General features: G+C 68.6%; 142 protein-coding genes (2 of these 142 cut by a window edge). 90 read left to right on the forward strand and 52 right to left on the reverse strand.

Features of this window, described 5'->3' with window-relative positions; all coding sequences use genetic code 11:
* The 6 genes from G339_RS0102675 to G339_RS0102705 form a co-directional block, all read right to left on the reverse strand.
* Nucleotides 1–629, reverse strand: partial view of an MFS transporter gene (locus G339_RS0102675; protein WP_019629531.1) — the beginning only. Its footprint begins 751 nt before the window's first position; 629 of the gene's 1,380 nt are visible here — the first part of the coding sequence; its start codon is at nt 627–629; the stop codon falls past the left edge of the window.
* Nucleotides 630–772: 143 nt separating this feature from the next.
* Nucleotides 773–6,028: a tetratricopeptide repeat protein gene (locus tag G339_RS36340; RefSeq protein WP_051107757.1), complete on the reverse strand. Its 5,256-nt coding sequence runs from the start codon at nt 6,026–6,028 to the stop codon at nt 773–775.
* Nucleotides 6,018–6,992, reverse strand: coding sequence for an AAA family ATPase (locus G339_RS0102690; RefSeq protein ID WP_019629532.1), 975 nt, complete (start codon nt 6,990–6,992; stop codon nt 6,018–6,020). The genes G339_RS36340 and G339_RS0102690 overlap by 11 nt, the downstream gene beginning before the upstream one ends.
* A gap of 1 nt (nt 6,993) precedes the next feature.
* The gene (locus G339_RS0102695) at nt 6,994–8,628 is read right to left on the reverse strand and encodes a VMAP-C domain-containing protein (protein ID WP_019629533.1); all 1,635 of its coding nucleotides are present in this window, start codon (nt 8,626–8,628) and stop codon (nt 6,994–6,996) included.
* 8 nt (nt 8,629–8,636) lie between these two features.
* A complete protein-coding gene (locus G339_RS0102700; protein WP_033322054.1) occupies nt 8,637–8,972 on the reverse strand; it encodes a CU044_2847 family protein in 336 nt (111 codons plus the stop codon).
* An 87-nt stretch (nt 8,973–9,059) separates the two neighbouring features.
* Nucleotides 9,060–10,898, reverse strand: a complete 1,839-nt coding sequence (locus G339_RS0102705) for an endonuclease/exonuclease/phosphatase family protein (protein WP_019629535.1) — start codon at nt 10,896–10,898, stop codon at nt 9,060–9,062.
* A 154-nt stretch (nt 10,899–11,052) separates the two neighbouring features.
* Here G339_RS0102705 and G339_RS0102710 point away from each other — a divergent pair, with 154 nt between their 5' ends.
* Nucleotides 11,053–11,865, forward strand: coding sequence for an SAM-dependent methyltransferase (locus G339_RS0102710; RefSeq protein WP_019629536.1), 813 nt, complete (start codon nt 11,053–11,055; stop codon nt 11,863–11,865).
* Between the two features lie 10 nt (nt 11,866–11,875).
* On the opposite strand, the gene G339_RS36345 is transcribed toward G339_RS0102710, so the two are convergent.
* From G339_RS36345 to G339_RS0102730, 5 genes are all read right to left on the reverse strand, one after another.
* The gene (locus G339_RS36345; RefSeq protein WP_169514702.1) at nt 11,876–13,579 is read right to left on the reverse strand and encodes a serine/threonine-protein kinase; all 1,704 of its coding nucleotides are present in this window, start codon (nt 13,577–13,579) and stop codon (nt 11,876–11,878) included.
* Nucleotides 13,579–14,172: a hypothetical protein gene (locus G339_RS0102720; RefSeq protein WP_019629537.1), complete on the reverse strand. Its 594-nt coding sequence runs from the start codon at nt 14,170–14,172 to the stop codon at nt 13,579–13,581. Before G339_RS0102720 ends, G339_RS36345 begins: the two co-directional genes overlap by 1 nt.
* A 161-nt stretch (nt 14,173–14,333) precedes the next feature.
* A complete protein-coding gene (locus G339_RS38435) occupies nt 14,334–15,140 on the reverse strand; it encodes a hypothetical protein (protein WP_157407250.1) in 807 nt (268 codons plus the stop codon).
* Entirely contained in the window at nt 15,134–15,763 is a 630-nt protein-coding gene (locus G339_RS38440) for a hypothetical protein (protein ID WP_019629538.1), read from the reverse strand. Before G339_RS38440 ends, G339_RS38435 begins: the two co-directional genes overlap by 7 nt.
* 139 nt (nt 15,764–15,902) lie before the next feature.
* A complete protein-coding gene (locus tag G339_RS0102730) occupies nt 15,903–16,235 on the reverse strand; it encodes a YnfA family protein (protein ID WP_019629539.1) in 333 nt (110 codons plus the stop codon).
* A gap of 82 nt (nt 16,236–16,317) precedes the next feature.
* Between G339_RS0102730 and G339_RS0102735 the strand changes: the two genes are divergently transcribed.
* Nucleotides 16,318–17,241, forward strand: coding sequence for a zinc-binding dehydrogenase (locus G339_RS0102735; RefSeq protein ID WP_026341083.1), 924 nt, complete (start codon nt 16,318–16,320; stop codon nt 17,239–17,241).
* Here the strand turns inward: G339_RS0102735 and G339_RS32345 are convergent.
* Entirely contained in the window at nt 17,225–18,319 is a 1,095-nt protein-coding gene (locus tag G339_RS32345) for an alpha/beta hydrolase family protein (RefSeq protein WP_033322057.1), read from the reverse strand. The two genes, G339_RS0102735 and G339_RS32345, sit on opposite strands and share 17 nt — an antisense overlap.
* Before the next feature lie 86 nt (nt 18,320–18,405).
* Between G339_RS32345 and G339_RS0102745 the strand changes: the two genes are divergently transcribed.
* Nucleotides 18,406–20,313: a TNT domain-containing protein gene (locus G339_RS0102745; protein ID WP_240489733.1), complete on the forward strand. Its 1,908-nt coding sequence runs from the start codon at nt 18,406–18,408 to the stop codon at nt 20,311–20,313.
* On the opposite strand, the gene G339_RS32350 is transcribed toward G339_RS0102745, so the two are convergent.
* A complete protein-coding gene (locus tag G339_RS32350; protein WP_019629543.1) occupies nt 20,310–20,924 on the reverse strand; it encodes a hypothetical protein in 615 nt (204 codons plus the stop codon). The two genes, G339_RS0102745 and G339_RS32350, sit on opposite strands and share 4 nt — an antisense overlap.
* 16 nt (nt 20,925–20,940) lie before the next feature.
* Nucleotides 20,941–21,735 (reverse strand): class I SAM-dependent methyltransferase, encoded by a 795-nt coding sequence (locus G339_RS0102755; RefSeq protein WP_157407251.1) that lies wholly within the window; start codon nt 21,733–21,735, stop codon nt 20,941–20,943.
* 152 nt (nt 21,736–21,887) lie between these two features.
* Here G339_RS0102755 and G339_RS0102760 point away from each other — a divergent pair, with 152 nt between their 5' ends.
* The 3 genes from G339_RS0102760 (at nt 21,888) to G339_RS0102770 (ending at nt 24,346) form a co-directional block, all read left to right on the forward strand.
* On the forward strand, nt 21,888–22,241 hold the full coding sequence (locus G339_RS0102760) for a hypothetical protein (protein WP_019629545.1): 354 nt from the start codon (nt 21,888–21,890) through the stop codon (nt 22,239–22,241).
* 77 nt (nt 22,242–22,318) lie between these two features.
* Nucleotides 22,319–23,188 carry a crotonase/enoyl-CoA hydratase family protein gene (locus G339_RS0102765; protein ID WP_019629546.1) on the forward strand — a complete coding sequence of 290 codons (870 nt, stop codon included), beginning with the start codon at nt 22,319–22,321 and terminating at the stop codon, nt 23,186–23,188.
* A gap of 192 nt (nt 23,189–23,380) precedes the next feature.
* Nucleotides 23,381–24,346, forward strand: a complete 966-nt coding sequence (locus G339_RS0102770; protein WP_019629547.1) for a polysaccharide deacetylase family protein — start codon at nt 23,381–23,383, stop codon at nt 24,344–24,346.
* A gap of 55 nt (nt 24,347–24,401) precedes the next feature.
* On the opposite strand, the gene G339_RS0102775 is transcribed toward G339_RS0102770, so the two are convergent.
* Nucleotides 24,402–24,650, reverse strand: a complete 249-nt coding sequence (locus tag G339_RS0102775; protein WP_019629548.1) for a putative acetyltransferase — start codon at nt 24,648–24,650, stop codon at nt 24,402–24,404.
* 85 nt (nt 24,651–24,735) lie between these two features.
* Between G339_RS0102775 and fdxA the strand changes: the two genes are divergently transcribed.
* The 8 genes from fdxA (at nt 24,736) to G339_RS0102815 (ending at nt 30,804) form a co-directional block, all read left to right on the forward strand.
* Nucleotides 24,736–25,059 (forward strand): ferredoxin, encoded by a 324-nt coding sequence (gene fdxA, locus G339_RS0102780; protein ID WP_019629549.1) that lies wholly within the window; start codon nt 24,736–24,738, stop codon nt 25,057–25,059.
* Between the two features lie 88 nt (nt 25,060–25,147).
* The gene (gene dapC, locus G339_RS0102785) at nt 25,148–26,233 is read left to right on the forward strand and encodes a succinyldiaminopimelate transaminase (protein WP_019629550.1); all 1,086 of its coding nucleotides are present in this window, start codon (nt 25,148–25,150) and stop codon (nt 26,231–26,233) included.
* Between the two features lie 154 nt (nt 26,234–26,387).
* Entirely contained in the window at nt 26,388–26,990 is a 603-nt protein-coding gene (locus G339_RS0102790) for a DUF4178 domain-containing protein (RefSeq protein ID WP_019629551.1), read from the forward strand.
* A 4-nt stretch (nt 26,991–26,994) separates the two neighbouring features.
* Nucleotides 26,995–27,660: a DUF2617 family protein gene (locus G339_RS36350; RefSeq protein ID WP_019629552.1), complete on the forward strand. Its 666-nt coding sequence runs from the start codon at nt 26,995–26,997 to the stop codon at nt 27,658–27,660.
* On the forward strand, nt 27,657–28,061 hold the full coding sequence (locus tag G339_RS0102800) for a DUF4247 domain-containing protein (protein ID WP_019629553.1): 405 nt from the start codon (nt 27,657–27,659) through the stop codon (nt 28,059–28,061). The genes G339_RS36350 and G339_RS0102800 overlap by 4 nt, the downstream gene beginning before the upstream one ends.
* Complete coding sequence (locus G339_RS0102805) at nt 28,058–28,807, forward strand: hypothetical protein (RefSeq protein ID WP_019629554.1); 750 nt, start codon at nt 28,058–28,060, stop codon at nt 28,805–28,807. The genes G339_RS0102800 and G339_RS0102805 overlap by 4 nt, the downstream gene beginning before the upstream one ends.
* The gene (locus tag G339_RS0102810) at nt 28,804–29,229 is read left to right on the forward strand and encodes a DUF350 domain-containing protein (RefSeq protein ID WP_019629555.1); all 426 of its coding nucleotides are present in this window, start codon (nt 28,804–28,806) and stop codon (nt 29,227–29,229) included. Before G339_RS0102805 ends, G339_RS0102810 begins: the two co-directional genes overlap by 4 nt.
* Nucleotides 29,230–30,804 carry a polyamine aminopropyltransferase gene (locus G339_RS0102815; RefSeq protein WP_019629556.1) on the forward strand — a complete coding sequence of 525 codons (1,575 nt, stop codon included), beginning with the start codon at nt 29,230–29,232 and terminating at the stop codon, nt 30,802–30,804. It abuts the gene before it with no gap.
* Here the strand turns inward: G339_RS0102815 and G339_RS0102820 are convergent.
* Nucleotides 30,801–31,508, reverse strand: coding sequence for a MerR family transcriptional regulator (locus tag G339_RS0102820; RefSeq protein WP_019629557.1), 708 nt, complete (start codon nt 31,506–31,508; stop codon nt 30,801–30,803). The genes G339_RS0102815 and G339_RS0102820 overlap by 4 nt on opposite strands.
* Before the next feature lie 89 nt (nt 31,509–31,597).
* Between G339_RS0102820 and G339_RS0102825 the strand changes: the two genes are divergently transcribed.
* Both G339_RS0102825 and G339_RS0102830 read left to right on the forward strand, forming a co-directional pair.
* Complete coding sequence (locus tag G339_RS0102825) at nt 31,598–32,737, forward strand: acyl-CoA dehydrogenase family protein (RefSeq protein WP_019629558.1); 1,140 nt, start codon at nt 31,598–31,600, stop codon at nt 32,735–32,737.
* Nucleotides 32,738–33,011: 274 nt separating this feature from the next.
* Complete coding sequence (locus G339_RS0102830; RefSeq protein ID WP_019629559.1) at nt 33,012–34,589, forward strand: hypothetical protein; 1,578 nt, start codon at nt 33,012–33,014, stop codon at nt 34,587–34,589.
* Here the strand turns inward: G339_RS0102830 and G339_RS0102835 are convergent, their stop codons facing one another.
* Nucleotides 34,590–35,177, reverse strand: coding sequence for a hypothetical protein (locus G339_RS0102835; RefSeq protein WP_157407252.1), 588 nt, complete (start codon nt 35,175–35,177; stop codon nt 34,590–34,592). It lies immediately after the preceding gene.
* A 108-nt stretch (nt 35,178–35,285) separates the two neighbouring features.
* On the opposite strand from G339_RS0102835, the gene G339_RS0102840 reads away from it, so the two are divergent.
* From G339_RS0102840 to G339_RS0103200, 74 genes are all read left to right on the forward strand, one after another.
* Nucleotides 35,286–35,699, forward strand: a complete 414-nt coding sequence (locus tag G339_RS0102840; protein ID WP_019629561.1) for a hypothetical protein — start codon at nt 35,286–35,288, stop codon at nt 35,697–35,699.
* A 194-nt stretch (nt 35,700–35,893) separates the two neighbouring features.
* Nucleotides 35,894–37,471, forward strand: a complete 1,578-nt coding sequence (locus G339_RS0102845) for a phage portal protein (RefSeq protein WP_019629562.1) — start codon at nt 35,894–35,896, stop codon at nt 37,469–37,471.
* 20 nt (nt 37,472–37,491) lie between these two features.
* Nucleotides 37,492–38,331, forward strand: coding sequence for a hypothetical protein (locus G339_RS0102850; protein ID WP_157407253.1), 840 nt, complete (start codon nt 37,492–37,494; stop codon nt 38,329–38,331).
* 35 nt (nt 38,332–38,366) lie between these two features.
* Nucleotides 38,367–39,356, forward strand: coding sequence for a N4-gp56 family major capsid protein (locus G339_RS0102855; protein WP_026341084.1), 990 nt, complete (start codon nt 38,367–38,369; stop codon nt 39,354–39,356).
* Between the two features lie 68 nt (nt 39,357–39,424).
* Nucleotides 39,425–39,781 carry a hypothetical protein gene (locus G339_RS0102860; RefSeq protein ID WP_019629565.1) on the forward strand — a complete coding sequence of 119 codons (357 nt, stop codon included), beginning with the start codon at nt 39,425–39,427 and terminating at the stop codon, nt 39,779–39,781.
* A complete protein-coding gene (locus tag G339_RS38450) occupies nt 39,768–40,037 on the forward strand; it encodes a hypothetical protein (RefSeq protein ID WP_157407254.1) in 270 nt (89 codons plus the stop codon). The genes G339_RS0102860 and G339_RS38450 overlap by 14 nt, the downstream gene beginning before the upstream one ends.
* Nucleotides 40,037–40,468, forward strand: coding sequence for a phage tail fiber protein (locus G339_RS0102870; RefSeq protein ID WP_157407255.1), 432 nt, complete (start codon nt 40,037–40,039; stop codon nt 40,466–40,468). Before G339_RS38450 ends, G339_RS0102870 begins: the two co-directional genes overlap by 1 nt.
* A 16-nt stretch (nt 40,469–40,484) precedes the next feature.
* Entirely contained in the window at nt 40,485–41,045 is a 561-nt protein-coding gene (locus tag G339_RS0102875; protein ID WP_157407256.1) for a hypothetical protein, read from the forward strand.
* Nucleotides 41,046–41,056: 11 nt separating this feature from the next.
* A complete protein-coding gene (locus tag G339_RS0102880; protein ID WP_019629569.1) occupies nt 41,057–41,554 on the forward strand; it encodes a hypothetical protein in 498 nt (165 codons plus the stop codon).
* Nucleotides 41,551–42,102, forward strand: coding sequence for a hypothetical protein (locus G339_RS0102885; RefSeq protein WP_019629570.1), 552 nt, complete (start codon nt 41,551–41,553; stop codon nt 42,100–42,102). The genes G339_RS0102880 and G339_RS0102885 overlap by 4 nt, the downstream gene beginning before the upstream one ends.
* Nucleotide 42,103: 1 nt before the next feature.
* Nucleotides 42,104–43,948, forward strand: a complete 1,845-nt coding sequence (locus G339_RS0102890) for a hypothetical protein (protein ID WP_019629571.1) — start codon at nt 42,104–42,106, stop codon at nt 43,946–43,948.
* Nucleotides 43,949–43,956: 8 nt separating this feature from the next.
* The gene (locus tag G339_RS0102895; RefSeq protein ID WP_157407257.1) at nt 43,957–44,886 is read left to right on the forward strand and encodes a hypothetical protein; all 930 of its coding nucleotides are present in this window, start codon (nt 43,957–43,959) and stop codon (nt 44,884–44,886) included.
* On the forward strand, nt 44,886–45,425 hold the full coding sequence (locus G339_RS0102900) for a hypothetical protein (protein WP_019629573.1): 540 nt from the start codon (nt 44,886–44,888) through the stop codon (nt 45,423–45,425). The genes G339_RS0102895 and G339_RS0102900 overlap by 1 nt, the downstream gene beginning before the upstream one ends.
* A 4-nt stretch (nt 45,426–45,429) precedes the next feature.
* Nucleotides 45,430–46,212 (forward strand): hypothetical protein, encoded by a 783-nt coding sequence (locus tag G339_RS0102905; protein WP_157407258.1) that lies wholly within the window; start codon nt 45,430–45,432, stop codon nt 46,210–46,212.
* Between the two features lie 54 nt (nt 46,213–46,266).
* On the forward strand, nt 46,267–46,461 hold the full coding sequence (locus G339_RS0102910) for a hypothetical protein (protein ID WP_157407259.1): 195 nt from the start codon (nt 46,267–46,269) through the stop codon (nt 46,459–46,461).
* 109 nt (nt 46,462–46,570) lie between these two features.
* A complete protein-coding gene (locus G339_RS0102915) occupies nt 46,571–47,332 on the forward strand; it encodes a hypothetical protein (protein WP_033322063.1) in 762 nt (253 codons plus the stop codon).
* The gene (locus tag G339_RS36355; RefSeq protein ID WP_169514703.1) at nt 47,259–49,106 is read left to right on the forward strand and encodes a phage tail sheath subtilisin-like domain-containing protein; all 1,848 of its coding nucleotides are present in this window, start codon (nt 47,259–47,261) and stop codon (nt 49,104–49,106) included. The genes G339_RS0102915 and G339_RS36355 overlap by 74 nt, the downstream gene beginning before the upstream one ends.
* Nucleotides 49,107–49,137: 31 nt before the next feature.
* Nucleotides 49,138–49,686, forward strand: a complete 549-nt coding sequence (locus G339_RS0102925) for a phage tail protein (RefSeq protein ID WP_084693081.1) — start codon at nt 49,138–49,140, stop codon at nt 49,684–49,686.
* A gap of 52 nt (nt 49,687–49,738) precedes the next feature.
* Nucleotides 49,739–50,626, forward strand: coding sequence for a T4 family baseplate hub assembly chaperone (locus tag G339_RS0102930; RefSeq protein ID WP_019629579.1), 888 nt, complete (start codon nt 49,739–49,741; stop codon nt 50,624–50,626).
* A 139-nt stretch (nt 50,627–50,765) separates the two neighbouring features.
* Nucleotides 50,766–53,669: an NlpC/P60 family protein gene (locus tag G339_RS0102940; RefSeq protein WP_157407261.1), complete on the forward strand. Its 2,904-nt coding sequence runs from the start codon at nt 50,766–50,768 to the stop codon at nt 53,667–53,669.
* Between the two features lie 3 nt (nt 53,670–53,672).
* Nucleotides 53,673–56,405, forward strand: coding sequence for an aggregation-promoting factor C-terminal-like domain-containing protein (locus G339_RS40200; protein WP_240489734.1), 2,733 nt, complete (start codon nt 53,673–53,675; stop codon nt 56,403–56,405).
* A 1-nt stretch (nt 56,406) separates the two neighbouring features.
* Nucleotides 56,407–57,348 carry a hypothetical protein gene (locus G339_RS0102950; protein WP_019629583.1) on the forward strand — a complete coding sequence of 314 codons (942 nt, stop codon included), beginning with the start codon at nt 56,407–56,409 and terminating at the stop codon, nt 57,346–57,348.
* Complete coding sequence (locus tag G339_RS32375) at nt 57,348–57,620, forward strand: LysM peptidoglycan-binding domain-containing protein (RefSeq protein WP_019629584.1); 273 nt, start codon at nt 57,348–57,350, stop codon at nt 57,618–57,620. The genes G339_RS0102950 and G339_RS32375 overlap by 1 nt, the downstream gene beginning before the upstream one ends.
* The gene (locus G339_RS0102960) at nt 57,613–58,818 is read left to right on the forward strand and encodes a hypothetical protein (protein ID WP_157407263.1); all 1,206 of its coding nucleotides are present in this window, start codon (nt 57,613–57,615) and stop codon (nt 58,816–58,818) included. The genes G339_RS32375 and G339_RS0102960 overlap by 8 nt, the downstream gene beginning before the upstream one ends.
* Nucleotides 58,815–59,063 (forward strand): phage baseplate assembly protein V, encoded by a 249-nt coding sequence (locus tag G339_RS38455; protein WP_157407265.1) that lies wholly within the window; start codon nt 58,815–58,817, stop codon nt 59,061–59,063. Before G339_RS0102960 ends, G339_RS38455 begins: the two co-directional genes overlap by 4 nt.
* A gap of 10 nt (nt 59,064–59,073) precedes the next feature.
* On the forward strand, nt 59,074–59,484 hold the full coding sequence (locus G339_RS32380; protein WP_019629586.1) for a GPW/gp25 family protein: 411 nt from the start codon (nt 59,074–59,076) through the stop codon (nt 59,482–59,484).
* 108 nt (nt 59,485–59,592) lie between these two features.
* Nucleotides 59,593–61,062: a putative baseplate assembly protein gene (locus G339_RS0102970; protein ID WP_084693084.1), complete on the forward strand. Its 1,470-nt coding sequence runs from the start codon at nt 59,593–59,595 to the stop codon at nt 61,060–61,062.
* A gap of 7 nt (nt 61,063–61,069) precedes the next feature.
* The gene (locus tag G339_RS0102975; RefSeq protein ID WP_019629588.1) at nt 61,070–61,750 is read left to right on the forward strand and encodes a hypothetical protein; all 681 of its coding nucleotides are present in this window, start codon (nt 61,070–61,072) and stop codon (nt 61,748–61,750) included.
* Nucleotides 61,751–61,763: 13 nt separating this feature from the next.
* Complete coding sequence (locus tag G339_RS0102980) at nt 61,764–63,884, forward strand: hypothetical protein (RefSeq protein WP_019629589.1); 2,121 nt, start codon at nt 61,764–61,766, stop codon at nt 63,882–63,884.
* Nucleotides 63,881–66,154, forward strand: a complete 2,274-nt coding sequence (locus G339_RS0102985; protein WP_019629590.1) for a hypothetical protein — start codon at nt 63,881–63,883, stop codon at nt 66,152–66,154. Before G339_RS0102980 ends, G339_RS0102985 begins: the two co-directional genes overlap by 4 nt.
* A 113-nt stretch (nt 66,155–66,267) precedes the next feature.
* The gene (locus G339_RS0102990) at nt 66,268–67,038 is read left to right on the forward strand and encodes a hypothetical protein (protein WP_157407267.1); all 771 of its coding nucleotides are present in this window, start codon (nt 66,268–66,270) and stop codon (nt 67,036–67,038) included.
* Between the two features lie 400 nt (nt 67,039–67,438).
* A complete protein-coding gene (locus G339_RS0102995) occupies nt 67,439–67,897 on the forward strand; it encodes a hypothetical protein (protein ID WP_157407269.1) in 459 nt (152 codons plus the stop codon).
* Nucleotides 67,894–68,544, forward strand: coding sequence for an ATP-binding protein (locus G339_RS0103000; RefSeq protein ID WP_019629593.1), 651 nt, complete (start codon nt 67,894–67,896; stop codon nt 68,542–68,544). Before G339_RS0102995 ends, G339_RS0103000 begins: the two co-directional genes overlap by 4 nt.
* Nucleotides 68,531–68,971 (forward strand): hypothetical protein, encoded by a 441-nt coding sequence (locus tag G339_RS0103005; RefSeq protein WP_019629594.1) that lies wholly within the window; start codon nt 68,531–68,533, stop codon nt 68,969–68,971. Before G339_RS0103000 ends, G339_RS0103005 begins: the two co-directional genes overlap by 14 nt.
* A gap of 33 nt (nt 68,972–69,004) precedes the next feature.
* The gene (locus G339_RS36365; RefSeq protein ID WP_019629595.1) at nt 69,005–70,573 is read left to right on the forward strand and encodes an AAA family ATPase; all 1,569 of its coding nucleotides are present in this window, start codon (nt 69,005–69,007) and stop codon (nt 70,571–70,573) included.
* A 284-nt stretch (nt 70,574–70,857) separates the two neighbouring features.
* On the forward strand, nt 70,858–71,304 hold the full coding sequence (locus G339_RS0103015; RefSeq protein WP_019629596.1) for a hypothetical protein: 447 nt from the start codon (nt 70,858–70,860) through the stop codon (nt 71,302–71,304).
* Nucleotides 71,301–71,759, forward strand: coding sequence for a MerR family transcriptional regulator (locus tag G339_RS0103020; RefSeq protein ID WP_019629597.1), 459 nt, complete (start codon nt 71,301–71,303; stop codon nt 71,757–71,759). The genes G339_RS0103015 and G339_RS0103020 overlap by 4 nt, the downstream gene beginning before the upstream one ends.
* Nucleotides 71,759–72,049, forward strand: a complete 291-nt coding sequence (locus tag G339_RS0103025; RefSeq protein ID WP_019629598.1) for a hypothetical protein — start codon at nt 71,759–71,761, stop codon at nt 72,047–72,049. Before G339_RS0103020 ends, G339_RS0103025 begins: the two co-directional genes overlap by 1 nt.
* Nucleotides 72,046–72,306, forward strand: coding sequence for a hypothetical protein (locus G339_RS0103030; RefSeq protein ID WP_019629599.1), 261 nt, complete (start codon nt 72,046–72,048; stop codon nt 72,304–72,306). The genes G339_RS0103025 and G339_RS0103030 overlap by 4 nt, the downstream gene beginning before the upstream one ends.
* 12 nt (nt 72,307–72,318) lie before the next feature.
* The gene (locus G339_RS0103035) at nt 72,319–73,224 is read left to right on the forward strand and encodes a hypothetical protein (RefSeq protein ID WP_019629600.1); all 906 of its coding nucleotides are present in this window, start codon (nt 72,319–72,321) and stop codon (nt 73,222–73,224) included.
* An 81-nt stretch (nt 73,225–73,305) separates the two neighbouring features.
* The gene (locus G339_RS36370; RefSeq protein WP_084693086.1) at nt 73,306–75,240 is read left to right on the forward strand and encodes a DNA polymerase; all 1,935 of its coding nucleotides are present in this window, start codon (nt 73,306–73,308) and stop codon (nt 75,238–75,240) included.
* Entirely contained in the window at nt 75,237–75,734 is a 498-nt protein-coding gene (locus G339_RS36375; protein WP_157407271.1) for an HNH endonuclease, read from the forward strand. The genes G339_RS36370 and G339_RS36375 overlap by 4 nt, the downstream gene beginning before the upstream one ends.
* A 1-nt stretch (nt 75,735) precedes the next feature.
* Nucleotides 75,736–76,077, forward strand: coding sequence for a hypothetical protein (locus G339_RS0103050; RefSeq protein ID WP_157407273.1), 342 nt, complete (start codon nt 75,736–75,738; stop codon nt 76,075–76,077).
* A gap of 11 nt (nt 76,078–76,088) precedes the next feature.
* Nucleotides 76,089–76,502, forward strand: a complete 414-nt coding sequence (locus G339_RS0103055; RefSeq protein WP_019629604.1) for a hypothetical protein — start codon at nt 76,089–76,091, stop codon at nt 76,500–76,502.
* 12 nt (nt 76,503–76,514) lie between these two features.
* Complete coding sequence (locus G339_RS0103060; protein WP_084693087.1) at nt 76,515–78,140, forward strand: hypothetical protein; 1,626 nt, start codon at nt 76,515–76,517, stop codon at nt 78,138–78,140.
* Between the two features lie 27 nt (nt 78,141–78,167).
* Nucleotides 78,168–79,262 (forward strand): P-loop NTPase family protein, encoded by a 1,095-nt coding sequence (locus G339_RS0103065; RefSeq protein WP_019629606.1) that lies wholly within the window; start codon nt 78,168–78,170, stop codon nt 79,260–79,262.
* Nucleotide 79,263: 1 nt separating this feature from the next.
* On the forward strand, nt 79,264–79,599 hold the full coding sequence (locus G339_RS0103070; protein ID WP_019629607.1) for a hypothetical protein: 336 nt from the start codon (nt 79,264–79,266) through the stop codon (nt 79,597–79,599).
* Complete coding sequence (locus tag G339_RS32405) at nt 79,596–80,525, forward strand: phosphoadenosine phosphosulfate reductase family protein (RefSeq protein ID WP_019629608.1); 930 nt, start codon at nt 79,596–79,598, stop codon at nt 80,523–80,525. The genes G339_RS0103070 and G339_RS32405 overlap by 4 nt, the downstream gene beginning before the upstream one ends.
* Complete coding sequence (locus tag G339_RS0103080) at nt 80,522–80,821, forward strand: hypothetical protein (protein WP_019629609.1); 300 nt, start codon at nt 80,522–80,524, stop codon at nt 80,819–80,821. Before G339_RS32405 ends, G339_RS0103080 begins: the two co-directional genes overlap by 4 nt.
* Before the next feature lie 23 nt (nt 80,822–80,844).
* Nucleotides 80,845–80,997 (forward strand): hypothetical protein, encoded by a 153-nt coding sequence (locus G339_RS0103085; protein ID WP_157407275.1) that lies wholly within the window; start codon nt 80,845–80,847, stop codon nt 80,995–80,997.
* Entirely contained in the window at nt 80,994–81,311 is a 318-nt protein-coding gene (locus G339_RS0103090) for a hypothetical protein (protein WP_019629611.1), read from the forward strand. The genes G339_RS0103085 and G339_RS0103090 overlap by 4 nt, the downstream gene beginning before the upstream one ends.
* A gap of 4 nt (nt 81,312–81,315) precedes the next feature.
* Nucleotides 81,316–81,699 carry a WhiB family transcriptional regulator gene (locus G339_RS32410; protein WP_019629612.1) on the forward strand — a complete coding sequence of 128 codons (384 nt, stop codon included), beginning with the start codon at nt 81,316–81,318 and terminating at the stop codon, nt 81,697–81,699.
* The gene (locus tag G339_RS32415) at nt 81,696–81,896 is read left to right on the forward strand and encodes a hypothetical protein (protein WP_033322066.1); all 201 of its coding nucleotides are present in this window, start codon (nt 81,696–81,698) and stop codon (nt 81,894–81,896) included. Before G339_RS32410 ends, G339_RS32415 begins: the two co-directional genes overlap by 4 nt.
* Entirely contained in the window at nt 81,883–82,887 is a 1,005-nt protein-coding gene (locus G339_RS0103105; RefSeq protein WP_019629614.1) for a PD-(D/E)XK nuclease family protein, read from the forward strand. The genes G339_RS32415 and G339_RS0103105 overlap by 14 nt, the downstream gene beginning before the upstream one ends.
* Nucleotides 82,888–83,020: 133 nt before the next feature.
* On the forward strand, nt 83,021–83,371 hold the full coding sequence (locus G339_RS0103110) for a hypothetical protein (protein WP_157407277.1): 351 nt from the start codon (nt 83,021–83,023) through the stop codon (nt 83,369–83,371).
* Between the two features lie 381 nt (nt 83,372–83,752).
* On the forward strand, nt 83,753–83,893 hold the full coding sequence (locus G339_RS38460; protein ID WP_157407279.1) for a hypothetical protein: 141 nt from the start codon (nt 83,753–83,755) through the stop codon (nt 83,891–83,893).
* Entirely contained in the window at nt 83,890–84,318 is a 429-nt protein-coding gene (locus G339_RS0103115) for an endonuclease VII domain-containing protein (RefSeq protein ID WP_205625468.1), read from the forward strand. The genes G339_RS38460 and G339_RS0103115 overlap by 4 nt, the downstream gene beginning before the upstream one ends.
* A 59-nt stretch (nt 84,319–84,377) precedes the next feature.
* Nucleotides 84,378–84,680 (forward strand): stage V sporulation protein S, encoded by a 303-nt coding sequence (locus tag G339_RS0103120; protein ID WP_019629617.1) that lies wholly within the window; start codon nt 84,378–84,380, stop codon nt 84,678–84,680.
* A 299-nt stretch (nt 84,681–84,979) separates the two neighbouring features.
* A complete protein-coding gene (locus G339_RS0103125; protein ID WP_157407281.1) occupies nt 84,980–85,294 on the forward strand; it encodes a hypothetical protein in 315 nt (104 codons plus the stop codon).
* Between the two features lie 4 nt (nt 85,295–85,298).
* Entirely contained in the window at nt 85,299–85,568 is a 270-nt protein-coding gene (locus G339_RS0103130; protein WP_019629619.1) for a hypothetical protein, read from the forward strand.
* Nucleotides 85,569–85,664: 96 nt separating this feature from the next.
* Nucleotides 85,665–86,195 (forward strand): hypothetical protein, encoded by a 531-nt coding sequence (locus tag G339_RS0103135; RefSeq protein WP_019629620.1) that lies wholly within the window; start codon nt 85,665–85,667, stop codon nt 86,193–86,195.
* Complete coding sequence (locus tag G339_RS0103140; protein WP_019629621.1) at nt 86,192–86,380, forward strand: hypothetical protein; 189 nt, start codon at nt 86,192–86,194, stop codon at nt 86,378–86,380. Before G339_RS0103135 ends, G339_RS0103140 begins: the two co-directional genes overlap by 4 nt.
* A 1-nt stretch (nt 86,381) precedes the next feature.
* Complete coding sequence (locus G339_RS0103145) at nt 86,382–86,753, forward strand: hypothetical protein (RefSeq protein ID WP_019629622.1); 372 nt, start codon at nt 86,382–86,384, stop codon at nt 86,751–86,753.
* 53 nt (nt 86,754–86,806) lie between these two features.
* Nucleotides 86,807–87,073 (forward strand): hypothetical protein, encoded by a 267-nt coding sequence (locus G339_RS0103150; RefSeq protein ID WP_157407283.1) that lies wholly within the window; start codon nt 86,807–86,809, stop codon nt 87,071–87,073.
* A 3-nt stretch (nt 87,074–87,076) separates the two neighbouring features.
* Nucleotides 87,077–87,331 (forward strand): hypothetical protein, encoded by a 255-nt coding sequence (locus tag G339_RS0103155; protein ID WP_019629624.1) that lies wholly within the window; start codon nt 87,077–87,079, stop codon nt 87,329–87,331.
* A 4-nt stretch (nt 87,332–87,335) separates the two neighbouring features.
* Complete coding sequence (locus G339_RS0103160) at nt 87,336–87,572, forward strand: hypothetical protein (RefSeq protein ID WP_019629625.1); 237 nt, start codon at nt 87,336–87,338, stop codon at nt 87,570–87,572.
* Nucleotides 87,569–87,742: a hypothetical protein gene (locus G339_RS38465; protein WP_019629626.1), complete on the forward strand. Its 174-nt coding sequence runs from the start codon at nt 87,569–87,571 to the stop codon at nt 87,740–87,742. The genes G339_RS0103160 and G339_RS38465 overlap by 4 nt, the downstream gene beginning before the upstream one ends.
* A gap of 92 nt (nt 87,743–87,834) precedes the next feature.
* Complete coding sequence (locus G339_RS39670; RefSeq protein ID WP_019629627.1) at nt 87,835–88,317, forward strand: hypothetical protein; 483 nt, start codon at nt 87,835–87,837, stop codon at nt 88,315–88,317.
* A gap of 143 nt (nt 88,318–88,460) precedes the next feature.
* Nucleotides 88,461–88,955, forward strand: a complete 495-nt coding sequence (locus tag G339_RS39675) for a C40 family peptidase (protein WP_205625480.1) — start codon at nt 88,461–88,463, stop codon at nt 88,953–88,955.
* A 169-nt stretch (nt 88,956–89,124) separates the two neighbouring features.
* Nucleotides 89,125–90,132: a hypothetical protein gene (locus G339_RS0103180; protein WP_157407285.1), complete on the forward strand. Its 1,008-nt coding sequence runs from the start codon at nt 89,125–89,127 to the stop codon at nt 90,130–90,132.
* Nucleotides 90,129–90,620, forward strand: coding sequence for a hypothetical protein (locus G339_RS0103185; RefSeq protein ID WP_157407286.1), 492 nt, complete (start codon nt 90,129–90,131; stop codon nt 90,618–90,620). The genes G339_RS0103180 and G339_RS0103185 overlap by 4 nt, the downstream gene beginning before the upstream one ends.
* A gap of 12 nt (nt 90,621–90,632) precedes the next feature.
* Nucleotides 90,633–91,478, forward strand: a complete 846-nt coding sequence (locus G339_RS38470; RefSeq protein WP_019629631.1) for a hypothetical protein — start codon at nt 90,633–90,635, stop codon at nt 91,476–91,478.
* 2 nt (nt 91,479–91,480) lie between these two features.
* Nucleotides 91,481–93,037 (forward strand): hypothetical protein, encoded by a 1,557-nt coding sequence (locus G339_RS0103195; RefSeq protein ID WP_019629632.1) that lies wholly within the window; start codon nt 91,481–91,483, stop codon nt 93,035–93,037.
* Between the two features lie 42 nt (nt 93,038–93,079).
* Nucleotides 93,080–93,445 (forward strand): hypothetical protein, encoded by a 366-nt coding sequence (locus G339_RS0103200; RefSeq protein WP_019629633.1) that lies wholly within the window; start codon nt 93,080–93,082, stop codon nt 93,443–93,445.
* 145 nt (nt 93,446–93,590) lie between these two features.
* On the opposite strand, the gene G339_RS0103210 is transcribed toward G339_RS0103200, so the two are convergent.
* From G339_RS0103210 to G339_RS0103380, 35 genes are all read right to left on the reverse strand, one after another.
* Nucleotides 93,591–94,076 (reverse strand): hypothetical protein, encoded by a 486-nt coding sequence (locus G339_RS0103210; protein ID WP_157407287.1) that lies wholly within the window; start codon nt 94,074–94,076, stop codon nt 93,591–93,593.
* A 22-nt stretch (nt 94,077–94,098) separates the two neighbouring features.
* Entirely contained in the window at nt 94,099–94,485 is a 387-nt protein-coding gene (locus G339_RS0103215) for a hypothetical protein (protein ID WP_019629636.1), read from the reverse strand.
* 11 nt (nt 94,486–94,496) lie between these two features.
* Entirely contained in the window at nt 94,497–94,748 is a 252-nt protein-coding gene (locus G339_RS0103220; RefSeq protein ID WP_019629637.1) for a hypothetical protein, read from the reverse strand.
* Nucleotides 94,745–96,289 (reverse strand): DUF3560 domain-containing protein, encoded by a 1,545-nt coding sequence (locus G339_RS0103225; protein ID WP_019629638.1) that lies wholly within the window; start codon nt 96,287–96,289, stop codon nt 94,745–94,747. The genes G339_RS0103220 and G339_RS0103225 overlap by 4 nt, the downstream gene beginning before the upstream one ends.
* Before the next feature lie 86 nt (nt 96,290–96,375).
* Nucleotides 96,376–96,750 (reverse strand): hypothetical protein, encoded by a 375-nt coding sequence (locus G339_RS39285; protein WP_169514704.1) that lies wholly within the window; start codon nt 96,748–96,750, stop codon nt 96,376–96,378.
* A gap of 67 nt (nt 96,751–96,817) precedes the next feature.
* Nucleotides 96,818–97,081 carry a hypothetical protein gene (locus G339_RS0103235; protein ID WP_157407288.1) on the reverse strand — a complete coding sequence of 88 codons (264 nt, stop codon included), beginning with the start codon at nt 97,079–97,081 and terminating at the stop codon, nt 96,818–96,820.
* A 33-nt stretch (nt 97,082–97,114) separates the two neighbouring features.
* Nucleotides 97,115–98,305, reverse strand: coding sequence for a DNA cytosine methyltransferase (locus G339_RS0103240; protein WP_157407289.1), 1,191 nt, complete (start codon nt 98,303–98,305; stop codon nt 97,115–97,117).
* Nucleotides 98,306–98,373: 68 nt separating this feature from the next.
* Complete coding sequence (locus G339_RS0103245; protein WP_157407290.1) at nt 98,374–98,601, reverse strand: hypothetical protein; 228 nt, start codon at nt 98,599–98,601, stop codon at nt 98,374–98,376.
* Between the two features lie 5 nt (nt 98,602–98,606).
* Entirely contained in the window at nt 98,607–98,924 is a 318-nt protein-coding gene (locus G339_RS0103250; RefSeq protein ID WP_019629643.1) for a hypothetical protein, read from the reverse strand.
* Nucleotides 98,921–99,343 (reverse strand): hypothetical protein, encoded by a 423-nt coding sequence (locus G339_RS0103255; protein WP_019629644.1) that lies wholly within the window; start codon nt 99,341–99,343, stop codon nt 98,921–98,923. Before G339_RS0103255 ends, G339_RS0103250 begins: the two co-directional genes overlap by 4 nt.
* Entirely contained in the window at nt 99,340–99,768 is a 429-nt protein-coding gene (locus tag G339_RS0103260) for a hypothetical protein (protein ID WP_019629645.1), read from the reverse strand. Before G339_RS0103260 ends, G339_RS0103255 begins: the two co-directional genes overlap by 4 nt.
* Before the next feature lie 4 nt (nt 99,769–99,772).
* Nucleotides 99,773–100,651 carry a hypothetical protein gene (locus G339_RS0103265; RefSeq protein ID WP_019629646.1) on the reverse strand — a complete coding sequence of 293 codons (879 nt, stop codon included), beginning with the start codon at nt 100,649–100,651 and terminating at the stop codon, nt 99,773–99,775.
* Nucleotides 100,639–101,007 carry a hypothetical protein gene (locus G339_RS0103270; RefSeq protein ID WP_019629647.1) on the reverse strand — a complete coding sequence of 123 codons (369 nt, stop codon included), beginning with the start codon at nt 101,005–101,007 and terminating at the stop codon, nt 100,639–100,641. The genes G339_RS0103265 and G339_RS0103270 overlap by 13 nt, the downstream gene beginning before the upstream one ends.
* Before the next feature lie 22 nt (nt 101,008–101,029).
* Nucleotides 101,030–101,308, reverse strand: coding sequence for a hypothetical protein (locus G339_RS0103275; RefSeq protein WP_019629648.1), 279 nt, complete (start codon nt 101,306–101,308; stop codon nt 101,030–101,032).
* 122 nt (nt 101,309–101,430) lie between these two features.
* On the reverse strand, nt 101,431–101,583 hold the full coding sequence (locus G339_RS0103280) for a hypothetical protein (RefSeq protein ID WP_157407292.1): 153 nt from the start codon (nt 101,581–101,583) through the stop codon (nt 101,431–101,433).
* A 50-nt stretch (nt 101,584–101,633) separates the two neighbouring features.
* The gene (locus G339_RS0103285) at nt 101,634–101,897 is read right to left on the reverse strand and encodes a hypothetical protein (protein ID WP_019629650.1); all 264 of its coding nucleotides are present in this window, start codon (nt 101,895–101,897) and stop codon (nt 101,634–101,636) included.
* Complete coding sequence (locus G339_RS0103290) at nt 101,897–102,523, reverse strand: hypothetical protein (protein ID WP_019629651.1); 627 nt, start codon at nt 102,521–102,523, stop codon at nt 101,897–101,899. Before G339_RS0103290 ends, G339_RS0103285 begins: the two co-directional genes overlap by 1 nt.
* The gene (locus G339_RS0103295; protein ID WP_157407294.1) at nt 102,520–102,864 is read right to left on the reverse strand and encodes a hypothetical protein; all 345 of its coding nucleotides are present in this window, start codon (nt 102,862–102,864) and stop codon (nt 102,520–102,522) included. Before G339_RS0103295 ends, G339_RS0103290 begins: the two co-directional genes overlap by 4 nt.
* Before the next feature lie 26 nt (nt 102,865–102,890).
* On the reverse strand, nt 102,891–103,052 hold the full coding sequence (locus G339_RS38475) for a hypothetical protein (protein ID WP_019629653.1): 162 nt from the start codon (nt 103,050–103,052) through the stop codon (nt 102,891–102,893).
* Nucleotides 103,049–103,498: a hypothetical protein gene (locus G339_RS0103305; protein ID WP_157407295.1), complete on the reverse strand. Its 450-nt coding sequence runs from the start codon at nt 103,496–103,498 to the stop codon at nt 103,049–103,051. Before G339_RS0103305 ends, G339_RS38475 begins: the two co-directional genes overlap by 4 nt.
* A gap of 47 nt (nt 103,499–103,545) precedes the next feature.
* On the reverse strand, nt 103,546–103,947 hold the full coding sequence (locus tag G339_RS0103310; RefSeq protein WP_019629655.1) for a hypothetical protein: 402 nt from the start codon (nt 103,945–103,947) through the stop codon (nt 103,546–103,548).
* 14 nt (nt 103,948–103,961) lie between these two features.
* A complete protein-coding gene (locus G339_RS0103315; RefSeq protein ID WP_026341089.1) occupies nt 103,962–104,378 on the reverse strand; it encodes a hypothetical protein in 417 nt (138 codons plus the stop codon).
* A gap of 39 nt (nt 104,379–104,417) precedes the next feature.
* On the reverse strand, nt 104,418–104,609 hold the full coding sequence (locus G339_RS0103320; protein ID WP_019629657.1) for a hypothetical protein: 192 nt from the start codon (nt 104,607–104,609) through the stop codon (nt 104,418–104,420).
* Nucleotides 104,609–105,049, reverse strand: a complete 441-nt coding sequence (locus G339_RS0103325) for a hypothetical protein (protein ID WP_019629658.1) — start codon at nt 105,047–105,049, stop codon at nt 104,609–104,611. Before G339_RS0103325 ends, G339_RS0103320 begins: the two co-directional genes overlap by 1 nt.
* Nucleotides 105,046–105,333 carry a hypothetical protein gene (locus tag G339_RS0103330; RefSeq protein WP_019629659.1) on the reverse strand — a complete coding sequence of 96 codons (288 nt, stop codon included), beginning with the start codon at nt 105,331–105,333 and terminating at the stop codon, nt 105,046–105,048. Before G339_RS0103330 ends, G339_RS0103325 begins: the two co-directional genes overlap by 4 nt.
* Nucleotides 105,330–105,569, reverse strand: coding sequence for a hypothetical protein (locus G339_RS0103335; RefSeq protein WP_019629660.1), 240 nt, complete (start codon nt 105,567–105,569; stop codon nt 105,330–105,332). The genes G339_RS0103330 and G339_RS0103335 overlap by 4 nt, the downstream gene beginning before the upstream one ends.
* A 54-nt stretch (nt 105,570–105,623) precedes the next feature.
* Entirely contained in the window at nt 105,624–105,872 is a 249-nt protein-coding gene (locus tag G339_RS0103340; protein WP_019629661.1) for a hypothetical protein, read from the reverse strand.
* Between the two features lie 23 nt (nt 105,873–105,895).
* Nucleotides 105,896–106,921 (reverse strand): hypothetical protein, encoded by a 1,026-nt coding sequence (locus G339_RS0103345; protein ID WP_019629662.1) that lies wholly within the window; start codon nt 106,919–106,921, stop codon nt 105,896–105,898.
* A gap of 76 nt (nt 106,922–106,997) precedes the next feature.
* Nucleotides 106,998–107,342: a hypothetical protein gene (locus G339_RS0103350; protein ID WP_019629663.1), complete on the reverse strand. Its 345-nt coding sequence runs from the start codon at nt 107,340–107,342 to the stop codon at nt 106,998–107,000.
* A complete protein-coding gene (locus G339_RS0103355) occupies nt 107,339–107,656 on the reverse strand; it encodes a hypothetical protein (RefSeq protein WP_019629664.1) in 318 nt (105 codons plus the stop codon). Before G339_RS0103355 ends, G339_RS0103350 begins: the two co-directional genes overlap by 4 nt.
* Complete coding sequence (locus G339_RS0103360) at nt 107,656–107,997, reverse strand: hypothetical protein (RefSeq protein ID WP_019629665.1); 342 nt, start codon at nt 107,995–107,997, stop codon at nt 107,656–107,658. Before G339_RS0103360 ends, G339_RS0103355 begins: the two co-directional genes overlap by 1 nt.
* Nucleotides 107,998–108,008: 11 nt before the next feature.
* Nucleotides 108,009–108,149: a hypothetical protein gene (locus G339_RS38480; protein ID WP_157407296.1), complete on the reverse strand. Its 141-nt coding sequence runs from the start codon at nt 108,147–108,149 to the stop codon at nt 108,009–108,011.
* Nucleotides 108,150–108,230: 81 nt separating this feature from the next.
* On the reverse strand, nt 108,231–108,437 hold the full coding sequence (locus tag G339_RS0103370) for a hypothetical protein (RefSeq protein ID WP_019629666.1): 207 nt from the start codon (nt 108,435–108,437) through the stop codon (nt 108,231–108,233).
* A 61-nt stretch (nt 108,438–108,498) separates the two neighbouring features.
* A complete protein-coding gene (locus tag G339_RS0103375) occupies nt 108,499–108,684 on the reverse strand; it encodes a hypothetical protein (RefSeq protein WP_019629667.1) in 186 nt (61 codons plus the stop codon).
* Nucleotides 108,681–108,696, reverse strand: partial view of a hypothetical protein gene (locus G339_RS0103380; protein WP_157407297.1) — the 3' portion only. The gene runs 374 nt beyond the window's last position; only the last 16 of its 390 coding nucleotides appear in the window; its start codon lies beyond the right edge, outside the window; the stop codon is at nt 108,681–108,683. The genes G339_RS0103375 and G339_RS0103380 overlap by 4 nt, the downstream gene beginning before the upstream one ends.

A 108,696-nucleotide genomic window follows, 5' to 3' on the forward strand; every position in this document is an offset into this window, starting at 1 on the left:
AGCAGTGCCGCCGTGAACAGCGCGCCGCCGCGCACGTCCGGGCGGCCGGTGCGCGGGGCCGGGTCGGGGAGCAGCGCGCAGAAGGGCAGGACCGCGCCGGTCAGGGCGGCGGGCAGCGCGAACACGGCCCGCCATCCGGCCGCGTCCACCAGCAGGCCCGACAGCGTCGGGCCGAACGCCAGGCCGATGCCGAGGGACGTGCCGAGCAGGCCGAACGCGCGGGCGCGTGCGGGCCCGTCGAACGTCGCGGCCAGCAGGGACGCCCCGGCGGCCGTCGCGGCGGCGGCCCCCGCGCCCGTCGCGGCGCGGGCGGCGTCGAAGACGGCGATGTCGCGGGCGGTGAGGCATGCGATGGTGCCCGCGAGGAACAGCGTGACGCCGGACGTGAGGACGCGTCGCCGTCCCACGGCGTCCGCGAGTGACCCCGCGAACGCCAGGAAACCGGCGAAGCACACGTTGTAGGCGTTGACGGCCCACTGGGCGGCGTCCGGCCCGGCGGACAGCCCCGCCCGCAGGCCGGGCAGCGCGACGGACGCGCCCGTGATCGTCAGCGGATAGGCGAGCGACGACGTCAGGACGACGCCGAGGACGAGCGCGGAACGGCCGCGCGGGAAACGAAGGAAACGCACCGGAACTCCGTCGGGAGAGCGTGGAGCCGGTACGGCGAGAAGGCCGCACCGGTCGGGGACGCTGGTGCGGCGGAGCGTGGGTCAGAGGGTCGCGCCGCCGCTAGGGGCGGCGGGCTCTGTCCGATTCGGGCACGCGCTTCAGCCTAGGGCCTGTTGCCGGAGAGGCGGGTCGCCTCGCGGGTCCGGGCGGCCGCGTCGTCGGTGCGGCCCAGGTCGGTGAGGATCGTCGCCTGGAGTTCCAGGGAGCGGACGAGGTCGAGGCCGCCGCCGTCCAGTTCGCGAAAGATGCCCGTCGCGTACACGGCCGCGTCCAGGGCCTCGCGCGGGCGGCCGAGGAGTTGCAGGGTGGACGCCAGGTCGCGCGACGTCCGCGCGTCCGCGCGCCGGTCCCCGAGCGCGCGGAAGTGGAAGACCGCGTTGCGGTAGGCGTCCACGGCCTCGCGGAACCGGCCGACGCGGACGTGGAAGAAGCCCAGGCGGTGCCAGCCGTCCGCGACGCGCGAGCGGTTGCCCAGCTCGTTGTGGACGTCCAGCGAACGGGTCTGGACCTCGATCGCCTCGTCGTAGCGGGCCAGTTCGGCGAGGACGTCCGCTTGTGCGCGCCAGACGTCCGCCAGGCGCGAGCGGTCGGAGTCGGCCAGCGCCGTGCCTGCCTCCTCGTACGCGGTCAGGGCGGCGTCGGGGAGGTTCGCGCGGCGCAGGGCCGCGCCGAGCTGGGCCAGGGCGGTGCCCGTCTGCTCCTGGTCGCCCGCCGCGCGGCCCAGGTCGGCGGCGCGGCGCAGGATCTCGACGGCGTCGTCCGTCCGGCGGTCCCGCAGGTAGGCGATCCCGGCGGCGGTCCACGCGGCGCTCTCGCCCGCCGGGTCGCCCGCCGCGCCGTACAGGGTCGCGGCGCGGCGCGCGGCGTCGGCGGCCTCGGCGTAGCGGCGGAGGGCGTTGAGCGTTCCGGCGAGAGCGGTGAGCGCGGCGGCCTCGCCCCGCCGGTCGCCCGCTGCGCGGAGCAGGGCGGCAGCCCGATCGAATTCCGCCACGGCGTCGTCCCGGCGGTGCAGCCGCAGCAGCACGCTGCCGAGGCCGGCGCGGGCGCGGCCCTCCCCGGCGCCGTCCGCGACGGCTTGGAAGTGGGCCGCGGCCTCGGCCAGCGCGTCGGCGGCCGGGCCGTCCGACCCGGCGGCGCGGTGGGCGGCGGCCAGGTCGGTCAGCGTCCGCGCGATGGCGACGCGGTTGCCGGTCCGGCGGCGGAGGTCCAGCGATTCGCGCAGAGCTTCCCGGGCCGCCCGGTCCCGGCCGAGACGCGACAGGACGACCCCGAGCAGGCGAAGCTCCTCGGCCAGCTCCGCGCCGCCCGTCTCCCGCCGGATCGCGACGGCTTCGCGCAGGAGCCGCGCCGCGTCGTCCCACCGCTCGAAGCCGATCAGGAGGACGGCGTCGCCGTGCAGGAGCGCCGCGAGTGGTTTGCGGTGCTTGGCGGGCACCCGTTGGGCGAGCCGCCGGTAGACGCTGCGGGCTTCGGCGCGGACGGCCAGCAGGGCTTCGACGTCGCCCTGGCCCGAGCGGACGTTGCCGAGCGCGTCCAGCGCGCGGAACAGTGGGAGTTCGGCCGCCGGTTCCTGGACGGGCAGCCGCCGCCGGATCTCGACGGCCTCGGTGAGCGCGTCGGCGGCCTCGTCCGCGCGGTCCGCCGACACCAGGTGGGTTCCCAGCGCGAAAAGGCAGTCCGCGAGGTCGGCCGCGTGCTCGTCGTCGTCGGCGTTCTCCACGAGCCGCCGCAGGATGTCGGCGGCTCCGCGGCACGCGGTGGCCGCCTCGCCCGGCGATCCGCGTTGCGCCAGGACGGACGCCTCAGTGCGGAGCGCGCTCGCCAGCAGCGGAAAGGCCGTCTCCGCATTGTCCTCGGTCAGCGTCCGGAGAACCGCGACGGCCTCGTGTATCCGGTCCGCCGCCCGCTCGTGGTCGCTTTGGTCGGAGAAGTGGACGGCGGCGGTGGACAGCGCGTCCGCCAACTCGAACCGGGCGGTGAGCGTGTAAGCGTGGTCGGCCCCGAACATTCGCGTCAGCGCTTCTGCGACGGCCCGAAGTTCCGCGGTTCCGTCGTCGGCCCGGCCTTCGGCCATGAGCGCGTGGGCGCGTTCGACGCGGGACGCGAAGGACTCGGGGAATGCCTGCGGTCGGCGCGACGCGTCGAGGCGGGAGGCGGGGACCTCGATGAACGCGACCGGGTTCGACGGCGTGAGCGTGAACCGGCGCAGCGGTTCGCCCGGCAGCGCCAAGCAACCTTCGCGCGATGCGAGGCGGACGGCGCGGTAGAACAGCCTCGTGCTGTCGGCGCTGCGCACCGGCCCGACCGCGACGCGCCATTCCAACAGCGGCAGCAGCGAGTCCCACGCCGTGCTGCGCTCCAGCTCGGCCGCCGCCATCACGAGATGGACGTCGAGCGCCGCACCTTGGGACGCGACCTGCCGCAGCAGCGTCACCAGGTCGCGCAGGTGCGGGGGGAGCGTCAGCGAGACGTCCACGATCAGCAGCAACGGCCTGTCCGGGGCTGTGCGCCGCCGATACAGCTCACGGTTCAGTTCCGCGATGACGAAGCGCAACTGCTCCGGGCGTGCGAGCAGTTCGTGGTCGGACATCTCGTGCGCGAGGAAGGCCGCGTCCCCGAGCGGATCGTCGCCCAGCCCGAGCCGAACGACCTCTGCACGGATGTGCCAAGCGGTGGTCGCGATCTGTCGCAGCACGTTCTGACGGCGTTCGGTGTCCCCGAGTACGAGCCCGTGCGGGGCGGCCTCGCCGAGCGTGTCGAGCAGGATGGGCGCTCCGTCGCTGCCCGGCCCGAGCACCGTCTTGGTCCGCGTCGCCGCCGATGGATCGGCGGCCGGCGCGCGCGGGGGGTCCTCCCGCCGTTCCTCGTCCCACACCCGCAACCACGCCCGGAACGACGAGTCCCCCTCGGCGAAGTCCACCGGCGAATATCCCCGTGACGGGGCGGCCCGGTGGACTTCGTCGGAGACCAGGACGGCGAGCGTGGCTTGGCTGCCCGACAGCGGTCGCTCGTCCAGCATCCGGGTGGCGCGGCGGACGGCCTGCCCGGAGAATCCCGAACCGTCCCGCTCCACGACCCCCATGTCGATCGCGGCGCGCAGGGGGCTCGGTCCCACGGCGGTCGCGGCCCATTCGGCGAGCTGGGGGACGATCCGGTTCCCCACGAGCGCGGGATGGACGCCTCCGGCCAGGACGAACACCACCCCGTCGCCCCACTCCCCGACGGCGTGCGCGCCCCGACCGGCTCCCGCATAGCCCAGGGCGTCGCGCAGGACATCGACCAGCGCCCGGCGCGACTCGTCGCGGTCGGGCGGGGCGAACTCGGCGGCGATGACGACGTGGGGCCCGGGCCCGAGCTCGGGTGCGTATCCGCCCCACAGCGCGGTCCATCCTGTGCGGCCGTGCGGGTCGGTCGTCGTGATGTGGGTCGTCATCGACGGGTGGCTTCCGAGCGGCGCGCGTTCGTCGGCCGTGACGAAGGCGAGGACCGCGTCCTCGTCGTCCATCCTGTTCCGGAGTTCGGGACCGAAGGCCAGTTCCGTCGCCCGTTCCACGGCCTCGCCCCGAGGCGAGCGGTCGTCGATCGGCACCGGTCCCGCACTGAGCACGACGCCCAGCCTGCGCGACCCGCCGCGCAGCCGTTCCGCGAGCGGAACGCACACCCGTTCCACGAACGCGTTGACGTCGACCGGTTCCGCGAGGACCAGGACCATCGTGTTCTCGTCCGGCCCGGCCGCCGCGACGAGCGGCGTCAGCCCCATGTCGTCCAGCGCCGACAGGAGCATGGCGGCGACCTCGTCCACGGCGACGCCGTTCACGCTGCGCGCGACGGGCGCGCCCGAGGTGAAGTACGCCAGTACCGTCCGCGTCTCAGCGGCCGGGCCGTCGACCTCCGGCAACCGGCCCGCGCGGAGCAGCGCGCGGGCCGCCGGGCCGATGCGCGCGAACTCTCGCCCGCCCTCTTCGATCGTCCGGGGGCCGCCCGGGGCGGCGAGCAGGGCCGCGAAGCGTTCCGCAGGCCCGCCCGCGCGGCGTTCGATCTCCGCCGACACCGCGCGCAGCACCGCCCGCGTGTGCTGTTCGGCCGGGCGCGGCAGAGTGGCCAACAGCTCGTCCTGGACGCCCGGCAGGAATGCGTACCGCCCGTCCTCCCCGGCCACCGGCCGCAGCAGGCCGGACAACAGGACCTCCGCGAGCTGGGCAGGACCGGAACCGCCCAGAACCCGCTGCTGGATCAGCCGCATCACCGGCAGCGACGGCTCCGAGACCGCCACGTGCGCCGCCAGCTCGGCCGCCTCGGGGGACGCCGACGCGAGGAAACGCCGCACCCGGTCTTCAATGGGCAGCTCGCGTTCGCGGGTGACCGGGGCGGAGCGCGGCGCGTCCGCCGGGAACGTCGCGACGGCGGTCGGCTCCGGCCCGCCCGCCGTCAGCAGCCGAGCCCACCCGGCGAACCAGCGCGGCGCGAAGTGCAGGACGGGCACGTGCAGCCCGGCGGGCGCGTCCCCGTCGTACGGGCGGAACGCCAGATCACGGTTCGCCGCCGCAGGCCGGGGGAGCGTCGCCAGACCCGGCAGCGCCGGAGCCGCCGTCCGCCGCCACAGCCGCTCGGGCAGCGGCTGGAGGATCGCGGTCGGCCCGGCCGCCGCCCACCGGCGCAGCGCCCGCCGCGCCCCGTCCTCCCACCAGTGCGGACCCGAGCAGTCCGACAGGACGAGCACCGCGTGCCGCCCGCTCGGGTCCAGCAGCGCCGACGGATCGCGCGTCCGCCCCGCGACCGACACCTTCCCGGACGGGGTCAGCAGCACCGTCCGGACGTCCCGGAACGCCCCCTGCCACACCAGCGTCCGCGCCAGCTCCCGCGCGAGCGGCCGCCACAGCCCCATCGTCAGCCCGGTGTCCACGACGAGCGTCAGCCGCAGCCACCGCTCCGGCGCGGGCGCGAGCACCGGCGACCACGACGCGGTGTCGGCGATCCGCGCGGCCGTCGCCTCCTCGTCCAGCATCCGCGCGGTGCGCGACGGGACGCGCTGCTTCAGCGGCCGCAGCGCCCGCTGCACGGCGCGCGCGTCCGACAGCATCGGCGCGGTCGGGACGAGCACCGGCAGCGCCTCCCCGCCTCTCGCGCCGTCCGGCCCGCTGCGGTGCAGCGGCGCGGACGGCTCCCGGCCCGGCGGCCGGGGCGGGGCGGGCGGCGGTCGCGGCGGCGAATCCGCCCCGCTACCCCGCGCCACGGGCTCGGCGGGCGCGGGCCGCGCCGGCGACAGGTGCGCGGCGAGCCACAGCATCTCGCTCAGCTCGACCGGGTCGGGCTCCGGACCGACCTCCGCGAGGACGGCGCGGAACCGGTCAATCGTCATCGGCGGACCCGCCGAGGTACGGCATGATCTGGTCCGCGAGCGCCGCGCGGTCCGGCACGTCCGCGTGCCGCAGCAGGTAGACGGCGTTGAGGAGCTGGTCCGTCGCGAGGCTGCCCGACGCCGACCGGTTCAGGAACCGCTCCACCAGGTCCTCGCTCTCGTCCGCGAGGTCGCCCAGGTGCTCGCGGACGATCGCCGTCAGCTCTTCCGGCAAGGCGGGCTGCCGCAGCTCCAGCGTCACGCAGCGGCGCAGGAACGCGGGCGGGAACTCGCGCTCCCCGTTGCTGGTCATCACCACGAACGGGAACGCGCGGCAGCGCACGGCGCGGCCGTCCACGGCGACGCGCGGGCCGTCCGCGCTCAGCACCGACGCCGTGGAGTCGGCGCGGCGGGCGAGTTCGGCGATCTCGTACTCGCCCTTCTCGAAGATCGTCAGCAGGTCGTTGGGCAGGTCGATGTCGCTCTTGTCGATCTCGTCGACGAGCAGGACGCGGGGGACCGGGTACGGCAGCAGCGCCGTGCCGAGCGGGCCGAGGCGGAAGTAGCGGCCGATGTCCTCGCCGTCGCCCTCGTCGTCCTCGGCCTCGCGGGACGCGGCGTACAGGCGGGTCAGCGGGTCGTACTGGTACAGGCCGTCCCGGAGCGTCACGCGGCTGGTGATCGGCCAGTGCAGCACCGGGCCGAGGTTCAGCTCGTGCGCGACGGCGTACGCGAGCGTGGACTTGCCCGTCCCCGGCGGGCCCGTGACGAGCAGCGGGCGGCGCAGGTACAGCGCGGCGTTGACCTGCTGGACGGCGTCGTCGGACGGCAGGTACGTCCGCGCGCGGTGCTCGCTGCCCGAGCCGCCCGCGACGCGGTCCAGCACCGGCGAGCCGTCGAACGTCCGCCAGCGGGGCGGGTCGGGGAGCCGCCGGATGCCGTCGTGCGGTTCACGGCGGCCGGTGTAGAGCAGCCAGTCGTCCACGTCACGCCTCCATCGAGAGCGGGGGGTCGGGCAGGCGGGACGGATCGTCCCACAGCAGCGTCAGCGCGTGCCCGCAGTGCGGGCCGGACGCCGTCAGCGCCTCCTGCCGCAGGGACTTGGCCAGCGCGGGCAGCCGGTGCGGGTGCTCGGCCGCGACGCGCGGCACCAGGTCGTCCAGCCGGGAGCGGCCCGCGCACGCGTCGTGCGACGGCTCGCCGCACGTCGCGCGCGGCCACAGCATCACCGGGACGCCGTTGCGCAGCGCCGCGCGCAGCGTCGGCTTCGCCGGACGGCTCGCGTACACGAGCACGCCGTAGTCGTCGTCGGCCTCCAGCTCGCTCTCGAACTCGTCGCTGCGCGCCCGGCACGGGACCTCCCGCGGCTCGCTGCTGCCGCGCTCGGTCAGCCGCTGCCAGCGGCGGAACGCCAGGTCGCGGCGGATCGACCCGGGCCGCAACCGCTCCACGTCCCGCACCGCGACCGGGTACAGCCGCATCCGCCGGTTGTCGGCGCGGTCGATGTGCCACTCCTCGAACGGTTTGTGCAGCCACTCCTGCGGCACCGCGAACTCGATCATCCACGTGCGCCCGTACAGCGCGCCCGCCGCGCGCCGCACCCGCTCCTCCACGGCGGGCCGGACCTGCTCCTTGGTGACCCGGACGGTCTCCGCCGGGCCCTGCTCGCGGCCGTCCGCCCAGGTGTGGACGGTCAGCTCGTAGTCCCCGTGCGTCATCGGCTCCAGGCGGACGATCAGCGACGCCATCGCCGCGTCCCCGGCCGCGGGCGGCGCGGGCTCGGCCAGGTGCGCGCGCCGCCACGCCGCCAGCCGCCACTGCGCGGCGTGGTCCAGGTGCCGGGACGCGGCCGCGACGGCGCGGGCGAAGCGGTCCTCGCCGGGCCAGCCCTCGGCGACGTCGCGGAGCGCCGCCCACACGGTGCGGGGGCGGGCGGGCAGCGGGCGGCCGACGATCGCCGCGAACTCGGCGCGGGCCGCGTCCGGCAGTGGGCGGCCGCCCAGCAGGCCGCGCAGCTCGCGGCGCGCGGGCGCGTCCAGCCAGCGGAGCGGGAGCAGGTCGTCCAGGTCCTCGACGTACTCGCGCAGCGCCGACACCGGGAGCATCTTCGCGAGGGTTCCGCCGTCCGCGTCGGTGACCATGCCGTGGACCGCGCCGGTCGCGGCCTCGTACACGGCCGCGCCGCTGTAGCCGCGCTCGATGCTGTCGCCGGTCTTGACCGTCCACCATTCGCCGCCGCGCATCGTCCAGTCCGGCGCGGTCGTCACCGAGGCGAAGCGGATCTCGCCGTCGCGGGTCTTGGGGAAGCCGTAGGTGTGCAGTTCCAGGCGCTCGTCCAGTCCGGCCAGGACGCCGGGGTCGGCGAACGGCGCGGGGTCGATCGGGACGGGCTCGGCCAGCTCCAGCACCGCGACGTCGCCCGGATCGCCCGCGCGCGCCCACGCGGTGGGGCGGACGACGCGGGCGGGCGCCTTCTCCGGGCCGCCGGGGAAGGACACCGTCGCCTCGGCCGCGTCCCGGACGACGTGCGCGGCCGTCAGGACCCGCGTCGGCGCGACGAGGAAACCGGACCCGACGCCGCCCGCCGAACCGACCCGGGCGCGCCACCCCCAGTCACGCATGCGGCGTCCTACTCCTCCTCGTCCGCGCCCTCCGGCGAGCCCCAGGTCAGTTTGACCTTCAGGTGGCCCTCCAGGGACGTCTTCGCGATGACCGCCCCGGCGGCGGCGTTCAGCTTCACGCCGAACTCCAGCTCGACGACGTCCGGCGCCTTCGCCAGCCCGGCGAGGGACGCCAGCGCGGACTCGGCGGCGGCGCGGACGGTGCCGAGCGCGGTCTCCAGGTGCTCGCCCGCGCTGAGGACGAGGTCGCCCGTGCGCGACACCGACTCGAAGCCGGGCTGGTCGTCGTCCACCTCGACGACGACGGGGCCGCGGTCGGTCTCCCAGCGCACCAGTTCGTTCACGTCGCACCCCCGAAGTCCAGTGTGCGACACAACCTAGCGAGATCACCCGGTTCGGCACGGGGAGATCAGCCGCGTGGCCGCCTGCGGTCAGGGGACGGCGACGGTCACGCCCACGGGCCGGTGGTCGGAGTACCCGACGGCGGGGCTCACGATCGCGGACGTCGTCAGGCCGGGCGTGACGAGCACCTGGTCGATGGGGTCGTCCGGGCGCGGCAGCGCGGGGAACGTGGGCAGCGGACGGGCGGGCGCGAGGCCGTCCACCAGGCCCGCGCCGACGAGCACGCGCCACGCCGCGTCGCCGGGGCGCAGGTTGAGGTCGCCGGTCAGGATCACCGGGCGGCCGTCCGCGGCGGCCTCCCTGGCGAGCCGCGCGAGCTGGCGCGCCTGGCCGAGGTCGCGCCAGTCCTCGGGCGGCTGCGTGTGCGTCGCGATGACCGTCAGCGGGCGGCCGTGCCACGTCAGGTCGACGCGGAGCGCCTGCGCGCCGGTCGGGCCGCCCTTCACCAGCGGCTCGTTGCGGACGGCCGTGACGGGCAGGTCGGTGAGGACCGCGTCGCCCCACACCTCGTCGCCCGCCGGGGCCCAGATCGCGCGCAGGCCCAGCTCGTGTTCGAGCAGCCGAAGGTTGTCGCGCGCGCCGTTGAGCAGCCACGCGCGGTCGACCTCGCTGAGCGCGACCAGGTGCGGGCGCATCGAGCGGAGCACGGCGGCCTGGCGGCGGACGGTCATCGTGCCGTCGAGGCCGTAGCCCATGCGGACGTTGTACTCGGCGAGGCGCAGCCCGCCGTCCGCGGGCGTCCAGCGGTGTTCGACGCGCCAGAGCGGGGCGGCCGCGACGACCGCCGCGGCCACCGCGACGGCGGCCGGGACGCGCCAGCCGAAACCCCGCTCCGCCGTGCTCGCCCGCCGCGCCCCGGCGGCGACGATGACCGCCGCCGCGACCGGCACCCAGCGGTTCTCGACGCCCAGGTCGTACGCCGAGTAGTACGCGAAGACCAGCAGGACGAACAGCAGCGCGCCGCCCGCCGCCGCCGTCCCGCGCCGTCCGGGCCGCGTCTTCCTCGGCCGCGCCGCCGCCCAGCCCAGGCAGGCCGCCAGCGCGACCTGCCCGACGAGCTGCGCGGGGACCGCCCACCACGCGGCGACGCCGTGGACGCCGTCCACCGTCGTCCGGCCGAAGGCGAACACGGCCGCCGCCGCGACGAGCGCGACCGCCGGGACGGCCGGGTGCCGCGTCCAGAACCTCGGCCGCGCCGCGACCGCCACCGACGCCACGGCCACGCCCGCGACGACCGCCGCGGACCACTCCGGCCAGCCGTCGCTCGCCTGCGCGTGCGCGGCGTTGCCCGTCGCGATGCCCCAGAGCAGCAGCGCGGGGCCGACGAGGAGCCAGCCGCCGCCGGTCTCCTCGTCCCGCTCGGCCGGAGTGCGGACGAGCGTCGCCGCGAAGACCGCGACCTCGACCAGCAGCAGCGCCCACGCCGTCACGCCGTCGCGCCATACGAGGTCGACGCCGTCCAGCGCCGCGTGGACCGTCGTCGCGAGCGCGAGGCCGCCGACGAATCCCGTCATCGCGGCGGACGAGTCGCGCGCCGCCATCGCCGTCGCCGCCAGCCAGACGAGCCCGGCGAACAGGCCGACGCTGGCCGCGTAGAGCTGCGGGTCGCCGCCGTCCGTCCCCTGGAGGACCAGCCGCGCGACGACCAGCGCCGCGCCCGCCGCCACCCGGACCCGCCCCGCGCCGAGGAACCGCGCGGCCGGGACGGTGAGGAACGCCCCGACGAACCACGCCAGCGCGTACGCGCCCATGACCTCGGCGGGCGTCTCCCCGGCGCTCCCGACGAGCGTGATCAGCGACGGGAGGAAGACGAACAGCACGTCGACGAGCACGACCACGCCGAACAGGACGTCGAGACGGATGCGCATCCGGGGCTCCTTCGCCGAAGAATGTGAAGGATTCTCACCTATGTTGCATCGGTCACACAAGCCCCTGTTCACGACGTTCGTCGCATGACGCCCACGGACCGTGACGGCGGGCCTAAGATCGCCGGACAGGAGTCCCGAGGCAGGGAGAGCGCCGATGACCGCGGACGAGCGCCACCCGGAGTGGATCGTCGACCCCCACACCCCGAACATCGCCCGGATGTACGACTACTACCTCGGCGGCAAGGACCACTTCGCCGCCGACCGGGCCGCCGCCGAACGCGTCCTCCAGGCCATCCCGTACGCCCCCGAGTTCGCCCGCTCCAACCGCCGCTTCCTGTCCCGCGCGGTCACCCACCTCGCCGCGCTCGGCATCCGCCAGTTCGTCGACATCGGCTCCGGCCTGCCCAGCCAGGAGAACACCCACGAGGTCGCGCAGCGCGCCGCCCCCGACGCCCGCGTCGTCTACGTCGACCGCGACCCCGTCGTCCTCGCCCACGCCCGCGCGCTCCTCGCCCGCGACGACAACACCACCGTCATCCAGGCCGACCTCCGCGAACCGGACCGCATCCTCGGCCACCCGGAACTGACCGCCCAGATCGACTTCTCGCGCCCCGTCGCGATCCTTCTCCTGGCGATCCTGCACTTCCTCCCCGACGACGAGAACCCGGCCGCCGTCGTCGAAACCCTCCGCTCCCACCTGGCCCCGGGCAGCTTCCTGGTCCTCTCCCACGTCCACGCGGGCGAGGTCCCCGACGACCTCCAACGCGAAGTACGCGGCGCCTACGGAAAAACGGCGGCGGGCGACATCATCCCCAGAACCCCCGCCGAAATCGGAGCCTTCTTCACCAGGACCAAACTCCACCAGCCCGGCCTGGTCCCGGTCGAATCCTGGAACCCCGAAGCGGCCCCCTACGTCCCGAGACTGACGAAGGCGGGCCTGTTGGGCGCCATCGGAGAGGTCGTCTGAACCGCTTTCCTCAGCCGATGATCTGCAACTCGGGCAGACTCCCTTTGGCGTACGCCCCGGCGGCCTTGGGGTCAACGGCCACGCCGTACCGGCTCGTTTTGGTGAAGCGAACCGGATTGCAGTACGCGAGAAGGTATCGCCCTTCGCTCAGAACTCCGTCGCGTGGAATCCTGAAAGTGTACTCATCTACACCGGAGAAGATTTGGGCGCACTGTGCCGGTACGTACGGCTCCTTCTCGTTTATCGTCTTGCTGTGTGCGTCGATGTCGATCCCGGATTCGGGCGGAATTGAATTCCCATGCTCCGGTGCGCGAAAGAGCCCTAGCTTAATCCGATCGGGCGGAAGGTCTTCTGGTGAAATGCCGACGCGTAGACTGTAGGTCCCGATCCCGTCCGTGCGAGATGATTTTGCGCCGAAGCACTGCCGTGTCCCGTCGCTGAGATATTTTGAGCCGAATGGAAGCTTTTGGGTGTAGCTGTCGGTCACCTTGACGAGCGTGCCCTTCTTGGCGCGGGCCGGTTGTACGGTGAGGCTGTGGCGGAGGAGAGGCGTTTCCGAAGCAGGCATGTAAGGCTGAGCGAACAGCACTGACGGCCGGGCGAAGCCCATTTCGACCGTGCCGGTCGACTGCCCTCCCACATCGGGTCGGGGGACTGCCACGAAGACCCCCACGGCCACGGCCGCCCCGGCCCCGGCACCCAACGCCGCCGCCCCTTTCGTCCCGCCGATCTTGGCGAGGACGCCCTTGCCTCCTGCGCCGGCTGAGTGCCCCGCGGCCACCGCGGCATGCCCCCCGACACCGCTCGCCCCGGCCCCTGCCCCGGCCGATCCCAGCAGCGCGCCACTCGCCGCGACGACGGGCACTGCGAGCCCGAGCGCCGCGATGACCGACCCGAGCGCGACGAGCCCCCGCCGCTCCCAATCCGGCCCAAATGCCTCAACGGCGAGCGCCTCGATTCGTCCCGCGAACTCCGCCGCGTCGTCCAGCCGCTCGGCCGGGTTCTTCGCCATCCCCCATGCGACGACGGGCGCGAGCCGTTCAGGCACTCGCGCGGTAGGCACCCACGCCTGAAGGTGTAGATCCCGCAACTCATCGAGAGTCGCCGCCTGATAAGGCTTGGCACCGCTCACACATTCGACGAACACGCAGGTCGCCGCGTAGACATCTGTCGCAGTGGACGCCGGACCGCCCATCCACTGTTCCGGCGCCATGTAAGCGGGAGTGCCTCCCGTCCCGGCCTGCCCCGCGAGCACCGCGATCCCGAAATCAATGAGCTTGCTGCACCCATCCGGCCGGACGATGACGTTCCCGGGCTTGTAGTCCCGATGAACGACCCCCACGTCATGCGCAGCGGCGAGCCCGAGCAGCGACCCTTTCAGAACGGCCAGCGCGGCTTCGGGCGTGAACGGCTCAATCCGCTCGTCGAGCACCCGGCGCAACGGAGTCCCCGGCACGGCTTCCATCACGATCGCCGCCATGCGATCGACCTCGTGGTACGAGATCAGCTTGGCGACGTACGGGCTGACGACACGGTGGAGCGACTGCGCCTCGGCCCGAAACACCGCGCGCGAATGGGCGTCGGTCAGCAGCCGCTCATCGAGGTACTTGATCGCGACGACGGTTTGGGACTCTCGGGCCCGCGCTAAGACCACGCGTCCTTGCGAACCCGCGCCGAGCGTCGTGATCTCGTCGTAGCCGACGACGCGGTCCATCATCCCAGCTTGTCGAGTTGCTCGGTGAAGATACGTTCCGCCCGGTCCTCGATCGGTTTCGAGGTACCGTCGGGTTCAGTGCGCCCCATGTAGATGGTGGAGATCAGCAGGTTGCCCTGGGTCGCATAGTCGTAAATGGCGTGCAGCCAGTTGTACTCGCCCGCAGACCGGTCGTACTTCTGTAGTTCCACCGCATGGAACCGCAGCCACGGCGCGGTGATCGGTTCTGTCAGCTTCCACGTGTCATCGTGTGGAAGCCGGAGGTCGTTCTTGCTCACACGCTTGCCGTCGATGTGCTTCTTGCCTGGGCACCACTCCGCATTCTTCTTCAAGTCGTTGTAGGCGCGGGACGCGCTGGCCGTGTCCTTGAACGTGGCGATGAACTGGGCGTATCGAACTTCGGTGCCCTTCGGTCCCGAATTTGCGTACTCCCTTACCGTGGCGTCGAATGTGCCCGTCGGCTGCTTGCTCGAAAGCGAGCACAACGGAACCTGTCCGTTGCGGTAGAAATCGGGAACCGAGTTCGTGGGACGAACCTTGGAGCCGATCTCTTTTGGGCCGACCAGACGCTTCTCGACCTGGTCCAGGTTCATCTTGTACGGGGGCGTCGCACTCGTTCTCGCTGCGGTTGGCGACTGCGTCCTCGTCCCGGCGGGCTCAGGACCGCCGCCGCAGCCGCCGAGGACCAGTGCCGCGGCCGATACGGCCGCGAGGCCGCGTAGGCGGCGATGTTCGACTGCCGAGCGTTCACCCATCATTTGTTGCCGCTCTGGATCTCGTCGACCTTGAGGCGGTAAGGAAGGGACGTCATCACCTGATCGTCCAGCGAACCTCCGGCTATTTCGCATCCCTTGCCGCGGCAGGTCCACCCGACCGACCAGGTGATTGTGGCGGTGATCTCGTACACCCCACCGGGAGCCCGCGCGGAAGAGCGCTGGTAAGTGTACGAGCAGCTCTTTCCATCGGGAGTGCCGGCATTGGCGCATTTGATCTGGCCCTCGCCGAGGTCCCATGTCACGGAGACCGGTGTCGCGACCGCCTGGATTCGTCGGTTATTGGCCCGAATCACTCTCGTCGAGACGGTTCGGTAGCCGTCAACCCACAAGGCTGTCGGCGTCGCGACGAACGTGCGGTCCGCCGGTGCGGTGTAAACGGTTGGAACGGGGAACTCTGTTTCCACGCGAAGCCGTTGCGCAAAGTCGATTGCAGGAACCTTCGTGGTGACCTGTTGACCCGGGTCCGTGTGCAGGTTCCAGTCGCCGCCGTCGATCGGAATCTTGAAGGGGCCACCTCCGCCGCCGCCTCCGCCGCGACTGCCGTGGCCACCGGTGTGGCGCGATCCCTCGTCGCTGCAGTGAAGGCGTCCGTCGACGAGAACGCATCCATCGGCGAACGCGGGCGCGCTGAGCGAGGACGCCGTAGCGACGATGCCGGTGCAGACGGCGATGACGCCGGTGCCGCGCCGGACGGCCCTACCGCGCGACCTCTTCCCGCCACCCCGCTGCGGCGGGATCGGGTCGCTTGAATCGAACGCGCGCTGAACACGCCCGGTGGTTAGCATTTGTCGCCTTCGATCGAATCGGCTACGCGCCACTGCCCGCCCGAATAATGCACGGCGGTCCGGTGGATATAAGAACTGCCCTCCCCGCCCGCCAGACGTTTTCCGGTCGTCGTGGAGAACTTGTAGCTGGCGAGGGTCTGGAGGCAGTCGATGACATAGACGGTCATGCCGTCTTTGCTCCGGGCGTACACCTTGGGGTTGGAGATGTTGGTGAAGCGCCAGATTTCGTGTTTGGCCTTGGTTCGTTCTACGTCTGCGGTTACGCGGGAGAGGACCGGGTCTATCGCGACCGTGGGGAGGTCGGTGGGGTCGTTGGTCTCGTAGACGCGCTGGTACATCTTCTGGTAGGCGCGGTAGCGGTCCAGGACTATTTTGTCGATTTCCGGGGTGGGGAGTTTCGACGGGTCCTGGGAGGCGGTCGAAGGGTCGCCGAGGGGGGTGGCGGTGGCGGCTCGGCCGGTGGGGGAGAAGGTTCCGGCGGCGGGGTGGGAGGTGCCGCAGGCGGTGAGGGCGAGGGGGAGGAGGGCGGCGGCAGCGGTGGTCCTCGCGGCTCGGGGCGCCCGGGATTTCGGGCGGCAGCAGCCGTGGGGGGTGGAACGTACCGGCCGGGCGCGCATCGCCATCCTGATTCGCTCAGTCGAAGAACGGGGGCGTAGTACGCGCGAAAGCTTACAGAGATGGGTGTTGCGGGAAAAGCCGTTCGTTGCCGAAAGGTTCAAGATCGTTTCGGGGCGCGGGCCGGGGGTGCGGCCGGTGGTCGGGTCAGCCGCGCGGGCCGTACATGATCACCAGGACGCCGACCAGGCACAGCGCCGCCCCGGCGAGGTCGTAGCGGTCCGGTCGGTAGCCGTCGAGGGCCATCGCCCAGGCGAGGGAGCCCGCGACGAAGACGCCGCCGTACGCGGCGAGGATGCGGCCGAAGTTCGTGTCGGGCTGGAGGGTCGCGACGAAGCCGTACACGCCGAGGGCGAGGACGCCCGCGCCCGCCCACAGCAGGCCGCGGTGTTCGCGGACGCCCTGCCAGACCAGCCACGCGCCGCCGATCTCGGCGACGGCGGCGAGGAGGAACAGCAGGAGTGAGCGCACCACGGTCATGATCCCGAACGATACGGCGGCGCTTGACCTCCAGCCCGCTTGAGGTTGCAGGGTGGGGCCACCGAGTCGGAGGGATGTTTCCATGCGTGCTGTTTGGCTGAGGGAGTTCGGCGGGCCGGAGGTGCTGGTTCCGGGCGAGGCGCCCGATCCCGTCCCGAAGGACGGGCAGGTTCTGGTCGAAGTCGAGTACGCCAACATCACGTTCGTCGAGACGCAACTGAGAGCGGGCGCGACGATCCCTTACCGGCTCGACCCGCCCGTGATCCCGGGCAACGGCGTCGGCGGCACGGTGGTGTTGGGGGAACGAAAAGGAATGCGCGTCGTGACGTCCACCGGCGGCTCCGGCGGATACGCGGAATACGCGGCCGTGGACGCGAACGGCGTCTTCGAGGTCCCGGACGGAATCGCGCTCGACGCCGCCGTCGCCCTGCTCGCGGACGGCCGCACCGCGCACCTCCAGTTCGAGGCCGCGCAGCCGAAGAAGGGCGAACGCGTGCTGGTCGAGGCGGCGGCGGGCGGCGTCGGCTCGCTCCTGGTCCAGCTCGCGAAGAACGCGGGCCTGACGGTCGTCGCCGCCGTGGGAAACGACCGCAAAGCCCAGGTCGCACGCAGCCTCGGCGCAGACGAAGTAATCCTCTATCAGGAACCGGGCTGGGAGAAGAACGCAGGTGACATCGACATCGTCTTCGACGGCGTGGGCGGCGAAATCGGCCGCGCCGCGTTCACGACCCTGCGAGAAGGCGGCCGCATGTCGAGCTTCGGTCTCGCGAGCGGCGCATGGACCGGAATCAGCGAGGAAGAAGCACAGGAACGAGGAATCACCCTGACCCCCGCCAGCCCCACCCCGGAACAGGTCCGCGCCGCCACCGCGAAAGCCCTCGACGGAACCCTCACCCCGCTCATCGGCCAGCGCTTCCCCCTGGAGAGGGCGGCGGACGCCCACCGCGCCATCGAGACCCGCGCGACGGTGGGCAAGACGCTCCTGGAGGTCAGGCCAACGGTGTGAGGAACGCCGTCAGCGCGCTCTCGTAACGCGCGGGATCGACGTTCCAGGCGTCGGTGTGGTCGGCGTGCGCCGAAAGGGCGGTGACCATCCCCTTAGGGGCACGCCGCGCGAACTCCAGCGACGGCCCGTTGTCCACCATGCGGTCCTGGTCGGTGGTGAACAGCAGCGTCGGAGTCCGGAGCTTCGGCGCGTAAGTGCGGGCGTCCAGCGACTTCAGGTCGATCCCCGTCCGCCAGTGCAGCACCTGTTTCGCGGCGGCCGTCAGGAATCCGGGCAGGGACCGTTGGGCGGCCTGCTTGTCCAGTGTGGAGTTCCAGTCGAGGACGGGCGAGTCCAGCACCATCCCCCGCACGAACGACGCGTCGTGCCGGACGGTGTTCACCACCATCCCGCCGCCCATCGAATACCCGTAGAGGACGACCCCGGAAGCCCCGTGCCCCCGCGCGTACGCGACGGCCGACGCGACGTCCCGCCATTCCTCGTATCCCAGCAGGTTCCGCTTGGTGCGCGACGGCGGCGCGCCCTCGTCATTGCGGTAGGAGATCGACAGCAACGGCATCCCGGCCGCGTGGACGGCCTTCATCGCGCGGAACGTCTCCATCCGCGAAGCATTCCGCCCGTGGACCGCCACGACCCACACGGAAGAGCGTCCCGGAACGTACCAAGCGGGCATGGCCCCGAGCGCCGACGAATACGTCACGTCCTGGAACGGCAACCCGAGATCCTGCTGCGGATCACGCCCGTAAACCCAATGGTCGATCACGGCCCGAGAACCCGCGGCGGGAGAACCGGAAACGACCTTCCGCACCACCGTCCGCGAGTCCCCGCCGACGACCGGCCCCAGCACGGCCCGCCCGCTCGGCCAGATCAGCCCCCACGTACCGGGCCGCGACGTCGTGGAGTCGCGCGGCAGCGTGACGGTCCCGCCGCCCGCCGCGACGATCGTGAACCGGTACGCCCGCCCGTGCTCCACCTCGGTGGCCAGGGACGAGAAATGCCACCCGATCCCGCCGACCACGGCACAGACCACGACGACCACGAGCAGAACCAGCGAAAGGAGGGTTTTCCGGTAAGGCACAGCCGACGACGGTATTGCAGCCGCGCCGCCCGGTCCACGCGGACGGCCCGGCCGGTACCCTGGCCCGGCCGGACGAGGGGGTGCCGATGGTGGACAGCGCGCGGGTCGCCGATCTCCAGCGCCGCCTGGCGGACGCGGTGCGCGCGGCGGCCCCGGAGGGCTTCCGCCGCGCGGACCTCGGCTGCCGCGCGACGGTCGCCGTGCAGCGGACGTCCCTGACGTGGCTGACCGCCGACCACCGCGTCGAGGACGCCGAGCCGCCCCCCGAGGCGGCGGACCTGCTGGCCGACCTGCGCCGCGCCCAGTACCTGTCGGAGCAGGGCACCTGGTTCTCGATGACGCTGTTCGTGGAGCCGGACGCCGAGGGCGCGGTCTTCAACTACGACGCCGATCCCGGCTGGACCCCGCCGCTGAGCGCCGACGACTGGCGGCGCGACCAGGTCGTCCTCCCGCGCGACGGCGCGAAGATGCCCGGCTGGCTCCGCGACCGCATCGCCGGCCGCGAACCGGAGTACGCGCCGGACGCGACCGTCCCCGCCCTGAACCAGGCCGAGCAGATGGACCTGCTCTCCAACCGCTTCACCACGCTCCTCGCCGACCAGGCCCCGCCGCTGTGGCACAAGGTCTTCGGCTACTACCAGGCCGCGGGCGGCCATGTGGAGTTCCCGCCGCTGATGGTGGCCCGCGCGGACGGCGGCCGCGTCGACTGGACGCCGCCGCCCGCCGCCGCCGTCCTGCTGGACCGGCTGCGCGCGGGCACCCACGCGTTCCGGGGTTCGACGTGGTCCCGCATCGACTTCGAGGTCCTGTACGACGAGGCGAGCGTGCGGTGCCGCGCGTCGTTCACCTACGACGGGCAGCCCGCGTGGAACACGCTCCCGTCGCCGCACGAGGTGCGCCGCGAGCTGGAGCGGTTCCCGACCGCGCAGATCCCCGAGTGGATGATGCGGTTGACGGGCGAGACGCCCGTCCCGCCGCCCCCGCCGCCGCCCGAGCGGCACGGCGTGCGCCGCGCGCGGGTGTTCGACGGCCTCGGCGGCGACGGCGAGCACCCGGCGGTGTCGCGCCCGCCCGTCGATCCGGCGGACGTCGGCCCGCTCGCGGAGTACCTGCGCGGCTGCCCGGTGGTGCTGGCGGCGCGCTCGCACGCGCCGGACCTGCTCGACCCGGCGCGCTCCGAGCGCGTCCCGCTGGCGTTCCACACCGACGGGACGTGGGTGTGGTCGGGCGCGGTGCCGTACTACCTGGTCGAACACGGCGTCCCGCCGGAGCCGGACCTGGTCGCGCACGTCCGCGCCCGCGACTTCGCCGTCCCCCAGGTCGGGGACGAGGCGATGGAGGCGGCCACGGCGGCGGTGACGGGCGAGCCGCGCGTGGTCCCGGAGCCGGAGCCCGCCCCGCCGCGCCCGGTGAACCCCGCCCGCTGGCTGGAGCGCGTCGCCCGCCGCCTCGAGGACCTCGGCGTCGACCCGGCCGGATACCGGATCGGCGCGGCCGAGGACGGCGCGTGGTGCCTGGTCGAGGACGACGCCGAGTGGGCGGTGTTCAAGCAGGTCGGCGGCGAGCGGCTGAAGGAGGTCCGGTTCGCCGCGGTCGACGACGCGGCCGCGCACCTGCTCGGCCGGGCGCTGCTGATTCCGCCGCGCGACGACCCGGGCCCCGTCCCGGCCATCGCGCCGCTGCCGGGCGAGCCGCCGCTGACGCTGCTGCGCGACCCGCGCCCGGTGCGCGTCCCGGCGGGCACGCGCGTGGACCGCTACGGCGGCCCGGACGGCAACGTCGCGTACGCGGCGGGCACCCCGTTCCCGGAACGGTCCCTCCCCGCCGACTGGGAGCACCGCGACCTGCACGCCTTCCGCCTGCTGCGGACGGTGTGGGCGCTGACGGGCACGGCCGTCCCGTGGTTCGACCAGCCCGGCGGCGGCACGGCGTACGTCTTCGCCGCGTCCCTGGACGCCCTGACCGCCGAGGGCGCGGTCGCCCGCGACGACTAGCGGCCGATCAGCGCGACGAGGTCGAGGCCGAGCAGCAGGTCGACGGCGACGAACGTCTCCAGTTTCGCGCCCGGCGGAAGGTCGGGGGACGCGGCGACGCGGTCGAGGACGGCCAGCGCGGCGGGGGTGTCCAGGTCGTCGGCCAGCGCGGTCTCGGCGGCCAGCACCGACGCGCGGTCCGGCGGGCGGCCGGGCTCGCGCGCCCAGCCCGCGACGAGCGTCCGCCACTGCCCGAGCCGCCGCCGCGCCGCCGCGACGTCCTCGGCGGCCCGGTCCAGCGGCTCGCGGTACGGCGTCGCCAGGACGGCGAGCCGCGCGGCGAGCCCGTCGCCCGGGTCGAGCGGCGCGGGCGGGACGTCGAGCCGGAACCCCTCCCCGTAGCCGCCGACGACGACGTCGGCGGGGCCGCCGAGGTCCTGCGGCGGCGCGACGCCGTGCGCCTCGAAGCGCCCGGCGGCGTCCAGCAGCACGCGCCGCCCGCCGCGTTCGGCGGCGCGCCGCAGCACGTCCGCCACGACGGCGGCGCGCGCCCCGGCGGCGGAGATCCGCAGCAGGGGGCCGCCGGGGAGGTCGGCGAGGCGCCCGGTCCGGGCGTCGGTGAGCCGCAGCATGGACGTCAGCCTAGGGTCACAGGGGCGTGCCGGTGAGCGGCGGCCCCTCGGGCATGGGGGCGGAGCCGTCGGGTTTGCGGATCGCGGCGAAGCGGAGCCGCACGTAGTCCGCGACCCAGCCGGACTCGCGGCGCAGCGCGGGCGCGGCGAGTTCGTTGACGCGGCGCAGCAGCGGTTCGACGAGGTCGGGCGGGACGTCCGCGAGCGCCCCCGGCGCGTACGCGCGGACCCAGTCGGCCGCGCCGTCCGGCCCCTCGACCATGCGCGTCGGCCGGTCGGCGTGCTCCAGCAGCCGCAGCGTGAACCCGCCGTCCTCCAGCCGGGCCGCGTACTCGGCGGGGCTCGGGAAGTACCAGGGCAGTTCGGGCTCGCCGAGGCCGAAGACGCGCCAGGCCGTCTGCATCGCGACGATCAGCTCCGCGCAGTTGCCCGCGCCGCCGAGCTCCCCGACGAACCGGCCGCCGGGCCGCAGCGCCTCGTGGACGCGGGCGATGACGGCGTCGGGGTCGCGCGTCATCCAGTGCAGCGCGGCGTTGGAGGCGACGGCGTCGAACGACTCGCTGGTGGTGAAGTCGTGGGCGTCGCCCACGGTGAAGGACAGGCCGGGGTGCTGCGCGGCGGCCTGCGCGATCATCTCGGGGGAGCCGTCGATGCCGAGGACCTCCGCGCCGCGCTCGGCGATCTCCGCGCTGAACGCGCCCGCGCCGCAGCCGAGGTCGATGATCTTCTCGCCGGGCTGGGGGTCGAGCAGGTCGACCAGGGGCGCGCCGTGCGCGGAAACGTATCCGAAGGCGGAATCGTACGTCGTCACGGCCCAGTGCACTGTCGTAATTTAGCTGGACGACCGGGGCGGCGCGGCGGGGAAGCCCCCGGCTCGCCGGACACGGTGATGTGTCTCACGGGTGTGAACCGAATGGCCTTCTTGTGCGTCCGTGCGTGGAAGAGGCGGTGAAGGGGTGGGGTGTGCGGGGCGAGGTTCGCGTCGTCGGGGCCGAGCGGTCCGGCGGGCTGGAACTGCGGACGGCGGGCCTCGCGGCGCGCGGGCTGCCGGAGGTGCGGGTGACCGGGCTGCCGCCGTACCTCGGCCAGGGCTGGGCGCGGGTGCTCGGCGCGGTCGCGGCGCGGCTGGCGGCGGCCGGGCCGGTGCTGCCGGTGCTGGTGGACCTGGACGGCGGGGTGGTGCTGCGGCTCGTCCCGGAGAAGGAGGGGACGCTGGCCGTCGCGCCGCCGCCCCCGCCGGACGGCCCGGCCGCGGCGGGCGTCGAGGCGTGGCGGCGGGACGTCCTGACGCGGCTGTTCCCCGAGGCGGTTTCCTGACCCCGCCCGGGTCCGCGCGCCGCCGATCTCCCTAGAATCCCGTTCTACGTCGTCCGAACGCGCGGAAGGGGAGCCCGGTGGCGTACACCGAGATCGAGTACGAGGTGCGGGACGGGGTCGCGACGCTCACGCTGAACCGCCCGGACCGCATGAACGCGTACACCAACACGATGCGCGCCGAGACCCTCGACGCGTTCGACCGGATCGACGCCGACGACGCCGTGCGCGCCGTCGTCGTCACCGGCGCGGGCCGCGCGTTCTGCGCGGGCGCCGACCTCGCCGCCGGGGGCGACACCTTCAACAAGGACAAGTCGCAGGACATGTTCGCGGGCCGGGACGTCCTGGAGGACGGCACCCCGCGCGACGGCGGCGGCACGGTCGCGCTGCGCATCGCGCGCTGCCTCAAGCCCGTCATCGGCGCGTTCAACGGCGCGGCGGTGGGCGTCGGCGTGACGATGACGCTGCCGATGGACATCCGCATCGCCAGCGAGAAGGCCAAGTTCGGGTTCGTGTTCGCGCGGCGCGGCATCGTCACCGAGGCCGCGTCGTCGTGGTTCCTGCCGCGCCTCGTCGGCATCGCGCAGGCGATGGAGTGGGCCGTGACGGGCCGGGTGTTCGACGCGGCCGAGGCGCTGCGCGGCGGCCTGGTCTCCCGCGTCGTCGCGCCCGACGAGCTGCTGCCGACCGCGTACGCGCTCGCGCGGGAGATCGCCGACAACACCTCGGCGGTGTCGGTCGCGGCGATCCGGCGGCTGCTGTGGTCGGGCCTGTCGGCGCCGTCGCCGTGGGACGCGCACGTCGCGGACTCGCACCTGATGGCCGCGCTCGGCTCCGCCGCCGACGCCGCCGAGGGCGTCACGTCGTTCCTGGAGAAGCGGCCCGCGGTGTTCCCGATGCGGGTGAGCACGGACCTGCCCGCGGACGTGCCGGAGTGGCCCGTCCGCTGATCCGTCGCGCCGGCCCCCGGAGACCCCGACAGGGTTTTCCGGGGGTTTTGCGCTCCACGTACCTCCTGTGGCCGGATTTCCGGGAAGCGATCATGTGGGGCGTGTGCGGTTGGATGTCGCCGACCGGGAACGCGCCGAGTCCACAGGATCTCGGGGGTCGTGGTGCGCAACAGGAGGAACGGGACACGGGCCGTGGCGGCGCTGCTGACGGGCGCGGTCGGCCTCACGGCGGTCGCCGGGTGCGGCGACTCCAGGAGCGAGCGGGCCGCCGCGCGGGGCCGCGCCGTCGTCGCCGGGCAGCAGCCGCGCGCCAAGGCCCCGGACGCGCCGCCCGGCCCCCGCTCGATCGACTGCGGGAAGGTCGCGTGCGTCGCGCTGACGTTCGACGACGGGCCCGGCCCGTACACCGAGACGCTGCTGAACGAGCTGCACGCGGCGAACGCCCGCGCGACGTTCTTCATGCTGGGCGAGAACGTCGGCCACTTCCCGAACGCCGTCCACCGCATGGCGATGGAGGGCCACGAACTCGCGAACCACAGCTGGTCGCACCCGCAGCTCACGACGATGTCCAGCGCGGACGTCCGCTCGCAGGTCCAGCGGACGCAGGAGGCGATCCGCAAGGCGTCCGGCGGCGTCACGCCGAAGCTGATGCGGCCGCCGTACGGCGCGGTGAACAAGCGCGTGAACAGCGCCATCGGGATGCCCGAGGTGCTGTGGAGCGTCGACACGCTCGACTGGAAGTACCGCGACACCGCGCGCGCCGAGAAGGTCGCGGTGAAGGAGGCGCACCGGGGCGGGATCATCCTGTTCCACGACATCCACAAGACGTCGGTGGCGGCCGTCCCGACCGTGCTGGACGGGCTGAAGAAGAAGGGCCTGACGCCCGTCACCGTCTCCGAGCTGTACTCGACGGACAAGCCGCTGCAGGCGGGCGTCGCCTACGCCGAGCGGATGCCGCCCGCGCCGCCGAAGCCCGCCGAGCCGGTCGCGCCGACGCGCACGGTGCGGCCGCCGTCGAAGTCCCCGACGTCCTCCACGCGGCCGTCGTCGACCGCGAAGCCGCCGTCGAAGTCCGCGACGCCGACGCAGCCCGCGCAGCCGCGCGAGGCGGGCGGCGAGGGGCAGCCCGCCACGGCGGACGGCGACACCCGCCACTGACCGCGCGCACCGAACGGCACCGGCCGGGCGGCCGGTGCCGTCGCGCGTCCGGCCGCTAGGACCGGCGGCGGCGCGGCGGCGGCGCGGGCGGCACGACCTTCGCCGCGACCATCGCCGACGCCTCGACCTCGGCCAGCTCCCCGGTGCGGCGGCGGACGCGCAGCGTACCCCCGGACCAGGATTCGAGGACGCCGACCACGTCGCTGTACTCTCCCGTAGGCAGGCGACGGCGCAGCGAGATCCGCTGCCCCACGTCCGCCTCACTGATCGAGACCACCAGCCGCGCGGCGAGATGGCCGGACATGTGACCCCCATGTCGAATCGACTGCACGGCGACGGCAATACTATTCACAGCGTGCACGCGGTGAACCGGGAGAGGAGTCACTGAGGTGACCTACGTCATTGCGCAGCCCTGCGTCGACCTGCTCGACAAGGCATGTATCGAGGAGTGCCCGGTCGACTGCATCTACGAGGGCAAGCGCCAGCTCTACATCCACCCAGACGAGTGCGTCGACTGCGGTGCGTGCGAGCCGGTCTGCCCGGTGGAGGCCATCTACTACGAGGACGACGTCCCCGAGCAGTGGAAGGACTTCTACAAGGTCAACGTGGAGTTCTTCGACGACCTGGGGTCCCCCGGGGGCGCGTCCAAGGTCGGCAAGATCGACAAGGACCACCCGATCACCGCCGCGCTGCCGCCGCAGACGCAGGACTGAGCCCCGGTCGGCCTTTGCGCCGTGGCCTCCCCTTTCCGGGAGGCCACGGCTTCGTCCATTCGGCGTCACATTCTTGAAAGGGGCGGGCGTGCTCGCGCTGCCGGATTTCCCGTGGGACCGACTCCTGCCGTACCGCGAGCGCGCCGCCGCGCACCCCGGCGGCGTCGTGGACCTGTCGGTCGGGACGCCGGTGGACCCGACGCCCGAGCCGGTGCGGGCCGCGCTCGCGGCGGCCGCCGACGCCCCCGGCTACCCGCAGACCTACGGCACGCCCCGGCTGCGCGAGGCCGTCGCCGCGTGGCTGCGGAACACGCACGGCGTGAGCGGCGCGGACCCGGACGCGGTGCTCCCCGTCATCGGCACCAAAGAGGTCGTCGCGTGGCTGCCGACGCTGCTGGGCTTCGGCGCGGGCGACACCGTGGTGTTCCCCGAACTGGCGTACCCGACGTACGACGTCGGCGCGCGGCTCGCGGGCGCCAACTCGGTCGCGACGGACGGGCTGCTGACGCTCGGTCCCGTCCGGCCCGCGCTCGTGTGGGTGAACTCCCCGTCCAACCCGACGGGGAAGGTGCTGCCCGCCGAGCACCTGCGCAAGGTCGTCTCGTGGGCGCGCGAGCGCGGCGCGGTCGTCGTCAGCGACGAGTGCTACCTCGACTACGGGTGGGACGCGGACCGCGCGCCGGTCTCCGTCCTGCACCCGGACGTGTGCGGCGGCTCCCACGACGGGCTGCTCGCGGTCAACTCGCTGTCCAAGCGCTCCAACCTCGCCGGGTACCGCGCCGGGTTCGTCACCGGCGACCCGGTGCTGGTCAGGCGGCTGCTGGAGGTCCGCAAGCACGCCGGGATGATCGTCCCCGCGCCGGTGCAGGCCGCGATGGTCGCCGCGTTCGAGGACGAGACGCACGTCGCCGAGCAGCGCGAGCGGTACGCGCGCCGCCGGGCGCTGCTGCGCGCGGCGTTCGAGCGGCACGGGTTCCGGATCGACCACTCCGAGGCGTCGCTGTACCTGTGGGCGACGCGCGGCGAGCCCTGCTGGGAGACGGTGGGGCACCTGGCGGACCTGGGCATCATCGTCGGGCCGGGCGACTTCTATGGCCCGGCGGGCGCGAACCACGTCCGGATCGCCTTCACCGCGACGGACGAACGCGTCGAAGCGGGCGCGGCCCGCCTCTGACCTCCCAGCCTCCGCCCTGCGGTCGCGGCGATGCGCGGCGGACGTTTGGGGTGGAACCTGGCGGGTGGGCGGTACGTCTGATCGCGTGAACCGGGCGTTTCGATACGATTCGCCGACGTCCGGGTGATCGGTCGCCGTCTTTCGGAGGTTCCGCGTGCTTCCCGTGCTCGTCGCCGTCGCGGTCCTGCTCGTGCTCGTGCTGGTCGTGCTGCTGGTGGTCCTGCTGCGCGGGCGCGGCGCGGCGCCGGCCGCCGCGCCGCCGCCGCGCGACCCGTTCGCGGCGGAGGACCAGGCCGCCGGAGACCCGCGCGCGCTCAAGGCGGGCGACATGGTCGAGTACCTGGGCACGCGCTACTTCGTGCGCGGCTCGCTGCGGCTGAAGGAGGGCGGCTTCACCTGGTCGGAGCATCTGCTCGACGCCGACACCGCCGCGGGCGGCAAGGTGTGGGTGTCGGTCGAGGAGGACCCCGACCTGGAGGTCGTCTGGTGGACCGAGCACGAGCTCGGGGACCTGAAGCCCGGTGCGAAGACCGTCGTCGTGGACGGCGTCGAGTACCGCCGCGACGAGCACGGCACCGCCGACTACACCAGCGAGGGCACGACGGGCGTCGGCGTCCGGGGCCGCGTCGAGTACCTGGACTACGCGGCGCCCGGCGGCCGGTACCTGTCGTTCGAGCAGTACGGCGGCGGCGCGTGGGAGGCCGGGCTGGGCGAGCGCGTCCCGAACGGCGCGCTCACGATCTACCCGGGTTCCTGACCGGATGCTCGCCCCCCTCGCCGCCCCCTACGCCGACACGCGCGCCGACGCCCTGCGCTTCGCGCTCGGCCTCCCGCCCCTCCCCGCCCTCGCCGCCCTGACCGTCCGCCTGCCCGCCGGGCCGTCCGCCGGGCGGCTCGCCGCCGCCGCGCCCGGACGCGACCCGCTCGTCCGCCCGCCCGCCGGGCTCGCCGCCGACCTGCGCGCCGGGCGTGACGCGCCCGCGTCCGCGCACTCGTCCGCGCACTCGTCCGGCGGGCCGTCCGTGGACGCGCCCGGCGGGTGGTCCGTCGAGTTCCGGTTGCTCGGGGCGTCGCACCAGGTCGTCGTCGGCGGGCTCAGCGAGACCGTCGCGTGCCTGGCCGGGGCGGGCGCGCCGCTGCCCGCGCGGCACGACGCCGTCGAAGGGCCGCTGGCGTACGCGTTCCGCGCGCGCACCGAGCGGCACGCCGACGACGCCGCGTTCGCGCGCGCCGTCGCGGCCGTCCGCGCCGCGCACGACGGCCGCCCCGACGCCCTGACCGGGGCCTTCCCCGGCGACCCGCACGCCGTCACCGTCCTCGCGCCGGACCCGCCCGACGCCGCCGGGATCGGCTGGCGGACCTGGCACGCCTACCCCCAGACCCGGGAGATCGTCATGACCGCAAGCCGCCTGGCGGTGGCCGAATGAGACGCGCCCTGATCGGCGGCTCGCTGATCTCCGGGCTCGGCGCGGTGATCGTCGCGGTCGCGCTGCTGGCCGGGGGAGCGTCGGCGGGCTCCTATATCAAGAGCCACTACAGCCGGATCGGCGTCGGGACGTACCGGTCGCCGTCGCCGCCCGCCGTCGTCGCCGCGCAGATCATCCGCAAGAACAGGCCGTACGACCGCGCGTACGATCCGGGCGGGATCTTCCTGCGGTACCGGTCCGAGGTCGTCGGCATCCTGCCGGACGGCACCGGCAGCCGCATCACCGTCGAGGACCCCGAGCGCGGCTACCGGCACTACCACTCGTCCGTCGGCGGGCGCTGGGGCGGCGTCGGCGGGCGCGCGTCCACGTTCCGCGGCGGCGGACCGGGGAGCGGCAAGTGAACGGGGTCCTGCGCAAGCCCGGCTTCTGGATCGTGGTGATCATCGCCGGGATCGTCCTGATCAACCTGCTGTCCAAGCTGGGTTCGGACGGGTCGGACCGCGGCGGCCAGGCCGTCGTGTTCGAGTCGCCCGACACCACGCGGCTCGTGGAGCGCGCCACGCAGGCCAAGAACGCGCAGGGCGTCTGCTACGGCTGGATCGTGGACTCCGGCGTCCACTCCGACGACACCTCGTCGTTCGCGGACCCGTCCGGGGCGGACGACGCGGCGCTGCACCAGACCGACGTCGAGTACGGCTCCAACCTCGGGCCGAGCACCGACCCGCGCCGCGAGCCCGCGCAGTGCCCGCGCTGGGCGGTGGTCGTCGCGACGTACGACTACTCGTCCGTCGATGAGGAGTGGACGTCCGCGTCCGTCCGCGTCGTGGACAACATCGGCCTCGCCGGACGTCTGCCCGCCGACTTCCCCGCGAACCTCGGCATCACCCGTACGGACCTGATCTCCGAGGACGGCGTCGCCCGCGTCGCCGACACCATCTCCGCGCTGCCGCTCGCCGCCGCGCAGGCCGGCCTCGCCCCGGCCGTCCCGCTCGACTCCGGGCAGAACACGACCGCCACGGGCGACCGCATCTCCGGCGCGGGCGACGCGGGCAAGTACGTCCCCGCCGCGATCGGGACCGTCCTGGTCCTCGCCGGACTCACCTGGATCGCCGTCGCGGCGGTCCGGAGCAGGAGGAACACCGAATGAACAGCGTCCTGCACGAGAGCGGGGCCGCCCTCGCCTACGGGGCGGTCGGCATCGCGCTGATGGCCCTCGGATACCTCGTCGTCGAGGTCACGACGCCCGGGCGGCTCGGCGACCAGATCTGGCTGGAGCGCAACCGGGGCGCGGCGCTGATCCTGTCGGCGAAGCTGCTCGGCGTCGGCGCGATCGTCGCGACCGCGATCGTCACCAGCGACGACGGCCTCGCCCAGGGCCTGCTGGAGACGTCGGTGTACGGGCTCATCGGCATCGCCCTGACGGTCGTCGCGTTCTACCTGCTCGACCTGCTCACGCCGGGGAACCTCGGCGCGACCGTCGTGGAGTCCGACGTGCTGCACCCCGCGTGCTGGGTCGTCGCCGCCGCCGACCTGGCGACGGCCGCGACGGTGGCCGCCGCGATCTCCTAGATGGCCGCCGTCGAGACCGCGCCGCTGCGGCTCCCCGCGCGGGCGGCGCGGGCGCTCGTCCTGGCGGCGGTGTTCACCTGCGCGGCGTGCGGGCTGGTGTACGAGCTGGCGCTCGTCGCGCTCGGCAGCTACCTGGTCGGGAACTCCGTCACGCAGGCGTCCATCGTCCTGTCGGTGATGGTGTTCGCGATGGGGCTCGGGTCGCTGGCCGCCAAACCGCTGCAGCGGCGGCCCGTCGTGGCGTTCGCGGCGGTCGAGGGCGCGCTCGCGCTCGTCGGCGGGCTGTCGGTGCTGACGCTGTACGCCGCGTTCTCCTGGCTGGACGTGTACGTGCCGGTGCTCGTCCTCATCGCGCTCGCGGTCGGCGCGCTGATCGGCGCGGAGATCCCGATCCTGATGACGCTGCTGCAGCGCATCCGGCGGCAGGACGCGGGCAGCGCCGTCGCGGACCTGTTCGCCGCCGACTACGTGGGCGCGCTCGTCGGCGGGCTGGCGTTCCCGTTCCTGCTGCTGCCGCACTTCGGGCACATCAAGGGCGCGCTGCTCGTCGGCGGCGTGAACGCGGTCGCGGGCATCGCGGTGGTGCTGTGGCTGTTCCGGGGGCACGTCGGGCGGGCCGCGCGCGCCGGGCTGTGGACGGGGATGGCGCTCGTCCTGGCGGTCCTCGGCGCGACGTACGCGCTGGCGGACCGGTTCGAGGAGTCGTCGCGGCAGGCCCTCTACGACGCGCCGATCGCGTTCGAGACGCGGACGCCGTACCAGGAGATCGTCATCACGCGGTCGATCTCGCTGACGGGCCGCCCTGATCTGCGGCTGTTCCTGAACGGGGACCTGCAGTTCTCCTCGGTGGACGAGTACCGGTACCACGAGGCGCTGGTCCATCCGGCGATGGCGGGCGGGCCGCGCGGGCGCGTGCTGGTGCTCGGCGGCGGGGACGGGCTGGCGATGCGGGAGATCCTGAAATATCCGGACGTCCGGTCCGCGACGCTCGTCGAACTGGACCCCGAGATGCTGCACCTCGCCAAGACGTACAAGCCGATCGCGGACCTCAACGGCCACTCGTTCGCCGACCCGCGCGTCCACCTCGTGACGGCCGACGCGTTCTCGTGGCTGCGCGGGCGCGCCGACCGCTTCGACACGGTCGTCGTGGACATGCCGGACCCGGACGAGGTCGCCACCGCGAAGCTGTATTCGCTGGAGTTCTACGGCCTCGTCAGGCGGACGCTCGCGCCGGGCGGGCGGATGGTCGTCCAGTCCGGATCACCCTACTTCGCCCCGAAATCGTTCTGGAGCATCGAGAAGACGATCGCCGCCGCCGGGTTCGCGACGACGCCGTACCACGTGGACGTCCCGTCGTTCGGCGACTGGGGTTACGTGCTGGCCTCCCCGTCGCGTCCCGCGCCCGCGCTCGGGCTGGACCCGCGCGTCGTCCCGGGCCTGCGCTACCTGGACGACGGCGTGCTGACGGCCGCGCGCGTGTTCGGCAAGGACGTCCGCACGCGGGACGTGCAGATCAACACCCTCGACCACCCGCACCTCGTGGACTACGAGGACCAGGAGTGGAAGGACGCCTAGTCCTTCGGGACCGTCCGCCGGATCGCGTCGTCCACGGCGCGCTGGAACGACGTCACCAGTGACTGGATCATCAGCGGTTTGAGCTTGGCCGCCAGCTCCAGCAGTCGCGCGCGTTCCTCCGGCGGACGGCCGCGCTCGCGGTAGGGGCGCACGACCGTCTCCTGGAAGACGCCCTGCAGCTCGTCCGCCAGCGCCGCCGTGTACCGCTCGACCGCGCTGTGGGATGCGACGAGCGTGTCCAGCGGCATCGGCAGCGCCGCCAGCTCCGCGCCGACGCCGAGCAGGGACGGGCTCGCGACGCGGATGCGGCCGTCCGCGCCGACCTCCAGCACGCCGAGCGCTTCGAGCCGGGCCAGCGCGTCGTCGTCCAGGTGGCGTCCGGCGCGGCGGTCCAGTTCGTGGCGGTCCATCTCCTCGGGACGTTCGGGGGCCCACGGCGACAGCAGCGCGCGCTGGAGCGCCAGGTCCTCCGGCGGCGCGTCCGCCGGGATGCGCGCGACGTGCTTCTCGATCGCGGCGAGCGTCAGGCCGAGCGCCTGGAGTTCCCTTACGAGTTCCAGCCGCGCCAGATGCTCGTCGCCGTAGAGGCCGGTGCGCCCGCGCAGCTTCGGCGGCGGCAGCAGCCCGCGGCCCGCGTAGAAGCGCACGGTGCGGACGGTGAGCCCGGTGCGCGACGCCAGCTCGTCGATCGTGAGGTCCGCCATGTCGCTCCCCGCGCTCCCTTATGTGACAGCAGCAGTGTTACATTAACCGTGTATCAGCGCACGCTTACACACCCAGGGAGAGCCGCCGCATGGCACGCGAGATCTTCACCGCCGAGCACGAGGCGTTCCGCGACATGGTGCGGGCCTTCATCGAGAAGGAGATCGCCCCCCACCACGAGCAGTGGGAGAAGGACGGGATCGTCTCCCGCGAGGTGTGGCTCGCCGCGGGCCGGGCCGGGCTCCTCGGGATCGACATGCCGGAGGAGTACGGCGGCGGCGGGAACACCGACTACCGCTACTACGTCGTCCTCAACGAGGAATTCGCCAAGGCCGGAATCCACGGGCCCGGCTTCTCCGTCCACAACGACATCAACGGCGGCTACCTGCGCTCCCTCGCCACCGACGAGCAGAAGGCCCGGTGGTTCCCCGGCTACTGCTCCGGCGAGATCATCACCGGCATCGCGATGACCGAGCCCGCCGCCGGGTCCGACCTCCAGGGCATCAAGTCGACGGCCGTCAAGGACGGCGACCACTACGTCCTGAACGGCTCCAAGACGTTCATCTCCAACGGAATCCTGTCGGACCTCGTCATCGTCGTCGCCAAGACCGACCCGTCCGCGGGCGCGCACGGCGTCAGCCTCCTCGTCGTCGAACGCGGCATGGAGGGCTTCTCGCGCGGCCGCAACCTCGACAAGGTCGGAATGCACGCGCAGGACACCGCCGAACTGTTCTTCGACAACGTCCGCGTCCCCAAGGAGAACCTGCTCGGCGAAGAGGGCCAGGGCTTCATCTACCTGATGCAGAACCTCGCCCGCGAGCGCCTGTCCATCGGCGTCACCGCCCAGGCCGCCGCCGAGGCCGCCTTCGACATGACGGTCGAGTACTGCAAGACCCGCGAGGCGTTCGGCCGCCCGATCGGCAAGTTCCAGCACAACCGCTTCACCCTCGCCGAGATGAAGACCGAGATCACCGTCACCCGCACCTTCACCGACCAGTGCATCGTCAAGGAGAGCAAGGGCGAACTCTCCATCGAAGAAGCCGCGATGCTCAAGTACTGGAACACCGAACTGGTCAAGAAGGTCGTGGACCGCTGCCTCCAGCTCCACGGCGGCTACGGCTACATGATGGAGTACCCCATCGCGAAGGCGTACCAGGACGTCCGCATCCAGACCATCTTCGGCGGCACCACCGAGATCATGAAGGAGATCATCGGCCGCAGCATCATCTAGTGCTCTGACCTGGTGTTTTGTGAGTCCTTCACGGTCTCCGTGATCCCCGCCTCTAACCGGCGTTAGATCACCTGTTAGAAAACACGCTACCAGGACCCCGCTGTGCAGTCGTGTGCAGTTGGCTGGTCACGGGTGCCCGTGACCAGCCAACACGGTCCTCAAGGTCACTCTCTGTGATGGCGTGCGGCAGAGCCGCCTCTAGCAACAGCTCTTACCTACTTCGGGCACAGCCGCCCCACCCTCGTCATATCGAGCGATATGACACGGGGGACTCATGTCGGCGGCTGCGCCCGAAGACTTCATCGAAGAGACTGACGAGACCGAAGAAGAACGGCAGGCCCGCGAAGACATCGAGGTCGAGATCGACCCGTTGTCCCAGCAGTTCGTCGCCGAGCTGGTCGAGAAGATCCTGCTGCTGGTCGATGAGCTGTCCGGCCACCCGCTCTACCCGTACCAGCGCGTCTTCGCGTACCGGGTCATTGAGTCGATTCTGCTCAATGACGGCCAGACCACAACCGCGCTTTTCAGTCGCCAGTCCGGCAAGTCGGAGACGGTGGCAAATGTCGTGGCCGCGTGCCTCATCATCTTGCCGCGCCTCGCCAAGGTCTATCCCGACCTTCTGGGAAAATTCGCTGAAGGGTTCTGGGTCGGAGCCTTCGCGCCCACAGATGAGCAGTCCGACATTCTGTACGGCCGCCTAGTGGACCGCCTCACTTCCGAACGTGCCGAAGCGGTATGCGCTGACCCGGAGATTGACGAGCAGGTCGTCCAGCGGGGCCGCACCGTCCACCTCAGAAAGAGCGGCTCACTCATCCGCCGCCAGACCTGCCATCCCCGGGCGAAAATCGAGGGGCGCACCTACCACCTCATCATCGTGGACGAGTGCCAGGACGCCGACGAGAAAATCATCAACAAGTCGGTCGCGCCCATGGGCGCGAGCACCAACGCCTCGATGATCATGATTGGTACGCCTGGCTACACCAAGGGCGTTTTCTACAAGATCATCCAGCATGGGAAGCGCCAGGAGACCAAGCGCGGCTCCAAGCAGCTGCACTTCGAGGCGAACTGGAAGGAGGCGGCCAAGAGTAACCCGAACTACGAGAAGTTCGTCAAGCGCGAGATGCTCCGGCTCGGCACGGACTCCGACGAGTTCAAGATGTCCTACGAACTCAAGTGGCTCCTGGAGAAAGGCCAGTTCGTCACCTCCGAGCGCCTGGACGAACTGGGCGACAAAAGCATGCAGGTCGTCCACGCCTGGCACGCCTCGCCGTGCGTTGCCGGCCTGGACGTCGCTCGCAAGGAAGACAGCACCGTGCTCACGGTCTGCTGGGTCGACTGGGACCACCCCGACGAATTCGGCTACTACGACACGCGCATCCTCAACTGGTTGGACTTGACCGGCTTGAAGTGGGAGGAGCAGTACTTCCGGATCGTGGAGTTCCTGTCGAACTACCGGCTGTACAAGCTTGGCATCGACGCCGGAGGACTCGGTGACGTGGTCGCCGACCGGCTACGCGTCCTAATGCCCCACATCGAGGTCATCGACATCACCAGCTCGCGGCCCGAACAGTCCAAAAGGTGGAAGCACCTGGCCACACTGTTGGAGAAGGGCATGATCTCCTGGCCCGCCCACGCCAAGACCCGGCGCCTCAAGACGTGGCGCCGGTTCTATCAGCAGATGACCGACGTGGAGAAGGTCTTCGTCGGGCCTCACATGCTGGTCGAGGCGCCGGACGAAGCAGACGCCCACGATGACTACCCGGACAGCCTCGCACTGGCGTGCATCCTCACCCAGGAGGACGCCATGCCAGAGGTCCAGGTGTCGAACGCGCCCTTCTATAACGCGGCCTGATCAGCGCCGCGCCCGCCGGATCTCACCCAGCAGTTCGTCGTCGCAGTGATGCAACTGGGCCGGGCGGCCTGCATAGTGGTTCTGCAATATCTGCTCCACCTGTGGGTCGTCACCCACCTGTTCGCCGCCCATGAAGTAGGCCAAGACCTCCGCCCACACATTGGGATCGGACTTGGCCCGGCGCATCATCTCCGCGGCGGACAGGCCGTCGGTGACTTTGTGGCCCCCGATCTCATACGACCTGAACAGCAGCTCCATAACCTCCTCGGGGGACAGCCACCGCTCTGGCTCGCAGCCGTGCGGGCAACGCAACGTCGGGATCTTGCTGGCCCCCCACAGTCGGCAGATCGTTGGCCGCGCCCGACGAGCTGTACATGCACCCTGCTGGTTCAGCGCCGGGCACAGGAAACGCAGCGCCGACCCAACGTACGGCGGGAACTGAATACCACGCGCCTCCAGCAACTCACGCTCCAGCCGAGACATGTCCAGCGCCGACACACACGACGCCTGACACAGGCGCTTGCAGTCCTTCATCTTCGGCACTTGCGCGTACAGCTCTTTCAGCTGCCGATACGCGTCCATATCCATGCGCCGCAGCGTAGTCCCGAGTCAGCGCTGAGTAACTGTCTTTACAAAACCTGTGTCGCCGATCTTTAGCGTCGAACTGGAACGTTCCAACGTAAAGGCAGGCACATCATGGCCGAAGACCGCAGCCCGCTGGCTCCCGTCGCGCGCTTCCCCGAGAAGGTCCCGACCGTCTACGAGCGCACCACCGCTCCCAACAGAGTGGGCGGCCGTGGCCCCCTCCGCTTCGAGGAGGGGCTGGCCAGCGACTCCGACATCCCCTCGGACTTCGGCGTCGGCGTCATGCAGGGCTACGAGACCGCGCCGGGCCGCAGCAACCACAACAAGAACGTCTTCACCAAGGAGCCCGGCGAGACCATGCGCCAGCGCGCCCACGTCGGCAGCGCGGCCTGGCCCGAAGCCCCAACCTTCCTCAGCGAATTCGGCCACGGCGCCATGAACGACTACGCGGAGATCAAGTACGAGCAGGTCGCCCGCTCGGGCAGCCACTACACCCGCCAGAACCCGGCCGAAGTCCAGGACTGACCGCCGCCATGCTGACCACGCGCGCTGCGGCGCCCTCTCGGGAGAGGGGGTGATGCCACATGGCCATTAGCTTCCTTCCACCCAGCGCGCGAGCCGCCGGTTCAGACCTGACCATCGCCATCTCGCCGCTCGGGCTAGTGGAGCTTTTACCTCGCTGACGAAGAGTTCGAGGTACACGGCCCTCGAAGACCCGCTTGAACCGCTATGCGACAAGCTGGGCCTTCTATCTGGGGCACCACTGGGCCTACCGGCGTGAATTCGGCGAGCCGCAGATCACGTTCAACTACGCCCGCGCGTTTGCTGACTACGCCAACAACTTCACCTTCTCCCGCGGCGTGCACTTCGAGAGCGCCCCGGCGTTCCAGCACATCATCCCAGCGCTGCTCCAGCGCATCTGGGAGGTCGACAACGACAAGGCCCAGACGTTGTGGAGCGTGGGCAACCACGGCTCGGTGTCGGGCGACTCGTTCGTCAAGGTGGCCTACGAGCCGCCGTTCGAGGACGCCGCCGGAAACCCGCATCCGGGCCGCGTTCGGATCTTGCCGCTCAACAGTTCCTTCTGTTTTCCAGAATGGCATCCGCATGATCGCGAAAGACTTCTGAGATTTAAACTGAAGTACAGATTCTGGGGCACCACTCTAGAGGGAACTCGGCAGGTCTTCACTTACACCGAGATCCTGACCGACGACCGCATTGAGGAATACGTCAACGATGAGCTGATCGACTCCCGGCCCAATCCGCTGGGTCAGGTCCCGATCGTGCACATCCCCAACATTCCTGTCGCCGGTTCCCCTTGGGGACTGTCGGATATCCATGACATCATTCCGCTGAATCGTGAGTACAACGAAAAAGCCACGAACATCAGCGACATCATCAATTACCACGCCAGCCCGGTCACCATCATCACCGGTGCGAAGGCGAGCAACCTTGAGAAGGGCCCCAAGAAGGTTTGGGGTGGCCTGCCCAAGGACGCCAATGTCTTCAATTTGGAGGGCGGCACCAACGCGTTGCCGCACGCCCTGGCGTACCTGGACATGCTCAAGCGGAGCATGCATGAGATGACCGGCGTGCCGGAGTCGGCACTGGGGCAGATGCAGCCCATCAGCAACACCTCGGGCGTCGCTCTGAGCATCCAGTACCAGCCCATGATCCAGAAGATGGATCTCAAGCGCCTTCAGTACACCGTGGGGCTCCGCAGGATCAACGAGCTGGCCCTGCGCACCCTGTTCCTGCACGAGCCGGAGACGCTGGCCTACAACCCTGAATCCGACGGTCTTCTCACCGAGGGCCAGGCGCTCGTCATCGACCCGAACGACCCCGCCGTCTACGACGTCAAGTGCGTCTGGTCGGCCCCGCTCCCAGTAGACGTCCTGGTGAAGCTCAACGAGATCCAGGCCAAGCTCGCTTTGGGCTTGGAATCCAAGGTCGGCGCTCTGCGCGACTTGGGCAGCGAGTTCCCAGACGAAAAGATGGCCGAGATCAACGACGAGCTGATCGACGAGGCCAAAAAGCAAGGCGCCGTCGACCTAGTCCGTGTTCAGGTCCAGCAGGCCATCGCCGCCATCACCGGAGTCATGCCGACACCCGACGGCGGAGCCGAGCCGGTCATGGGCCCACCGCCCGCCGGCGAAGGCGAATCACCGCAACCGCAAACCAATCCAATGATGGGCCTCGACTCAGCCGAGGTCCAGAACCTAGCACCTGAGCTACTGACCCAGGCGTATGGCACAAAGCTGGCCCAGCGCCGGGCACCGAACAACAACTCAGCCTGACATTCATCGGGGGATGAACCATGTTCGTAAATCAGCAGGGAACGCCGCCCACACCGGAGTCGACTAACGTCCCGTCCCCGGAGCAGCCGACCAATGCTCCGTCTCCGGCGCAGCTGGGCAATGGCACGGCCCCGGAACAGCCGCCCGTGCCCACTCAGCCGCCCGCGCAGCCCCCAGCACCGCAGACCACCTACTTCACGCAGGCCGACATCGAGCGCGCCCGCAAGGAGGAGAAGGACAAGCTCTACGGGGAGCTGTCCAAGCTCAAGGAGACCACGCGAGAGCTGAAGGCGGACCGTGATGCCCGGCTCAAGGCGGAGCAGGAAGCGCGCGAGGCCGCGGAGGCGCAGCGCCGTGCGCAGGAAGAGGAAGAGCTTTCCCTGCGCGAACTTCTGGCCAAGCGTGACCAGGAGTTCAAGGATTGGCAGGCCAAGGTCGACGCCGAACGCGAGGCCGAACGCGCCATCATCGCCAAGGAGCGCGAATTCGCGCAGCTCCAGGCTTACATCAACAGCCGGGTCGCCGAAGAGCGCCAGAACGAAACCATTGCTCCCGAACTCCTGGACCTGGTGACGGGTAACACCCAGGAAGAGGTTGAGCAATCCATTTCTACGCTCCGCGCCAAAACCCAGGCTATTCTCGAAAACGTAGCTAGTGCGCGGGCAAACTCTGCCGCGCAGATGCGCGGCGTCTCCACCGCCGGATACGCCGTCTCCGGACCTATGGACACCGACTCGGGCCACAAGACGATTTCATCCGATGAACTGAAGGCCATGTCGATGGCCGACTGGGCAGCACTCCGCGAAAAGGTCCTCCCCTCCGCCGCCGGTGGAGTAAATCAGGGGATGTTCGGCCGTTAAGTCCGAGCACCAGAATTTCGTGAGAGGAAACACCAGTGCCCAGTGCTATCACCGGTACGCCGTTCCTGTCGGCGTCGCCCACTGTCTACTCGGGAGCTGACTCCTCCCGACTTTCGCCTGTGATCCAGACGATCTGGAGCAAGGAAATTCTTTTCCAGGCGATGCCGATCTTGCGTTTCGAGCAGTTCATGGTGAAGAAGACTGAGCTGGGCGTGCAGCCCGGACTCAGTATCAATTTCACCAGGTACAACAATTTGGGGAAGGCTACGCAGCTCGTTGAAGGCGTCCGCATGCAGACGAACGCCCTCACTGCGACGCAGTTCTCGATCACGGTCGCTGAGCATGGCTACGCCATTGCTGTCTCGGAACTCCTGCTCAATGCCAGCTTCGACGACGTAATGGCGTCGGGCTCGCGTCTGCTGGGCCGGAATATGGCCATGTACCTGGACGAGAGTGCGCGCGACACCCTGCTTCAGGCGTCGTCTGTTCTGTATGGTCGTGATAAGTACAAGGCCAGTCAGACGATCACGAACCTGTCTCCTTACGACCCCGGTAAGCCGGCCGCGAGCCGCGACGCGCTGACGGGCGACTTCCACCTCACCTCGCACACCGTGAAGGACTGCGTCGAGACCCTCGAAAGCAAGAACGTCCCGAGGCTCGGCGAGACCTACGTGCAGTTCGTGCACCCGCACCAAGCGCGCAAGCTTCGCGATGACCCCGAATTCATCGAGATCACCAAGTATGCCAGTCCGGGGAACTTCATGATCGGCGAGATTGGCCGTCTCCATGACGTGGTGTTCATTTCTACGACCCAGTGCAAGCGCATCAAGAACGCCGCTGGCAAGGACGTCTACCAGTCCATCGTCATTGGCGATAACGCGGCTGGTCATGCCATCTCTCTGCCGGTCGAACTGCGCGACGGCGGCATTCTCGACTTCGGCCGCGAGCACGCGCTTTGCTGGTATGCGATTTGGGGGCTTGGCTTGATCACTGACATTTCTGTGGTCATCGCCGAGACCAATTGATCCGCTCCAGTGATATCAAGTCAAGACGTTTCTGCCTGACAATTTTGTGACTCTCAAGGAGAAAACCCATGGCTCCACGTGCATCCAGCAAGCGCGCCGGTGACCTCACCGGCGTCCGCAAGGAGAAGCTCGCCAAGCAGCACGCCGACGAGCAGGCTGAGCGCGCCAAGGAAGTCGCCCTGATCGACGCAGCCGAGGCCGAGCCGAAGCTGGTCGACCTGACCGACGACCACCCCGAACCCATCGAGGTCGAACCGGCGCCCGAGCTGGAGAAGCCGACCCGCACCATGCGCGTCAACGAGAAGGTCGAGCAGATGACCTTCGGCAGTCCGCACGACGTCTTCGACTTCGAGCCCGGTATCACCTACCGGGTCCCGACTCCGCTGTACAAGCACCTGGACGAAAAGGGCTATGTCTACCACTAAGCCGAAGCCGGGTGACGCGGTCACCTTCGCGGTCGAGTACGGGGAAGGTCTCGGGCGCGTGCCCGCTGGCACCAAGGGAACGGTGCGCGCGGTGTACCCGCCCGGGACTCCAGGCATCGGCCACAACGGGACCGACGACACCGTGGTCATCGACATCAAGCGTCCGATCGGTCCCGACCGTGCCGTGGCGATGAGCCTGCCGACCTTCAGCGAGGTCTGCACGACCGGCTCCGCCAAGAGCAAGGGTGGTAAGTGATGTCCGGGGAGCTGTCCAAGGAGGGCGGTCAGCTGGCGCTGCGGTTCCTGTTGGGCATTCCCGACTCGGGCGGTAAGCCGCCGGAGCTGCCGCCCGAGCGGTACCTGGCGCTGTTGACCGCAGCCCCGCCGCCCGAAGCGACCATGGCGAACCTGGCCGAGCTGGAAACGGTCGGCTACGTTCGCGCGCCGGTCGGGACCTGGCGGATGCCCGACACGATGCCTGCCTCTGCCAGCAACGACGGGGCCGTGGAGTTCGGTCCGTTCGGCGACGACATGACCGAGCCGGTCACGCACGCCGCCCTGGTCACCGACGGCGCATCGACCGCCGGGACCTTTGTCATGTGGTGGGAGCTGGACCAGGAGGTCCAGGCCCTCAAGGGGCAAGTCGTGAGATTCGCTCCCGACCGCCTCACCAGAACGATCATCTGAGACGGGGGAGTCTCTCATGCCAGTGGAAGCCAAGGACGTCAAGATCAAGCTGTCGGTGAAGACGAAGGCTGGCGACCCGCAGCCCAAGCCGACCGACCCCGCCGACGGTTCGCTGGGCGGCTTCGTCTCGGCCACCGAGCTGGACGGCGCGACCAAGCTCAACAATCTCTTCGACGACATCAGCGGCAAGGAGAACAAGGACAAGACCATCGACTACCGGTGCGTCTTCGTCCACAACACCCACGCCTCGCTGCCGATGAAGCTGATCACCGCTCGTGTGATCAAGGACAGCAGCGACACCACCAAGGTCTGGGTCGGAGCTGACCCCACCGCGGCGTCGGAGGCCGGTGCGGCCAACAAGCAGGCGCTGGAGATCGCGACTGAGACCGACGAGCCCGCGGGTGTGACGTGGGTGGAAGCCCAGCCGACCGGCACCGCCTCGCCCGACACCGTCGATTTGGGCGAGATCGCGGCCGGTCAGGTGAAGGCGATCTGGTTCAAGCGCGAGCCGCAGGGCGGTCCGGCCGTCGACAACGACGAGATCACCCTTGAGGTCGAGTGGGACACCGGCGCCTGAGCTGATGTGCCATGGCAGACGATGTTGAGCAGCAGCTGGCGGCGGCCCGGCAAAGGGTCGCCGCTCTGCGCGAGCGCGTCGCCGACCTGGACCCCTACATCGCCTACGCCGAGGAGCAGCTGCCCGACTCGGGGTGGCGGAGGATCGTGGGCGCGGCCAGCGTCGCCGGGTGGAAGTACTCCACCGGTGAGCTTCGGCAGGTCGGACCATGGGTGTTCACGTTGTTCCAGCAGGCGCGCACCGGTGCCGACATCGTCGCCGGCGCCGACGGCCGGGTGCCCGACCTGAAGATGGCCACCTTCAACGACCCGGTCATGATGCCCGCCGAGCGCCGCGCGCTGGCTCAGAGCACCGCCACCAGCTACCGGGCCGGGTACGTCGAGCTGGCCAAAGAGGACGACACCAGCGACAAGACCTACCTGATGCTGCGGTGCCTGTACCCCAACGGCACCTTCGTCAAAGACGAGAACCACACGTTCACGACCGTCTTCGCGGGGGAGGGATTGTGAGCGATCCGCAGCTGGACTCCCTCAACCGCGTGCTCGACGGCCTGGAGAAGACCTGCACGGAGCTGGAGGAAGCCGCCGTCACCGGCGTGGAAGAACAAGGCAGCGGAATCACCCTTCCTCGTGCAGCCCGAGCCGCCCGTGCCCGGGACCGCGACACGGGGTGGGTGGCCCTGCCTGTCACCTGGGAGGCCGGGTGGAAGGCGTCCAGCCTGGGGTCCAACGCGCTGCGTGCCCGCCGCGTCGGCGACCTGATCACCGTGCGGCTGGGAGCTGACCGAACCGGAGCCACCCTGACCGGCAACGCTTTCGGCAACATCACCGACACCATCGTTCTGACGATCACCGACCCGCGGTTTCGGCCAGCGGTCGACTGGAGCCACTTCTTCGGCTCCACCTACGCCTGGGGCGAAGGGGAGCTGATGCAGGACGGCAAGTGGAAGATCCGGTCCTACGTAGCCACCGCCAAACTCGGTGCTTCCGGCACGGGAGTGTCCACCTGGATTCGCGCGCAGGTGGTGTGCCCCGGGCAGCCCTACGACTGGAGCTGACGTGGAGGCATCCCAGCAGGAGGAATTCGCCGAACTGCTCGCCGAAGTCGTCAGACTGGACGAGCGCCTCGCCTACGCGCAGAACCGGTTGCTGGACACCGGGTGGGAAGCGCCCAAGGTCACCTACGGGGAAGGATGGGAGGCGACCAGCGTCGGCGGGAATACGGTGACGGCCCGGCGCATCGGGGCGCTGGTCATGGTTCACCTGGTGGCCAAGCGGACCGGCAGCGTCATCACCGCTACCTCCACCGGACACCTGCCCGACTCGGTCATGCTGACGATCGAGGACCCGCGTTTCCGCCCGGAACGCAACGTCAACAGCGTCGTGGGTTGTCACTACACCGCGGGTGACTGCTACGTCGGTACCGACGGCCGGTGGGTTTTGCGGTCGTTGATGCCCACGGCGTCGCTGGGCCCGGGAGCCAACGGCGGCCAGTGGGTGCGCGGCACGTTGGTCTACTGCGGCGGTCCGTGGGTGCTCAAGAGCCTGCGCGTCCCGGCGTCCTGGAACACCAAGAGTCGCCAGACTATGGCTGCCGCCGCGAGCTGGCAGATCTCCCAGACCTACGGGACATCGGCGCGAGCCTCGTGGAAAACCCGGCAGCGGCAGACTCTGGCCGCCGGGGCGAGCTGGCCAGCACGGGAACGATCGGCCGTGGCGGCAGGCATAGCGTGGCGTCTTCGTGCGCGGCCAGCGGTCGCCGGCAGCTCGGCATGGGCCTTGAGGCAGCGCGGGGCCATAAGCCGAGCGGCGTCGTGGATGGTGGGAGCAGGCGGCCGAGGATCTGCTGCCCTGGCGTGGAGGGCACGTGCCCGGGTGTCGTCGGCTTGGCCGTCGAGCTGGGCGAGCCTGCTGACCGACCGTCGCGCTGCCGACCTGGCGTGGCGCTTGAACGTGCGCGCCCACTTGGCCGCCGACCTTGCGTGGCGCAGCCGAAGCCGCCGTGACCGAACGGGCGAGTTGTCCTGGCGTGCGGATGCCCGGCCTCGCCTGCTGATCGGCATGGGCTGGGCGGTGGACGAACCCGACGTGCAGCGGGAACGCAAGGTCCGGATGCGCTGGCATGTTCGACGACGCACGTCCACCGCGGCATCGTCGAGTTGGGGTGTCACCGACACGTACTGGAAGACCGCCGACACTGCTTGGCGCATCCGCCGTCGGCTACAGGTCATCGCCGGTATCGGCTGGCGGATCGCCGCCGAACCCGCCCATCTCGTGATGGGCTGGAGCGTCGCGCAGCGCAACCGTCTGACGGTCGGTGTCGCGTGGACCGCGAACATCCGCCCCAGGCGGCCGGTGGCGTTGGCGTGGCGGGTTCACACAGGCGACGCCGTCCAAGCCAGTTCGGCATGGCGGCTCGACCACCGCGACGTGCGCGCCTGTGGAAGCGGCTGGCAGCTTGCCCACCGCGCGCACGTCGCGGTGGGGATGGCGTGGGTGTTCACCGGCCGCCTGGTCGAGGTCGCCTGGCATGTGGACCAGCGCCTGACCCTGGCGGTGGCGGTGCGGTGGGCCACCCACGTCCGAGCCGGGAACCTGACGCAGACCTTGGGCTGGCGGGTCGCCGACCGCCAGCATCTGGCGGTCGGGTCATCATGGCAGAGCGCCGGATTCGACGCTGTCGGCCAAAGCATGCGGTGGAACACCGCTTACCGCGAGCACCGGTGCTGGATCTACGCTTGGAACACAGAGGAATTCCAGCTCAACCCGGACATGGTCTTGCTGACGTGGCAGCGCCACGTCGTCATGGAAGACGATCTGCCGCTGATCACCTGGCGGCGGCACCAGGAGCTTGACCCCGCCCAGCGGGAGTCCCCGGACTACATCAACACGGGACTGCCGTAGGGGGATCAATGATCAGCGCTACCGCCGCGTGGTCGGTGGGTTCGTCCAAGCTGACGGTGGGTGCCGCGTGGTCGACCCGCACACGCCGTTTCCGCGCTGCCCGGTCACGGTGGAAGGTCATGCGCCTGGCGGCCCTGCGCATCCGCGACAGAGTCCGGCTTCACCTGGGCGACCAAGGGGAGTTCTTCCGCTTCTCCGCGCACGGCGACCACACCACCACCCGGTTCGACCTGCCCGTCCAGAACGTCAGCCCCGAGAGGCTGCACGTGTTCACCATCACCGGCCAAACGGCGTCGGCGTTGCCGTACTGGGCCTACACCCTGGACTCACGCAACGGCGTGATCTTCTTGAAGGCCCCGTTGCCGACCGGCACGATGCTTGTCGCCGAGGGCTGGCACCACGGCTTGTTCGCCGATGAGGAGTTGGATTACTTCATCGAGGAGAGCAGCCGGTTGCACACGCTGAACCGGTCGGTGGTCAAGCGCGTCCGTGACGCCAACGGGTTCATCCGCTACGTCGAGACACCCATGACGCTGGACGCGCTGCCCGAGCTGGAGCACCAGCTGCTGGTGTACCTGGCCACCATCGAAGCTTTGTGGGCCTTGTCGGTGGACGCTTCCACCGACATCGACGTCTCCACCGCCGACGGCACGATGCTGCCCCGCTCGCAGCGGTTCCAGCAACTCCGCCAGGAGATCGACCTGCTGACCGACAAGTACAAGGAACAGGCGGCGCTGCTGAACGTCGGGTTGTACGCGATCGAGCAGCTCACCTTGCGCCGCGTCAGTTACACCACTGGCCGTCTCGTTCCGGTGTTCAAGGCCCGCGAGTACGACGCCACCGGCCGCCCGATCCGGATGCTGCCGACCATCGACGGCCGCGACGTGGACGACTCGGGTATCCCCTCGCCCTACTGGCCCGGCACCTGGGGATTCTGATGGCCAGGCTCGACTGGAAGTGCGGCGGAGCCTTCACCGCCGACTACGAGACCAACGAGATTCACGGCGCGCTGCACGGGTTCCAGCACTCCCACGGCGACCAGGTCGATTGGTATCGCTACCTGGAGCAGCCGATCTCGGGCATCCACGCCATCTACGACGAGGGCGACGGCCGCGGCAGACTCTGGGCCGCGCCGATTAACCTGCCGGTGCTGCACGTGGTCCGGTTGGAAGGCCGCCAAGAGGACCGCCCCGAAGGCGGCTACTACTCTGACAACATCCACGTCACCGCGTCCTTCAACCAAGTCACCCGCACCGGACTGACCCGGCTGGACATCCGCCACCACCGCTACCTCAAGGACCGGATCGTCTACGACGACAGGGTGTTCCGGGTGTTGAGCATCGCGGTTTTGGGTCAGGTTCAGACGCGAGACATCATTGTTTCTGTAGACGCCGCCATGGTGAAGCCGGACGAGCTGGTCAACGACCAGCAGTTCGCAGCATGGGCGCAACGCGGCACCGAACCCTTGGGGGGATAGATCAATGCCGCTGCCTCAGCCAGGCGACTACGGGTGGGCCAGGCCGCTCAACGACTACATCGAGATGGTCGAGAACAAGGCCGACGCTGCCGGCGACGGACTCAACGATCACCTCACCGCCAACGACCCGCACGGCACCAAGCTGTGGGCCGAGCAGGAGTTCAAACGGCGGTTCGGGTACAAGATCCACGTCGAGGACACCGAGCCCACCACCGCCAACGACGGGGACCTGTGGGTGACCGCCTCTCCCTCCACGCGAGGCATCTACAAGCGTGTGAGCGGGGCGTGGGTGAAGGTCGCCTCCGAGATCGGCGACCTGGACAAGCGTCTGCTGGCGGTTGAGAGCCTGGTCGGTCCGCTCAGCGCCGACGTGGGAGATCTCAAGCGCCGCAAGATCCACGACCGGTGGGTGGGCAACGGCATCGCCAAGCAGCCCAAGTTCAATGTCACCAGCAGGTGGGTGGACTTCTCGCAGGCCGAGTTCCCGCACATGACGATCGCTGTTCCCCAACCCGGAACGTTGCAGATCAAGTTCAAACTGAACGCCACCAACACCAACACCGACAACAGCGTGGTGGGCCTGGCGTATCGCTCCCCGCAGTTGGATCACGGATCGGGCACCGGGGCCGTCTACAGCCGAGTCGGGTCGCACACCAACATCACCTACAAGTGGGTGCCCAAGGCCGGGAACATCCAGATCATTCCGCAGTGGTACATCTCCTCGGGCAACGCCAAGACGTGCAGCATCGGCTCGGCCAGCTTCGACTTCATGATCATCTACAAGTGACGCGGGGGACACGTCATGGAACACAAGTGCGTCAGGCGACAGGTCGAAGGCGTCGTGGACGAGATGACCGTCCCCATGTGGATGTGGCGGTGCACCTGCGGAGCCTTCGGCGACCCCGTCGAAGACGAAGCGATCTGCAAAGACGGCATGGACTGGCACGAGAGCAACCCGCCCGCCACCGCTACCGAAATCCAGACCGGAGAATCGGCCGAAGGCAACGCTTTCGCCTCACAGCGAGACGCGTTTTAGTACCTGCGCGGCTCGGGCGTCTACTCTGAAATTGCAGACTAACGCCTATACCGATCGGGAGGATGTTATGGCGTATGCCTGCCTTTCGTTCGGTGAAGGCGGTGAATAGATGCCCTGGATTTTCAACGAGGACGGGGCGCTCAAAAGCCGTCTCCAAGGAATGAAGGTCACCGACGTCAACGCCCCTGACGGCCGTCCGGTGCAGGTGCGGTTCCGGCTCCCCGAAAGCGAGCTGGGCGACCTGACCTTCCCCGCAGTGATCATCGACCACCGCAGCGTCGAGCGTGACCCCGACCGCGAACACCGCGGCCTGACGATCTTCGGGTACCTGCCCGAGGGCGAGGCGCCCGCGACCGAGGACGAGCCGTTCGGGCCCAACGAGATCCCCGTCCCCTACAACATCGACTACCAGGTCACCGTGCTGTCGCGTAAAGCCGTGCACCACGTGGACCTGATCGGCCAGGTGGCCCGGTTTGAGCGGCTGCCCGCCCGCTTCGGGGCCCTGCCCATCCCCCAAGACGGCACCGTGCGCCGCCTGGACCTGCTCGGCGGCCCAGAACTATCCACCGACCGCGACGCGGACGGGAAGCGTCTTTTCACCGCCACATATCTAATCCGCGTTTCGACTGAACTTGTCGAATCTGCGCTGCACCGTTACCGGCGCGTCATGGAGATCTGCACCCGCATCAGCGAGGTGCGTTCGGGAACCGAACTGGACTCTTACCTGATCACTTACGACGGAGTATCCACCGGATGCAGCACGTCCGTACCCGCTCCATCAAGTGATGAGGAATCTCATGGCAGTCTCGTATCTGACGCCGGGTGTCTATGTCGAAGAGAACCTGGACCCGCTGGTCGAACCACCGGCTAACCCGCTGGGCGACTCGATCGCCGCGTTCGTCGCGCCCTACCCGCAGGGCCCCGACGACCCACGCCGCGTCACCAGCTGGCAGATGTTCGAGCGCGTCTACGGGGGCTTCTGGGGCAACCAGCTGCTCGGGTCGGCGGTGTTCTCGTTCTTCGCCAACGGCGGCAGCCAGTGCTACATCTCCCGAGCGGTGCCCGCCGACGCGATTGCCGCCGTGACGACCCTGCTCAACCAGGGCGACCCCGGCGAGGTGAAGCCTCCGGTTCCTGGGCTGCGCGACAAGACCGACACGCCGTCGGCATGGAACGTGGCGGCACCCGCCGCCCCGGCCCCGACCGTCAAGTCCAAGAAGGCCGCCGCCGCATCCTCCTCGGTCGAGGAGGATGCGGGCGCTGTCGAGGAGGACATCGACGACGACCCGGCGATCGTCACCGTCACCGGCACGCCCCTGGCCGCCGATGTCACCGCCGACGACGCCAAGGCCACGGCCGACTGGATTCGTCCGCCGGTCCCGCCGGTCGACACCCTGACCGTCACCGCCCGTTCCAAGGGGGCCATCGGCAACACGTTGTCGATCGAGGTCATCGCCCGCACCAGCGCCGTGGCCGAGGCCGGCAAGGACGGCCGCGTGGACTTCGTTGTCCGGCAGGGCTGGCAGTCCGACGACTCCCCGGGCACGGTCCTGGAGACCTTCCCCGACGTCAGCATGAACCCGCTGGACTCGCGGTACCTGCCCAACATCATCAACAGCCCCGTGTCGGGGTCGGCGTACGTGCTGGTCACCCACCTGACCGCCACCGAGAAGTTCGAGTCCCCGTGGGACGAGTTGGCCGCCACCACCGATCCGGTGCCGCTGGCGGGCGGAATCGATGGCACCGCCGCCCCCGACCTGATGGCCGCGGTCGAGGCGCTGACCGGCGTGGCCGAGTCGGTCGGCCTGAACGTCAACATCGTCAACTGCAACGACTCGGCGATCCTCAACAGCGCGCTGAAGTGGGCGCAGGACAACTCGGCGTTCTTGGTCGTCGATCCGCCGATGATCGCCGACGGGTCCCAGGACGTGGCCGCGGCCACCAGCGAGTACGTCAACTGGATCAACTCCAGCAAACTGGCCGACTCCAGCTACGGAGCGGCCTATGTGCCGTGGGTGCGGATGGCCGACCCCACCTCCTCCATCCCCGGAGCGTCGCGACTGGTGCCGCCGGGCGGCGCGGTGCTGGGGGTCTACGACAAGACCGACTCGGCGATCGGACCGCACAAGGCCCCGGCCGGTATCCGCACCGCGCTCAACGGCCTAGTCGACGTGCAGTACCGCTTCCCGCTCCAAAGCACCGACACCCTCAACGACAACCACATCAACTGCATCAGGCCCGTGCCCGGCTCGGGGATCTGCGTCATGGGCGCCAGGACGCTGAAGGGCGGCTTCCCCGATCGCTACATCAGCGTGCGCCGCACGCTGATCATGCTGCGCCGCCAGCTCATCAACCGCACCAGGTGGGCGATCTTCGAGCCCAACGGTCCCGCGCTGTGGGAGCAGCTGTCGGTGATGTTGGACCAGTACCTGATGTCGCTCATGCAGATGGGCGTTTTGAAGGGCTCCACCGCCGAGACGTCCTACTTCGTCAGGTGCGACGCCGAGAACAACCCACCCGCCGTCGCCAACGCGGGCCGCGTGAATATCGACATCGGCCTGGCCCTGGCGTCGCCCGCCGAGTTCATTGTGATTCGGATCGGCCAGTACGAGGGCGGAGCCGACGTCAACGAAGTCGCATCCTGACCTTTAATCATAGGCACTCGGGGGAGTTAACATGCCTATCACTCAGAAGGCGTCCATCGCCCATATCGAAACCGATCCTCTTCGCAATTTCCGGTTCCGTGTGAAGATTCACAAGGCCGGTTTTCCGGAGATGGGTTTCATGGCCGTGAGTGGATTGAACATCACGACCGAAGTGATTCCTTACCGTGAAGGTGGGATGAACACGACCACGCAGAAGATGCCTGGTCAGGCCGATTTTGCACCGATCACGCTGTCCAAGGGATTGGCGGTCGGCGACTCGGCGATGATGGAGTGGACGCGCGAGCTTTTCACTGTTTTGCAGGGCACCGGACCCGGTAAGCCCGGTGCGGAATTCCGTGCTCGCGTGCAGATCGACATCATCGATCACCCGGTCACCGTCAAGCAGGCTCCGATCAAGGCCAGCTTCATGGTCTACAACGCTTGGCCCACGGCCGTGGCATTTTCGGATCTCGACGCCGGGGCAAATGCGGTTCTGGTGCAGCAGATGACCTTGGCGCACGAAGGTTTCGAGTTCCGAATCGCAAACAAGGTCGGCACCGCCGAGCCCAAGAAGTGGTAATTCCGTAAGCGGTTTGCGCACCAGCACTGAACAAATACACGGGGGAGAAACAATGGAGACCGAAACTGTCACCGCCGACCCGTTCGGGGACGGATGGGTCAACCCGATGAACAACCCGGGGGCCGCCAACGCCGCCATCGGCCAGGCCCTGGCCACCGCCACCGCAGGCAGCCCGATGCCTGACATCCCAGCCCACCACACCTCCGGGCACGTGGACCTGGTCGGCGGCTTCTTCGACGGCGAGGGCCAGCTGGTCCGCCACGCGACCGTGCGGGAGCTGACCGGCGAGCACGAGGAACGCATCGCCAAGGCCCGCCAGTCCCGCAACAGCGCGCGGATGCTGGCCACGCTGCTGGAATGCGGGGTCGAGCGCCTGGGCGACCAGGAGGCCACCCCCAAGCTGCTGCGCAAGCTGCTGATCGGAGACCGCGACCAGCTCATCCTGGAGATCCGCCGCGCCACCTACGGCAACGAGCTGGAGTTCCCGGCCGCCGAATGCCCGCACTGCAACGGCAAGGTCGACCTGGAACTCACCCTGGACGACATCCCCACCCGCCACCTGGACACGCCCGAGGACCGCAACTTCACCGTGCCGCTGCGGCGAGGCCGCGTCGCCAACGTGCGCCTGCCGATCGGCGAGGACCAGGAAGCGCTGCTGGAGCTGTCGGGAAACAACGCCTCGCTGGCCGAGCAGAACACGCTGCTGCTGTCACGAACCGTCAAGTCCTTCACCGAGCCCGACGGCAGCGAGACCCAGGCCGCGGGCATCCCGGCGATGGTCCGCGAGCGCCTGTCGATGCCCGACCGCGCCGCCATCCTCAAGGCCCTCAACGACCGCCGTCCCGGCCCGCGCTACGACGAGCTGTCCTTCACGCACGATGCGTGCGGGGAGGAGGTCGAGCTGCCCGTCACGGTCAGCGACCTGTTTCTCGGTCTGTGACTACCGCGCCGCCTACGCCGACTACGAGCTGATCGCCGCGGCCATGCCCTGGCCGTTGGCCGACATCAAGAACCTGACCGTCCGCGAGCGCCACCACTGGAAGGCGTTCGTGATCGCCCGCACCGAAAGGGAGTGACCCGTGGCCGACACGCCGACGCCGTCTTCGGGCACCTCTGGGGAGGACCAGCTGCAACGCGCCGTCGATGCGCTGGAACGCACCATCTCCCGGTTCGCCCGGTTCCTGGAGAGCAAGGGCGCAGCCAGCCCTGGCGCATCGGGGCGCATGGGTAACGGCGGCTGGAACTCGATGTCCAACTGGATGGGCGGACGCCCCAACGGCGGGCAGGTCCGCCAGGGGCCCGGCGGGGCGATGCAGGTCGCCTCCATGCTGGCCCGCTCGGGCGCCGGTGGAGTCGGCGGTGCGGGCGGAGGCGGTACCCCTAACGGGGGCGGCTCGGCGTTCACCGGCGGTGGCCAGGGCGGCTCGATGGGTGCCGGGACCGGCGGCGGGATCGGTGGGGGCGGTGGGTTCTTGTCGATGCTCGCCGACCAGGCCGACGACCAGGGCGGCGCGATGGGCTTGGCTGGCAAGGCGATGGGCTCCTGGCTGGACTTCGGCAAACGGCAGATGCCCGACCAGCTCACCATGGACGCCGTCGCCTCCTCGGTGTCGATGGGCACCTCCATGGACCCCCGCGAGGCCCGCAAGCAGTTCCTCGGGCAGCAGTTCGGGCGTAACGGGGAGGGCATCCCGGGCATCGCCTTCAACGTCCGCGACTGGGCCAACGCCGCTCAGATGCGCCGCACCATGGGCACCCTGCCGATCCCCGGTGCCACCACCGCCCGCCAGCGCGCGGGCAACGTCGACTTCACCCAGATCGGCCTGACCAACCCCACGCTCGGGGCAGCCGGGGCCGCACGCGTCCAGCAGCAGCTCGCAGGCCCGTCCTCGACGTTCACCTTCATGAACCTGGGCGGCCGGTTGTCGGGCGGCGGCAGCAACGTGTCGATGTCGCAGATGAGCAACCAGCTGCTCAACCGCGCCGGGCTGAACCTGAACAAGATGTCCGCCAAGGACATCGAGACGTTCTTCGCCCAGGGCGGCACCGGCCGCATCCAGGCCATCGAGTCGGGATGGTCCGAAGAGACCGTCTCAGCGATGCGCACCAACCTCCAGGGCCAGAAGAAGTTCATGGCCGACGGCGGCAACGCCGGCGACTGGGACCGGCTGGCGCAGAAGGCCGCCGACGGCGACGAAGAGGCCAAGAAGAAGATCGGCGACTACGTCGGCGCCCAGGGCGTGCAGAAGCTCAAGGACCTCAAGGGCACCAAGATGTCGCGCTCGGCCGACATCAACGAGGACTACATGGACTCGGTCGAGGCCGCAGCGGGCGCGGCGACCGAGCTGGAAAAGGCCCTCACCAACATCATCAACCTCCCGGGGATCAAGCAGCTGGTCGCCGCATCCGGCGGCGCGAGCGTGCTGGACTCGGTCGGCAAGGGCGGCCTGATCGCCGGGGGCCTGAAGATCGCCTCCGGTGTCGGGTCGGCGATGAGTTCGGTGCAGCAGGGCAACTTGCCGGGGGCGTGGAACGCAGTCAAGGGCCTGCTGGGCGGTGCGGGCCCCGAGCCGATGAGCAAGCAGACCGACAAGGCCCCCGGCGGCAGCGGGTGCGACGGAGCCGACTCCGGAGCCGTCGCAACGATGATCAAAGCGGGCAAGTCCAAGCTGGGCACGCCCTACCTGCTGGGCGCCCGCGAAGGCGACACCAGCAAGTTCGACTGCTCCAGCTTCGTGCAGTGGATGTACTCCCTCGCCGGGAAAAAGATCACACGCACCACCCAGACCCAGTGGCGCAACGACGGACGCCGCGTCAAGCCCGGCGAGAAGCTCCAACCAGGCGACCTGCTGTACCGGCGCACAGGATTTGGCGCACCACCAGGACACGTCGGCATGTACATCGGCGGCGGACAGGTCATCGACACCGGCTCCAACCAGACCGGCGGCGTGAAGATCACCAAATACTCCAAGGCCCGCTGGGACATGGGCGCCAAGCGCATCCTGGGCTGCTCGCTGTCGGACAACGCCGCCGCCAACGGCCAGGGCGGCGGAGCCCAGGGCGGGAGCGGACCCGACCAGGCCGGCGGTCAGTCCGTCGGGCAGGCCATGGGCCACATGGGCGACAAGTACGGCTCGGTCGAAGAAGTCGAAGCCATCGCCGGGGCACTGTCGGGCGCGGACGTCGGCGTGGGGGAGGACTCGGCCACCAAGGAACGCCAGACCGAGTCCAACGGCGCATCCGACCAGAACAACTCCGGCTCGTCGTCCTACACCGGGAAGATCGACTGGTCCAAGGCCAAGTCCGGCGAGGTCGCCTCCTACTGGGACACCGGCTCCGACTCCTCCTACGGCGACACCGGCGCACCGGCGTGCGGCAAGGGGATGAAGAAGAACCACATCGCCCACCGCACGTTGAAGTGCGGCACGAAGGTCGCCTTCCGGCACAAGGGCAAGGTCCAGATCGGTGAGGTCGGCGACCGCGGCCCCGGCATCCCCGACCGCGAATACGACATCTCCACGTACATGATGGCGCAGTTCGGCCAGGGCTTCTGGGACCCCAAGCGCCCCAAGGCATCCGGCCAGGGCCTGGTGCGCGCCGAGTACGTGGTGCTGGGCGGCGGCGACAAGGGAAGCCAGCCCCCGGGCCTGGACGCCAACGGCCGCCCCAAGCGCAACGCCTACGCCACCGGCGCGTGGGAGACCGAGGACGAGACCGCCGACCTACACAAAGGCGAGATGGTCCTGCCCAAGGAAGTCGCCGAGCAGGTCCGCGAAGTGCTGGCCAAAGCGTCGGTGTTCAAGACCCGCCCTGCCCAGACCGGCAGTGGGGGCGGCAAGCTCGCGCTGCACTTCGGGCAGGGCTCGGTCGTGTTCCGCGTGAGCGGCACCGTCACCCCCGAGTCCGCCCAGGCCGCCGCCCGCGCGTTCGCCCAGCAGCTGGCCCGCGAACGTGTGTACGAGCTGATGGGCGCCGGGGGGTAAGCCATGCCACCACGCATCAAGCGCATCATCGGCGCCAACGACCTGGAGCGCACCGCCGAACGGCTGATCTGCGCGGCGGCGACCTGGGACAAGGCCATCTCGCGGTGGGAGCAGCTCCAGTCCGCGGCCAACCGGCTGACCGGTGGCGGCATCGGCTACACCGCCACCCGTTCGCCCGGCTGGAACGCCGGGTCCAACTACTCGGCCAATCGCGCCAACGGCGGTGGAGCACGGTTCTCCTCCACCAGCTATCGCACGCCTCAACGTCCCGCCCCTCGTCGGGGACCAGGGGCGGCAGGTAGCGGAGCCCGAGGCACCAGCTCCGGCGGTGGCGGTGGCGGTGGCGGAGGAGCGTTCGGCGGCGTGGCCCCCTCACCCAGCGGCGGCGGCGGCGGTGGTGGTGGCGGGTTCCTGTCGCAGATGAGCGGCAGCCTGCCCCTGGGCGCGGGCAAAGCCTTGAGCGCGATGATCGGCTACGGCAACCAGCACATGGGCGAGCAGCTGAGCATCGACGCCTATGTGTCCAGCGCCTCGATGGGGATGAACGGCAACGCCGCCGATGGCCGCGACCAGCTGCGCCGCCAGATCTTCGGCCGCAACGGACAGGCGATCCCGTCGGTCGGGTTCAACGTCAACGACACTTTGCGCGGCGAGATGATCCGCCGTGACATCGCTGGCGGCCCCGTCGGGTACGGGCCTGGCTCGACCGCACGCTCGCGCGCCGCCTACAGCGACTACATGGGCATCTCCTACGCCATGCCCGAACGGTCCGCCGAACAGGTCGCCAAGTTCCAAGCCCAGTTCGCCTCCTCCGCCGGGACGTTCACCGGACTGAACCTGGGCCTGACGCCCTCCGGCGACGGAACCAGCTTCGGACCCGGTGACATCCACGCCGGAATCATGAACCGCATCGGCCAAAAGACGCTCTCGGACAAGGACACCGAGACGCTCTACTCCCAGGGCGGCACCGGCTACATCCAGGCGATCCAGTCAGGGTTCGACCCCGACATGCTCAAGGAGTACGGCCTGGCCATGAACAAGGCCCGCCGCAAGGGCGTCTCCGACAGCGACTTCAAAGAGACGCTGAAGAAGGCGGGCGAGGATGACGCCGAGGCCCAGGAGAAGGCCGCCGAGTGGGGCATGGACAAGGACCGGCTGCGCGCGGTCAAGCGGCTCAACTCCACGCGCCAGTCCCGCCAGGCCGACATCAACGAGGACTTCACCAGCGCGGTGAAGGGCGCCGCCGAGGTGGCCGCCGAGTTCGAGAAGGCATTGAGCGGCATCATCAACCTGCCGATCATCAAGCAGATCGTGGGGGCCTCGGGCGGCGGTGCGGTGCTGGACTCGGTCGGCAAGAGCGGCTGGGCCGCCGGGATCGGCAAACTGCTGATGGGCGGGTTCGGGCCCTCGGTCGGCGGCCTGATGGGCGGCCTGGACCTGACCCCCACCATGCGCAGCGCCAAGGCCGACATCCAGTCCCGCATCAAGGGCTTCCCGTCGGTGGGGTGCCTTCGCCCCGGCGACCCCCAGGACCACGGCAAGGGCATGGCGTGTGACTTCATGACCTCCCGGATCGGCAAGCGCTCCACCGGGAGCGAAGAAGCCCTGGGCGACCGGACCGCCGCCTACGCCATCGCCAACGCCTCGCGACTGGGCATCAAGTACGTGATCTGGAAACAGCGGATCTTCAACATCAGCCGCGGCGACAAGAAGTGGCGCCGCATGGGCGACCGCGGCAGCATCACCCAGAACCACTACGACCACGTTCATATCTCGGTGGTGGCCGGCCGCCCGTCCGACCCCAACGCCCCCGTCGTGATGCCCAACGGCGCAGGTGGTGGCGTGGCCCTGGGCGACGGTGGCAAGGAGAAGAAGCAGGACCCCTCCAACCCCGGCGACAGCCACGGTACCTCGACCGGCTCTGATGCGATGGGCAACAAGTACGGGTCGGTGGAGGAAGTCGAGTCGTTGGCCGCGGCCCTGGCCGGAGACGGCGGAACAGCGGGCTTTGCCAGCAGCGACAGCAACGGCTCGGGGACTGGCCGCGAGAACGGCAGCGGCGCGGCGTCCGGGCAGCAGAGCAGCGGAGGCACAGGAGGCGACGCCCATGCTCAATGCAAGCTCGACGACAAGAAGTGCCTGAAGGAACTGGCCAAGGGGCTGGCTTCCAAACACGGCTGGGGCTCAGGCGCCCAATGGGAAGCTCTGGACTGGCTGATCCAGCACGAGTCGTCCTGGAACCCCAAAGCACAGAACCCGTCCTCGGGCGCTTACGGCCTGCCCCAAGCGCTGCCCGGCAACAAGATGGCCAGCGTCGGCAAGGACTGGAAGACCAACCCGTCCACACAGCTCAAGTGGATGCTGCGGTACATCAAGGGCCGTTACAAGGACCCGCTCGGCGCGCAGAAGTTCTGGCGGCAGCACAACTGGTACCGCGATGGTGCCTACGACGTGCGCGCCGACGAGACCGCCCAGGTCCATAAGGGCGAGTCGATCCTGCCGGTGCGACCCGCTGAGAAGGTCCGCGAGGCCATCGCCCGCCAGTCGCTGTTCTCCCACGGCGGAGACGGTGACCACGCCGACGAAGTGGCGATCCGGTTCGCCGACAACTTCGTGGACACCGACCTGCCGGGCGGCGACGGCACCACCGGCGACCAGCTGCGCAACACCAGCATCGAGCTGCGGCGGCTGCTGGACCGAGAACACCTGTACGAAACGATCGCCGGGGGAGTTTGACATGCCGCCCAAGAAGTCCTGCGAGGAGCGGTTCCCCGGGAACCCTCGCGCCATCGCCACCTGCAAGAAGATCGAGAAGATGAAGGGGCAAGGCGAGGCGGAGAAGGCCAAGAAGAAGCCTGACGACAAGAAGGACGACAAGTCCAAGCCGCAGGTTCTGCGCCGCCGCTACACCAACCCCGACTTCGAGCTGTGGAAGCGCAAGCGGTCTTTCGCCGGGGACAAGGCCAACGACCGCGGGGAGATCCTGCGTCGGGGACGGCTGTGGCGCCGCGAGTGGGACGGGAAGGTCCCCAAAGCGGACGAAGCGCAGATGTTCCAGTTCCTCTACAACCCCAGCGAGATCACGGTCTCCTACAACTCCCAGATCAAGCCCGAGGCCCTCAAAGAGGTTCTGACCGCCCAGTACAAGAAGCCAGAAAGCGGCACGCCGCCGAACCTGGTGGGGATGGTCCCGGTTCCTTCCGAACCCAACACCGGCAACATCTCGCTGCAACTGCTGTGCGACCGCACCTACGAGACCTGGCTGAAGCCCGGCAAAGGCAAAGGCACCCTGGCCCAGGAGATGGGCGTCCTGGTCGACGTGCAGGTCTTCCACGAGATGCTCGGCATGAGCAACTTCGACATGAACGCCGAGTTCTTCAACTTCGCCGGTTCACCGCAGTACCAGGGACCCTACATTCGCAACACCCTGACCGTTCCTCCGTCGCCCACCACCGTGATGCTGGAACTGGGGCCACTGCGCTACTACGGCTACATCCTGAATTTTTCGGTCAGCTACACGCACTTCACTGCTTACTTGGTGCCCAACCGGTGCGTGATCAGTACCAACATCACGCTGTTGCCGCCCCCGAACTACCGCCTTCAGGAACAGCAGCAAAGCACCGACGGTGGCAGCGGCGATGACGCGGGCGGCCGTGCCGGGCGAGCAGGAGGCAACTGATGGCTATTCCGGCGTCTTCGCGCTACTACGGCGCCAATGTCGTGCCCGTCGAGGTCAACGGACAGGTCCGCAACACCATGTACCCCGGCGAGCAGGGCCCGTTCGTCTTCTCCTACACCAAGGTGCTCTTGGGGCCGCGCCGTCTCGACCAGCTGGCGTACGAGGTCTACGGCGACGACCAGCAGTGGTGGCGCATCGCCGACGCCAACCCCGAGATCGTCGACTTCTTCGACCTGCCGCCCGACACCGAGTTGCGGGTGCCCCGTGACTAGCACTCCCGACAGCCAATGGTCGCTTCCGGTCACCCAGCTGCTGCGCCCGCCCGACGGGGTGACCAACCCCGGCGCCATCCACAGCTTGGAGATTCGGCAGGAATTCGGCAGGCACACCCTGGCTTTCGTCCAGCTGACCGGCCAGCTAGCGGGCAACCGCAACCGGCAGACCTGGCCTGAAGGCTCCCCGGTGGCGCTGGGCTACGGCAGCACCGGCGACACCGACCGCTGGTACGGATACGTGCATCACGCCGAGTTCCTGCGCGACCGGTCGGCGGGCACCCCACAGGCCCAGACGTTCTCCTACGTCCTGATCGGCACCTCCTGGCCGCTGAACTGTGGGCACGTGCGGTCCTGGCGCAGCGTCACCGACTCCTACATCACCCGCAGGATCGCCTTGGGCGCGGGCCTGTCGCCAGTCACCGACACCACCCCGATCCGGCACCGGTACCTGGCCCAATCCGCCGACCAGAGCGATTGGCAGTTCCTGCTCGACCGCGCCGCCGAGAACGGCTACCGGCTGCACATCGACGGCCCCGACGCGACCCTGCTGCACCCGCGGACCTATCTGGCTGGCGGGCTCAGCAATGACATCCCCACCTACTGGTTCGGCCACCAGGTCGCCGACGTCACCCGCTTTGAGATGATCGCCGGCACCCAGACCCCCGTGGGCGGCGTGAAGGCCACCCGCACCGTGTACGGCCTGGACCGCACCACCGGCCGCACCGTGGCTGCCACCTCCGGCACGGGCACCCTCAAACAGATCAAGAACCCACGCCCGGCCGCGTCCTTCGGAGAGGCCCGTGCGCTGGCCCGAGCCGAATCGGCCGCCAACGCCGACTGGCTGGTGGCCGAAGCCGACCTGCGAGGGTCACCGCGGCTGCGTCCCGGGCGGCTGATCCGGCTGGTCGGCCAAGCGCTGCCCCGGCACGCGGAGGGAACCTGGCTGATCACCGCCGCCCGGCACCGCCTGGGGACCCCCCAACTCGGTGACCCGCTCACTGGCTTCTACAACACCCAGGTCCGCCTGGTCCGCAACCGCAACACCGGCTACACCACCGCCGACGTCCACAACGCCTCCACCGGCGGCGGCATGCACTTGGTGCCTGACCCCGACACCGGCGTCCAACGCTGGATCGCCAACATCCAGCGACCCTCCATCCACCATCCGCACACCGCCCACCAGGACCACCCATGACCCAGCACTGCGGCATCTACCCCGCCACGGTCACCGCCGTACACAACACACGCATCCGCGCCCGCGTCCCGCACGTGCTGGGCAGCGCAGTCTGCCAGTGGGCCTCACCGATGATCATCCCTGTGGCGATGCCCGCCCCCGGCGACCAAGTGCTGGTGATGTTCCTGGGGGGAGACATCCGCCAACCGGTCTGGATCGGCGGCAGCGCCGCAACACCACCACCCGTCCCGCCGCCGGGGCCGTGAGGAGACCACCATGCCCAAAGAGATCGCCGTTCCGTTCCGGCTGGACAGCACTGGCCGCGTCGCCGTCCAGGAAGACCCCGACCGCCAGATCAACGCCCACGCCATGGGCTTGGCCGCCACCACCAACGGTGAGCGCGTCATGATGACGCCCTACGGCTGCTCGCTGATCGAGCTGGTGTTTGAAAACAACACCCAAGAAGTCAGCGGAGAAATCGTCGACCGTGTCGCCACGGGCCTGGGGAAATGGGAGCCGGGCATCAAACTCCGCGGAGTGCGCCCGACCTACAACGACCAGGGCCTAGCCAAGGTCGAACTCGACATCGCCACCGTCGACAGCCCCGGCACCCACGCCGGCGACTCCTACGTCAACACGGCCACCGTTCACGTCGGCGGCCGAGTCACCGAGGTTATACGCGGCTGATATTCGGTATCCGGCACACGTCCGGGCGACAATAAAACCAACCGACTTGCTTTCGCGCCAGCGGAGAACTGACACGGGATAGGCCGAAGCCCTGCTTCGAGGTGTCCCGTGGCTGACCCGCTGATTGATTACACCGCGCGTGACTACCAGATGGCCAAAACTGCCCTTCTGGAGTACGCGCGGCAGGTTTTTCCAGAATGGACCTCCAGGTCTGAAGGCGACTTCGGCGTCTTGATGACGGAACTGTTCTCCTACATCACCGACCTGCTCAGCTATAACTGCGACCGCGCGGCGATGGAAGCATTCCTGCCGACGGCCACCCAACGCATGAGCGTGCTGGCCATCGCCGACATGCTGGGATATCTGCCGCACAACGGCGCACCCGCACAAGGCGCAGTATGGGTCAAGACCGAAGACGACGCCCCCGCCGCGGTGATCCTCAAGGCAGGAACCCAGTTCGCCGCCGAACTCGACATCGAGTCCGACGAAGTGATCATCTTCGAGTCCGACGCCGACGTGACGATCCCCGCCGACCACAGCCCGACCGAAATCAAGGTCACCCAAGGCGAGACGGTCCGCGACCAACTGGTGGGCACATCCACCGGCGAGGCCGGGCAACGCTTCCGGCTCCCACGCACCGGCGTTCTCCACGACACCGTGAAGATCGAGGTCGTCGAAGCCTACGGACCCTCCCCGTGGGCCCGCGTGGACCACATCGTGGACGCCGACCCCAGCGACAAAGCGTTCACCGTCCGCACCGACTCCAACGGTGTCACCTGGGTGCGGTTCGGCGACGGCATCACCGGCGCCATTCCCAGCAGAGACCAGCAGATCCGCGCCACGTTCCGGGTCGCCGACGGGATCAAGGGCAACCTGGACTCCGGCAAGATCGTCATGATCGCGTCGGAGAACATCTACGGCGTCGAACTGGCGCCCGACGGCGGCGGCCAGCCGCGCTCCACCGAAATGCGCGGCGGAGCCGACCCCGAATCCACCGAGTCGATCCGCGGCACCGCCCCGCTCCAGTACCGCACCCAGGACCGGTGCGTGTCGATCGACGATTACAAGCAGGAAGCCTTGAGCGTGCCGGGCGTGGTCAAGGCCACCGCCATCGCCGAGCACTTCTCGTCGGTGAACGTGTTCGTCGCCGGGCCGGGCGGCAGCTCTCCCAACGCCCGGATGATCGAGCGGATCTATGAGCACCTGCGCGGACGCATCCAGGCGGGCATCACTGTGTCGGTGGCCGGGCCCAAACTGGTCCCGATCGACGTAGGGGTCACCCTGTGGCTGGAACCGCGCACCGACGTGGCGCACGCGAAGTTCCGCGCCAAGGAAGCCGTCAGCCGACTCCTGAGCCCCGACCGCACTGAATTCGGCATGTGCATCAGCGTCTCGGCGATCGTCGCCGAGCTGATGCGGCTGGAAGGCGTCTACTCGGCGCGCGTCACCAAGCTCATGCGCAAGGGCGGCACCGACAAGAACCCCGAGCTGCGCGACCTGGGCCTGAGGCCCATCGAGCTGCCCACCGCCGGGACCATCAACGTCGCCGTCGGCGACCGCACCACGATCTGTAAGTGAGGCCGCCATGGCGACATACCCCAAAGGCGTCAAGACCTTCGAGCCCAAGAAGGACTACGTCGATGACGTGCTGGCCGCGCACGTCAACCTCCTGCAAGACGAGATCCGGGCGATCCAACAGACGATCGGTATCGAGCCGACGCTGCTGGGGCCCAAGGTCAACCCGTCACGTGACCCACGGCCGACCGGCGGCACCCGCACCTACAAGGACATCCGCGACAGGTTGAGGGGCCTGACGTGGAACGAGGAACGACCGGCGATCGTCACCAGCATCAAGCCCCAGTGGGTGCGCTCCAACCCCTACCTGGTGGACGACTGGCCACTGAAGGTGACCAACTTCAGCGCGCCGATGGGCGGGTTCGACAAGGGCGGTCGCGGCATCTTGATCCCTGAGAGCGGGCTATGGCTGCTGACGGGTTATGTGTACTGGTACCCCACCTCGCGGACGGTCGGACACCGGCTGCTCAAGATCACCCGCGCCGACCCCAAGACCGGCCGTCACATGTACGAGCTGACGTGCGACGCGGGCCTGCCGCACCTGCGTAAGTCCCGCGGTGTCCGTCAGAGCGTGGCGTGCGTGCTGCCGCTGAACAAGGGGTGGCTGATCCGCGCGCTGGTGTCCCAGCACTCGGGCCGCCGCATGCAGATCAGGGGCAATCTTTCCGCGGTCTGGCTCCGAAAGAAGTGAAAGGGGGGAGGGCATGGCGACTTACGCACTCGACTACTACGGGCTGACGAAATACGGGCAGCGCCGCGTCGTGGACTACTCGGTGCAGCCGTTCGTGGTCACCCAGACCGACTACGAACACCTGGCGATCTCCTGGACGCTGCCGGTCGCTGACTGGGAGCGGCTGCGTCTGGTCAGGTCGGTCGCCGGATACCCTGCGGGCCCCGGTGACGGTCAGGTCATCATCGACGCCACCCCCGACGAGCCGCAGACCGCCACCAGCGACACCACCATCACCCCCGGCGGCTACCAGTACTACGCCATCTTCGTGCTGGACCCGGTCGACAAGCGCTGGCAACGCGCGGGCGGCGCGAGCGTGCTGGTCGTCGCCGACAAGGACTCGCACAACTGGCTGCTCGAACGCGTGCCCATCTGGCACCGGTACCTGGGCGGCGAGCTGACCACGCTGCTCACCCAACCCGAGAACGAAGACCTCAAGAAGTTCCTGGCGATGTTCGCCGCCGGAGTCGACCACCTGCGCTCGATGCACGAGCCGCTGCTGCGCCTCAACGACATCGGCTTCACCCACCACCGCAACCTCATCAACGCCGCGCTCCAACTGGGCTGTTACGCCGATCCGCGCGACTCGGCCACCCTGCTGCGCCGCCGTCTGATGGCCTACTCCCACGTGATCCGCGAGAAGGGGACCGTGGAGGGGCTGCGGCACTGGATTCGCATCATGACCGGCTGGGACATCTCCGTCCGCGTGACCGGCAACCTGATGCTGACCATGGACGAGTCGTCGTTCGTGCACCCGCAGTACGAGATGTGGTCGCCGCTGGTCTACTACCCCAAGGGCACCCGCGTACAGCACGACCAAGGGGTGGGCGCCTGGTACGAGGCCAAGCGCGACGCCTACGGCTGCGCTGACATCCCCGACCCCACCAAGGACACCGACGCCTGGAAACGCCTGGGCGACACCCTGGCCGCTGACCCCACCGTGCGCAACAAGCTCACCGGCGGCCCGTTCACCTGGGAAGTGATCGTTGTCGGGGTATCCAAGGACACGGGGGACTGGTGGGAGGTCCAGTACAGCCCGCAGGGCCCAGGCTCTACCGCCGCGACGCGTCCGGATCTTGGTGGCTTTGAGACCGCTAATCTGTTGAACGTCCGGAACAAGGACACCGCTTCCCGCTCAGTCGTCCTCAAGTCGGTCTCTCGACGGTTCAAGGACCCCGCCGCCCCCGCCTCTGGCCGCGAACCATCGCTCGACCCGATGCAGGTCATCGCCGACGGCGTCCCCCTTCCGCGCGCTACCCAGCCCTGGCTACCCAGCCGCGAATACCAGGTGGGGGAGCTGGTGGAATGGAACCGCCGCGTGTACCAGGCGGTACGCCGCAGCCAGGGCGTCATCCCCGACCGGGCGGGCTCGACCTCCTGGTGGACACAAGCCTCACGCGCTGATGACCGCCTGGCCATCACCATCGCCGGATATCTGCGTCATGCGACCGGCGGCGCGCTTCCGGTCAAGGTCGGCGTGGCCTGGTTCGACGAGCACGGCGAACCGATCGGTATGCCCGCCAACGCCACGTGGACCCCTGCCGCCGCCAGCACCGCCCTGTTCGACTCCTTCACCAGCGACTCCCCGGCCACCGGCCGCCGTCCGGTCGAGGTCGGGGCCGCCACCTGGAAGGACGTCAAGGGCGCGTTCACCACCACCATGGGGGCATTGCCACCCGGGTCGGTGATCCCCAGCGGGGGAGTCTGGCACCCGGTCGATATGGGAGCGCCTTCGGTCAGCGTCGTCGACACCGGACTGAACGGCGCCGAGAACCTGCGCGTCGCCGCCACCATCCGCACGACCAACCCCAGCGCAGACACCGCAGCGCCGCAGGCGATCGTCGCCCGCTACGACACCACCAACAACTCCCACATCCGCGCCACGCGCACCGCCCTTGAACAGGTGGCCGCCGACGGCAAGGTGACCCAGCTGGGCACCTACGGCGGCAAGGTCGTGCGCGACGGGGACCGGCTGATGGTGGAGCTCACCGGCTCCACCACGGCCACGGTCTACATCAACGGGACCAAGGTGCTCACGGTGCCCGGCGTGACCCTCAATCCCAAAAACGGCAACGTGGGGGTGTCCTACCGATGAGCGCGACCGCCAAGGACCTGACCCGAAACTGGGTGCTGAACCCAAGCTTCGAGGCAGGGATCGACGGGACCGCTGCCGGCGATGCCCGCCTGGTGCAGCTCTCCGCAGGAGCCGAAACCGATCCGGTCCCGCCGATCGGCGGCGTCGAGCAGGGCGAGACCACCCTGCAAGTGATGCTCCCCGCCACCGGCCAAGCCCCGCCCGTACAGGGGTGGGTCAGCCCGACGGCCCGGGTCAGCGCCACCTCCGCCGACGGCATCACCGCCTCGCTGTACCTGCGCGGCAAGACCGATGCTCTGCCGGTGTCGATTCGGCTCTACCGGATCGGCCAGGTCGAACCCCTGGCAGAGATCAGCCCCACCCTTACCCGCGACTGGCAGCGCCACCACCTCACTCACCCCGAACCGGTGGACGCGGGCACGGAGGTGTTCGTCGTCGTCCACGCCGCACCGGCCATCGACACCTTCATCCAGATCGACTGCTGGCAGGTGGAGTCGGGCGAGCTGTCGGCATATGTCGACGGCGACCAGTACGGCGCGGTGTGGGAGGGCGAACCCAACGCCTCCACCTCGGTCCGCGACAACCGGCACCTGCCGGTCGAGGCATACGCCGACATCACCTGCGCCGACATGATCTGCCGCGACGTCGCCGACCCAGCGACCGGGGAGATCACCACCGTGTGCACCGGCCGGGTGGCGGCGGCGATCGTGCCGCAGCAGGCACTGGCCATGTCGGCGTCGGCATGGGGGCGCTGCGACGGGAACGCCGGCCTGGCCGTGGCGGTCCCCGAGATCAGCTTCGATGACTTCGCCGCCTGGGCACCCACCGACTCCGACCCCGCCATGACCTACGCCGTGGCGGTGGGCACCAACAACAAGACCGGCGTCAAAGACGGGAAGTTCGAGCGTCCCTGGACCACGCTGGTGGCTCCCGGCGACTACCTGGTGCGCGGCGACCGGCCCGGGGAGACCAAGCCGTTGTGGAAGCGCGCCGCCTACGCGCAGGTGGCTTTCCAGATCGACAACGTTCCCGCCGACGGCCTGATCCAGCTGGACGGGGTGTCGGTCGACATTCAGACCGCCGCCCAACCCAGCCCGCCGCCGTACACCGCGCCCCGCAAACACATCATCACCCTGCTCCCGGCCCGGCTGAACCTGATCCCCAACCCCTCCTTCGAGGTGTCGACCAAGCACTGGCGGCCGTCAGGTGTCGCGAAGCTGACGCAGAGCGCCAGCATCCCCGACCCGATCACTCCCACCGAAGCCGAGAAAGAGAACCTCACGCCTGAGGAGATCGCCGAGCTGGCCCGCAACACCATCGGGCCGAAGTTCGGGACCTCGTTCGGGGCGCTCACCTTCACCGGACTGGGCCAGGCCAGCGCGGCGATCAACGTCACCGGCACCGAACCGGGCGACCTGTACTCGCTGTCGGGCTACGTCTACCTCAAGCCGCCGGTCACCAACCTCCAGGTCACCATGGCCGGATTCGACCAGGTCGGGATGGTGGAGATCGAGGGAGCCCTGAACTACCCGTACGGCACCGGCCAATACGGCGACACCCCCTACGGCGGCGGGACCAACGAGATCCCCTACCCAGACGAGGACGACACGGTCGTCCCCTACGGGGGCTGCCCCCACACCTTCGGGTCCCGCGCCGAAGCCGCTTGGCGCGGGCCACGTTCGACGTATGCCGACTCGTCGTGGGGTGTGGACGTACAGCCCGCTGACGACACCGGCGACATCACCATGCGCTACAACCGTCGCGGCCATACCAGTTGGCACGCCGCGTCCGAGACTCCGCCCAGCGTGGTACGCCCGCACACCCTCGACTGCGTCCCCTACGGGGGAGGCGAGGACAGCCCCTACCCGCAGCACCGGTGGGCGCGGTTCTGGGTGACTGGCCGCGCTATCGCCCGCACCGGAACCATCACGATCTCGGCCAATGGCGACGACGGGGGAGTGCTGGCGATCGACGGGGTGTTGCTGGAGACCGGCACGATCTTGCAGCCCTACTTCGACGGCGACGGCTTCCAGCCGCCGGTCCCCGACGCCGACCCCACCTACGAGTCCAACCCGACCGACTACCGGTGGGAGTACGTCGGCGGCAAGTACGCCCGCGGCGAGAGCCGCAGCTTCTTTTATCCCGGTTTGGGCAGCAGGCGCGTTGACAAAGCCGGGGGATCAGTCCAAGGCGTAAGGGAGATCATTCTTGAGTACTTGCCCTTTGCTCTTCCCGTCGAGGTAGATCGAATCACCACCTTGCCCAAATAAGGGGAGATCGTTAAGGGTTTGACGAAGATCATTAGTCAAGCAAAGAAGATCGTTGACAAAGGCGTGCGCGTGCCCTGCGTCTTCCGGGATCTCCTTCCCCGTATAACCCCGGCATGCAAAAAATGATCTTGATCGCGGGCACCGCCGAGGTGAACACTCGCTACCTGCACGACGTGCTGACCGACCTGGCCGACGGTGGCCCGGCGCACCTTCTGCTGGCGGTCCTGCCCGACCAGGCCGGCCGCGCCCTGGCCACCGTCAACGAGGCCGCAGGCTGGGCCGTCAAGAACGACGTCCAGCTCCAGCTCATCCACCCCGCAGGGCAGCCGCTGACGGGCCTGCCCACCTCAGCCGAGCTGGTGCAGGCCGAGGACGTGGTCGAGGAGGTGCTGACCCAGCTGGACGTCTTCGCCAGCCGTCACCCCGAGCACGTCATCCACGCGCTGGCCGCCTTCGACGAGAGCCACGACCCCACCGGGGACCTGGTCTACACCCTGCTGGAACAGGGCCACGGCGTGCGTAGCCTCACCGACGGCCTGGACGACTTCAGGCTGGAGCACGACCCCAACGAATCGACGCCCGACGAACCGGTGGAACGCGTCACCGCCGACCACGCGATCCCCGCCGCCCGCCAGGCGCCGGTGCCCACAGCCCTGGCGGGCGTACTTGCCGGCGAAACCCTGGCCAACATCCACGAAGGCATCAAGGAAGCCATCCGCATCATCGAGACACTCGGTGCCTGGGCCAACGAGCTGGACGCCGCGGTCGGCCACTACAAGGCCGCCGCCGAGCGCACCGAACCGAGTAAGGGCGAGCCCAAGCGGGCTGCCGTCGAGGAAAAGGTTCCGGCTGCGCCACTGTCTGATGACGTCCCGCCTTTCTAAAGCGCAGGCGACAGTGGCGCGGGTCCTGCAAATACAGCCTGGTGCCACGCTCAAAGAAGTCATGCAAGCAACCGATATGCCCCAAACAACCGCTCTCCGCGCGCTCCGGAAAGTCGCGGTGAGAGATATCGGCGGAGGATGGGTGATAACACCCCAAGGTGACCGCAAGGCTGCGATGGGACCAGTTACTAGTCCCGAATCCGATTCGGAGCGACACCAGTTGATAGACGAGGCGAATCCCAACCCCGATTTTGACACCCAGCCGTGCTCGGCGCAGATTTCTTCTGTGCTTGTCGGTCCTCCACCGCAGGTGGAGGACGTTAAGAACCTCTTCGGTAGTACGACTACGTCGTCCTACCTCAGACCGGGCCAGGGCCCGGAACCGGAGGGCACGCCTGACATGAAACACCCACGCGGACTCCCAGACCCCGACGCGGCGCTCGATCCGATGAACGTCGTCGAGATCTCCGGGGCGCTTGCCGAGCACCCCGCGGCCCAGTCCGCAGGACGGCACTCCCGCCGCCGTTCACCGGGCTACAACCTGGCCGAGAAGTTCGCCCAGGCCCTGCCCGACTGCAACCTGTACATGTCCAAGCCCGAGACCATCAAGCTCGCCTCCGCGCTCAACGCCTGGATCAACGGAGGCATCGCCGAGCACGAGATCAGCGCGATGATCGACCGCTACCTGGCCGACCCGGGCCTGCGCCGCCCCGAACGCGGAGCACGCATGGACCTGCTGTCGCAGCGCGACAAGCTGCTGGCCATCGTGCGCCGCCCCACCGCCCAGACCGGCGACACCTGGGCATGGGACCAGCCCACCGGTTCCAGCAACAGCAACCCCGGATGGGAGTGGGAATGAGCGCCGTCACCGACCTGAGGGTGCGCACCAGAAGCGAAGCCGACCTGCGCCGCATGCGCGCCAGTGACACCGTTCGCAAGAAGTACGGCGTTCCCCGGCACCTGTGGGGCCACCGCCTGAGCCACTACGTAGCCCGCGACGCCGACCAGCGCAACGCCGCCGACATCCTGCTACAGCACTTGCGCGAGTGGGGCAGCCGCAACGGCTCAGCACGTGGGGTCCTGCTGGCCGGACCCCACGGCACCGGCAAGTCCCACCTGGCCTGCGCGGCGCTCTACGAGCTGGCCTACCAGTCCCGGGAGAAGCAGCTGTGCCGCTTCGTCTCCGCGCACGACTACGTGGCCGCCAAACAAACCATCCTCGGAAGATTCGATACCGATGTTTCCGAACGTATCAGCGAGTACCAGGACGCCGACCTGCTGGTGCTGGACCAGCTGGGAGGCGAACACCGCACCGCCACCGGCTACGCCGAGAGCACCCTGTACCAGCTGGTGTCGGATCGCTACAACGACGGCCGCCCCACAGTCGTCACCACCTGGCTGGGCAAACGTCAGCTGACCGAGATCCACCCGGCGCTGATGAACCTGCTGGAGCGCGAGGCCGCCACGCTGGTGCCGATGACCGGAGGCACCGATGCAAGGGGGTGACATCTCCAACGAGATCGTCCCCCGCATCCATCTGGTGTTCGAGGGACTGGTGGGGTTGCCGCCCAAGCGCACCACCCACCGCTGGTGGCGTGGCCTGGGCTGCCGCTCGTTCACCGACCCGCGCAGGTGGGAGATCAACCCGGCCGCCACCAAAGTGATCTGGCACCTGTGGGGCCACGACTGGGGCGTAGACGTGGTCACCCACCTGCTGGACGCCGAAGCGCTGGCCGAACGCCTGTCAGACCTGCCGATCGGCCAGGTGTACGCCACCACACCGAGTCAGCACGGCCGCGAGCTGTCGTGCCAGCCGCACGTAGTGGCCGTACTCGATCCCGAACCGGGCAGGCAGTTTTCCTACCCAGCCGGTCGAGGCGTGGTCGTCGACCCCGACAATCCCGCCGCCAGCCTGGCCGCACTTGGCTTGTAACCAGGCCACCGCGCAGACACAAGGAGATCCCTCATGAGCTGGTCGCAGTACCTGCTGGCGCGCGACAACATCCGCACCGGCTTCGCCCTGGAGGAGATCCTTGGCCTGCTGGAGGACGTACGTCCCAGTGGGCAGGGCTGGATGGCGCGCTGCCCTGCCCACGACGACGGCAAAGCCTCCCTGTCGATCAAAGAAGGCGACACCCAGCCGGTCGTGCTCTACTGCCACACCGGCTGCACCCCACGCAGCATCCTCGAAGCGCTCGGCCTGAGTTTCGGTGCCGTGTGCGACCGCGCGGCGGCCGACTACATCTACACCGACGAGCTGGGCGCCGGCCTGTTCATGAAGCGCCGCAAGCCCGGCAAGGACTTCACGATCCTGCACTACACCGAGGGTGGCCTTGCCCCGGGTCTCGGCGATGCCCGCAAGGTGCTGTACAACCTGCCTCAGGTGCGCCGCGCTGTCGCCGCGGGCGAGACCGTGTACATCGTCGAAGGCGAGAAGGACGTCGAGTCCGCCCGCAAGATGGGCCAGGTCGCCACGACAAACCACGAGGGTGCCAGCAAGGACAGCCAGTCCACCAAGTGGCTGCCCGAGTACACCCAACAGCTCGCTGGTGTCCACGCGGTCATCATCGCCGACCACGACGAAGCAGGGCTCGCCCACGCCCGCGCCGTCTACAAGGCCCTCAAACCGGTCGCAGCCTCCCTCAAGGTCGTACGGGGCCGCGCCACCGGTAAGGGCGCCGACCTGACCGACCACCTGGAAGCGGGCTACGGCTTCGACCAGCTCAAAGAGATCTCGGTCGAGCCACACCTGAACTGGTCCAGCTTCCTGGCCACCGACTTCGGCGAGGTTCCTTGGCTGGCCGGACGCCTCATGGCCAAAGGCGAACACGTCGCGCTGGTCGGCGACGCCAAGGCCGGCAAGTCGCTGTTCTCCCAGGAGTGGGCCTGGCGCATGGCCGCGGGCCTGCCGTTTCTGGGCTGGGACAAGACCGAGCCGGTGCGCGTGGCCTACCTGGACAAGGAGAACGGCCTGCGCGTCATCCAGGAACGCTTCCACGCCTTCGGCGCCGAACCTGGCCAGCTGGAGAACCTGCTGTACGTCCCGTTCCCCGAGATATCTCCGCTCAACTCGGCAGCAGGCGGAGCCCAGATGGTCGACCTGGTCCTGGAGTACGGGGCCCAGGTGGTGTTCATCGACACCGTCAGCCGCTTCGTCCAAGGCAAAGAGAACGAATCGAGCACCTGGCACGGCCTCTACACCTGCACACTCATGCCGCTCAAGAGCGAAGGGATCGCCACGGTCCGCCTGGACCACTTCGGCAAGGACCGTGGCCAGGGCGCACGAGGCCACTCCTCCAAGAGCGACGACGTCGATCACGTGTGGGAGCTGCGCGCCGACGGGGACCTGCTCAAACTGATCCGCACCCACACCCGCACTGGCCACGGCCCCGACGAGTTCATGATCCTGCGCCACGGCACCCGCACCGCCGAGGGGCACTGGGAGCGCGGCCAGACCCGGCACGTGGTGGCCGCCGACTGGACCGGCACCGTCTGGGAGGACGACGAGGAACTCCAGGGTGCCCCCGGATATTGAACGTCAAGCCATTCAAAACCGATCCGATGATTTCGGCCAGGTCGCCCCGGCTTGAATAGCAACACGAGTCGGACAATGTGAAGCGACCGCACTTTGAAAGTTCCGAAGGAGCACTTTGGTCGGTGGGCCCGCCCGCCGCCATTGCGTAAATCGGGCCACGCCAGTGGTCAAGAATTAATGCCGCCCGATATGTCCGTTACCCCAGGGGTACCTTAATAGCAACTCGACGTGCCGGAAACCGGACGACGAGTTTCTACCTCGGGTACTCAAACAAGGGGACAGCCATGTCTGAAACGGCGGCGCCAGCCTGCCCGGAAGACGTTATTGCTCATCGCCTCGCCGCCCAGTACTTCATGCTGAAGCGCGAGGCTGCGGCCCTGAAGAACCGCATGGATCTGGTGCGCGGCGACTTGGCCGGCATCATCTACAAGCACGGCGAACGAGATGACCGGGGGTCGGTGTATCTGCCCCTGAAGGATGCCATCGAAAACGGCGACAAGTCCATCACCTCGCTGAAGATGGAACGTCGTGTCTCCTCGCGCGTGAACGAGCAGATCGCCGAAGACATCCTGAAGGAAAAGGGCCTGTGGGGCGAGGCCGCCCAGGTCATCACCGTCATCAACCCAGAAGCAATCTTCGCGTTGTACGCCGAAGACAAGCTCACCGATGACGAGCTGGACAAGATCCTGGAGCAGTCCGAGTCCTTCGCATTGAAGGACGTGGCGGCATGACCGAGTATTACCCGGGCTCTCGCACGCCGATCAACCGCAACGGCCGCCACCTTCGCCCGGCCACCTCCAACGCGGTCCCGGAAATCCCCGACCACATCCGCCCGCAGCCCTGGCGCTGCCAGGGCGAGGTGATCGACCTCTACACGGTCGGGCAGCTGGCCGACATCCTCGGGCGCAAAGCCGTCACCCTGCGCAAGTGGGAAGCCGAGGGTGTCATCCCGCCGACCCGGCTGCGCTCGCCGTCCCAGGACCCGCGCGCCCGCAAGCGGCTCTACACCCGCGAGCAGGTGCAGGGGATTCTGAAGATCGCCCACGAGGAAGGCATCCTCAACTCCTCGCGCCGCCCCTTGGGCCAGACCCGCTTCAAGACCCGCGTCGCCGAGCTGTTCACCGGCCTGGAAGAGGCCGCCCGCGCCCGCGCCGCCCGCACCGACACCCACCAGGAGGCGGCGTAATGCTGCACAGCGAACCCCACCCCAACGCAGGCCAGACCGTGACCATCGCCGCCACCGGCGACTCCTACGTCATCGAGGACTGGTGGGACCGCGTCGGCGGACAGTCCTGGATGTCCAGCGGAGGCACCATCGCCTGCCTGGACTACGCGATCCACTCCTTCAACGCGGGCCTGCCCTTGGACGACGAGGTGGTCTACGGCAAGACCGACGGCCTGGGCTACCTGCACCACGTCTCCGAACTCGACTTGGCCACCAGCAACGACACCAGCCAGGGAGCCCAGGCCGCATGAAGATCACCCGCAGCATCCGGCACCACATCGCCATGGGCAAGTACGAGTGGCTCGAAGTCGGCGCGGAGGTCGAGCTGACCAGCGACGACAACCACGAGCTGGCCCAGCGCCCCGAGGAGTTCTTCGACCAGCTCGGTGAGCTGCTGGAGAAGGCCACCTCCGTCGAGCTGATCGACGCCGCCGCCACCACCGGCGAGAGCGGCTCCTACGTCCTGCGCCACCCACTGGTCACCCAGAACACCCACGACGAAGAGTAAGGACACCCACCCGTGCCGCGCACCATCTCCCGTCGCCCTGCCGCGACGACCAACGCATCCACCGCTCGCGACCTGCCTGAGCCCACCGAGAACGACATCGAGGTCGACAACAAGCGCCGGGCACGCACCGCCGAGACCGCCGAGAAGATCGTCACCAGCCTGGACGAACGCCGTGCCCGCAAGGCGGCCGAGGCTGAGGAGATCACCCGCGAGGAGATCGACGAGATCCAGGACCAGATCGCCGAGTCCAAGCGCAACCACCCCTCCAACGCCGCCCGCAAGGCGTTCGACCGTGGCGCCAGCGAGGGCAAGGCCCCGGCCACCTCGGGCACAGGCTGGGGGTCCTACAAGACCCTGCGTGCCGAGTCGGGCGGCTTCGCCTCCAACCTGAAGATCGAGGAGGACACCGACACCGTCATCAAGATCTTGGATGACGAGCCGGTCGCCGCCTACTACCAGCACTGGCTGGACCGCACCGAGGGCCAGCGCGGCTTCGTCTGCCTGCGCGAGAACTGCCCGCTGTGCGACGAGCTGGGCAACGACCCCAGATTGCAGGTCTCTTTCAACGTCGTCCTGATGAACGCCGACGGCGACTCTTCGGCCGAGCCCGAGCTGAAGGTTTGGACGGTCGGGCCGATGGTGGCGGACCTGCTGGTCGAGTTCGCCGCCAAGGACCGCACCAGCCCGATCAACCGCGACGACCTCTACTTCCTGGTCACCCGCACTGGCAGCGGCTTGAAGACCAAGTACCGGGTCGACGCGGTCAAGCTGCGCGATCTGGAGGAGGACCACGGCATCACGCCGCTCACCGACGCCGAGCTGAAGCAGTTCAAGGTCGAGCGGTGGAAGCACGACGACCTGGTGGAGCGCAAGACCCGCGCCGAGCTGCGCGAGGTCGTCGAAGCGGTCGCCGCCTGACACCCACCCCGCGCCGGGGGCGTCGACTCCGGGAAGAGGAGTCGACGCCCCTTGGCCCCGCCCTACCAGAAAGGACACGCAATGCGGTTCACACGCCGAGTGGTCACCACCCCTGACCACCTCGCCCACGTGGCCGCCGTGCTGTCCACCCGCAACGCGTTCGCCTTCGACATCGAGGCGGCGGGAGCCCACCGCGGCGTCCCGGCCCGCTGCAATGTGACCTGGTTGTCGATCGCCACCGGCGGCGGCAACGCCTGGACCATCCCGATGGGGCACCCGATCGGGGACACCGTCGTCGGCGAGCGCATCGTCCCCACCCCCGACAAGAACGGCAAGATGATCAACCGGCGTCATCCGGTCTGGGAGCAGCCCCCGGCCCAGCTGGATCGCCGCCAAGTCTTCGACACCCTCGCCCCGATCTTCATGTCCGACCGGATCAAGGTCGCCCACTCCATGCCCACCGACGCGGTCGCGGTCTCCCAGCACCTGCCCGGCGGACAGATCCCCCCGCCCCCCTACTTCGACACCATCGTGGCCGGGTGGCTGCTCAACGAGAACGTGCAGAAGGGTCTCAAGCCGACCGTCAAGCGCCTGTACGGCCACGCCTACGACACCGAAGACGTCGGCAAGTGCGTGGAGAAGCACCCCTTCTCCAAGGTCACGACCTACTCCTACCTGGACTCCCACTACACCTGGCTTCTGTACCGGCGCTACCGCCGCATGATCGCCGAGCGCGACCTGACCGGCGTGATGGACCTGGAGATGGGTGTGCTGGAGCAGCTGCTGCCGGCGTTCAAGGCGGGCACCATGCTGGACGCCGACGCGCTGAGCAAGCTCAAGGTCGAGCTGACCGACGAGACCGCGCGCCGCCTGGCCGCCTGCCACACCGTCGCCGGTCGCGAGTTCAACGTCGCCTCCACCCAACAAAAGCAACGCCTGCTGTTCGCACCCAAGTCCGAGGGCGGCCGGGGCCTGAAGGTTCTCCAGCTCACCGACACCGGGCAGCCCTCCACCAGCGCCGAAGCCCTGGAGCCTCACCGCGGCGACGCCGTGGTGGACGCGCTGCTGGACTACGCCGAGACCAGCAAGCTGCTGTCGACATATGTGGACGGCTACCTGGGCGACCCGGAAAAGGACCGCGAGCCCATCGTGTTCGACGACCAGGTCCCTGGCCGCCTCACCGTGCACACCAACCTGTGCCAGTACGGGACCGTCACCGGAAGGTTCTCCTCCTTCCAGCCCAACCTCCAGAACATCCCCAGGCCGGACACCGTGTGGGGCAAGCCGATCCGGTCGCTGTTCGTCGCGCCGCCCGTCCACAAGCTGGTGGTCGCCGACTACGGCCAGGTCGAACTGGTGATCTTGGCCCACTACCTGGGCGAGGGCGCCCTGTACGAGGGCATCCTGCGCGGCATCGACCCCCACACCGCCACCGCCGCCACGGTCTTCGGCGTCACCCCCCTCCAGGTCACCAAAGCCCAGAGGCAGTGCGCCAAGGGATTGAACTTCGCCGTGGTCTACGGGGCCGGACCCGGGAAGGTCGCGCAGATGGCGGGCATCACCGTCGCCGAGGCCAAGAAGTTCATGCGCAAGCACGAGCAGCTGTTCCCCGAGATCTACCGGTTCAAAAAGCGCGTGATCGCCGAGGCCCGCCGCCGCAAGCCCCCGCACGTGCGCACGCTGCTGGGCCGCTACCGGCGCGTGCCCGAGCTGTGCGCCCGCGAGGACGGCATCAGGAAGAAGGCCGAACGGCAGATCTTCAACAGCTTGATCCAAGGCAGCGGCGCGGACCTGATGAAGCTGGCGATCACCCGGCTTCCCGATGCGCTTCCGGCCGGGGCGCGCATGGCGCTGACGATCCACGACGAGCTGGTGTGCGTGGCTCCCGAGGAGATCGCCGAGCAGTGCGCCAAGGGCTTGGAGCAGGCGATGGTCGGACCCGGCATCGCCGACCTTTTGAAGGTCCCGCTCACCACCGACGTCAAGATCGTCGACTGCTGGGCGGAGGCCAAGTGATGCAGACGCCCGCGCAGCAGCACGCCGACTGGAACCGCTTCTGGGCGCTGGTCGACAAGGACCCTGACCACCCCGACGGCTGCTGGGAGTGGATGGGAAACGTCAACCGCGACGGCTACGGCGAATTCTCCTTGCAGTACCGCAACACCGGGTCGGGCTGGCGGTCCACGAACGTCCGGGCCCACCGCCAGGCGTACGAGTGGCTGGTCGGACCGATCCCGCCGGAGATGACGATCGAGCACGAGTGCGTCAACCGCACCTGTGTTCGCCCGGCGGTCGGTCACTGCATCGTGCTCAGCCGGGGGGAGAACGCGTTGCGCGGCACTGGCCCGGCCGCGCAGAACAAGCGCAAGACCCACTGCATTCGCGGTCACGAGCTTGCCGGCGACAACCTCACCACTCGCGCTGGGCGTCGCGAATGCCGCACCTGCACCAACGCCGCGCGCCGTGCCCGCCGCGCCGAGACGAAGGGTGCCGATGATGCTGCCGCCTGAGATGACACTGCCGATCACCCGCCAGCTGGCCTGGGACACCCTGCCGTGCGACCAGGTCGAGCGAGTGCTGGCCAGCATCGGGCTGGTCCCGCCCGGCCCCGAGGTGTCCGAAGCCGAGCACTACGCCTCCCACCAGCGCCTGGCCGCCACCGCGCCGGTCGAGCCCGTCATCGCGCGTTACGCCCCGCAGTTGGCCCGCCTGATCGTCACCGCCTCCCTGGTCGAGGGAGTGGAGACCGAGCCCGAGGTCGCCGAAGCGCTGGTCGCCCAGTATGCCGCGCTGATCGCCGCCACCACCAAAACGATCGTCGCGCACCTGATCGACGAAGGCCACTTGGGTTAGAGGAGCAACAGATGTCTGGATTCTGGGACAACAAACTCGGCAACCCCCGCCCGGCGCCCCCGGCCGCGCCGGTGCAGCAGACTCCGGCCGGTCAGCAGCTTCCGTGGTGGGCCTACCCCTCTACCCCGCACACCCCGCAGCCGCTCGCCTCGCAGGACGAGCAGAGCCATGCCCAGGTCGCCGCCAGCAAGGCCGCCTCCGCCCGGCAGAACCTGCGCTGCCCCGACTGCCACTCGGGCAACTACTTCACCGTCGCCGGCCTGGGCGGCGGCGCCCGCTGCTTCGACTGCGGCTACCCGGTGCGCCACTCCACCTCCGGTGCCTCCCTGCCCTCCCACCTGACCTCCGAGCAGCCCACCCGGGCGGCCCGGCAACTGCCGACCGAGGGCTTCCAGCCCACCAAGGTCGTCGACCGCATCGCATAACCAGGGGGCACCATGACCACCACTGTTGTCGCCGACGGCCAGATGAGCCGCTTCGCCGCCGACATCTACCGCGTCCGCTACGCCCAGGACGGCGAGACCTGGCCCGATACCGTCCGCCGCGTCGTCGACACCGTGATGCGCCCGTTGCTGCCCGACCTGGCCGACCAGGCGGCCGAGTTCATGGGAGCCCGCAAGTTCATCCCCGGCGGCCGGTACTTGTACGCCGCAGGTCGCAAGGTCAACCAGGTCAACAACTGTTTCCTGGTCCGCGCCGCCGACTCCCGGGAAGGGTGGGCGGACCTGACCCGCAAGGCGGTGCTCACCCTGGGTACCGGCGGCGGGTTGGGCGTGGTCTACTCCGACATCCGCCCGGCGGGCGCGCGGGTGAAGGGGACCGGTGGGCTGGCGACCGGGCCCATCTCCCTCATGAAGATGATCAACGACACCGGGCGGTACATCCGCGGCGGCGGGTCGCGCAGGTCGGCACTGTGGGCTGGCTTGCACTGGGATCACGACGACATCGAGGAATTCATCACCGCCAAGCAGTGGAACTCCCTGGAGAAGCAGGCCGCCTCCCAGGGCATGGGCGCCCCGCTCGACCAGACCAACATCTCGGTGATCTTGGACAACGCGTTCTTCGCCGCCTACCACAACGCCGACGACGACTCCCACGAGAAGGCCCACCGCATCTACGAGACCGCCGTGGAGCAGATGCTGCTGACCGGCGAACCGGGCTTGAGCATCGACTGCGGCGAACACGAAGGCGAGAACCTGCGCAACCCCTGCTGCGAGGTCACCTCCCACGACTCCGATGACGTTTGCAACCTCGGGTCGATCAACCTGCCGCGCATCAAGGACCTGGACGAACTGGAACGCGTCGTCGAGGTCGCCACCGCATTCCTTCTGTGCGGCACTATCTACTCGGCGCTCCCGTACCCCGAGGTCGAGGACGTGCGCGAGCGCAACCGCCGGATCGGCCTGGGGCTGATGGGCATCCACGAGTGGCTGATCCGCCGCGGCAAGCGGTACGCCCCAGACGTCGAGCTGGCCCGCTGGCTGGACGTGTATGCCGGAGTCTCGGATTCCGCCGCGATCAAGTACGCCGACCGGCTGAAGGTGTCGCGCCCGGTGGCCAAGCGCGCCATCGCCCCCACCGGGACGATCGCGATCCTGGGGGAGACCTCCTCGGGCATCGAGCCGCTGTACAGCCTGGCCTACAAGCGCCGCTACTTCGCCGACGGCCAGCCCCGCTACCAGTACGTGGTGGACGAGGCCGCGCGCCGCCTGATCGCCGCGGGCATCAACCCCGAGGACATCGAGACCGCCGTCGATCTGGCCGCCGTCCCCGAACGCCGGATCGGGATGCAGGCGTGGCTCCAGACCTGGATCGACATGGGGATCAGCAGCACCCTCAACTTGCCCGCGTTCGGCGGCCAGGCCATGGGGCCTGCTGAGTTCGGCGACATGCTCGCCAAATACCTGCCGCTGTTGCGCGGGCTGACGGTCTTCCCTGACGGTGCGCGAGGCCGACAGCCTCTGACCGCCGTCCCCTATAGCGAGGCCGTGGGCCGCGAGGGCGTGGAGTACTTCGAGGAGTCGGCCGAACGCTCCTGCTCGACCGGTGTGTGCGGCATCTGACCAGCTCGACGATTCGGGGGGATCGACATGCCTGTCAACGAACAAGCTCTCGCCTTGGCCGCGAGCATCAACAAGAAAGCCGGAGACAACGCGGTCGTGTTGGCCAGTGAGATCGTGCCGCCGCCGCGGTTCACTTCCGGAAGCCTGGCCCTGGACCTGACGCTCGGGGGAGGGTTCCCCGGCAACCAGTGGACCGAGGTCATCGGGCGAGAGTCCCACGGCAAGACCGCGATCGTGCAGAAGACGATCGCCGCCAATCAGCGCCGTGACCCTGACTTTGTCACCGTGTGGGTCGCGGCCGAGCACTTCGACTCGGAGCAGGCTCAGCGCCTGGGCATCGACCTGGACCGCGTCATCGTGGTCCCGACCCAGGACATGGAGTACGCCTACGACACCATGCTCAAGTTCGCCGAGTCCCGTTCGGTGGACGCCATCGTGCTCGACTCCTACCCCGCGCTGATCGCTGGGGAAGAGGCCAACAAGAGCATGGAGGATTTGGTCGTCGCGCTGGGCGCCCGGCTGACGGGGAAGTTTTGCCGCAAGGCGGGCCGCGCCTCCAAGCGCGCGATGAACGGCGAAGAGAAGCCCCTGCTGGGCATCATCATCAACCAATACAGGGAGAAGATCGGCGGGTTTTCACCGCACGGCCCCGCATTGACCACGCCCGGCGGAAATGCGAAGAATTATTTCTACTGGACGCGCCTGGAAGTCCGGCGTGATGAATGGATCGACGAGGCCCGTCCCGGAAAGGGCACCATTCGGGTCGGTCAGACGATCAAGGCCAAAACCATCAAGAACAAGGGCGCCAGCCCGCACCAGATCGCGACCCTGACGTACTTCTTCCGCGACGCTCCCGTGCTGGGTTTCGCCGCCGGGGATTATGACACCGTCAAAGAGATCGTCGCGATGGGCATCCTGTTCGACGTCATCACCGGCGCGGGCGGATGGTTCTCGGCCGAGGGGCACCGCTGGCACGGCAAGGAAGCCATGGCCACCGCGCTGCGCAGCGAACCCGAGCTTCAGCAGCTGCTGACCGACGCCATCCTGGCCCGCGCCGCCGCACAGTCCTTCCGGGCGGCCGGGCGCGAGGCTGCCGAAGTCGAGCACCTGGCGGCGGCCTGACATGTGGGTCTCGACCGAACACACGCTGGTGGTGCCGCGCTTCAACCTGCCGTTCCGGGTGGTCGACGCGCGGCACCCCCGCGACTGCCCTCAGCGCGGGCACCGCGCCCCCGTCTGGACCGACGACGGCGACTACGCCTGCCATGTCCAGAACGTGTTGGACATGCACGGCACCGACGACTTCTACCGCCGCGGCGAGCAGCCGCCGTTCGCCTGGTCGCAGCTGGTACGGCCCGGCAAGCACCCGGTGGCCGCGTGGTGGGACGAGCACACCTACCGCTTCTCGCTGCGCCTGCTCGATGTGGGCGACGACATCGACGAGGACAGCTACACATGAGCATCCACGACAAGATCGCCCAGTCCCACGAAATTCTGGACCGGGCCATCGCCGACATCGGAGCTGACGGCAAGAGCCTCCAGGGCATCCTGTGCCTCTACTCCGGCGGCAACGACTCCACCGTGTTGACGCACCTGATGCGCAAGCGCGCCACCCACGTGGTGCACATCAACACCGGCATCGGCGTGGAGGAGACCCGCGAGTTCGTCCGCGCGACGACCTTCAGCTACCGGCTGCCACTGATTGAGGAGCACCCCGACGACTCCTACGACGACCTGGTCCTGGGAAATGTGCACGCCAAGATGGGCAAGCATGCCGGGGAGGCCGTCTGGCGCGGCTTCCCGGGGCCCGCAGGCCACCAGTTCATGTACACCCGCCTCAAAGAGCGCGCCCTGCGCAAGGTCCGCCGCCGCTTCATCGACCAGCCCAGAAGGCAGCGCCTGATCTTCCTGGCGGGGATGCGGCTGGACGAGTCCGAGCGCCGGATGCGCAACGCGAACGAGATCGACCGCGAGGGCTCGGTGGTGTGGGTCAGCCCGATCGTGCACTGGACCGACGCCGACATGAACGCCTACCGCAAGCACTTCGCCGATGCCGGCGACCCCGTTCCCCGCAACGAGGTGTCCGACCTGCTGCACATGAGCGGGGAGTGCTTGTGCGGGAGCTTCGCCCGGCCCGGCGAGCTGGACGAGATCGACATGTGGTTCCCCGAGACAGCCGACCGCATCCGGGACCTGGAGCGCCGCGCCAAGGAGGCGGGCATCGTCGCCTGCAAGTGGGGCGAGCGCCCGCCCAAGAAGAGCGCCCCGGCCGCCGGTCGCCTGTGCAGCAGCTGCACCGTCCCCGACGAAGACCACGAGGCCGATGTCATCGCCATGTGCGCTGACCCTGCCTACACCCGCGCGCCCGAGCAGGAGGCGGCATGAACTGGCAGACGGGTGAGGAGCCAAGCAGGCAGGACGACCGCCCGTACCCGATGCTGGATCGCTACCACGATCACCGCGAGCAGTGGATGGCCGTCGAAGAGTTCCTTGACTGGGTCGAGGACGAGAAGGGCCTGAAGCTGTGTGACTGGCAGATTCCGTTGCTGGCTGAGTGGCTGGGCATCGACCTGGACCAGTTGGAGATCGAGCGCAACCAGATGTTCGCCGACTTCCAGGCGGCGTACGAGCTGACGCAGCAGCGGATCCAGCACCAGCTCCAGCAGCGGGCGGGCCAATGATCTGGGCGTGCAGGCTGACGCTGGTGCTGCTGCTGATGGTCGGGATGCTGTACCGGCCACAGGTCATCCACCTCAACATGGTCCGCGACCCGCACCCCCCGGCACCGGACTACCCGGTGCACACAGTGCCTCCCGCCGACCCCGCATACACCAGCGACACGGGGGAGGCGTGGTGAAGACCCCGCAGCAGAAAGCCTCGCTGCGGCAGGAGAAGGCGGGTGCGGCCCTGCACGGCGGGCGTCGCACCCCCGGCTCGGGGAACGGCTGGGCGGTCAAGAACGACGTCCGCACCGCCAAGTGGTCGATCGAGTACAAGACCACCGCCAAGAAGTCGTACACGCTCAAGCTCGACGAGCTGCTGCTGGCCGAACGCCACGCGCTGCTGGACGGCCGCGAGATGGCGTTCGGCATCCAGATGGGCCACCGCAGCTGGGTGGTCCTGGACGAGAACACCTTCCACCAGTTCACCAATCACGATCGGGGGAACTGAAATCATGGTCATGCACCTTCGGATCAACGCACCCCAATGGGTCGGCGACCGCGACGACAACACCCGCACCGCCAAGTGCGTCTCGTTCGCCGTCAGCCGCTACTACGACCCCTGGTTCGACACCGGCGAAGCCGACGAGGCGATCAGGATCTGCAACGGCGACGACGACGGCGCCGTGTGCCCGCTGCGCACCGAATGCCTGCTGTTCGCCCTGGTGAACAACGAGTCCAACGGCGTGTGGGGCGGGATGCATGAGCGCGACAGAAAGTACCTGCGGGCCCACTACAAGCGCGACAACTGGCGATGGTTCCCTCCCGGGCAGCTCACTCCGTTGCCGGTCATCCCCGAGGTGATCGTGGACGACGAGCTGTGGCTGGAGGCGGCGTGAGTCTCCAGGACCGTGCCGAAGCGCTGAGTACCGCTCGCCAGCACGTCACCGCCGCGGCTACTAACGCGCGCGGTTACACCGACGGGGCCCCGTTCAAGGCACGGATGGACGCCATCGAGCAGTTCGCGCGGTTCCTGATGGGGGACCCGGTGAGCTGCGAGGCGTGCGGCAAGGAGGCGTTCGGTGCCCCGGAGTAAGCCGACCGGCGGCCACGTGAAGCTGACCGGCCGTCTCAAAGATCTCGCCGAGATCCGCAAGAAGCCGACCGTGCTGCTGGGGGATGTGCAGGCGCACCTGCTGAAGAAGGCCGACGCTCCCTCTGACCGGCGTAGCGACTGCCTGCATCCATCGGAGATGAGCCACGACGACTGGTGCCCGCGCCGGTCCTACTTCACGATCACCGGAGCGCCGGCCACCGAGGACGGCAAACCCGCCTTCTCCTTCGTCCGGGAGAACATCTTCGAGCAGGGCCACGACATCCACGCCCGCTGGCAGGGCTGGCTCCGCGACATGGGCGTGCTGTGGGGCAAGTGGCACTGCGACGGGTGTGGCGTGCACTACCTCGGACTGGAGGCCGACTTCCCACATGACGGCTGTGACTACGTCGGCTCGAAGGTCGGTGGACACACCAACATCGTCTACCGGGAGGTGCCGTTGGAGGTCGGGCTGATCGCCGGTCACGCCGACGGGGCCGTGCCTGACAAGGGCGCCCTGATCGAGATCAAGAGCATCGGGCTGGGGACGGTGCGGTTCGAGAACCCCGAGCTGCTGGCCCGCTACGAGATCGTCGCCGGGGGGCGCAAGCTGGTCGACTTCGACGGGCTGTGGAAGGAGTTGCGCACCCCGTTCCCCAGCCACCTGCGCCAGGCCAACCTCTACCTGTGGCTCGCGGCGCAGATGGGCCTGCCCTTCACGCAGATGATCTTCATCTACGAAAGCAAGATGAACCAGCAGGTCAAAGAATTCGTGGTGAAAGCCTCGCCGCGGATCGTGGAACGCAAGCTAGAGCTGGCGGGCGAGGTCGAGCGCGCCGTGGAACGCAAGGTGCCACCTGCCCGCCCGCGTGATGTGTCTCCAGACAGTGGCATCTGCAAGGGCTGCCCGTTCAACGCCGTGTGCTGGGGCCACCCGGCCGCCGCCGCTCTGACCGCTCCGATCGACGCCGAGGACGTGCCCGATGCCGCCTAACCTGCGTCTGCGCCGTGCCTCGCGCCGCGCGGCCAACGCCGCCATGGGCCAGGGCATGTGGTTGCCCGCCCGGCCCGGCGACGAGATGCCCGACCTACCCCACGACGTTACCGAGTTGGACGACAGTGCCTTGATGACGCTGTTCGGCCAGTACACCCAGTGGCTGGAGTTCGTCGGCGTCCAGCTGGCCGCCGCCGAGATCGACGAGGCAGCCGCCCGCGACGCCCTGGAGCGGTACAAGTCCATCGGGCTGCTGAACCACAGCGAGGGCAGCAAGACGGTGACGGCGGCCAAGGCCAAGGCGTTGAGCAGCCCCGAGTACGAGGAGCTGTCGGACAAGTACAACGAGGCCCACGCCTACCGGAAGATCATCACTGCGATGTACGAGTCCACCGAGCACAAGCAGAGGTTCGTCTCCCGGGAGCTGTCTCGGCGGATCGGCCGCGCCGACACCGACCGGCGAGAAGGAAGGTGGGCTGCATGACCGGCCATCAGGATGGCCATCGCGATGGTGGGGACGGCATCGTGCTGCCAGACCAGGTGTTCAAGGAGATCGGACGGATGCTGGTCGGTCGGCGGGTGTGGGTGCGTGACGGGCTGTTGCACACCCATGACCCCGACCAGTGCTGGGAGCACACCTGCTGCCTGCACCATCCGTCCGACCACCACATGCGCGACTGTCGCTGCGGTTTCGAGCTGACCGCGGCTGGCTGGCTGAGCGGATCTGCCCGCACGGCACCGGCCATCCCGACCCCGACGACCTGGCGTGGCGGATGCTGCGCGACGGGTCCGAGGAAGGGTGGGCGTGGGGTGTGCATGGCTGCGACGGCTGCTGCCGCCCGCCCGAGCAGACGCAGGAGGCAGCGTGAGAATGCTGGGGCGGACGATGTGGCGGTGGGCGACGCCGACGTATGCCTACTGCGTGGACCGGCGCACCGCCAAGCGCCGCGACTTGCACGCCGCGATGCGACTGGAGCGGGCGGCCGAGCACGGGAGCCGACGATGACGCGCAACGGGATGCGACGCTGCGCCAAGTGCGAACGCAACCGGCAGGCCAAGTTCTATTCGGGGCCGCGAGCACGGGTGTGCGCGTCCTGCCGGAAGAAGGCACGGTCGGCGGGACGGCATGAGCGCCGCGTCCAGCTCACCTACGGGCTGGGTCCGGGGGAGTACGAGGCGTTGCTGGCCGCCCAGGGCGGGCGGTGCGCGATCTGCAAGGGCACCCGCCGCCAACGCCTGAGCGTGGACCACGATCACAAGACCGGCGTGGTCCGCGGCCTTTTGTGCAGGCTCTGTAACGGCAGGCTGTTGACGGCTGCCCGCGACAGCGCCGAGATCCTGCGGGCAGCGGCCGACTACCTGGACAACCCGCCCGCCCTGATCCACATCGGCCAGCGAATAGCTCCCGACCATATGAAGAAGGCCAGTTAACAAATTCCATGTGCTTTCCCCCACTCTTGAAGAAAAGGCAAGGGTTTCGGGGGAAGCACATGGAATCTGGGACGGTCGAGGAGAACAAGGTCAGCAGCGTTGACGCTTTGCTTCGCGTGAAGGCATCCAGCAACTCCAACAAACTGGCCGCGGCCATCTCCAACGGCATCTACGACGGAAAGAGCGTGGCGCTTCGGTGCGTGGGCGCGGGTGCGGTCAACCAGGCCATGAAGGCGATTGCGATCTCCCGAGGGTTCGTCGCACCCAGAGGCATCGACCTTGTCTGCTGTCCGGGATTCTGCACGGTCGACATGCCTGACGGGCAGGTCACCGCACTCATGATCAAGATCCTTGTGACGTGAGGAGCCAGTCGTGCCAGCTATGATGAACGCCACCCCCGCCGCCGGAACCCCACCGGCGCAGAATCTGGCCGCCAGCGAAAAGACCACTCTGGGGCAGGGTGCCCGCCTGGGCGACTTCTCCCAAGGCATCAGCGGGGCCGCCGGAAACACACAAACCTCGCCCTCCCCGTCGCAAAAGGCGTTCTAACATTTGCCTGGCACCTGTTCCTATCATGGAAAGTGAAACAGCGGCGCCACAAAACGGGACCCCTTCCGGCGAACTTCTCCGGCCGCAGACAGTACCTATCGGGGGAGTTCCCGTGGCAGACAAGACCACCACCTCGTTCCCGCGCATGGGCGACCAGGCCCACCGCTGGAATGTCGCGCCGCGCACGCCGGACCGCTCCATCACCGTGCCCAAGAAGCACGGCAAGGGCTCGTTCATGGAGGCCGCGACCGCCAAGCACCGCAAGAGCGTGCACGAGCGCCACGGTGCCAGCTTCGCCCCGCAGATGACCATGCACTACAGCAACGCTCCCGAGGCGTCGGCGAACCTGCGCAACACCAAGCTCATGCCCAGTGCGGTCGGCGCCCGTGACTTCTACACCCGCCGCGCCTACGGCCAGGGAATGTGATCGCGTGCTCCCGCTGATCCTGGCCGCCGCCCGCGTCGCCGGACCCATGGTCGCCCGCGCCGCCGCCTCCACCGCCGCCCGCGGCGCAGCCGGTCAGGCAGCGGGCCAGGCCGGTCGCTCGATGGCCTTCAACGCCGGCATCAACGCCGCCTCCTCCATGGTCGGCGGCGGTAAGCCCGACAACAGCTCCGGCGGCGATGGCCAGCAGCAGAGCGAAGGCATCGACCTGGCCGCCGCAGCTCAGAACGCCTCCGAGGCCACGCGCCCCCACTGAGGGGTCGTAAAGATCTCGCCGACCTCGCGCCAAGGGTGAACGAGTAGCAACTACTGCCGTGTTCGCCCGGCCCAGCCCGAAGGGAACCCCACCTGCATGCCCGCACCCGGCTCCAACTGGCAACTCCTGCCCCCCTTCGGGCAGGGGGTGCCCGGTGCGCCGGTGCAGCAGGGAGGCGGCGGAACCCCGTCGTTCCGTAACTGGCTGGACGAATCCCGTTCCCGGCAGACCCCAAGGATCGGGCAGGCCGAATATCCCGACGGGTACCTGGGCACGATCGTGACCCGCCGCGGGGACCGGGTGTTGTCCAGCGTGCAGGACCGCGTGAGCGCCGCCAACACCCAGCGCGGCGTTCACAAGGGCGAGATCATCGACCCGGCCGACTACAAGTGGCCTGCCGACTTCAACCCCGCCACCGGCCTGGAGTACCAGGCGCGCGGCCTGAAGTGGACCGCCCGCGGCAACGAGCCGGTGCACCTGGCTCACATGGGCAAGGTCAACGCTCCCTCGCCCGAGCAGGCGATGGCGATGCAGCGCCGCTACGGCTACGTGCCCTCGATGCGGCACGACGGCATCGATCCCATCCGCGCCGACCGGATGCGACGTTTCCTACCGAGCTGGAGATGACCATGCGTTCTCCTCACCTGCTGCGCTGCGAACCCGCCACCCAGCCCAACCCGCTGGAGCTGGAGCTGCGCCGCCTGGTTTACGGCCGCGGCCTGTCACGCGCCGCCGCAGGTCTGGTGATTCCGATGGTGTGGACCTTCGACGTGATCCTGGCGGCCATGTACTTCTCGGGAACGGCAGGCTGAGATGGCCAGCCGCACGGTGATCCGGCCGCCCCGCCCGGCCGACCAGCTCGGCCGCCGCCCGATCGCCACCTCCGGCGCACCCGGGCCTACCCCGCGCGACCCCGACACCGTCTACGCCCCCAAACCGTGGGCCAGCAACGAGGAGCGCCTGGTCGACGACGCCCTCGCCACCTGGACCCTCCCGGCACAGATGCTCCGCGACATCCGCCCCCTGTACCCGCAGAAGCTGTTCCGCCCGCGTTTCGGCTACGAGAACCGCGCACTCGGCATCGACGACATCGCACGCGTGGACGAGCTGTACCAGCGCGTGGACTTCTCGGGGCGACGCTCGGGCTACCAGGGCACTTCGTTTCCGGCGCTGGGGATTTTCTGACCCATTTACCGGAGCTTGATCAAAAGCATCAGACCCTGAAACAGGAGGCGATCATGGCGATAGGTGAAGGCAAGAGCCACAAGCGGCCGATGGCGGCAGGTGACCGGCGACGCGCCGGACACTCGGGCCGCGTGGTGCGCACCGTCGAAAGCTTCGACGGTGACCGCCGCGAGAAGCTCGGCGTGACCGCCGACATCCTCAACAAGGTCTTCGCCACCGGCGCCAAGGGAGCCAGCAAGGGCAAGACCAAGGTCTCCAAGGGCGCCGGGGGCGCTTCGGGAGCCAAGGGCAAGGGCAGCCGAGCCGGGAAGAAGGACTGAGCCATGGCCTACCCCGAGTGCCGCAGCATGAACGCCGACCTGTGGGCGGGCGCGACCGACGGCCGCTACAAGAAGGTCATCCGCGACCGCGGCGGTTTCCCCGAACCCCTCACGCCGGTCATGCGCCAGGACCTGTACCCCACCTGGTACGGCATCGTCGAAGCGCCGAAGAAGGTCGGCGTCTGCGGCAAGGAGTTCGAGACGCCCGGCTACATGCCGTCCTGGCCGTACAAGCCGCCCATGCCTTACCAGGGCTGAACCGATGGCCTTGTTTCCTGTCTACGTCGTTGACGACGAGGGCAACCGCAAACCCATGGAATGTCCCGACTGGGTGCGCCGCCTTCACACCCAGCAGAAGGCCGACGAAGCCTTCGACAGCTTTCTGCGGGAACAGATGCGCGCACGCTACGCCGCGGAGCTGGCCGCCGACGGCATCGTGCCCCTCACTGATGAAGAATTCGACGCCCGCTACCCGAACCCTGTGAGGACTAAGCCATGAGCATCAGCGGCGACAGCCACAACGGCCACCTCATCGACCACGAGGGGAAGCGAACGTCCCTGTCGGTGCAGGACTGGGTTGATCAGCAAAAGAAGTTCGCAGAGCTTGAACACTTCTTCTACAAGAAGTGCGTGGAGGAACTGGGCAAGAGCTTCAATTCCCAGCCCTGACGGCCTGAGCCTCCACCTGCCACTACCCCCCGACTCGAACGCGCCACCAGGCAGTGCCCCAACACCGGGCACGAACCACCATCGGGGGAATCGTGAGCGACACCATTCGGCTCCTGGAATGCCGCATCTGCAACACCGTTGAGGAGCTGCCCGCCTACGGCGGCCCCACCCAGTACGACGACACCCTCGAATACGCTGCCGCGCGTCACCGCCACCCCGAGGGCGAGAACGGCCAGCTGTACGTCGGCATCCCCGCCGCCGCGTGGCGGCAGCCATCCGAGCGCACCAAGATCCTGGAGCTGCTGCGCGACAAGTCCGGCAAGGGCTTGGGCGATGACTTCTACAACGTCTCCAACACGCTGCGCGAAGACGCCCTGGCATGCTTCACCGCCCACCGCCGTCCCACTTTGTGCATCGACTACCGCGACGACTCCAAGCGCCTGCTCCCCGACACCGCCGCCCTGCGCAAGGAAGCCGGGCTCGCCAAACCCAAGGACCTCCCCGCCACCCGCTTTTTGTGCGACTTCTGCCCCGTGCAGAGCACTGTCAGCACCGCCCGCGACAAGGCGGCCTGACGAGTCCTTGTCACCGATTGAGGGAGCCCGAATTGGTAATTTCTGCGAGCCTGGCTGCTGCGGCTGTGTTGACCTTCAGTCCCGCCGCGCCATACAGACCCGCCGAACAGGGCGTGCGTCCGCATTCTGAACAGGCCGTCACTATGCGCGTGGCGGCCGAGAAAAACCGCAAGAACCGCATCAGCTACAACCGCACCAAGGCCACACGAATGAACCGTGTGGCCTTTGCTTATTCCCGCTGGCAGCAATCAGCCGAAATCGCCGTGCGCTACGCCTTGGCCCAACGCGGCAAGCCGTACGCGTGGGGAGCAACCGGACCGCGCGCCTACGACTGCTCGGGTCTGGTCCAGCGCGCTTGGCGCGTGGCCGGCGTCACCATGCCGCGCGTCACCTACGACCAGTACCGCCGCATTCCCCGCAAGGTGTCGCGCCGCAACCTGGCACCCGGTGACCTGGTGTTCTTCCACGGCCGTGGCCACGTGGGCATGTACATCGGCCGTTCCCGCTACGTGCACTCGCCCAAGACCGGCGACCACGTCCGCGTCGTGGTACTACGCGCCCGCCGCGATTTCGCCGGGGCCGTGCGCCCAGCCTGGCCGCTGTGGCTGACCGACGCCGTCAGGCTCCGCCGCCGCTAAAGACCGATATGGCACCCCCGGGGGTTGAGGTCTATGCGGACTCACCTTTAACAAGGAAAGAGCACAGTCCCCCAGGGGTGCCTTCTTGAAAGACTACTACGTCCCGTAGATCAATGAGCGCCCCGGCTCGCACTAACAACGGCGAAAGCGCCGCGCTCACAATTGATCTATGGACCAGTCCGTATATCTGGCGCGTGCCGCAGATCCTGCCATCGCCGTGACCGACGGAGCGTCGGGCTACTTCTCCGCGCCCGCCGACACGCTCGACCCCGCCTTGTTCTACGACCGGGTCGGCGGCGACGAGCTGCCGCGCATCAAATCCGGGGTCCGCTCGCAGATCATCTCGACGCTCATGGACTACTGGCGCGTCCATTACAGCCAGCCCGACAAGTGGGCCACGCTGTGGATCGCCGGGTCCGGGGTCACCTACCAATGGGCGGGACCACGCGCCGCCGGTGACGCCCCCGGCGACCTGGACGTGCTGATCGGCGTTGACTGGCCGTGCTTCTTCGAGCACAACCCCGACTATCAGGGCGTGGGCGCGCAGCTCACGGCCGCCGAGATGACCGAGCGCCTCAAGGCCGAGGTGTGGCCCTACACCGCCGACCAGCGCTTCGGCGAACGCCACTACGAGGTCACCTACTTCGTCAACCCCACCGGCAGCGACATCCGCGACATCAACGCCTACGCCGCCTACAACCTCACCAGCGACTCCTGGACGATCACCCCGCCCGCCCTGCCGTCCAATCCGCGCTCGATGTACCCGGCCGAGTGGGCGAACCAGATCCTGCGCGAGGCCGAGACCGCCCGCGAACTGATCGACCGCTACCGCGCCTCGGCGCGCGAGGTCAACGCGCTGCCCGAACGCTCGCCCGGGTGGGTCAACGCCTCTTCCCGTCTGCGCGTGGTCGTTGCCCAGGCCCAAGCCATGTTCGACGACGTTCACGGCGGCCGACGCGCCGCGTTCGCCCAGGGCGGCAAGGGCTACTTCGACTGGGCCAACTACCGGTGGCAGGCGCACAAAGAGTCGGGCGTGGTGTCCGCGTTGCGCGAGCTGGCCGCCCAGAACAAGGCCGCCACCACCTCCGTGCAGCAAGACCGCTACGGAGCCCAACTGTCGTCGGTGGACCAGCTGGTGACGCGCGCCGCCCTGTGGAGCCGAAGGGGACCGGCATGATCCGCTTCGCCCTCACCCTGGAAGGGGTGCTGCGCGCCGAAGGTGGCGAGAAGGTCATCGGTCACGGCGCGGCCCTGTTCGCCGGGCTGCAAGTCGAGGCGTGCGTGGCCGTCATCAGCGCTGTCTACCCCGAGCACGAGGCCGCCCGCTGGCTGCACGTGGAGAACTTCCGCGGCCACACCCACCTGATGTGCCGCATCGCCACCGACCCCGCCCCGAGCCCGGCCTGCTACGTGCGCCAAGTCCAGCGCCTGCGCCACACCGGCTGCCCGATCGACGTACTGGTGACCGCCGACCCCGGGGCCGCAGCGCTCGCTCTGTCCAAGGGGATCACGACCGTCACCTTCTGTGAACCCGCCTACACGGTGCCCGAGCACCGCCCCGACTACGACGGCACGGTCCGGCCGTGGTCAGCGCTGACCGCCGAGCTGCACCGGCAGCGCGAGCTGAAGGCAGGCGACCGCCGCCTGTCCGACGACCCCCACTGACGGGAGACCACCGTGATCAACCTCGACATGATCAACAATCTGGCAGGCGACACCACCCGAGGCGGAGGCGCCCTGTCGTGGGGCGCCAACAAGCTCCAGAAGGTCGGCGAACGCAACATCAAGAACCAGCGCGCCAACCGCGCCGCCGAGGTCGCCGCCTTCAAGGACCGCCGCCGCCAAGCCGACCGCGCGTTCGATGAGAACACCCGCTGGCAGTCCTCGCCCGAGGGCAAGCAGTACATGCAGGACGTGCTGATCCGCCAGCAGGCACGCCAAGCCGAAGCGCGTCAGAACACCGGTGCCGGCAACGGCACCGCCAACCGCAACGGCGCCGCCCAGCCCGCCGGACGCAAGGGCATGGCCTGGCCGCAGGGACAGGCCACCGGCACCAGCACAGGCTCGGGCAACAGTTCGAGCAGCATGCGGAGCGCCCCCACCGAGACCGACCGCGCCCAGGCCGCCGAGCAGATGGTCAACCGACGCATCGGCGCGATGGAACGCATCGAGTCCCAGCAGGCAGCCTCCCGCAACGTCCAGGCCGAGATGACCGCCCGCTCCCGCGCCTACGGCGACCAGATGCGCGCCGACATCGCCGCACGCCGCGAAGCCGGAGCCTACGGCAACGCCATGTCGGGCATCGGCCGTGGCAGATCATCCACTGGCACCCCTGTGAGCGGCGGCATCCCCAGCGGGGACCCCCAAGTCGTCAACCGCGTCCAGGCGCAGTGGGCCAATGCCGCCGCCCGCCGCGAGCAGGTCCAGCAATCCACCGGCGGTAACGGCAACGCGCTACGCGCCGCCTCGACCGGCGACACCGACGCCCGCGCCCGTCTGCGTAACCAGATCCTCGGGGGCTGACCATGCGCTTGTACTTCACCGGCGGGGAAGTCCCCGGCTGGCGCAAACTGCTGCACAGCCGGGGCGCCCACGACATCGAGCTGTCCTACCACGGAATGCGCCGCCGCCGCGTCACCCCGGCCCGCATCAACGAACACCACCCCACCGACCTACCCGACGGCGCCACCGAGTCGGTGCTGCTCAACAGCGGCGGCTTCTCCTTCAACAAGAACGAAGAGGACTACTCGCGCGAACAGCTGCTGGAGATCGCCGCCGACTACGTCACCTACGTGTCCGACAACCTCGACGACCTCGACCTGTTCATCGAGTTCGACGCCGCCCGCCTGGGCCCCGACTGGATCAATGCCCAACGCCGCCAGGTCTGGGACCACATCGCGCCCGACAAGCTGGTGGTGGTGTGGAGAGCCGAAGACGGCTTGGGCGAACTCCAGCGCCTGTGCGACACCTACTCCAACGTCGCCATCACCCAGACCGCCTTGACCTCCGAGCAGGGCGCGATGGACATCACCCCGCACCTGCCGCGCATCGTCGACACCACCGGCGTCCGGCTTCACGGATCGGGCATCACCCGCCCCGAGGTGATCGAACGAGTTCCCTTCGCCTCGGTGTCCTCGACCTCGTGGCTGAGCCCGTCCCACTACGGCGACACCATCATCTGGGCCAACGGGCAGCTCAAGCGCTACCCCAAGAAGTACAAGGACCGCTCCCGCACCCGGCACCGGCAGATCTTCATCGACGCCGGACTCGACGCCGAGGCGATCTGCGCCGACGACTCCACCGAAGTCCTGAAACTGTCCATCTGGTCGTGGCTGGCCTGGCGAGACCACCTCAACGCCGGGCAAGGAGTTACTCGACCATGGAATGAGGGTTCCGCGCTGAACACGGAAAACACCCCCCAGGCAGTTGATACTCCGCCCGACCAGATGCGGAACTCCCAGTTGCCACTCGTGGGGGACTTTCCCGCCCCACCGGCCGCCCATCCGATCGCCCGCCGCCCGGCCCCGCGCAACCGCGAACGCCGGATGCTGCCGGTCGCCGCGATCGAGCACGTCACCGACACCGCCGTAGACGTCGACGGCAACACCACCTCCCACACCCGCACCGAACTGCGCAGTGTGGGGGAGTCCCTGCGCGCCTGCGACTCCTGTTTTCTGGCCGCCCGCGGTTGCCCCGGGTTCGAGCCCGGCGCCGCATGCGTGTACGAGTTCCCCGCCCAGATCCGCGAAGCCCGCCAAGAGCTGGCCGCCGCCTACACGCTGCTGGAAATGCAGCTCCAACGCATCGCGATCGGCAAGATGGCCGAAGACCTGGCCGGAGGCTACCCCGACGCCAACCTGTCAGCGGAGATGGACCGCTACATGCGCATGGCCAAGGCAGTGCGCGAACGCGAGCAGACCGGCGTCTCCCTGAAGATCGAGGCCCACGGCGACGCCCCCGCCGCCGGGATCTTCTCCCGCATCTTCTCCCCAGCCGCCGCCCAGCAAGCGGGCCAGCTGGAACGGCCCCGTGCCACCGATGACGTCCTGCACCAGGTCCTCCAAGGAGAGACCGCCGTCTGATCCGTGGAGTAACTCCACGCCGCTTCGACCGAGAGGGAAACCATGATCACCGATATCGGCCGCGTCATCGCCGCGGTCCTGGCCGTCGCCACCCTGGGCGGCGGCCTGTTCGTCAGCCGCTCAGCCAGGGTCTTCAACGACGGACTCAACGCCTGGTGGGACCTGGCCGCCATCGTGCTGACCCTGCTGGTGCTGGCCGCCCTGCTCACCCGTGCCGTCACCGGCACCGCCCGCGGCTGCGCCCTGTTGCTGGGCGGTGCCTACATGGGCGGGCTGACCATCGCCCACCCGCTGGCCACCGGCGCCTACGGCATCGGATTCTTCGGCCTCACCCTGGTCTTCGCCGCCTGCGCCGGGCTGGGCATAGCGTCCTGGCGCATCCTGGACCGGGGAGCCCGCCATGCATAACGCCGAGATCGCTGCGACTATCTCCACCATCATCATCACCGTGCTGGGCTGGCTCCTGGACCGCTACTTCCCGTCCAGCAAGCCCTGAAATCGACAACGCCCCCGAAGAACCGGTGTCTTCGGGGGCGAGATCCATCCCAGGGGACTACGACTCACCCTTGCGCAGTTGAGTCAACCGAACGTGCGACACACCGAGCTTGCGTCCCAGCGGACGCAACGCCACCTTTCCCTGCGCTTCCTGCAAGAACTGGACCACACGCTGCTTGCTCTCCGCGCGGGCCTCGATCGCCGCGCGCCAGTCACCCCACGCCGCCGCGGCGGCATCGGACAGCGCCGACTCGTCCTTCAGCAACTCCAGCGCGTCATCGGCACTCAGCTTTGCGGCCTTCAGCCAGTCCAGCTGCGTGCCCTTGACCCGGTCGCGCATGTCGAACAGCGTCTGGTGGACCGCCCCCAGCCGCCCGGCCAGCGCATGCACCACCAGTACATCCTGCCCCAGCTTCAGCAGAGCCGAAAAACGAGCGAGCGCCTGGTCTTCGGCCTCCCCGGCGGCCTTGTATTCTCGCCACGCGGTGATGATCTTGGCTTCCAGCGCCGTGATGTCGGCCTCAGTTTCGGCGGTGTTGTTCATGTCCCCCATATCTTTCAGGATCTCACGCCTGCCCGGACGGCTCGCCCGCACCCAGCTCCTCCAGCCGGAACTCGGGCAGGTCACCCCACTTCTCGCGGGCCTCCTCCAACGTCAGCAGCGACCCTTGCTCGCAGGTGGAGACTCTGCCCGGTGCGTAGTAGCCGTTCCCGTAGGACATGGCTGTCGGGTCCTCGGCGACGATCTTCGCTTCGACCAGCCCCGCCAGCTCGCCTGTCCCCTTGCCGGGCTCGTCGCCCGGCTTCTGGAACCGCACATGCCTGGTGATCCGCACCACCAGGTAGTTCTCGTAGACCAGTCCCGGATCGTTCTTCTTACAGTCGAGCACCATGACCGTCCCCACCGGGAAGGTCTCGGCGAACCGCGTCTCGCTCATCCTCTTGGTCGGCATCAGGGCCGCTCCTACTCGTAAGTGTGGGTCTTCCAGACCCGCTCGAACATCTCCGCCGGCAGCCGGTCATCGGGGCCGAGGCCGCGGGCGGACAGCTGCACGTCCGCGTCGGCCTCGTACCAGGTAGTGGCGAGCCCGTGATACTTCTCGACCACCACCCTGCGGCCGACGACTGTCGCGCGGCGGACCAGCACGAAGTTCGTGCTGACCCCCACACGCAGCAGGTCACCCCGGCGCAGCTTCCACGCCTTGGTGTGGATCACGCCGCCACCTCCTTCTCGGCGGTGTTGTCGGCGTGGCGCTTCTCCGCCCACGCCACCACCAGGTTGTGGACGTCCTCGACCCACCGGATATTGGCCACTGGGATCTCAGCGACCAGCTCACCGCGCTTGCGGTAGAACCCGTCAGGGCCCGCGTCGGCGTACACCTTGATCGGCTCGGCGGCCTCGATCACCGTCGGCGGGGCGTACCACTGGCCGTACTCGGGCATCTTCCACGCCGCCTCGAACCGCTCGTCACCGACCTGCACGTCCCACCACTGCAACTCGCTGCCCTGCCGCCCCTCGATCTTGATGGGGAGCGCCTTCTTGGGTCGCTTGGCCGAGGTGTGCTTGGGCAGCGGCTCCCCTTTCAGCAGCACGGCGAACTCGGCCGGATACCTCCGCTCGGCCTCTTCGCGGGACAGCTTCCCGGTGATCTTGTCGAAGGGCACGGTGTCGGTGCGGGGGTGACGGGTTGCTGCCCGTACCGCATCGACCGTGACGATCTCCCGCTCGCGGAAGGAGCCCAGATAGCTGGCCGAGATGATGGTCACCGACTTCTGGCTGACCCTGGTGACCTCATATGCCTTCTTGCCGTAGACGGCGAAGTCGCCCTTGGCGAAGTCCTCCTTGCGCCACACCTTCTTCCCCGAGGCCGCGATCAGGTCCTCCCAATAGCCGATCTCCTCCACCAGTTCGACGGTTTCGGCGATCAGCTCAGCCCGGAAGCCGTCGGAGATCCCCACCCAGATCTCGAACAGCGTCAGCTTCTTCGGCTCGGCGCCGTACTGCGGCACCTGCATCTCAACGAACGTGCCGGTCCGCTTGGCGGGGATGCCCCGGTCGCTGCACTCGGCGAGCCTGGCTTCCAAGTCCTTCTCCGACAGGAACTCGGTTTTGCCTTCCATGCGCCGCTCGATGTCGCGCAACCGCTTCTCCTTGCGCTGGATGCGCCGCAGCGTGGTGCCGTGCGCCTCGCGCCGCCCCTGGAAGTCGCGAGCGGCCTCCGCTCGCCCCATCAGCTCCCCGGCCTGATGCCACAGGTCCCACGCCTTGCCTTCGCGCTTCCACAGCCGCTCCAGCAGGTTCTTGTGCCGGTTGTAGCTGTAGTGGTCCACCAGCAGAGGTGTGCCGTTGAGCATGTCGTAGGTCTGCTTGTTGCGAGCCCGGATGTCCTCGGAGATGGTCGCGGCGTTCGCCGAGCGGTCCTCCAGTCGGTCGGCGCGGTAGCTGGCGTGCTCGTATTTGCGAGCCTCCAGCTCGGCGAACCCGTACGCCGGGGTGACGTTGTCGATGACCAGTTCGGCGACCTCGAACCCGGCCTCCTCCAGCTGCTGCTTGGCCCGATTCAACTTCCACCGGTCGGCGCTGGAACGCTGGCTGTGCGGCAGGTACCAGTACGGGTCACCCAGCTCCTCATCAATCGGCAGCCATTCGCTCCCGGAGAAGTTCAGCGGGGACAGGATCTTCCCGGCCCCGTCGCCGCGGACCGTCCCGTACACCAGCGTGCCGTGCTGACGGGTGTGCTTGATCGTGATTGTCATGTATCTCCCCCGAGAATGCAGAAGACGCCCCCGGGAACGATCTCCCGGGGGCCTCGTGTGTTTGGTCTGTGAGTTGCTATCTAGAGTCACCGGCAGGCGGACGGAAGCCAGTCCGCCCGGTCCCATAGCAGCGGTAGCCGGTTCGCGCCGTTGACGTAGTACCGGGGGAGCGCCCCGGTCTGCGCCCACTCATCGCGCATATATCGCGGCGGCGGAACCTCGTCGCAGCGTCCGCCGCCCTCCCAACGCACCGTCCACCAGATCGCATACGTCTCGCGGTCATCCTGTGCGGGCTTGGCGCCGGGTTCCAGGGGGCGCTTGCGGTACCTCAGAAGCGCGTGGTTCACCGCTCGCCGAACGTCCTCGTCACTGCCGTCCCAGCGCAACCGCTCGTAGAACAAATCGGGCTCAACAGAGAATTTGCGGGAGTGGTACTTCCTTCCCAGCGCACTGCGTCCCATCAGCCCCCCATGCAGCAAAAAAGGCGGCACAGTGGCCGCCCTGTTTTAATCCGTCCGCTGATCTCGTCTACGACTGCATCTCGGTGAGTTCCGGCTCGTACTTGGCGACGAACTCCGCCAGCTTCAGATACAGCTCGTAGACATCACCCAGATCCAGCTCCACACCCAAGCGCTGGTGGGTTATGTGCACGCCCACCGCGTCCAGCCCAAGGGCCTGGGCCACCAGCAGCAGGCCAGGCCGCTCGGGCAGTTCGACGAGCGTCACGTCGGAGCGCCGCTCCCTGTCTTCGGGAGCCCCCGACAGAGACAGCGGTGCGATCTTGTTCTTCACAGCAGGCATCCCTACCTCTTTCTTGTTGGTTTTTCATGCGGCCAACGCCCAGGCGGCGCGCTTGCCCGCCCACTGTCCGACCGGGACCGGGACCGCGTTGCCGGCCAAGGTCCCGCCCATGTCCCGCACCTTCTTGGCCTTGTCGGCGGGCGACACCTTGTCCCAGAACTTCCAGTCCGGGGAGAACCCCTGGAGCGCGGCCTTCTCTGCGGTGCCCAGCATCCGCAAGCGGCACCCGTCCACCGTGGCATCGGGGCCGGGCGCGATCAACATGTGGTGATTACCAGCCGCGGTCACCGTCGCCAGTGGACCGTCCAAGCTCTCGACCGTCTTGTTCTTGCGGCAGATCACGACGAACGGCTTGCCGTCGAACTTCTCCAACCCGATCGCGATCTTGCGCTTGGTCTCGTCGGCGTACGCAGTGAAGGTGTTCTTGTACCGCCCCTGCCACACGTAACGCATCGGCAGCGTCCAGTCGATGTGCGGGGCCGCGGACTGCACGACCGGCTCCACCCGCCGCCCACACCCCGGATGCGGACACACGTAGCAGTACGCGCCGCGCCCGCCGTGGTCGTACTCACCGATCGGCCACCCGGCCACCATGATCCGCTTCTTCGATGGCTTCCACTGCCGGGTGCCCAGCACCTTCCCGTGCAGCTGGCACCGGGCCTCGGGCCAGATGTCCAAGTCGAACTTGATCCCCGGCTGGGCGAAGAAGAACAGCATCCGCTCCCGCGACTGCGCGACCGGCCGCTGCCCGAACGGCGCCACGTGCATCGCGTTCAGCGCCACGAAGTGCGGCTCGTACCCCAGCTGCGCGAAGTCGTCGATCCACTGATCGATGCCCTTCCAGCGGGCGAAACCGAGCACGTTCTCGCCGGTCACGATCTCGGGCCGGTGGATACGGGCGTAGTCGACCAGCGCCTGGGCGGTGATGCGCGTCTCCTCCCACGGCTCATCGTCCTGGGATCGGGTGGAATTGCCTCCCGCCGGGGCGGCTTCGGTGCAGATCGGCGACCCGACCCCGATCTGCACCGACGGCAGCGCTCGCATGTCCAGCTCGGCCACGTCCCCCACCTGCGTGGTGATGTGCGGCCGGTTCAGCTCGATCGTGGCGATGGCGCCGTCCAGGTGGTTGCCCGCCCACACCGGATCGTGCCCGGCGGCCTCGAACCCGCTCACATCGCCCCCGCCACCGGCCATGAAGTGCAGGGTTTTCGCCAACGCTGTCTCCTTTCAGGCACGAAAAAACCCCGCACCACCTGGTGCGGGGCTGGACGAGAACCGGTGATTTACTTCGGGGGCAGCCGGTCCAAGACCTGGTTCAGCAGGTCCTCGATGCGGTCCAGGCGACCGGTGTGGTCGGCCTGCGTGGCGGCGATCGTGTCCAGCTTCTTCTCGTGACGCTGCCCGAACGAGGCCACCAGGCCGTCGATACTGCCCACGGTTTGCCTGATGTCGGCCAGGTCGGAGCCTGTGCGGAACGCATGGGCCTCCAGCTTGATGATGCGGTCTTCCATGGTCGTCAACATACCTCCCTGAGGATCTGTGTCGCCTTGCGGATCTCGCGCGGGTGGATGCCCGCTTCGCGGATGGACATGATGCCGCCGGTGATCAGGTCGGCCAGCCCGTCGCAGTATCCCGCCAGCTCCTCCACGGCCGCGGTGTCACCGGCCAGCCGCGGCAGGTAAACAGTCACGCCCCGGCCCTGCTTGACGCTGCGCGAGGCCCGCAGTGCCTGGTGCACGCGCGCCTCGACCTCAGTCCGGTTCTGGTTGGTGAACGCTTCCCGGTCCATCAGCAGATCGAACAGCTTGCCGGGAATCCTCGGTTCTTCGGTCACAGCCCCAGCCTCTTCTCGCACTGTGCCTTGATCGCTTCGGCTCGCTTGATCACGTCGGCGTTGTCGCGCTCGATACCCGGCGGCAGGTCCTGGCCGGCGGTGGCCTGGGCCAGGTTGTCCAGGAAGTCAGCCGCCATACCCCGGATCAGCTGGAGATCCTGCGAATCCAGCCCCTCCAACGCCTGATTCTTCACCTGCGCCGCCACCCTTCCCTGCGTCCAAGCGGGCTCGTCCTCCACCCAGACCAGCTCCGCGCCCGGGTGAATGACCTTCGTTTGCTTGCCGTCGGCGAACGCCTCGTGGAGATTGTCGCCGTCCAGCATCGTGAAGCGATGCCCGATGTCATGATCACCGGTCTCGCTGATCAGCGACCAGCGCTTGTCGCCCTCGTAGACCAGGAACATTCGGTAGTGCTTCACGAGGTCTCCTCGGTGTAGAACTCACACATCTTGGCGTGCTGTCCACGGGTGCGCTCCAACTTGCACGCGCACACCGGCAGCGTGACGATCACGGGTTGCGGTGCCGAGTCGATCGGTCCGGCGTCATCCGGCGACTCGAAGACTTCGATGAACTTGGGATCGGTGTTCAGCCAGCGAGCAACCTCGCCGCCGTTGGTCAGGTTGGCGTGCACCCGCACCACGATGGCATCAGCGTCAGGGCCACCGGCGAAGTCGATGATGTACCGGGGTCCACGCCTTGAGGGATTGGCGTCCACCCTGCCAACCTCCACGTTGACAGCCCCAGCCTCCACCAGGCCGCGCAGCACGGCCGTCGCGATGTTGGGACGGGCGTGATCCCAGGCTGGCAGCCCGTTTCGCAGGGTCAGGTCATCAATCTGCATCATCGTGTTACTTCTCCTCCATCGGCTTAGGGATCGGAACCGCGTCGCGGTACTTCGGCTTGTGCCCCAGGGACATCCACAGCTCGCCGGGCTCGTTGAACGGGCCGCGAACCTCGTGGATCTTGTAGGCGTACAGGCTCTTGTCGATCCTCTTGCGGATCTCCGCCACCACCTGCTGCCGGGTCAGCAGCCCGTCCAACGGAACGAAGATCATCTGCTCCATGCGGGCCCCCAACCCGAAGGTCGGGTTGATCGCCACGAACGCGACCCACAAAGGGATCAGCCGCAGGCTCGAACCGTGGTAGACGCGCCGGTAATCGCCGACGCTGCCCAGGTCGAGGTGAGCATGGTCGGGCCAGCGGTCCTTGTCGATCTCCACCACCCAGTTGCTGCTGTTGTACACAAAGCCGCGGTTCACCAGCCTGCAACGCTCGATGACGGTCGCCGGGTACCGGGTGCCCTGCCGGTCGGTGTCTCGATCCTCGATCAGCTCGACCGACACCCGCTCGCCGTCTCGCCAGTCCCACCCCCACCAACGGCCATCGGTGCGGACGGTCGCCTCGGCCTTGGCCAGAGCTTCCGCGCGCCAGCTGCACATCAGCTTCCACGCCTGCTCGCTGGTGGTGACGTGCTGCTGGGTGACCTCGGTCTGGAAGCCGCCGTCGTTGCGCTGCCAGGTCCCGTCGTCGCGCTGCGTCTGGGTCTGGACGCGTCGGATCAGCTCCATCGTGCCGTCGGCGGGCGTCCAGATCGCCCGGAACTCATCGCTGCGGCCCGGCTGGGAGGTCTCGAACCACCACACCTCGCTGGCCTTGGCGTTCGGCTCGGAGTAGTAGGGGATCGGGTCGTTGCGCCAGTGCTGCACGTCCATCTTCAGGCCACCCACTTGCTGCCCCTCCACGCCTCCCAGAGGTTCACGGTCGTCTCGGGCTCCACGTGCCCGCCAGCCACCGAGAACGCCAGTTGATCGCGGTGTCCCCTGAGTGCCTCGTCCAGGGCCTGCTTCAGCTCGGCGTCACTGATACCGACGCTGTTGGCGTAGTGGATCATGTTCGCGACCGTCGCGCCCCAGTTCCACAACAGCCGCTTCTTCTCCTTCTCGTCCTCCAGCGGGACATCCGGGGCCGGGGGCTCGTCGTGGTTGTCCATCGCCCACCCCGGCTCCAAGAACGTGTGCCCCAACTCCTCGGGGCTCATCTTGAGCAGGTGGGGAAGAAGCTCCTTGAGATGCTCTTTGTGCACGCACATACCTCCTGTAGATCGATCAGAAGTCGTTGCCGGTCGCCTTACGCCAGGCGTCCATGCACCCGGCGACGAACTCTTTGCGCCACTGGTCGTCGACGCCCTCGCCCTTCTTGTAGGCGGCCGACTGCCGGCAGGTGCGCTCGGCTTCCTGCTCGGTCCGGTCGTTGGAGTCGTAGAAGACCTTTCCGTACTTGTAGGCGGGGGAGTTGGTGTCGATATCGCTGTCAGTCCCGCCGCAAGCCCCCGCACCGACCGCCAATGCCAACGCGATCGTGCCCAGCGTCAGAATGTTCTTCATGAAATCCCCCGAATTGTTCACAGTGGCCGCCCTTTCTGGCGCCGCTCCTTTCCCTGGTAGATCCCCCAGAAAACACAAAACCCCGGCGACGCTTGGTCACCGGGGAGGAAAACCCTCCGGAACTACCCCTGCTCCAGCACCCGCTCGAACTCCTCAAGCGCGATCCACAGCGCCGAGAACCCCCGCTGCCCAGTCAGGGACGTGCGCCACACCCAGTGGTTGCCGTCGTAAGAGATTTCGCCGCCGTCGAAGTGCCGGTAATGCTTGGACTTCACCTGCTCCCACGCCCCCGAAGCCAGCATCTCCCTGCCGGTGTTCCCGCGCCTCACAGGCCAGCCTTCTTATCCACCAGGTGACGCACCAACCAGTCCGTCAACTCCTTCCCGATCTCCTCGACCAGCTTCTCGTCCAGCTCGCCCGACTCCTCCAGGTCTTCGCGCAGATCTTCCTTCAGCCACGTCCACAGACGCGACGCGGTCTCGTTCTCGCTGTTGGCCAGCAGCTCGATCCCGTCATCGGCCGCCTTGTTGGCCGCCGTCAGGTTCCGCGCGATCTCGTCCGCGCGCCGCACCAGCACCGACACAAACATCACTCGTCCTCCTCTTCCATAAGCCGTGTGGTCGCCAGACCGTGAAGTCTCGGGTACTCGAACTTGATCCAGTCGCAGACCGCCTTCACCAGTGGTCCCAGCGACATGTTGTTCTCAGCGCTGTAGATCAGCTCACCGTCGCACCCGTCGGCGCTCCATCCGGTCTGACCGGCGTCGTGGGAGTAGGTCGGCCACGGTCCGCCGTGGGTGCCGATGAAGATGGTCCAAGTCGTGGACGGGTCACCGTCGAGGTTGATCGACAGGTACGAACCGGCAGAGTCGCCGTCGTGACCGCACGACAGGTTTGGGTCCAGGATCTTCTGACCGCTGGGGAAGAAAGCGACGACCTCGGGCAGTGCTGCGTTCAACGCTTGCCGGGCCGCCTCAGCACGCTCGAACCAGTTGGTGCGTTGGGGGTTGATCCACTGCGTCACCTTCTGATCGGCGGCGAAGTAGTGCGGATTGTCGGGCTCGCCGCGGTGGTAGAGCACCACTTCCTCGCCGTTGACCTCCGGGTCCTTGGCCAGCCACTTCACCGGAACGTTCTGGCTGGTGAACGAGGGACGGTAGCCGTCGCCCTCGCGCAGCTCGGTTACATCCGCCATGCCGTCTTCGTAACTGCTCACGCTGCCTCCTTGGCCGCTTGCTTCAACGCCTGCGCCCCGTCCGTGGGCAGCTGCCACCGCGACATCCAGACTCTGCCATCCTCGCGCCGCTCGTAGATCACGCTGTAGAACGCCGTGTCGAACTCGTGCAGCTCCCGCTCCAACACCTGGCCCTCGGGTTCGGCACCGTGCACGGGCTCAGCGTCCAACGGCACCCCGACCGCCAGCACGCCCTCGTTGTACTGGCGGGCACGTTCGGTGGCCTTACGTCGATCCTCGGCTGTGCGGGCACGCATCCGGCTCTCGTGCCGGTCGTACTTGGTGTCGTGCACCTCCCAGTAGTGGTGCCCGTCATCGATCATGGGCCGGACGATGTACCTCGGCTCGCTCACGCCGCCTCCACTTCCTCGATCTCTGACTCCTCGCACCCGTCAGGGCAGCGGTCAGCGCCGATCAGACCGGCCAGCTCTTCATCGACGTCCTCCTCAGACCAGCCGCACCACGCCTCATCGCGGTTGCGGTGGTGGTTCCAGCGGCGGGTCTTGCTCACGCGGCCTCCTGACCTTCCAGACTGTCGATCGTGCTGACGTTCAACTCCGCCACCCGCACCTTCTCCACCGGTGAACCGTCGGCGTAGGTGCCCTGACGCAGCTTCAGCGGCTTGTCTTGGGCGGGCAGAAACATCAACGTGTCGTCGGTGTTGAAGTTCACGCCCTGGTGCTTCATCAGTGCTCGCCGGGCCGCCGCCTCGTCGTAGGCATCGACATAGAACGTCGCCGTACACGTGGCGTCGAACGTGAACCGCTGCATGGAGATCTCCTCGTACACTTCGCCCACCTGAGCCACCGAGTACTCGGTGAACCGCACTCCCTCGTAAGCCTCCTGACCGGGAGTCAGCGCTTGAAGCTCCTCCAGACGTCCCCGCGCTGAAGCCTCACAGCAGGCCGTCACGCGCATCGCGCCGTGGATGTTGACGTCGAACGCGAATTCATTCATGTTCAAATTCCTTTCGTTGCAGCAGTGCCCGCCCGTGCTCGCGCCGATCACACGGCCAACCGCACGCCCTGGCCGTCGTTCTCCTCGGCCTCCTGCGCCGCCCAGATCTTCCGGATTGCGTCCCGGCTCAACGGACCGAGCGGGCCGCGCGGGGTCATGTCGATGTCGTTCTCGTTGACCAGCTCGGCCGCCGCCCGTGCCGCAGCCCACAGCTCCTCGATGCTGATCTCGATTGCCGGGCCGTCGCCGGTCTTGCCGGCGCAGTCGTGCTCGAACAACCCCCACCGGATCAGCTGATCCAGGTCCGTGCCGTCCTCCACCAGCGCATTCTCGGTGAACTCGCCTTCATTGATGTACTTCTGGCATTTCGTGCAGCACAGCACCATGTCGTGATCGTCCTTGCGGAGATCGACACGCTCCAGAGCCGCACGAGAAACGATGTAGATCATGTTCAGGTCCTCCGTTAGATCCAGGCGTAGCCGTGCTTGTCGGCGGGGTCGAGCTTGGCGAACACCATCCGATCGGCCTGTTCGATCGGCTTGCCGTTGTCGGGCGAACGCGCATCACGGATCTTGAACGTACGGTCACCGCGATCACGCGGGTTGTAGGAGACGCAGGTCAGCACCTCCAGATCGGGGGAGGTGTTCACCTCCGCCACCCGTCCGATGCCCCACGCGTGCACGGTGCGCTTACCGCCGTTGCGCAGCGACTCGTTCTTGTTCGGATTGACGTGGAACCTCATGCCCATCAGCGTGATGTCGTCCACGTTGGCGATCACTCGCCCGGCCATCTCGCCTTTGCGGGCCGTCACCGACCAGCACCATTTGGTCAGGTTGAAGTGGACCTTGACGTCCATACCGACCAGCTCGCTTGCGTCCATGCCATCCCCCGATGTGTTCGTGGACCGTTCCAGCCCTGGTTAGCGCCGGACGCGCCCGCCGTACTCGCGCACGCTTCCGTCCGAGCGCACTTCCACGCGCCCCCCGCCTGGCAGGTCGATGATGACCTTGCCCGAGCCCTCCAAAGTGCCCTCGGCCTGGGCGATCACCACGCTGTTGTCGTTGATCAGCGACATGGTGACCCAGCCCTGCGCGTCTTCCATCTCGTCCATCAGTTCTCCTCTGCCTTGAATCGGTAGACGTAGTCGGGCAGGCCCAGAACCCATGCCACCTCGCCGTCCCGGTATGGAGTGCCGGGCACGTGTAGGTCGTACACGTACCCGAGTTCTCCCTTGTCGCCGACGCGCACCAGGGCGTCGAAAATGCTCCAGCGGTCCCAGACCGGCTGGCCGTCTCCGTCCTCGATCGTGTACCGGTCGCCGTGTTCCAGGTCGGTGACCTTTACACGCTGGAAGCGCCGCACCATCGCGCATGAGTCGTAGATGCCGGGAGACTCGCCGTCGTCGGCGGCGTGTGCGATCTCGATTTCGTCGCCGACCTTGCGCGGCTTGTCCATGACCTGCTGCCACGCGCCGGGGCCGCAGGTGTTCTCGTCGGCGTACCAGTCGCCGTCCTTCAGATCGCTGACGAACACCAGCTCGCCGATGATCACACTGCCTCCTGTTCGCTAGTGATGTGCTCTACATGGGTGACTCGGCGGCCGGTGACCTCGAACTCGATCTCGTTGGCCGCCTGTTCGGCCTCGGGCAACGCCCCTTGCGTCAACAGCCGGGCCACCTCGATCAGCCCGTTCTGGCTGGCCGCCTCAGCGGCCAGCTCCTCAACGGTGTAGGCCGGATCAAACTGATCCATGATCTCGGCGACGGTGAACCGTTTCCGGTAGCTCACCACCGCCGGTGTCTTCCAGACGATCTCGATCTCGTCGTGCTCGTTCACTCCGCCTCCATCTGCTTCTCGATGGCCTTGACGACCTTGCGCCGGATCGACATCAGCGGCTGGCGTGGGTAGCCACGGCTGGGCATCGGCTTGGACAGCGCCTTGTCCACGACGTCCAGCGGATCGCTCCAGTTGAACGTGATCGTGGTCCGGGTGATCTCCAGGTTCTTGTCTTCCAGGTACTCGGTAGCAGCGCGGTGCTGGTCGATAGTCAGACCGGTGATCTTCAGAGCCATGGATGGTCCTTTCGTTGGTGGATCTGGCAGTGGCCGCCGTGGATTGCGCCGGACTCAGGTCCGCCACGGCTTGGCGACGGTCACCAGCAGGTCCAGCAGCTCCTTGCGCGTGGTGAGGAGGAACGGGTCCTGGTCGTCGTCGCCCACCGCCTTGCGGTAGGCGTGGAACTCTCCCGCTGGCGCAGCCGCGTAGCGCGTCTCGTCGTGGGCTGTGATCACGATGCCGTCCTCCAGCTGCATCACCGCGTCCAGTAGTTCGGCGTTGATCTCGTCGTGCCAGGTCAGTTCGTCAACGAAGTACATGAGGGTTCCTTTCGTGGATCAGGTCAGGCGGCCAGGTCGTGATCGGACTGCTGTCGGTTCTCCATACGCTCCAGCACCGCCTGGACCTGGGCCGTGGTCGGCTCGTTCTCGTCGGCGACCGGTTCGCGGTAGCGCTCCACCGCCGCGTCGGTCACGCGGATCGGCATGAACAGCGCCTTGAACTCCGTCCCGACGTGCGCAATGACCGGCTTGACGTTGCTGGTGCCAAAGACGAACTCCGACGGCAGCACACCCGCCTTGTAACCGGCCGGAACGACCTTGGCCAGCAGCGCCAGGTACTTGGGGTTGAACGCGATACCGTCCACCGTTCCGGAGGCGAAGTTGCCCTCACCCGCCCACTCGCGGCCGAAGAACTTGTCGAACTTCAGGGCAGGCATGTCCAGACCGCGCAGGGTGAAGTTCTGCTGCCCGCCATCAGACATCGCGGTGATCTTGACGTCGGTGTGGCGGACCTCCTCCTCACTGGCGGGCACCCATCCCGTGTGGTTGGGGTCCACCGGGATGTAGGTGACCTCGCGGACCTCCTCGCGGACCTCGACCGACGTCGAGTAGAAACCCGCCAGCATCCCGCGCGTCATCTTCGGCAGCGCCTTGGTCAGGTTCTTGGCGTCGTCCAGCGAGATCATGAACTTGCCCGGCGCCACGCCGATCTTCACCGGGCCGGGCAGGTCATCCTGGCTAGGAAGCGTCGGGGTCTCCCTGGACATCACGTACCGGTCGGTCGCGTGGACCTTCAGCTCGTGCCGACCCGGAACCGGCTCAGACACCTCGAACGCCACCGAGCTGATCCCCGGAAGGGTCTCGTCGGTGGACGCGAACGGGATCGCGTTCTTCAGCACGCGCAGCAGCTCACCGCCGTGCAGGGTGAACCGGGCTCCCGTCCGTACGTAGGTGGCCGACACCTTGTAGAAGTAGGCGTCATCGTTGCTGAAGTCGCCGTGAGTACGCCGGGTCTCGCTGACGTGGTACTCGACCGGGCCGCCGTAGCTGGAAACGAAAGCGTCCATGATCTCGGTGATGTCGCGCATGGTGAAGCTCCTCTATTGAGATGTCGCTGATCAGTGGGGGGGGGTAGTGGCAGCCCGGTGTCGCGCCGGACGCCGGTCAGGCCGCGTACTGGTGGGCGGTCACGTCCTGACCGTCCTCGACGACCTGGACGTGGTATCCGTACTCAGACATCACGCCGACCGGCGGCTCACCGAAACGGTCGGTGGCGTCGGCGACGGCCTGCCCCAGGTATTCCTCGGCCAGTTCCCGGGCCGCGGTGAATGCGTCGCCCTCGGATGCTCGCCAGCTCGGTTCGTCGGACTCAGCCGAGTCGAACGGATGAGGCCACACCAGGTAGCCATGCCGGCCCGACTCATGCCCGCCCGTGGTGACCTCCGCGCCGCCGACGTAGTCGCCGGTCTCGCACCAGACCCGGTACTCACGCAACGTCTGCACGCTCATGCCGCCGCCCGGTTGTTGTCGATCAGGGTGCGGGTCATGTCTTGGGCGTACTCGCGCAGGAACTCGCGTGGCAGGGCGTCCAACGTGTCGTAGACCCCGGTCAGGTCCGCGTCGTCCACGCAGCCGCCGATCGTTTCCCAGTCCACGGTGTGGGGGCAGTCCGGACCGTGCTCGTGCTCGCAGGGAATGTAGGCCCACAGGATGTAGGGCTCCCACTCACCGGAGTTGATCTTCTTCGTCTCCAGCTCCTTGATCCCGTCGTCGCCCCACGGCTGGTAGTCCTCGTCGAGAGTCACCGCGTACCGGACCGTCATCACGCTGCCTCACACATGTCGTAGGCGAATTCGGACAGGGTGTCTTCGTGGGCGTTACCGAACGCTCGCTCGTGGTCGGACCGGGACTCACCAGCGGTCAGCCATCCCGCGACGATCGCCGCCGCCTGGGCGTGCGTGATCGGCATCCCGGTCTCCAGGTCCTGGCCGCGCATGACCTCACCTGCCCCGTGGGCGTGGGTGTTGGTGACGATGTAGCGCCACGTGCCGTCGTACGCCTCGCCCGGTGTGCCACCGCCGAGCTTCTCGATCTCGATTCGGATTCCGTCGCCCGGCTCGAAGACGGCTTCGGCCTCGAAGTCGCGCAGGTCGGTGTAGCTCATCAACCCCCCGATCAGAAGAGGTAGCCGCAGTCGCCACAGACGCCGCAGTCCATCCAGATACCGCCGTCGTCGAGCCACAGCACGACGCCGTCCACGTCACGGGCACCGCAGTTGCCGCACCTCTTGCTGTGGTTGTCGATCCGTCTGCTCACATCGCCCCCAGAAACGCGAAAGCCGCACCCCCGATCCCATCTGTTGGAGCGTGCGGCGTCGGACTTGTAGTTGCTCGACTGCTAGGCGGCGAGCATCAGATCGATGATCTTCTGGTTGCGGTCACTCGTGAACGCGGCGGTCTTGAGCTTGGCTTGGATGGCCTCCAGCTCGCGGATCACCTGTGCCGTGTGAGCGCTGGTCTCGAATGCTCGGTAGGTGCTCAGCTCGTAGTCCAGAGCGATCTCAAGCCGGACCAGTTCGAGCGTGCTCAGCTGCACCAAGTACATGTGTTTCTCCGTTCGGTAGGTCAGTAGCAGCCCTGCCTTGCGCCGGACGCCGGGCCGCAGCTCACCCGGTGATGTTGTCGATCTCGCCAGCTACATCGGACATCAGATCCGCGCACGAGAAGTCGGGGGAACTCAGCGGCGTCACGTCCAGGTCCGCGCCGATCTCCTGACCGTCCACCGTTCCGCTGATGTGCGCGTTCCAGATCTCGCCGTCCCACGTGACTTCGATCTTGATGTCGGCGTTCACAGGTCGTACCCC

It is taken from the genome of Actinomadura atramentaria DSM 43919 (assembly GCF_000381885.1).
GTDB lineage: Bacteria > Actinomycetota > Actinomycetes > Streptosporangiales > Streptosporangiaceae > Spirillospora > Spirillospora atramentaria.

What these genes read in the sequence shown, in the direction of transcription:
- G339_RS0102985 (WP_019629590.1), top strand. Translation starts at nt 63,881, where the DNA reads ATGAGCGCGACCGCCAAGGACCTGACCCGAAACTGGGTGCTGAACCCA.
- G339_RS0102895 (WP_157407257.1), top strand. Translation starts at nt 43,957, where the DNA reads ATGATCAGCGCTACCGCCGCGTGGTCGGTGGGTTCGTCCAAGCTGACG.
- G339_RS0102850 (WP_157407253.1), top strand. Translation starts at nt 37,492, where the DNA reads ATGTTCGTAAATCAGCAGGGAACGCCGCCCACACCGGAGTCGACTAAC.
- G339_RS0102980 (WP_019629589.1), top strand. Translation starts at nt 61,764, where the DNA reads ATGGCGACTTACGCACTCGACTACTACGGGCTGACGAAATACGGGCAG.
- G339_RS0103185 (WP_157407286.1), top strand. Translation starts at nt 90,129, where the DNA reads ATGATCCGCTTCGCCCTCACCCTGGAAGGGGTGCTGCGCGCCGAAGGT.
- G339_RS38465 (WP_019629626.1), top strand. Translation starts at nt 87,569, where the DNA reads ATGAGCATCAGCGGCGACAGCCACAACGGCCACCTCATCGACCACGAG.
- G339_RS40200 (WP_240489734.1), top strand. Translation starts at nt 53,673, where the DNA reads ATGCCACCACGCATCAAGCGCATCATCGGCGCCAACGACCTGGAGCGC.
- G339_RS0103070 (WP_019629607.1), top strand. Translation starts at nt 79,264, where the DNA reads ATGTGGGTCTCGACCGAACACACGCTGGTGGTGCCGCGCTTCAACCTG.
- G339_RS0103150 (WP_157407283.1), top strand. Translation starts at nt 86,807, where the DNA reads ATGGCGATAGGTGAAGGCAAGAGCCACAAGCGGCCGATGGCGGCAGGT.
- G339_RS0103050 (WP_157407273.1), top strand. Translation starts at nt 75,736, where the DNA reads ATGACACTGCCGATCACCCGCCAGCTGGCCTGGGACACCCTGCCGTGC.
- G339_RS0102875 (WP_157407256.1), top strand. Translation starts at nt 40,485, where the DNA reads ATGCCAGTGGAAGCCAAGGACGTCAAGATCAAGCTGTCGGTGAAGACG.
- G339_RS0103310 (WP_019629655.1), bottom strand. Translation starts at nt 103,947, where the DNA reads ATGATCTACATCGTTTCTCGTGCGGCTCTGGAGCGTGTCGATCTCCGC.
- G339_RS0103245 (WP_157407290.1), bottom strand. Translation starts at nt 98,601, where the DNA reads ATGGAAGACCGCATCATCAAGCTGGAGGCCCATGCGTTCCGCACAGGC.
- G339_RS0102950 (WP_019629583.1), top strand. Translation starts at nt 56,407, where the DNA reads ATGCCGCCCAAGAAGTCCTGCGAGGAGCGGTTCCCCGGGAACCCTCGC.
- G339_RS0103260 (WP_019629645.1), bottom strand. Translation starts at nt 99,768, where the DNA reads ATGATGCAGATTGATGACCTGACCCTGCGAAACGGGCTGCCAGCCTGG.
- G339_RS0102990 (WP_157407267.1), top strand. Translation starts at nt 66,268, where the DNA reads ATGCAAAAAATGATCTTGATCGCGGGCACCGCCGAGGTGAACACTCGC.
- G339_RS0102710 (WP_019629536.1), top strand. Translation starts at nt 11,053, where the DNA reads ATGACCGCGGACGAGCGCCACCCGGAGTGGATCGTCGACCCCCACACC.
- G339_RS0102880 (WP_019629569.1), top strand. Translation starts at nt 41,057, where the DNA reads ATGGCAGACGATGTTGAGCAGCAGCTGGCGGCGGCCCGGCAAAGGGTC.
- G339_RS0103060 (WP_084693087.1), top strand. Translation starts at nt 76,515, where the DNA reads ATGACCACCACTGTTGTCGCCGACGGCCAGATGAGCCGCTTCGCCGCC.
- G339_RS0102925 (WP_084693081.1), top strand. Translation starts at nt 49,138, where the DNA reads ATGCCTATCACTCAGAAGGCGTCCATCGCCCATATCGAAACCGATCCT.
- G339_RS0103285 (WP_019629650.1), bottom strand. Translation starts at nt 101,897, where the DNA reads ATGTTTGTGTCGGTGCTGGTGCGGCGCGCGGACGAGATCGCGCGGAAC.
- G339_RS0102900 (WP_019629573.1), top strand. Translation starts at nt 44,886, where the DNA reads ATGGCCAGGCTCGACTGGAAGTGCGGCGGAGCCTTCACCGCCGACTAC.
- G339_RS0102835 (WP_157407252.1), bottom strand. Translation starts at nt 35,177, where the DNA reads ATGGATATGGACGCGTATCGGCAGCTGAAAGAGCTGTACGCGCAAGTG.
- G339_RS0103000 (WP_019629593.1), top strand. Translation starts at nt 67,894, where the DNA reads ATGAGCGCCGTCACCGACCTGAGGGTGCGCACCAGAAGCGAAGCCGAC.
- G339_RS0102730 (WP_019629539.1), bottom strand. Translation starts at nt 16,235, where the DNA reads ATGACCGTGGTGCGCTCACTCCTGCTGTTCCTCCTCGCCGCCGTCGCC.
- G339_RS0102820 (WP_019629557.1), bottom strand. Translation starts at nt 31,508, where the DNA reads ATGGCGGACCTCACGATCGACGAGCTGGCGTCGCGCACCGGGCTCACC.
- G339_RS0103030 (WP_019629599.1), top strand. Translation starts at nt 72,046, where the DNA reads ATGAAGATCACCCGCAGCATCCGGCACCACATCGCCATGGGCAAGTAC.
- G339_RS0103315 (WP_026341089.1), bottom strand. Translation starts at nt 104,378, where the DNA reads ATGGACGCAAGCGAGCTGGTCGGTATGGACGTCAAGGTCCACTTCAAC.
- G339_RS0102810 (WP_019629555.1), top strand. Translation starts at nt 28,804, where the DNA reads ATGAACAGCGTCCTGCACGAGAGCGGGGCCGCCCTCGCCTACGGGGCG.
- G339_RS0102800 (WP_019629553.1), top strand. Translation starts at nt 27,657, where the DNA reads ATGAGACGCGCCCTGATCGGCGGCTCGCTGATCTCCGGGCTCGGCGCG.
- G339_RS36365 (WP_019629595.1), top strand. Translation starts at nt 69,005, where the DNA reads ATGAGCTGGTCGCAGTACCTGCTGGCGCGCGACAACATCCGCACCGGC.
- G339_RS0102995 (WP_157407269.1), top strand. Translation starts at nt 67,439, where the DNA reads ATGAAACACCCACGCGGACTCCCAGACCCCGACGCGGCGCTCGATCCG.
- G339_RS0103055 (WP_019629604.1), top strand. Translation starts at nt 76,089, where the DNA reads ATGTCTGGATTCTGGGACAACAAACTCGGCAACCCCCGCCCGGCGCCC.
- G339_RS0103335 (WP_019629660.1), bottom strand. Translation starts at nt 105,569, where the DNA reads ATGGCTCTGAAGATCACCGGTCTGACTATCGACCAGCACCGCGCTGCT.
- G339_RS32405 (WP_019629608.1), top strand. Translation starts at nt 79,596, where the DNA reads ATGAGCATCCACGACAAGATCGCCCAGTCCCACGAAATTCTGGACCGG.
- G339_RS0103005 (WP_019629594.1), top strand. Translation starts at nt 68,531, where the DNA reads ATGCAAGGGGGTGACATCTCCAACGAGATCGTCCCCCGCATCCATCTG.
- G339_RS0103020 (WP_019629597.1), top strand. Translation starts at nt 71,301, where the DNA reads ATGACCGAGTATTACCCGGGCTCTCGCACGCCGATCAACCGCAACGGC.
- G339_RS0103065 (WP_019629606.1), top strand. Translation starts at nt 78,168, where the DNA reads ATGCCTGTCAACGAACAAGCTCTCGCCTTGGCCGCGAGCATCAACAAG.
- G339_RS36355 (WP_169514703.1), top strand. Translation starts at nt 47,259, where the DNA reads ATGGCAGTCTCGTATCTGACGCCGGGTGTCTATGTCGAAGAGAACCTG.
- G339_RS32375 (WP_019629584.1), top strand. Translation starts at nt 57,348, where the DNA reads ATGGCTATTCCGGCGTCTTCGCGCTACTACGGCGCCAATGTCGTGCCC.
- G339_RS38435 (WP_157407250.1), bottom strand. Translation starts at nt 15,140, where the DNA reads ATGCTAACCACCGGGCGTGTTCAGCGCGCGTTCGATTCAAGCGACCCG.
- G339_RS0102905 (WP_157407258.1), top strand. Translation starts at nt 45,430, where the DNA reads ATGCCGCTGCCTCAGCCAGGCGACTACGGGTGGGCCAGGCCGCTCAAC.
- G339_RS0103200 (WP_019629633.1), top strand. Translation starts at nt 93,080, where the DNA reads ATGATCACCGATATCGGCCGCGTCATCGCCGCGGTCCTGGCCGTCGCC.
- G339_RS0102695 (WP_019629533.1), bottom strand. Translation starts at nt 8,628, where the DNA reads ATGCGTGACTGGGGGTGGCGCGCCCGGGTCGGTTCGGCGGGCGGCGTC.
- G339_RS36350 (WP_019629552.1), top strand. Translation starts at nt 26,995, where the DNA reads ATGCTCGCCCCCCTCGCCGCCCCCTACGCCGACACGCGCGCCGACGCC.
- G339_RS0103340 (WP_019629661.1), bottom strand. Translation starts at nt 105,872, where the DNA reads ATGTACTTCGTTGACGAACTGACCTGGCACGACGAGATCAACGCCGAA.
- G339_RS0103015 (WP_019629596.1), top strand. Translation starts at nt 70,858, where the DNA reads ATGTCTGAAACGGCGGCGCCAGCCTGCCCGGAAGACGTTATTGCTCAT.
- G339_RS0102840 (WP_019629561.1), top strand. Translation starts at nt 35,286, where the DNA reads ATGGCCGAAGACCGCAGCCCGCTGGCTCCCGTCGCGCGCTTCCCCGAG.
- G339_RS38440 (WP_019629538.1), bottom strand. Translation starts at nt 15,763, where the DNA reads ATGGCGATGCGCGCCCGGCCGGTACGTTCCACCCCCCACGGCTGCTGC.
- G339_RS36370 (WP_084693086.1), top strand. Translation starts at nt 73,306, where the DNA reads ATGCGGTTCACACGCCGAGTGGTCACCACCCCTGACCACCTCGCCCAC.
- G339_RS39285 (WP_169514704.1), bottom strand. Translation starts at nt 96,750, where the DNA reads ATGGGACGCAGTGCGCTGGGAAGGAAGTACCACTCCCGCAAATTCTCT.
- G339_RS38455 (WP_157407265.1), top strand. Translation starts at nt 58,815, where the DNA reads ATGACCCAGCACTGCGGCATCTACCCCGCCACGGTCACCGCCGTACAC.
- G339_RS0102975 (WP_019629588.1), top strand. Translation starts at nt 61,070, where the DNA reads ATGGCGACATACCCCAAAGGCGTCAAGACCTTCGAGCCCAAGAAGGAC.
- G339_RS0103080 (WP_019629609.1), top strand. Translation starts at nt 80,522, where the DNA reads ATGAACTGGCAGACGGGTGAGGAGCCAAGCAGGCAGGACGACCGCCCG.
- G339_RS36345 (WP_169514702.1), bottom strand. Translation starts at nt 13,579, where the DNA reads ATGGACCGCGTCGTCGGCTACGACGAGATCACGACGCTCGGCGCGGGT.
- G339_RS0103225 (WP_019629638.1), bottom strand. Translation starts at nt 96,289, where the DNA reads ATGACAATCACGATCAAGCACACCCGTCAGCACGGCACGCTGGTGTAC.
- G339_RS0103360 (WP_019629665.1), bottom strand. Translation starts at nt 107,997, where the DNA reads ATGAGCTACACCGACCTGCGCGACTTCGAGGCCGAAGCCGTCTTCGAG.
- G339_RS0102720 (WP_019629537.1), bottom strand. Translation starts at nt 14,172, where the DNA reads ATGAACCTGGACCAGGTCGAGAAGCGTCTGGTCGGCCCAAAAGAGATC.
- G339_RS0102775 (WP_019629548.1), bottom strand. Translation starts at nt 24,650, where the DNA reads ATGTCCGGCCATCTCGCCGCGCGGCTGGTGGTCTCGATCAGTGAGGCG.
- G339_RS0103195 (WP_019629632.1), top strand. Translation starts at nt 91,481, where the DNA reads ATGCGCTTGTACTTCACCGGCGGGGAAGTCCCCGGCTGGCGCAAACTG.
- G339_RS0103210 (WP_157407287.1), bottom strand. Translation starts at nt 94,076, where the DNA reads ATGAACAACACCGCCGAAACTGAGGCCGACATCACGGCGCTGGAAGCC.
- G339_RS0103160 (WP_019629625.1), top strand. Translation starts at nt 87,336, where the DNA reads ATGGCCTTGTTTCCTGTCTACGTCGTTGACGACGAGGGCAACCGCAAA.
- G339_RS0103305 (WP_157407295.1), bottom strand. Translation starts at nt 103,498, where the DNA reads ATGAATGAATTCGCGTTCGACGTCAACATCCACGGCGCGATGCGCGTG.
- G339_RS0103345 (WP_019629662.1), bottom strand. Translation starts at nt 106,921, where the DNA reads ATGCGCGACATCACCGAGATCATGGACGCTTTCGTTTCCAGCTACGGC.
- G339_RS0103370 (WP_019629666.1), bottom strand. Translation starts at nt 108,437, where the DNA reads ATGTACTTGGTGCAGCTGAGCACGCTCGAACTGGTCCGGCTTGAGATC.
- G339_RS0103275 (WP_019629648.1), bottom strand. Translation starts at nt 101,308, where the DNA reads ATGAAGAACATTCTGACGCTGGGCACGATCGCGTTGGCATTGGCGGTC.
- G339_RS0102825 (WP_019629558.1), top strand. Translation starts at nt 31,598, where the DNA reads ATGGCACGCGAGATCTTCACCGCCGAGCACGAGGCGTTCCGCGACATG.
- G339_RS0103180 (WP_157407285.1), top strand. Translation starts at nt 89,125, where the DNA reads ATGGACCAGTCCGTATATCTGGCGCGTGCCGCAGATCCTGCCATCGCC.
- G339_RS0103355 (WP_019629664.1), bottom strand. Translation starts at nt 107,656, where the DNA reads ATGACGGTCCGGTACGCGGTGACTCTCGACGAGGACTACCAGCCGTGG.
- G339_RS39675 (WP_205625480.1), top strand. Translation starts at nt 88,461, where the DNA reads ATGCGCGTGGCGGCCGAGAAAAACCGCAAGAACCGCATCAGCTACAAC.
- G339_RS0103320 (WP_019629657.1), bottom strand. Translation starts at nt 104,609, where the DNA reads ATGGACGAGATGGAAGACGCGCAGGGCTGGGTCACCATGTCGCTGATC.
- G339_RS0103115 (WP_205625468.1), top strand. Translation starts at nt 83,890, where the DNA reads ATGACGCGCAACGGGATGCGACGCTGCGCCAAGTGCGAACGCAACCGG.
- G339_RS32350 (WP_019629543.1), bottom strand. Translation starts at nt 20,924, where the DNA reads ATGCTGCGGCTCACCGACGCCCGGACCGGGCGCCTCGCCGACCTCCCC.
- G339_RS0103140 (WP_019629621.1), top strand. Translation starts at nt 86,192, where the DNA reads ATGACCATGCGTTCTCCTCACCTGCTGCGCTGCGAACCCGCCACCCAG.
- G339_RS0103135 (WP_019629620.1), top strand. Translation starts at nt 85,665, where the DNA reads ATGCCCGCACCCGGCTCCAACTGGCAACTCCTGCCCCCCTTCGGGCAG.
- G339_RS0102870 (WP_157407255.1), top strand. Translation starts at nt 40,037, where the DNA reads ATGTCCGGGGAGCTGTCCAAGGAGGGCGGTCAGCTGGCGCTGCGGTTC.
- G339_RS32410 (WP_019629612.1), top strand. Translation starts at nt 81,316, where the DNA reads ATGGTCATGCACCTTCGGATCAACGCACCCCAATGGGTCGGCGACCGC.
- G339_RS0103145 (WP_019629622.1), top strand. Translation starts at nt 86,382, where the DNA reads ATGGCCAGCCGCACGGTGATCCGGCCGCCCCGCCCGGCCGACCAGCTC.
- G339_RS0102915 (WP_033322063.1), top strand. Translation starts at nt 46,571, where the DNA reads ATGCCCTGGATTTTCAACGAGGACGGGGCGCTCAAAAGCCGTCTCCAA.
- G339_RS0103120 (WP_019629617.1), top strand. Translation starts at nt 84,378, where the DNA reads ATGGAATCTGGGACGGTCGAGGAGAACAAGGTCAGCAGCGTTGACGCT.
- G339_RS0103350 (WP_019629663.1), bottom strand. Translation starts at nt 107,342, where the DNA reads ATGAGCGTGCAGACGTTGCGTGAGTACCGGGTCTGGTGCGAGACCGGC.
- G339_RS0103215 (WP_019629636.1), bottom strand. Translation starts at nt 94,485, where the DNA reads ATGCCGACCAAGAGGATGAGCGAGACGCGGTTCGCCGAGACCTTCCCG.
- G339_RS0102930 (WP_019629579.1), top strand. Translation starts at nt 49,739, where the DNA reads ATGGAGACCGAAACTGTCACCGCCGACCCGTTCGGGGACGGATGGGTC.
- G339_RS0103025 (WP_019629598.1), top strand. Translation starts at nt 71,759, where the DNA reads ATGCTGCACAGCGAACCCCACCCCAACGCAGGCCAGACCGTGACCATC.
- G339_RS0103295 (WP_157407294.1), bottom strand. Translation starts at nt 102,864, where the DNA reads ATGATCGATGACGGGCACCACTACTGGGAGGTGCACGACACCAAGTAC.
- G339_RS0102735 (WP_026341083.1), top strand. Translation starts at nt 16,318, where the DNA reads ATGCGTGCTGTTTGGCTGAGGGAGTTCGGCGGGCCGGAGGTGCTGGTT.
- G339_RS38450 (WP_157407254.1), top strand. Translation starts at nt 39,768, where the DNA reads ATGTCTACCACTAAGCCGAAGCCGGGTGACGCGGTCACCTTCGCGGTC.
- G339_RS0102705 (WP_019629535.1), bottom strand. Translation starts at nt 10,898, where the DNA reads ATGCGCATCCGTCTCGACGTCCTGTTCGGCGTGGTCGTGCTCGTCGAC.
- G339_RS0103155 (WP_019629624.1), top strand. Translation starts at nt 87,077, where the DNA reads ATGGCCTACCCCGAGTGCCGCAGCATGAACGCCGACCTGTGGGCGGGC.
- G339_RS0102830 (WP_019629559.1), top strand. Translation starts at nt 33,012, where the DNA reads ATGTCGGCGGCTGCGCCCGAAGACTTCATCGAAGAGACTGACGAGACC.
- G339_RS0102745 (WP_240489733.1), top strand. Translation starts at nt 18,406, where the DNA reads ATGGTGGACAGCGCGCGGGTCGCCGATCTCCAGCGCCGCCTGGCGGAC.
- G339_RS36340 (WP_051107757.1), bottom strand. Translation starts at nt 6,028, where the DNA reads ATGACGATTGACCGGTTCCGCGCCGTCCTCGCGGAGGTCGGTCCGGAG.
- G339_RS0102815 (WP_019629556.1), top strand. Translation starts at nt 29,230, where the DNA reads ATGGCCGCCGTCGAGACCGCGCCGCTGCGGCTCCCCGCGCGGGCGGCG.
- G339_RS32380 (WP_019629586.1), top strand. Translation starts at nt 59,074, where the DNA reads ATGCCCAAAGAGATCGCCGTTCCGTTCCGGCTGGACAGCACTGGCCGC.
- G339_RS0103110 (WP_157407277.1), top strand. Translation starts at nt 83,021, where the DNA reads ATGACGCTGTTCGGCCAGTACACCCAGTGGCTGGAGTTCGTCGGCGTC.
- G339_RS0102860 (WP_019629565.1), top strand. Translation starts at nt 39,425, where the DNA reads ATGGCTCCACGTGCATCCAGCAAGCGCGCCGGTGACCTCACCGGCGTC.